Annotated in this window: 88 protein-coding genes, 1 tRNA gene, 4 pseudogenes and 1 other annotated feature (1 of these 94 running past the window's edge); of the genes and pseudogenes, 78 read left to right on the top strand and 15 right to left on the bottom strand. The window is 39.2% G+C overall.

Annotated features, from left to right (window positions below):
- The 46 genes and pseudogenes from COE25_RS02445 to nagA form a co-directional block, all read left to right on the top strand.
- On the top strand, positions 1-178 hold the 3' end of the coding sequence (locus tag COE25_RS02445) for a glycoside hydrolase family 30 protein (protein WP_098930741.1). It extends 1,151 nt beyond the left edge of the window; only the last 178 of its 1,329 coding nucleotides appear in the window; the start codon falls outside the window, past its left edge; it ends in the stop codon at positions 176-178.
- Positions 179-497: 319 nt separating this feature from the next.
- Positions 498-2,192, top strand: a complete 1,695-nt coding sequence (gene araB / locus COE25_RS02440) for a ribulokinase (protein WP_098930739.1) — start codon at positions 498-500, stop codon at positions 2,190-2,192.
- On the top strand, positions 2,186-2,881 hold the full coding sequence (gene araD / locus COE25_RS02435; protein ID WP_098930737.1) for an L-ribulose-5-phosphate 4-epimerase: 696 nt from the start codon (positions 2,186-2,188) through the stop codon (positions 2,879-2,881). The genes araB and araD overlap by 7 nt, the downstream gene beginning before the upstream one ends.
- Positions 2,882-3,004: 123 nt before the next feature.
- Complete coding sequence (gene araA, locus COE25_RS02430) at positions 3,005-4,489, top strand: L-arabinose isomerase (RefSeq protein ID WP_098930735.1); 1,485 nt, start codon at positions 3,005-3,007, stop codon at positions 4,487-4,489.
- A gap of 350 nt (positions 4,490-4,839) precedes the next feature.
- A complete protein-coding gene (locus COE25_RS02425) occupies positions 4,840-7,290 on the top strand; it encodes an alpha-mannosidase (RefSeq protein WP_098930733.1) in 2,451 nt (816 codons plus the stop codon).
- Complete coding sequence (xylB, locus tag COE25_RS02420; protein ID WP_098930731.1) at positions 7,287-8,837, top strand: xylulokinase; 1,551 nt, start codon at positions 7,287-7,289, stop codon at positions 8,835-8,837. The genes COE25_RS02425 and xylB overlap by 4 nt, the downstream gene beginning before the upstream one ends.
- 52 nt (positions 8,838-8,889) lie before the next feature.
- The gene (locus COE25_RS02415; protein WP_098931244.1) at positions 8,890-10,203 is read left to right on the top strand and encodes an amylo-alpha-1,6-glucosidase; all 1,314 of its coding nucleotides are present in this window, start codon (positions 8,890-8,892) and stop codon (positions 10,201-10,203) included.
- A gap of 29 nt (positions 10,204-10,232) precedes the next feature.
- The gene (locus tag COE25_RS02410) at positions 10,233-10,871 is read left to right on the top strand and encodes a YesL family protein (RefSeq protein ID WP_098930729.1); all 639 of its coding nucleotides are present in this window, start codon (positions 10,233-10,235) and stop codon (positions 10,869-10,871) included.
- Between the two features lie 432 nt (positions 10,872-11,303).
- Entirely contained in the window at positions 11,304-12,323 is a 1,020-nt protein-coding gene (locus COE25_RS02405) for a LacI family DNA-binding transcriptional regulator (RefSeq protein WP_098930727.1), read from the top strand.
- 127 nt (positions 12,324-12,450) lie between these two features.
- Positions 12,451-13,332: a carbohydrate ABC transporter permease gene (locus COE25_RS02400; protein WP_098930725.1), complete on the top strand. Its 882-nt coding sequence runs from the start codon at positions 12,451-12,453 to the stop codon at positions 13,330-13,332.
- Positions 13,333-13,390: 58 nt separating this feature from the next.
- A complete protein-coding gene (locus COE25_RS02395; RefSeq protein ID WP_098930723.1) occupies positions 13,391-14,284 on the top strand; it encodes a carbohydrate ABC transporter permease in 894 nt (297 codons plus the stop codon).
- 213 nt (positions 14,285-14,497) lie between these two features.
- Positions 14,498-15,781 (top strand): ABC transporter substrate-binding protein, encoded by a 1,284-nt coding sequence (locus COE25_RS02390; protein ID WP_098930721.1) that lies wholly within the window; start codon positions 14,498-14,500, stop codon positions 15,779-15,781.
- Between the two features lie 141 nt (positions 15,782-15,922).
- Positions 15,923-17,179: an amidohydrolase family protein gene (locus COE25_RS02385; RefSeq protein WP_180247401.1), complete on the top strand. Its 1,257-nt coding sequence runs from the start codon at positions 15,923-15,925 to the stop codon at positions 17,177-17,179.
- Positions 17,180-17,184: 5 nt separating this feature from the next.
- Positions 17,185-19,221, top strand: coding sequence for a YyaL domain-containing protein (locus COE25_RS02380; RefSeq protein WP_098930717.1), 2,037 nt, complete (start codon positions 17,185-17,187; stop codon positions 19,219-19,221).
- A gap of 88 nt (positions 19,222-19,309) precedes the next feature.
- Positions 19,310-19,969, top strand: coding sequence for an aspartate/glutamate racemase family protein (locus COE25_RS02375; RefSeq protein ID WP_098930715.1), 660 nt, complete (start codon positions 19,310-19,312; stop codon positions 19,967-19,969).
- Between the two features lie 174 nt (positions 19,970-20,143).
- On the top strand, positions 20,144-21,061 hold the full coding sequence (locus COE25_RS02370) for a class II fructose-bisphosphate aldolase (RefSeq protein ID WP_098930712.1): 918 nt from the start codon (positions 20,144-20,146) through the stop codon (positions 21,059-21,061).
- A 30-nt stretch (positions 21,062-21,091) separates the two neighbouring features.
- On the top strand, positions 21,092-23,518 hold the full coding sequence (locus COE25_RS02365; RefSeq protein WP_098930710.1) for an alpha-mannosidase: 2,427 nt from the start codon (positions 21,092-21,094) through the stop codon (positions 23,516-23,518).
- A 1-nt stretch (position 23,519) separates the two neighbouring features.
- Positions 23,520-24,188, top strand: a complete 669-nt coding sequence (locus tag COE25_RS02360; protein WP_098930707.1) for a class II aldolase/adducin family protein — start codon at positions 23,520-23,522, stop codon at positions 24,186-24,188.
- Positions 24,176-25,456 carry a four-carbon acid sugar kinase family protein gene (locus COE25_RS02355; RefSeq protein ID WP_098930705.1) on the top strand — a complete coding sequence of 427 codons (1,281 nt, stop codon included), beginning with the start codon at positions 24,176-24,178 and terminating at the stop codon, positions 25,454-25,456. The genes COE25_RS02360 and COE25_RS02355 overlap by 13 nt, the downstream gene beginning before the upstream one ends.
- Positions 25,457-25,484: 28 nt before the next feature.
- Positions 25,485-26,114 (top strand): D-sedoheptulose-7-phosphate isomerase, encoded by a 630-nt coding sequence (locus tag COE25_RS02350; RefSeq protein WP_098930703.1) that lies wholly within the window; start codon positions 25,485-25,487, stop codon positions 26,112-26,114.
- A complete protein-coding gene (locus tag COE25_RS02345; protein ID WP_257208685.1) occupies positions 26,111-27,088 on the top strand; it encodes an ROK family protein in 978 nt (325 codons plus the stop codon). The genes COE25_RS02350 and COE25_RS02345 overlap by 4 nt, the downstream gene beginning before the upstream one ends.
- Before the next feature lie 36 nt (positions 27,089-27,124).
- Entirely contained in the window at positions 27,125-29,278 is a 2,154-nt protein-coding gene (locus COE25_RS02340) for a Sip1-related alpha-galactosidase (RefSeq protein WP_098930701.1), read from the top strand.
- 184 nt (positions 29,279-29,462) lie between these two features.
- Positions 29,463-30,806, top strand: a complete 1,344-nt coding sequence (locus COE25_RS02335; protein ID WP_098930699.1) for a GH1 family beta-glucosidase — start codon at positions 29,463-29,465, stop codon at positions 30,804-30,806.
- Between the two features lie 7 nt (positions 30,807-30,813).
- Positions 30,814-32,697 carry a beta-N-acetylhexosaminidase gene (locus COE25_RS02330; RefSeq protein WP_098930696.1) on the top strand — a complete coding sequence of 628 codons (1,884 nt, stop codon included), beginning with the start codon at positions 30,814-30,816 and terminating at the stop codon, positions 32,695-32,697.
- A gap of 31 nt (positions 32,698-32,728) precedes the next feature.
- The gene (locus COE25_RS02325; RefSeq protein WP_098930694.1) at positions 32,729-33,541 is read left to right on the top strand and encodes a sugar phosphate isomerase/epimerase family protein; all 813 of its coding nucleotides are present in this window, start codon (positions 32,729-32,731) and stop codon (positions 33,539-33,541) included.
- 48 nt (positions 33,542-33,589) lie between these two features.
- Complete coding sequence (locus COE25_RS02320) at positions 33,590-34,567, top strand: Gfo/Idh/MocA family protein (RefSeq protein WP_180247400.1); 978 nt, start codon at positions 33,590-33,592, stop codon at positions 34,565-34,567.
- Positions 34,568-34,655: 88 nt separating this feature from the next.
- Entirely contained in the window at positions 34,656-35,264 is a 609-nt protein-coding gene (locus COE25_RS02315) for a YesL family protein (RefSeq protein WP_098930690.1), read from the top strand.
- Between the two features lie 268 nt (positions 35,265-35,532).
- On the top strand, positions 35,533-36,870 hold the full coding sequence (locus COE25_RS02310) for an ABC transporter substrate-binding protein (protein WP_098930688.1): 1,338 nt from the start codon (positions 35,533-35,535) through the stop codon (positions 36,868-36,870).
- A gap of 74 nt (positions 36,871-36,944) precedes the next feature.
- Positions 36,945-37,907: a carbohydrate ABC transporter permease gene (locus COE25_RS02305; RefSeq protein WP_257208684.1), complete on the top strand. Its 963-nt coding sequence runs from the start codon at positions 36,945-36,947 to the stop codon at positions 37,905-37,907.
- A complete protein-coding gene (locus COE25_RS02300) occupies positions 37,904-38,779 on the top strand; it encodes a carbohydrate ABC transporter permease (RefSeq protein ID WP_098930686.1) in 876 nt (291 codons plus the stop codon). Before COE25_RS02305 ends, COE25_RS02300 begins: the two co-directional genes overlap by 4 nt.
- Positions 38,780-38,817: 38 nt before the next feature.
- The gene (locus COE25_RS02295; protein WP_098930684.1) at positions 38,818-40,332 is read left to right on the top strand and encodes an FGGY-family carbohydrate kinase; all 1,515 of its coding nucleotides are present in this window, start codon (positions 38,818-38,820) and stop codon (positions 40,330-40,332) included.
- A gap of 39 nt (positions 40,333-40,371) precedes the next feature.
- Positions 40,372-41,295: a class II fructose-bisphosphate aldolase gene (locus COE25_RS02290; protein WP_218964315.1), complete on the top strand. Its 924-nt coding sequence runs from the start codon at positions 40,372-40,374 to the stop codon at positions 41,293-41,295.
- 40 nt (positions 41,296-41,335) lie between these two features.
- Positions 41,336-42,685: a protein O-GlcNAcase gene (locus tag COE25_RS02285; protein WP_098930679.1), complete on the top strand. Its 1,350-nt coding sequence runs from the start codon at positions 41,336-41,338 to the stop codon at positions 42,683-42,685.
- A 55-nt stretch (positions 42,686-42,740) separates the two neighbouring features.
- On the top strand, positions 42,741-44,564 hold the full coding sequence (locus tag COE25_RS02280; protein ID WP_098930677.1) for an MBL fold metallo-hydrolase: 1,824 nt from the start codon (positions 42,741-42,743) through the stop codon (positions 44,562-44,564).
- A complete protein-coding gene (locus COE25_RS02275) occupies positions 44,564-47,035 on the top strand; it encodes an alpha-mannosidase (protein WP_098930675.1) in 2,472 nt (823 codons plus the stop codon). The genes COE25_RS02280 and COE25_RS02275 overlap by 1 nt, the downstream gene beginning before the upstream one ends.
- A 37-nt stretch (positions 47,036-47,072) precedes the next feature.
- A complete protein-coding gene (locus COE25_RS02270; RefSeq protein WP_098930673.1) occupies positions 47,073-47,870 on the top strand; it encodes a DeoR/GlpR family DNA-binding transcription regulator in 798 nt (265 codons plus the stop codon).
- A gap of 21 nt (positions 47,871-47,891) precedes the next feature.
- Positions 47,892-48,932 (top strand): Gfo/Idh/MocA family protein, encoded by a 1,041-nt coding sequence (locus COE25_RS02265; RefSeq protein ID WP_098930671.1) that lies wholly within the window; start codon positions 47,892-47,894, stop codon positions 48,930-48,932.
- The gene (locus tag COE25_RS02260) at positions 48,926-49,987 is read left to right on the top strand and encodes a Gfo/Idh/MocA family protein (protein ID WP_098930669.1); all 1,062 of its coding nucleotides are present in this window, start codon (positions 48,926-48,928) and stop codon (positions 49,985-49,987) included. The genes COE25_RS02265 and COE25_RS02260 overlap by 7 nt, the downstream gene beginning before the upstream one ends.
- Positions 49,988-50,209: 222 nt before the next feature.
- Entirely contained in the window at positions 50,210-50,467 is a 258-nt protein-coding gene (locus COE25_RS32075; RefSeq protein ID WP_306572498.1) for a hypothetical protein, read from the top strand.
- A gap of 12 nt (positions 50,468-50,479) precedes the next feature.
- A pseudogene (locus COE25_RS32495) lies at positions 50,480-50,596 on the top strand (hypothetical protein); the annotation flags it as partial.
- 51 nt (positions 50,597-50,647) lie between these two features.
- Positions 50,648-51,985, top strand: a complete 1,338-nt coding sequence (locus tag COE25_RS02255; protein WP_306572497.1) for a glycoside hydrolase family 2 protein — start codon at positions 50,648-50,650, stop codon at positions 51,983-51,985.
- A 76-nt stretch (positions 51,986-52,061) separates the two neighbouring features.
- On the top strand, positions 52,062-54,638 hold the full coding sequence (locus tag COE25_RS02250) for a glycoside hydrolase family 2 protein (RefSeq protein WP_098930666.1): 2,577 nt from the start codon (positions 52,062-52,064) through the stop codon (positions 54,636-54,638).
- Positions 54,639-54,650: 12 nt separating this feature from the next.
- Positions 54,651-57,797 (top strand): alpha-mannosidase, encoded by a 3,147-nt coding sequence (locus tag COE25_RS02245; protein WP_218964314.1) that lies wholly within the window; start codon positions 54,651-54,653, stop codon positions 57,795-57,797.
- An 80-nt stretch (positions 57,798-57,877) separates the two neighbouring features.
- The gene (melA, locus tag COE25_RS02240) at positions 57,878-59,347 is read left to right on the top strand and encodes an alpha-glucosidase/alpha-galactosidase (protein ID WP_098930662.1); all 1,470 of its coding nucleotides are present in this window, start codon (positions 57,878-57,880) and stop codon (positions 59,345-59,347) included.
- Positions 59,348-59,368: 21 nt separating this feature from the next.
- Positions 59,369-60,469, top strand: a complete 1,101-nt coding sequence (locus COE25_RS02235; RefSeq protein ID WP_098930660.1) for a GNAT family N-acetyltransferase — start codon at positions 59,369-59,371, stop codon at positions 60,467-60,469.
- 57 nt (positions 60,470-60,526) lie between these two features.
- Complete coding sequence (nagA, locus tag COE25_RS02230) at positions 60,527-61,681, top strand: N-acetylglucosamine-6-phosphate deacetylase (RefSeq protein WP_098930658.1); 1,155 nt, start codon at positions 60,527-60,529, stop codon at positions 61,679-61,681.
- Positions 61,682-61,740: 59 nt separating this feature from the next.
- On the opposite strand, the gene COE25_RS02225 is transcribed toward nagA, so the two are convergent.
- Positions 61,741-62,535: a sugar phosphate isomerase/epimerase family protein gene (locus COE25_RS02225; RefSeq protein ID WP_098930656.1), complete on the bottom strand. Its 795-nt coding sequence runs from the start codon at positions 62,533-62,535 to the stop codon at positions 61,741-61,743.
- Positions 62,532-63,620 (bottom strand): Gfo/Idh/MocA family protein, encoded by a 1,089-nt coding sequence (locus tag COE25_RS02220; protein ID WP_180247399.1) that lies wholly within the window; start codon positions 63,618-63,620, stop codon positions 62,532-62,534. The genes COE25_RS02225 and COE25_RS02220 overlap by 4 nt, the downstream gene beginning before the upstream one ends.
- Positions 63,621-63,751: 131 nt before the next feature.
- Here COE25_RS02220 and COE25_RS02215 point away from each other — a divergent pair, with 131 nt between their 5' ends.
- The 5 genes from COE25_RS02215 (at position 63,752) to COE25_RS02195 (ending at position 69,617) form a co-directional block, all read left to right on the top strand.
- A complete protein-coding gene (locus COE25_RS02215) occupies positions 63,752-64,612 on the top strand; it encodes an AraC family transcriptional regulator (protein ID WP_098930652.1) in 861 nt (286 codons plus the stop codon).
- A gap of 190 nt (positions 64,613-64,802) precedes the next feature.
- Entirely contained in the window at positions 64,803-66,572 is a 1,770-nt protein-coding gene (locus COE25_RS02210) for an ABC transporter ATP-binding protein (protein WP_098930649.1), read from the top strand.
- Complete coding sequence (locus COE25_RS02205; protein WP_098930647.1) at positions 66,559-68,340, top strand: ABC transporter ATP-binding protein; 1,782 nt, start codon at positions 66,559-66,561, stop codon at positions 68,338-68,340. Before COE25_RS02210 ends, COE25_RS02205 begins: the two co-directional genes overlap by 14 nt.
- Before the next feature lie 163 nt (positions 68,341-68,503).
- Positions 68,504-69,211: a DsbA family protein gene (locus COE25_RS02200; protein WP_098930645.1), complete on the top strand. Its 708-nt coding sequence runs from the start codon at positions 68,504-68,506 to the stop codon at positions 69,209-69,211.
- Between the two features lies 1 nt (position 69,212).
- Positions 69,213-69,617: a disulfide oxidoreductase gene (locus tag COE25_RS02195; protein WP_088089384.1), complete on the top strand. Its 405-nt coding sequence runs from the start codon at positions 69,213-69,215 to the stop codon at positions 69,615-69,617.
- An 82-nt stretch (positions 69,618-69,699) separates the two neighbouring features.
- On the opposite strand, the gene COE25_RS31350 is transcribed toward COE25_RS02195, so the two are convergent.
- The gene (locus COE25_RS31350) at positions 69,700-69,786 is read right to left on the bottom strand and encodes a YjcZ family sporulation protein (RefSeq protein ID WP_142292244.1); all 87 of its coding nucleotides are present in this window, start codon (positions 69,784-69,786) and stop codon (positions 69,700-69,702) included.
- A 193-nt stretch (positions 69,787-69,979) separates the two neighbouring features.
- Between COE25_RS31350 and COE25_RS31345 the strand changes: the two genes are divergently transcribed.
- Positions 69,980-70,090, top strand: coding sequence for an AbrB/MazE/SpoVT family DNA-binding domain-containing protein (locus tag COE25_RS31345; RefSeq protein ID WP_256942468.1), 111 nt, complete (start codon positions 69,980-69,982; stop codon positions 70,088-70,090).
- Positions 70,091-70,603: 513 nt separating this feature from the next.
- Entirely contained in the window at positions 70,604-71,587 is a 984-nt protein-coding gene (locus COE25_RS02175; protein ID WP_098930643.1) for a 2-hydroxyacid dehydrogenase family protein, read from the top strand.
- Positions 71,588-71,635: 48 nt separating this feature from the next.
- On the opposite strand, the gene COE25_RS02170 is transcribed toward COE25_RS02175, so the two are convergent.
- Positions 71,636-72,901, bottom strand: coding sequence for an FAD-dependent oxidoreductase (locus COE25_RS02170; protein WP_098930641.1), 1,266 nt, complete (start codon positions 72,899-72,901; stop codon positions 71,636-71,638).
- A 139-nt stretch (positions 72,902-73,040) separates the two neighbouring features.
- Positions 73,041-73,487 (bottom strand): Dps family protein, encoded by a 447-nt coding sequence (locus COE25_RS02165; RefSeq protein WP_098930639.1) that lies wholly within the window; start codon positions 73,485-73,487, stop codon positions 73,041-73,043.
- Positions 73,488-73,852: 365 nt separating this feature from the next.
- Between COE25_RS02165 and COE25_RS02160 the strand changes: the two genes are divergently transcribed.
- Complete coding sequence (locus COE25_RS02160; protein WP_098930637.1) at positions 73,853-74,455, top strand: cell wall hydrolase; 603 nt, start codon at positions 73,853-73,855, stop codon at positions 74,453-74,455.
- A gap of 83 nt (positions 74,456-74,538) precedes the next feature.
- Here the strand turns inward: COE25_RS02160 and COE25_RS02155 are convergent.
- Positions 74,539-74,715, bottom strand: a pseudogene (locus tag COE25_RS02155) (arginase family protein); the annotation flags it as partial.
- On the opposite strand from COE25_RS02155, the pseudogene COE25_RS02150 reads away from it, so the two are divergent.
- From COE25_RS02150 to COE25_RS02100, 11 genes and pseudogenes are all read left to right on the top strand, one after another.
- A pseudogene (locus tag COE25_RS02150) lies at positions 74,712-75,557 on the top strand (APC family permease); the annotation flags it as partial. The pseudogenes COE25_RS02155 and COE25_RS02150 overlap by 4 nt on opposite strands.
- 392 nt (positions 75,558-75,949) lie before the next feature.
- Positions 75,950-77,312 (top strand): annotated as a pseudogene (locus tag COE25_RS02145) (APC family permease).
- A gap of 241 nt (positions 77,313-77,553) precedes the next feature.
- Positions 77,554-78,840 (top strand): Glu/Leu/Phe/Val family dehydrogenase, encoded by a 1,287-nt coding sequence (locus tag COE25_RS02140; protein WP_098930633.1) that lies wholly within the window; start codon positions 77,554-77,556, stop codon positions 78,838-78,840.
- A 33-nt stretch (positions 78,841-78,873) separates the two neighbouring features.
- Positions 78,874-79,164: an SAV0927 family protein gene (locus COE25_RS02135; protein WP_088089375.1), complete on the top strand. Its 291-nt coding sequence runs from the start codon at positions 78,874-78,876 to the stop codon at positions 79,162-79,164.
- 22 nt (positions 79,165-79,186) lie between these two features.
- Positions 79,187-79,435 (top strand): biotin/lipoyl attachment domain-containing protein, encoded by a 249-nt coding sequence (locus tag COE25_RS02130; protein ID WP_098930631.1) that lies wholly within the window; start codon positions 79,187-79,189, stop codon positions 79,433-79,435.
- Positions 79,436-79,552: 117 nt separating this feature from the next.
- The gene (locus COE25_RS02125; protein ID WP_098930629.1) at positions 79,553-81,676 is read left to right on the top strand and encodes a sigma 54-interacting transcriptional regulator; all 2,124 of its coding nucleotides are present in this window, start codon (positions 79,553-79,555) and stop codon (positions 81,674-81,676) included.
- A 230-nt stretch (positions 81,677-81,906) separates the two neighbouring features.
- Positions 81,907-83,400 (top strand): aldehyde dehydrogenase family protein, encoded by a 1,494-nt coding sequence (locus COE25_RS02120; RefSeq protein ID WP_098930627.1) that lies wholly within the window; start codon positions 81,907-81,909, stop codon positions 83,398-83,400.
- Positions 83,401-83,425: 25 nt separating this feature from the next.
- Positions 83,426-84,799, top strand: coding sequence for a putrescine aminotransferase (locus COE25_RS02115; protein ID WP_098930625.1), 1,374 nt, complete (start codon positions 83,426-83,428; stop codon positions 84,797-84,799).
- Between the two features lie 30 nt (positions 84,800-84,829).
- On the top strand, positions 84,830-86,200 hold the full coding sequence (gene gabT, locus COE25_RS02110) for a 4-aminobutyrate--2-oxoglutarate transaminase (RefSeq protein WP_098930623.1): 1,371 nt from the start codon (positions 84,830-84,832) through the stop codon (positions 86,198-86,200).
- A 39-nt stretch (positions 86,201-86,239) separates the two neighbouring features.
- A complete protein-coding gene (locus COE25_RS02105) occupies positions 86,240-87,661 on the top strand; it encodes an NAD-dependent succinate-semialdehyde dehydrogenase (RefSeq protein ID WP_142354452.1) in 1,422 nt (473 codons plus the stop codon).
- 321 nt (positions 87,662-87,982) lie between these two features.
- Positions 87,983-89,107, top strand: coding sequence for an HAD family hydrolase (locus COE25_RS02100; RefSeq protein WP_098930619.1), 1,125 nt, complete (start codon positions 87,983-87,985; stop codon positions 89,105-89,107).
- Between the two features lie 45 nt (positions 89,108-89,152).
- On the opposite strand, the gene serA is transcribed toward COE25_RS02100, so the two are convergent.
- Positions 89,153-90,796, bottom strand: coding sequence for a phosphoglycerate dehydrogenase (gene serA / locus COE25_RS02095; RefSeq protein WP_098930617.1), 1,644 nt, complete (start codon positions 90,794-90,796; stop codon positions 89,153-89,155).
- 63 nt (positions 90,797-90,859) lie between these two features.
- Positions 90,860-91,072: a binding site (T-box leader), on the bottom strand.
- A 287-nt stretch (positions 91,073-91,359) separates the two neighbouring features.
- Here serA and COE25_RS02090 point away from each other — a divergent pair.
- Together COE25_RS02090 and thrB are read left to right on the top strand one after the other, a co-directional pair.
- Positions 91,360-92,655 carry a homoserine dehydrogenase gene (locus COE25_RS02090; protein WP_098930615.1) on the top strand — a complete coding sequence of 432 codons (1,296 nt, stop codon included), beginning with the start codon at positions 91,360-91,362 and terminating at the stop codon, positions 92,653-92,655.
- Positions 92,656-92,753: 98 nt separating this feature from the next.
- A complete protein-coding gene (gene thrB, locus COE25_RS02085; RefSeq protein WP_098930613.1) occupies positions 92,754-93,671 on the top strand; it encodes a homoserine kinase in 918 nt (305 codons plus the stop codon).
- Here the strand turns inward: thrB and COE25_RS02080 are convergent.
- Positions 93,664-96,213 (bottom strand): bifunctional diguanylate cyclase/phosphodiesterase, encoded by a 2,550-nt coding sequence (locus COE25_RS02080; RefSeq protein WP_098930611.1) that lies wholly within the window; start codon positions 96,211-96,213, stop codon positions 93,664-93,666. The genes thrB and COE25_RS02080 overlap by 8 nt on opposite strands.
- 92 nt (positions 96,214-96,305) lie before the next feature.
- On the bottom strand, positions 96,306-96,449 hold the full coding sequence (locus COE25_RS31190) for a hypothetical protein (protein WP_179195935.1): 144 nt from the start codon (positions 96,447-96,449) through the stop codon (positions 96,306-96,308).
- A 187-nt stretch (positions 96,450-96,636) separates the two neighbouring features.
- Here COE25_RS31190 and COE25_RS02075 point away from each other — a divergent pair, with 187 nt between their 5' ends.
- The 10 genes from COE25_RS02075 to COE25_RS02030 all read left to right on the top strand — a co-directional run bounded on the left by COE25_RS02075 (position 96,637) and on the right by COE25_RS02030 (position 108,405).
- Complete coding sequence (locus tag COE25_RS02075; RefSeq protein ID WP_098930609.1) at positions 96,637-99,885, top strand: winged helix-turn-helix domain-containing protein; 3,249 nt, start codon at positions 96,637-96,639, stop codon at positions 99,883-99,885.
- A gap of 155 nt (positions 99,886-100,040) precedes the next feature.
- Positions 100,041-101,222, top strand: a complete 1,182-nt coding sequence (locus COE25_RS02070; protein WP_088090552.1) for a substrate-binding domain-containing protein — start codon at positions 100,041-100,043, stop codon at positions 101,220-101,222.
- Between the two features lie 104 nt (positions 101,223-101,326).
- On the top strand, positions 101,327-102,100 hold the full coding sequence (locus COE25_RS02065) for an ABC transporter ATP-binding protein (RefSeq protein WP_098930607.1): 774 nt from the start codon (positions 101,327-101,329) through the stop codon (positions 102,098-102,100).
- Complete coding sequence (locus COE25_RS02060) at positions 102,078-102,785, top strand: ABC transporter ATP-binding protein (RefSeq protein ID WP_088089361.1); 708 nt, start codon at positions 102,078-102,080, stop codon at positions 102,783-102,785. Before COE25_RS02065 ends, COE25_RS02060 begins: the two co-directional genes overlap by 23 nt.
- 18 nt (positions 102,786-102,803) lie before the next feature.
- Positions 102,804-103,664, top strand: a complete 861-nt coding sequence (locus COE25_RS02055) for a branched-chain amino acid ABC transporter permease (protein WP_098930605.1) — start codon at positions 102,804-102,806, stop codon at positions 103,662-103,664.
- Positions 103,665-103,695: 31 nt separating this feature from the next.
- Positions 103,696-104,670: a branched-chain amino acid ABC transporter permease gene (locus COE25_RS02050; protein ID WP_180247408.1), complete on the top strand. Its 975-nt coding sequence runs from the start codon at positions 103,696-103,698 to the stop codon at positions 104,668-104,670.
- Between the two features lie 12 nt (positions 104,671-104,682).
- Positions 104,683-104,862, top strand: a complete 180-nt coding sequence (locus COE25_RS02045; RefSeq protein ID WP_088089358.1) for a hypothetical protein — start codon at positions 104,683-104,685, stop codon at positions 104,860-104,862.
- Between the two features lie 18 nt (positions 104,863-104,880).
- Complete coding sequence (locus tag COE25_RS02040) at positions 104,881-105,903, top strand: 3-oxoacyl-ACP synthase (RefSeq protein WP_098930601.1); 1,023 nt, start codon at positions 104,881-104,883, stop codon at positions 105,901-105,903.
- Complete coding sequence (phaZ, locus tag COE25_RS02035) at positions 105,896-106,792, top strand: intracellular short-chain-length polyhydroxyalkanoate depolymerase (protein ID WP_088089356.1); 897 nt, start codon at positions 105,896-105,898, stop codon at positions 106,790-106,792. The genes COE25_RS02040 and phaZ overlap by 8 nt, the downstream gene beginning before the upstream one ends.
- Before the next feature lie 113 nt (positions 106,793-106,905).
- The gene (locus COE25_RS02030) at positions 106,906-108,405 is read left to right on the top strand and encodes an acyl-CoA synthetase (protein ID WP_098930599.1); all 1,500 of its coding nucleotides are present in this window, start codon (positions 106,906-106,908) and stop codon (positions 108,403-108,405) included.
- Between the two features lie 109 nt (positions 108,406-108,514).
- Here COE25_RS02030 and COE25_RS02025 read toward each other — a convergent pair whose 3' ends face one another.
- Together COE25_RS02025 and COE25_RS02020 are read right to left on the bottom strand one after the other, a co-directional pair.
- Positions 108,515-109,423: a selenium metabolism-associated LysR family transcriptional regulator gene (locus COE25_RS02025; protein WP_098930597.1), complete on the bottom strand. Its 909-nt coding sequence runs from the start codon at positions 109,421-109,423 to the stop codon at positions 108,515-108,517.
- A gap of 136 nt (positions 109,424-109,559) precedes the next feature.
- Entirely contained in the window at positions 109,560-110,132 is a 573-nt protein-coding gene (locus tag COE25_RS02020; RefSeq protein ID WP_098930594.1) for an RBBP9/YdeN family alpha/beta hydrolase, read from the bottom strand.
- A 213-nt stretch (positions 110,133-110,345) separates the two neighbouring features.
- Here COE25_RS02020 and COE25_RS02015 point away from each other — a divergent pair, with 213 nt between their 5' ends.
- On the top strand, positions 110,346-111,686 hold the full coding sequence (locus COE25_RS02015; protein WP_098931144.1) for a DEAD/DEAH box helicase: 1,341 nt from the start codon (positions 110,346-110,348) through the stop codon (positions 111,684-111,686).
- Positions 111,687-111,739: 53 nt separating this feature from the next.
- Here the strand turns inward: COE25_RS02015 and COE25_RS02010 are convergent, their stop codons facing one another.
- The 4 genes from COE25_RS02010 to COE25_RS01995 form a co-directional block, all read right to left on the bottom strand.
- Positions 111,740-113,278 (bottom strand): solute symporter family protein, encoded by a 1,539-nt coding sequence (locus tag COE25_RS02010; RefSeq protein WP_088089352.1) that lies wholly within the window; start codon positions 113,276-113,278, stop codon positions 111,740-111,742.
- On the bottom strand, positions 113,278-113,604 hold the full coding sequence (locus COE25_RS02005; RefSeq protein WP_098930592.1) for a DUF485 domain-containing protein: 327 nt from the start codon (positions 113,602-113,604) through the stop codon (positions 113,278-113,280). The genes COE25_RS02010 and COE25_RS02005 overlap by 1 nt, the downstream gene beginning before the upstream one ends.
- Positions 113,605-113,946: 342 nt before the next feature.
- A tRNA-Ala gene (locus COE25_RS02000) sits at positions 113,947-114,019 on the bottom strand.
- An 81-nt stretch (positions 114,020-114,100) separates the two neighbouring features.
- Positions 114,101-114,796 (bottom strand): MgtC/SapB family protein, encoded by a 696-nt coding sequence (locus tag COE25_RS01995; protein WP_098930590.1) that lies wholly within the window; start codon positions 114,794-114,796, stop codon positions 114,101-114,103.
- Positions 114,797-115,343: the final 547 nt, after the last annotated feature.

The raw sequence follows: 115,343 nt of genomic DNA, 5'->3' as shown, positions 1-115,343 counted from the left end.
GATTGAAACAAATGGTCCATGGACTGGAAATGCAGTTGCATTTAGAAATCCGGATGGCTCAAGAATAGTTGTTATTTCAAATCCGTTTGAAAATCAACGTGAACTTTGTATCGGAGAAGGAATTGAAAAATATAATGTTACATTAGAGCCTTCTTCCTTTAATACATTTGTATTTTAAGTAAAAAAACACCCTATTATGATNNATCATAATAGGGTGTTTTTTCTTTTTATATTCTCATCAAAATTTAATAACTTTTTTCAAGAAATAATGAATTAATTACAAAATAGCATTGAAAAAAATCAGATAGGTGGTAAAATTTAATTAAAGTTATACGTACAAGTAAGGATCTTTCGGATAACTTGTAAGGATTAATGATAAGGATTTCGAGTTTTTTTAAACTTGTACGCATAAAAATGAAAAATAGAATTATATTTTTATAGAATTAATTAAATAGAAACTAGTTTTGTAAACGTATTCTAAAGGACAGGTGAATTTAATGGCTAAGTATACGATAGGAGTAGATTATGGAACGCAATCAGGAAGAGCTGTGCTTGTTGAGGTTGGGAGCGGTAAAGAAGTAGCCACTGCTGTAAAAGAATATACTCATGGGGTAATGGATGAGTTTTTACCTAATGGAATCACGAAGTTAGAACATGACTGGGCTTTGCAGCATCCGAACGATTATCTTGAAGTATTACAGGTTACTATTCCAGAAGTATTAAAGAAAGCGGAAATTTCTGCTGATGATGTAATCGGCTTAGGGATTGACTTTACTGCTTGTACGGTTCTCCCGATTGATGAATATGGAACACCATTGTGTTTCAATGAGGAATTTAGGAACCACCCTCACAGCTATGTAAAGCTTTGGAAACACCATGCAGCACAAGATGAAGCAAATCGATTAAATAAAATTGCTGAAGCGCGCGGAGAAAAGTTTTTACAGCGTTATGGCGGAAAAATTTCTTCTGAATGGATGTTGCCAAAGTTATGGCAGATTTTAAATGAAGCACCTGAAATTTATGAAGCAGCTGACCAAATATTAGAGGCGGCAGATTGGGTTATTTCTGAGTTGACAGGAGAAATAAATCGAAACAGTTGTACGGCGGGATACAAAGCTATCTGGCATAAACAAGAGGGATACCCATCCAATGAATTTTTCAAGGCGCTTGATCCACGTTTGGAAAATGTAGTCGAAGAAAAACTATCAACTAAGATTGTCCCAATTGGGTCTAAAGCAGGGGAAATTACTATAAAAGCGGCAAAGTTAACAGGTTTGAATCCAGGTACAGCAGTAGCTGTTGCTAATGTTGACGCTCACGTTGCCGTCCCAGCTGTAGGGATTACTGAGCCGGGTAAATTGTTAATGATTATGGGAACCTCTACTTGTCATATTTTGCTAGGGGAGGAAGAAAAGATTGTTCCGGGTATGTGTGGTGTGGTTGAGGATGGTGTAATCCCTGGCTTTATGGGGTATGAAGCAGGTCAATCATGTGTAGGTGACCATTTCGAATGGTTTACTGAAAACTGTGTCCCTGCAAGCTACCATGAAGAAGCAGAAGAAAAAGGAGTAAACATCCATCACCTATTAACGGAAAAAGCAAATCAATTACAAGTGGGTGAAAGCGGCCTCCTCGCGTTAGATTGGTGGAACGGTAACCGCTCTACACTTGTTGACGCTGATCTTACAGGTGTTCTCCTAGGTGCGACTCTTTTAACAAAGCCAGAGGAAATCTATCGTACATTAATTGAAGCAACAGCTTACGGTACACGAATGATTGTTGAAACTTTCCGCAAAAATGGAGTTCCTGTAAATGAGGTTTATGCTGCTGGAGGAATTGCTGAGAAAAATGCGATGATGATGCAAATTTATTCGGATGTATTAAATATGGATATTAAGATTTCTGCTTCTTCACAAACACCTGCTCTTGGATCAGCGATGTTTGGTGCAGTTGCAGCAGGAAAAGACCGCGGTGGTTACGACAGCATTACAGATGCTGCCAAAGATATGGGCAGTGTTAAAGATTACATTTACCAGCCAATTAAAGCTAATGCAAAAGTGTATGACCAACTTTTCAACGAATATGCCCGCCTTTATGATTACTTTGGCAGAGGCGAAAACAATGTTATGAAAACCTTGAAAAAAATTAAGAAAGAAAGCTCCTTGGAAAAAAGGGAGGAAACAGTATGTTAGAACGATTAAAAAAAGAGGTATTAGCAGCTAACTTGCAGCTGCCAGAACATGGATTGGTAACTTTTACTTGGGGTAATGTAAGTGGGATTGATCGTGAACAAGGTCTTGTTGTTATTAAGCCAAGTGGTGTCCCTTACGAAGATTTAAAAATAGATGATCTCGTTGTTTTAGATTTAAATGGAAGAATCGTAGAGGGAACATTAAGACCATCTTCTGATACTCCAACACATCTTGCGCTGTACCGGGCTTTTAATCAAATTGGCGGAATTGTTCATACTCATTCACCATGGGCTACAAGCTGGGCTCAGGCAGGGCAGCCAATTCCTGCACTTGGAACGACGCATGCTGATTACTTTTATGGGGCAATTCCTTGTACACGTACCTTGACCCAAGAGGAAATTGAACGAGGATACGAACTTGAAACAGGTAATGTAATTATTGAAACCTTTGAAAAAGAAGGACTTGATCCGGTATCTATGCCTGGAGTTTTATTATCAGGCCATGCTCCTTTTAGCTGGGGGAAAAATGCAAGCCAAGCTGTTCACAATGCTGTGGTTCTAGAGGAAGTAGCTAAAATGGCATTACAAACTTTCCAGCTTAACCCACAAATGAAACCTATTGACCAATTTCTGCTAGATAAACACTATCTTCGCAAGCATGGTGTGAATGCCTATTACGGACAAAAGTAGGTATTAGAGACAGCAAAAATTTTATGGGTCTTTCCAAGGAAACTTGTACGGATGACTAATTATAAAATAATAATAATAAATCTGATATAAAAATATATTTCATATACTCTAGGAGGAATTACCTTGTTAACTACAAAAGCTTATGAATTTTGGTTTGTAACAGGAAGTCAATTATTATACGGAGAAGATGTACTGCGACAAGTAGAAGAGAATTCAAAAACTATCGTAAATGGTTTGGACGATGATTCTGCTGTACCTTATAAATTAGTTTTTAAATCAGTAGTAAAGGATTCTGATTCGATCCGCAAACTGATCCTAGAGGCAAATGCTGATGAAAATTGTGCAGGAATTATTACATGGATGCACACATTCTCACCATCAAAAATGTGGATTGCTGGTCTTTCCTCCCTACAAAAGCCGTATCTTCATCTAGCTACTCAATTTAATCGTGATATCCCATGGAATTCTATCGATATGGATTTCATGAATTTAAATCAAGCCGCACACGGCGACCGTGAGCATGGTTTCATTGCCAGTCGCCTAAAAGTAAAGCGTAAGGTTGTTGTAGGTCATTGGGAAAACCAAGATGTTAAAGAGCGTGTTGGCAGCTGGATGAGAACAGCAGTTGCTTTTGAGGAAAGCAAAAACTTAAAGGTTGCGAGATTCGGTGATAACATGCGCCAAGTAGCCGTAACAGAGGGTGACAAAGTAGAAGCGCAAATCAAATTTGGCTGGACAGTTAATGGTTACGGAGTGGGTGACTTAGTTCAACGCATGAATGATGTAACGGAACAAGAGATTGATCAGTTAATGGCTGAATATGAAGAGCAATATGATATTACTCCTGAAGGTCTTACTGATGGTCCAGTTAGAGAATCCATCCGCTATCAAGCAAGAATTGAACTTGGTATGAAAGCATTCTTAACTGAGGGCGGCTATACTGCATTTACTACCACTTTTGAAGATTTACATGGAATAAACCAACTTCCAGGTCTTGCCGCTCAGCGTTTAATGGAACAAGGCTATGGTTTTGCTGGTGAAGGTGACTGGAAAACAGCTGCTCTTGTAAGGTTGATGAAAATCATTGCAGGCAATGAAGAGACATCCTTCATGGAAGATTATACATATCATTTTGAGCCAGGAAATGAAATGGTGCTTGGTGCCCATATGCTTGAGGTATGCCCATCTATTTCAGCTACTCGACCTAAAATTGAGGTACATCCGCTTGGAATCGGCGGTAAAGAAGATCCTGCGAGAATTGTATTTGATGGAAGAGGCGGGGCTGCCTTAAATGCCTCCATTGTTGACCTTGGACATCGTTTCCGTCTCCTAGTAAATGAAGTGGATGCAGTGCAGCCAGAAAAAGATATGCCTAATCTCCCTGTTGCAAGAGTATTATGGACAACTCAGCCATCGTTAAGTCAAGCAGTTGAAAATTGGATCCAAGCTGGCGGGGCCCACCATACTGGCTTCTCATATAAAGTAACAACAGAACAACTAAGAGACTTTGCAGAACTAGCTGGGATCGAAATGGTTGTTATTAATAATGACACGAACACAAATGCATTCAATAACGAATTACGTTGGAATGACATTATTTACCGTTAATTAAAAGGCTGTGTTAAAGGTCATTGTTGATTTTAAAGCCTACGTTGATTGGAGCGGAAATCAACAGCCGAGTTTAACAGAGCCAATTAAAAAAGACAGAAGGAGCATTAAGTTTGAAGCTCCTCCTGTCTTTTTTATTTTTTTAAATAGTGCCAACGCGTTCTTATTGGTGTATAAGTTACAATACTTAGTTTATTGGGTACACAAACAAAGATTGAGATGCTATAATAAATCCAATCGTAAGTAAATAAAATGTAAGCGTTGTTTTTGCGATTACTAGAGGCAGTTAAAACTGAAAAACATAAAAGTAATGCAACTAAGATTATCAATCAATCAGGAGGAAATTCTATATGAAGAATATGTTTATGATTGGAAATGCCCATCTAGATCCCGTTTGGCTTTGGCGCTGGCAGGAAGGCTTTCAAGAAGTGAAGGCGACATTTCGTTCGGCACTGGATCGTTTGAAAGAATATGAGAATTTTATTTTCACATCCAGTTCAGCAGCTTATTATGAATGGATTGAAAAAAATGATTCGAAGATGTTTGAGGAAATCAAGGCGAGGATTCAAGAAGGCAGATGGATCATCTGTGGCGGTTGGTGGATCCAACCAGATTGTAATATTCCAAGTGGTGAGTCATTTGTCCGCCAAGGCCTGATTGGTCAAAATTATTTTAAAGAAAAATTCGGTGTGACTGCAACGGTTGGCTACAATGTTGACAGCTTTGGACATAATGGAATGCTTCCGCAAATATTAAAGAAATCCGGGATGGATTCTTACGTATTTATGAGACCGGGTCCAGAGGAAAAAGGACTTCCAAGCCGTTTGTTTTTGTGGGAATCTAAGGATGGTTCGCGGGTAAAAGCCTTTCGTATTCCTTTTGAGTATTGTACCTTTGACCATCTCGAAAACCATATAATGCATTGCAACACAGAGCTGAAACATTCTTTTAACAACTTAATGTGCTTTTATGGTGTGGGTAATCACGGGGGTGGACCGACCAAGGAAAACATTGAGATTATTGAAAAATTAAATGGATCGATGGAAGATACAAATCTTGTCTTTAGCTCACCGAATGACTTTTTCGACCATGTGGAAAGTCTTAAGGATCAGCTTCCTGTTGTTCATGATGACCTGCTCCACCATGCCGTTGGTTGTTATTCTGTTCATTCGGAAGTAAAGAAGCTAAATAGATATTCTGAGAATCTTACAATTATGGCTGAAAAGTTTTCATCGATTGCGAACTGGACAACCGGACAAGTGTACCCAATAGATATGAACCAAGCTTGGAAGGGAATTTTATTTAATCAGTTTCATGATATTTTAGCGGGCACAAGCATTGAATCAGCGTATGTTGATGCAAGAGATTTATATGGGGAATCCATCAGTATCTCATCAAGAAATATGAACTACGCTTTACAATCCTTGAGTTGGAATATTGATATTGAAGAAGAAAAAGGCATGAAGCCAATGGTCATCTTTAATCCGCATTCATGGCCGGTGAAGGTGAATGTTGAAATTGAGGATGGGTTGTTTGTAAATTACCTACTGCCAGAAGAGTTCATAATCGAGGATGTAAATGGGAATGAAATACCATACCAAATCGTTGACCCAATAGCAATAATCCCAAATCGAAAAAGAGTTGTATTCTTGGCAGACCTTCCACCTTTAGGATATAGCACGTATAAACTTCGTGCCTTTAAGTCTGCTAAAGAGTTTGAAGCAGTAAAAGTTACCGAAAATGAAATGGAAAACGATCGCTTCAGACTGGTTATTGATCAAGAATCCGGTGGGATTAGCAGTTTATTTGACAAAGTCAAGCAAATTGAAGTGTTTAAGAACGATGCAGCTATTCCTGTCGTAATGAATGATTCTTCTGATACATGGGGACATGGGACGTTACGCTTTGATGAGATTGCAGGTGTATTCAAGCCCGTTCGAATTAAGAAGCTGGAAGAAGGACCGGTAAGAGGCGTTATCCGTGTGACATCAAAGTTTCAATCTTCAACGATTGTTCAAGATTTTATCATGTATAAACAATTGAATAAGATAGAAGTCAAAGTGAAAGTAAACTGGCAAGAAAGCTATCAAACATTAAAAATCAGGTTCCCTGTGAGTTTTAATCAACGGAATACCACCTATGAGGTTCCATTTGGACACACTTCTCGTGAGTCAGATGGAAACGAAAAACCAATGCAAAATTGGATAGATGTAACGGGAACAATCAGCAAACAAAGGGAAGATATTTACGGCCTAAGTATTCTGAATGACGGGAAATATGGGGTCGATGTGAAAGGAAATACGATTAACTTAACGGTGTTAAGAAGCCCAATCTATGCGCACCATGCACCATTTATCCCAGACAAGGACGAAGACTACCCGATTATTGATCAAGGGATTCAAACTTTTACGTATCAATTGTTACCACATGAAAACAGTTGGGAAGAAGCTGAAACTGTAAAGCATGCACTAGAATTAAATCAAAAACCGCAATTGATTATTGAAACCTACCATAAGGGTTCACTGCCGCAAGAAGATTCATTTATTTCGATTAATCAACCAAACATTATTCTTTCTGCTTTAAAGAAAGCCGAGAATCATGATGACTTGATTATTCGTTTATTTGAAATGAATAATGCAGAAACGGTTGCAAAAGTAGAATTGAAAAACTGGGGAAGATCACTGGAACTGCACTTTGGGCCTTTGGAAATCAAAACATTATGCATTCCGAAAAATCCTGAAGAGCCAATTTATGAAACAAATTTAATTGAAAATCTCGACCAAGCTTTTGTAACAGTATGAAACACTACTTGGGAATTGACTTAGGGACATCATCACTTAAAGTTGTAGTTGTAAACCAATCAGGCGAGATCCTTAATAGTGCAACAAAGTCTTATGGTGTTCACACACCGCAGGATGGCTGGATTGAACAAAATACTACACAATGGCTAACAGCACTGAGCGAAGCATTAGCAGAAGTGGAAAAACTAAATTCTCAAATTCTCAAAGAAATACGTGCTATCTCTGTGACGGGACAAATGCATGGAATTGTTCCAGTTGATAATAATGGGAATGCACTGCATCATGCAATTATTTGGTCTGACCGGAGAAATGAAGAGGAGTTAGCTGCATTCCACAGTGAATTTACTAACGAGGAATGGGTTGCAGTAACTGGAAACCGTCCGAATATTAGTTTCACGCTCGGGAAAATTATGTGGTTTAAGAAACACTATCCCGACCTTTATGAAAAAACAAATAAGTTTTTACTCCCGAAGGATTTTCTTAGAAGGAAGCTTACTGACACGTTTGAAACCGATTATTCCGATGCATCGGCAACACTTCTAATGGATTTACACACATTGCAATGGTCAAAAAAAATCATCAAAACTTTTCAAATCGATGAAACCAAGCTGCCCGAAATCAAATCATCAACAGCACTTACCGGTTCCATCACTAGAAAAGCGGCAAGAGCATTTGGGCTTAATGAAGGGACAGCGGTGATTTGTGGTTGTGGTGATGCCCAAGCACAGGCTATAGGAAATGGGATTATAAACTCAAAAGATTGGTTATGTACCATCGGAACCAGTGGCCAGCTGTTTGTGAGTACAGATGAACCAGCCATTGTAAAGAACGGGACGCTCCATTCCTTTGCACATGCTGCTTCAGGGAAATGGGTATTAATGGGCGCCACATTGTCTGCCGGAATGTCGTTTAAATGGTTAACAGAATCAATTTTTAGTAATGATATAGAAATAAAAGACTTACTAGACCTAGCAAGTACGGCTAGTCCTGGAGCTAAAAAATTACTTTTCCTGCCATATCTCTTTGGAGAGCGCTCACCATACATGGATGAAAAAGCCAAAGGTACGTTTATTGGTTTTACGAATGAGCATACAAAGGCTGAAATGGCCAGGGCTGTGGTTGAGGGTGTCCTCTTTTCTCTATATCAATCGTTTAAAATAGTTGAAGAAACAGTTGGACATAAATGTGAGCACATCCTTTTAACAGGGGGGGCGGCACAACATGACTTATGGGTGACCGCAGCGGCAAATATTTTTAATGTTCCAGTGGTTAGAAATAGAAATCGTGGTGGCGGCGCCTATGGCGCGGCTATGTTGGCTGCGGTAGGAAATGGTGATTTTAACAATCTTCTGGAGGTATCAGATTGTTGGGGCTTGCATCAATACGAAAAGGTTTATCACCCAAATCAAACTTTGCATGAAGATTATGAAAAATTATTTCTCGTATTTGCAAAAGCCTATGATGCTTTAAAAGAGGTATTTCACCGGTTACATGATTGTGAAGTATCTGGAAATAAAACAAAAATATTTGAAAAAAACATTATGTAATGAGAACATGGATTTACCCATCCATTATAAATTGTCTGGGGGAAACAGAGAAATGGAAGCTAAAATGGTTGAAATAGGAAGAGAAAAAGCTGAGAAAATTCTGTTACAGAACGGGGGAGAGCTTGGTCTGCTCGGATCGAGTACTGCCTACCAACAAGTCTGGGCAAGGGACAGTATGATCTGTGGACTAGGTCTTTTAGTTTGTGATAATGAGATGGGGCAGATGGTGCACCGCAGGTCATTGGAAACATTGGGTCGTTTCCAAAGTGAACTTGGAAAAATTCCACATAATGTTGGATTTCCAAATGTTGCTGACCCAGCTTTAATCGCTCACGGTGGTAAATTAGAAAATGAGGGTGAAAACGGTCAAGCCGTGGAAGATTCCATTCATGCAGGGTGTGTTGATGGAAACATATGGTATATCATTGGCCATTACTCGTACTATATAGAAACGAAGGACAAAGAGTTTTTACAAAAATGGTGGGGCAATTTAGAAAGGGCATTGCTATGGCTTCGATATCAAGATTCAAATGAGTGCGGTTTATTGGAAGTTCACGAAGCAATGGACTGGGCTGATTTATTTGCAAACCGCTATAATGTTCTATTTGATAATGTTTTATATGCTGCTGCATGGAAGTGCATGGGACATATGGCAGATGCGCTAGATATTCCTTCAAGCTATTATTATGACAATGCTAAGGATGTAAAAAAGAAGATTAATATCCTTTTGTGGATAACTCCAGAAAATCAGGAGAAAATGGATTGGGTTAAAAAAGAACGGAAAGAATGGATATATCCAATCAAGCGCGTCGAAACGGAATTAGTAGAAAGACCATTTTATTTACCATATATGGGGTTTCGCGATTATGCTGACCGATTTGATACACTCGCAAACTTACTGGCGATTGTCTTTGGAATTGCTGATGAAGATAAAGCAAATAAAATATTGGATTATATCCATGGTTGCGGAATCAATGAGCCATATCCGGTACAAGCCTTGTATCCAGCGATTCGAGAAGGTGAAAAGGATTGGCGGGATTACTATCGGGTTCGAAATCTTAATTTGCCGCATCATTATCATAACGGCGGATCATGGCCATTTATAGGCGGTTTCTATGTTGCTGCACTAATTCAGGCCAAAAGGTTTGAGGAGGCAGAGTATCAAATAGGAAAATTAGCTCAGATGAATAAAGCAGGTAAGAAGGATGAATGGGAATTTAATGAGTGGTTTCATGGTCAATCAGGACGACCTATGGGGTATGCAGGCCAATCGTGGTCGGCAGCGATGTATCTGTTTGCTGAGAATGCTGTGAAAAATCAAAAGGTTAATATTTTTAATTCTGAGCATGAGTGGTGTAATTTTTAATTCTCCAAATATTTAAAGGGTGATGATCATTGAAAACTAAAGGAATACATCAGTTTATCTATCGAATCACTGAACTGATCATGCAATTTGCGTATCTCCAATTGTTATGGATTGCTTTTACGATACTAGGGTTAGGGGTATTTGGGATTTTCCCCGCTACAGCAGCTATGTTTTCTGTTATTCGCAAATGGGTAATAGGAGAAGTGGATGCACCCGTATTTAAAACATTCTGGAAAAACTATAAAACAGAATTTTTTAAAGTAAATGGACTTGGTTTGATACTAGCAGCAATTGGATGGTTATTGTATTTTGATTTTCACTACTTTTCCATAGGTGTATCTATTGGTAGCATGATATTGAAAATAATGACATTATTGATTGCTTATTTTTTTGTCACGACATGTATCTATTTTTTTCCGATTTTCGTTCATTTTGAATATAGTTTTTTTGCCTATATAAAATATAGTTTTTTATATAGTCTTGCCTCACCACTCAAAACAGCAGGATTATTTATCATCACCTATTTATTCTATTTTTTATCAATGAAAGTACCGGCTCTTTTTCTGTTTTTTAGCGGTAGTATTATTAGTTATATCTGGATGTGGTATATATATCGGACGATTGCTAGAATGACTTCTTCAATAAAGGATGAAAATGACGAGAAATAATGTCTGATAATTAAATATTTTCGTTTGACAAAAGATAGACAGGCGCTTACAATTTAATTAGATAATATTTTGCGCCAAATTGGGAACGTTCCCGATAAATGAAGTGTAATTCAATGGTCTATTTCTTAAAGGCCATTGAATTACACTGTATAGGGATCAGTTGCAAGGTGAAATAAAATTTTTTTCGACTGAATGTAAACGGTTTCTATAGATGGAAATCGGGTTTATATCTTGCCTACTTAATTGGTAGGTCTGTTAGGCAATCGGTAGGATGGTAATAACTGTATGAGATTTGCTGTTTCAACGATCGTTTCAAAACGGTAGAGTGAGCCGTACCAGAATCATTGTTTTAGATGTTGAATAGTTTTAAAAAAAATTTTGCATTATATTGGGAACGTTCCAATTTTCTTGCAAGGGTGAGGAGGGTTAAATGTGAGCTCTACGATTATAGATGTTGCTAGATTGGCCAATACTTCAAAAAGTACAGTATCTCGTTATTTAAATGGCCAGCCAGTAAAAAAAGAAACAGAAGAAGCGCTAAAAAAGGCTATTAAAGAATTGAACTATCATCGTAATGAAAATGCAAGAAGATTGGTTGTAAATAAAACGCAAACCATTGGGATTGTCGTTGACAGTATTACGAACATGTTTTATCCGATGATCTTCAGAGGAATTGAAGAGGTGGCAAAGGAAAAGGGTTTTAATTGTGTTTTCTACAGTATGACTTCTAATAACTACAAGGAATCTTATTTTCAAAATCTATATTATGAAGGTCATGTTGACGGAATTATCTTAATCAGCTTCAGGAAAAGGGATAAAGAGGATTTATTGAAAATAGCGGAATCTGATTGCCCAGTTGTTGTCTTTGGGGATTCTGCCGGTGTGGATGGTTTAGTCTCTGTTGATGTTGATAATTATTTCGGTATTTCTGAGCTTGTTAAATATCTTAATAGAATTGGCCACCGAAAAATCGCTTATATTTCAGGACCTTCAGATGCTGCGGCAACAAAATGCCGTTTAACTGGCTATCTTGAAACAATGGAACTATTAGGATTAGATATTAAAACAGATTTGATTGTTTCGACAGATTGGTCAAATGAGGATGGATATCTGGCAATGAATCAATTATTAAATTCTGGAGACTTCACTGCAGTTGTTGCTTCAAATGATGAAACAGCGATTGGAGCATTAAGAGCGGTTCAGGAACGGGGATATAACGTCCCAACCGACTTTTCGATTACTGGATTTGACGATATTACACTGTCAAGCTGGGTTTTTCCTTCATTGACAACAGTGAAACAACCATTTATGGAAATGGGCACAAAAGCAGCGATTGAACTATTTAATAGAATGGAAAATAAGATCGAATATTTTTCTGAAAGACATTTATTAACACCGAAACTAATTATTCGCGATTCTTGCAGAAAAATATCTGAGCCAATATCCAACTAAGTTCAACAAGAGAAAAATCAATCGATTTGGTTGAAAAATAGATTGATAGGTTTACTACATAGGAGATGACTCCTGAAATCACACATGTTCAATGATGTAACAAAAAAGAATATAAGGCTGTGAAAATATGAGAAATTCTATTAATAAATCTCAATACGGTTTCTACTTTGTGGTTCCATTTTTCATTTCATTTCTAGTATTTGGCTTAACACCAATCATATATTCACTCTATCTAAGTTTTACAAAATGGGATGGTTTCTCCGACCCAGTCTTTGTGGGCTTAGCAAACTATTCACGATTACTGCATGATACTTTCTTTTTTAAGTCGATTGGGAACACGTTAATTATCTGGATTCTTTCCATTGTTCCTCAATTGGTACTTTCACTACTGTTAGCGATGATTCTCAATGAAAAATTTATTCGTGGGAAACATTTCTTTCGAGCAGTCTATTATTTTCCGCATATCGTAACACCTATAACACTAGGGGTTTTGTTCAGTTTAATGTTTGACTGGCAAACGGGGAGTGTTAATAAGTTATTGATGGGGATCGGGCTTATTGACGATCCAGTGAATTGGTTAAATAGTCCATGGTTATCAAGGATTATTGTTGCAGGAGTAATTATGTGGCAATACTTTGGATTCAATCTATTAGTATTTATCGCCGGACTTCAATCCATATCCCCTGAATTATATGAAGCGGCTGAAGTGGATGGAGCCTCACGCTGGAAAATTGCTACAAAAATTACCTTGCCTTTGTTAAAACCGGTACTGTTATTTACCTTTATTACTTCGATTATCGGTGGTCTGCAATTATTTGACGCACCATTAATGTTAGGTAATGGCCCTGATAACTCAACATTAACAATGGTTATGTATTTATACCAAACAGCTTTCAAAAACTTTGATTATAGTTATGGAGCAGCAATCGCTTACGCTATCTTTGTCATAATATTAATCTTCTCATTAATATCTATTAAGTTTTCAAAAATGAACAAAGTTGAACAGTAAAATGACTTTTTACTTTAAAAAGTAGGAGACTTTCCGCTTAGAAGAAAGGGGATCCTTTATGAAAGCTAGTAATAGTATTGCTGACAATAGTATTTCATTAGGTAAAAGTAAAACGATAAAAGAAAGAAAAATTAAAAAATTGTTAGGTAAATTCGCCATATATATATTCTTGATAATAGTCGCATTGACCTGTCTGCTGCCTTTTTATAGTATGATGATCACTTCGACCCACGCAAATTCAGACATTGCCAGGAAATTATTACTTCTTCCAGGCACTGAGTTTATGAATAACTATAATCGGTTGTTGGATACAGTACCAATTTGGCGAGGCTTTGTTAATTCAGTGTTTATAACTGTTACATCAACCATATTAAGTTTATACTTCTCAGCGCTGGCAGGCTATGGATTCTCAAAATTCAACTACAAAGGTAAAAATATTCTTTTCATGGCCGTCCTAGGAACAATGATGATTCCAGGGCAATTAGGAATTATCGGATTTTTTAAGCTTATGGATACCTTTAATATGTTAAACACCTATTGGCCAATCATTCTTCCATCTATTTCAAACGCGTTTGGGATCTTCTTTATGAAACAAATGTGTGATTCCAGTGTTCCGACAGAAATTCTAGAATCAGGGAGAATAGACGGGTGTGGTGAACTTAAAATATTCCATCGGTTGGTGCTTCCATTATTAATGCCAGCTGTGGCAACTCTTGGAATCTTTTCATTCATTGGTAAGTGGAATGACTTCTTAACACCGATGATTATTCTTTTCGACAATGAATTGCAGCCATTACCAGTAATGATTGCAAGTGTTAAGTCTCAGTTTTCAACTGATTTTGGGGCAATGTATGTAGGAATTGTTATCTCAGTTATACCAATCTTAATCTTCTTCTCTATCGTTTCTAAAAAGATTATTAGTGGTGTTACTGCAGGAGCATTAAAAGGATAAATAATAGTGACCACTTGATTGGGGTGATGTCCAGTAAAGAACATCATGATCAAAAGAATATCCTTCAGTGAAGGAATGAACCCTCACTGAAGAAAAGCTTAACTTATCAACACGATTAAGTGTAAAAGAATTGACGGTCTTAGCCACTTAAAGAGGACGATAAGAAAAACATTAGACCTTCATTATATCAAAAAAAAGGGGCTGTATATCTATATGAAAAAATTTCTATCTATTCTATTCGCTGCTGTCCTTGTCTTATCCTTATTTGCGGGATGTTCAAAAAATGATGAGACTGCATCAAGTCCAGTTAAAAAAAGTAATGACAATAAAGTTGAAGGTAAAATAACCATTTGGACATTCTTTGGTCAAGTAGAAGACATGGCAAAAGAATTTGAGAAAAAATATCCGGATGCTGAAGTGGAAGTGAAAATCTTCCCTGGTGATCAATATAAAACAAAGCTTTTAAATGTACTTCAATCAGGTAAAGATGTCCCAGATATTTTTGACTTAGAAAGAGGATATATTGATAAGTTTATCAATTCAAAGTATGCAACAAACCTTTCTGATATGGGTGCGGAAGATCTTGTGAAAGATTATGTTCCATATGTACAAGCTTTAGGAAGAGATGCTAAGGGTGACGTTAAAGCGATTTCAGATCATTCTTCACCAGGCGGCTTCTGGTATATCAAAGAAAATGCAAAAAAATATTTAGGAACAGATGACCCAGAAAAAATTTCTGAAATGGTCGATTCTTATGACAAAATTATTGAATTAGGTAAGAAAGTAAATAAAGACAGCAACGGAAAAGTTCATTTAATTTCCCATTATGGCGATATCTATAATATGGAAGCTTATAATACAAAGCCATGGGTAAAAGATGGAAAATTAACAATCGATCCTGCTTGGAAGAAAAATTATGCAATACAAAAAGAAATTTTTAATAACAACGTGGACGCAAAATTAGAATTCTTCTCTGCAGGATGGGGTAATGCCATTAATGATGGAAGTGTTATTTTAACAGCAATGCCTGCATGGGCAAGCTTCATGGTTGATAACAAAGATGATAAGGCGAAAGATAAGTTTGGTGTTGCAAGAACTCCAAAAGGATTTTACATGGGTGGAACATACCGTTCAATCTATGAAAAATCTCCTAATAAAGATTTAGCTTATAAATTTATTGAGTTTATTGCAGGTAAAGAATGGCAGCAGCACAATTTAGAAGCAACTGGAAATATGCCAGGACTATTATCTGTTTATGAAGACAACTTAGAAACCTTCAAATCTCCGATGTTTGGCGATCAAAATATTTTAAAGCCATATTACGAAACAGTTAAAGATATTCCCGGCTATAAGTCAGACAAATATGGTGAAGAAGTGTTAAGTATTTGGAGAAAAGCTGCAGGTCAAGGCGTCAAAAATAATGCTGATATTAAGGAAGTAATTAAGAACTTCAAAAAAGAAGTTAAGAACACATTCCCTGAACTTAAAGTTGATTAATTAGTTGTTTGTTTAAGAAAAGGATGACTTAAAAATGAAATGGCAGCCCCTGCCACGCCAGAAGAAATAATCACTCTGGCGTGGATAGAGAGGGGGGCGAATTCTTTTGAGTCATCCTTTATCTTTGGAGGGAGCAGTACCATGAGTAGTATACATGAAGAAATTAACAAAATTCGCATCATCGATGGACATGAACACATTGATCCAATGGAGATTCGAAAGAAAAATAAAGTAGATTTCTTTGGTCTTCTTCATTATTTAGATTCAGACTTAATCACTGCCGGGATGCAACGTGGAATTTTAAGCGAAAACTCAAAATTAAGTGTGGAAGAGAAAGCAGAGCAATTTTTGCTTTATTATCAAAAAACGAAAAATACTACCTATGCACGATTATTAAAAACAGCGGTACACGATTTATTTGGAATGGATGACTGGTCTGTTAATGGCATATTAGCTTTAAATGAAAAAGTTTTAGCCGCTACAAATGATGATACATGGTATCAGAGGGTTCTAAATGAAAAGTCGGGAATTGATTTAGCCATTACATTACCTTTTACAACCAATGTTGATTTTTCCCTTTTTCGTCCCGTCATGTTTTTGGACTATGCCTTTAAATTGAGAACAATTAAGGATGTACAAGTCATTGAAGGACATACTGGAGAGAATGTTCAAACATTCCAGGATTATCTTCATGCAGTTGATGCCTTATTATATAAATTTGTTAAAGAAGGAATGGTTGCTGTTAAGTTAGGCCATGCCTATTGGAGGACGCTAAAAACGATGAAGCCAACCTTCCATGAGGCTGAACAATGTTTTAATACCCTGCTTTCTTCTATTATAAATGAACCCATATCGCAAAAAGAATTGGTCGTTTTACAAGATTACTTAATTCATCACATTATCCAATGCTCGATCAAATATGAATTACCAATTCAAATTCATACGGGACACCATGAAACCAGTGTTTCGGGTAATGGAAATATTATTACAAACTCGAAGGTAACGGATCTTATTCCGCTTCTGGCAGCATATCCTGAGGCTGATTTTGTTCTTTTACATTGCGGTATCCCGTACCACCAGGAGTATTTGAGTATTGTAAAAAATTATCCGAATGTTTATGCAGATTTTACTTGGGTGTATGCTATTTCTCCAACGATTGCCAAGCAAATACTTCATCAAATGATTGAAATGGTTCCCCAAAACAAAATTTTCGGTTTTGGTGGGGATTACAACTTTATTGAAGGAACTTACGCACATCAAAAGCTTGCCCGAAAAATTGTGGGTGACGTCTTGGTAGAGAAAGTGCAAGATCAAATGTTAACGGAAAAAGAAGCAGTAGAGTTTGCTAGAAGGATTTTTAGAGAAAACTTGATTGAACTTTACAAACTAAAGGTGTGATTTCAGTGGGTACATTTATCAACATACATGAAAACGTGAAGAAACTAAACGAAATACATGTCTATTCTTCGGAACGAAAGAGTGGAAATGCATACCTTCAACTTGACTCACTTCTCGATATATATAATGAAGAAAAAAATATAGAAAAAATTCAAATTGATAAAGTTGAAGAAATAGGTGGGGGTTACCACATTTCGGGGAATGGAGAGTACTTCTCTGTAGAATCGGAATGGAAGAATGAACAATCTGGTTGTGGCTTTATCCAAGTTAATCTCAATGTTACCTATAATAAAGAAGCATCAGGCAATTATGGATTACAGTTTAATGCCGATTTAGCAGGCAGCGGAAAGCCGACTTGGATGATTCCCGGTGCTTTTTATAAAGAAAATCGCTTTGAGCATAATACTCGAAAATATCCAAGATATGATTACCAGGATGGCAATCATGAGGAGATGGTTTCGGACCATTGGTCTTTTCGTTCAGACCGTGCCGCTCTCCCAGCTATATTTGCTTGGAATGATGAAATGTGCGGTGCACTTTGTGTAGAGGAAATGAGTGAGATGGGGCTAACAAGCCTAGGGTTCCGAGGAAATGACTCGACAACATCAATCTGGGTTAATTTCCCGTATAAAGAAGAACCGGTTACATTTGTTGGTGAACCGATTCCAGAGCCCAAGGATATATCTTTGTACACATTTAAGCCAGGGGAAACTATTCATTTACATGTAAAGATCTATACGGGTTCACCTGATTTACATTCATATGATCCATTTGTTCGTGAAATGTATAGGCAGCATCAACAAGAGTATTCCTTAAATCCCTGGATGGGTCTTGAGGAGGCATCAGAATTAACAGCGCATGGTTTGTATCGTTGGCACTATATGCCTGAGCATAGCATTCTAGCAGAAACGGCAGCGTTTGACCGTGAGTTTAATAATAATGTAAAAGGAATGGGTGACCGTCCGCATATGCATGTGGGCTGGGTCAGCGGCGCACCATATTCTTACGCTTTGCTTACCTATGGAAGAAATAATGGTCATCAACACTATGTTGATGCCGCCATTGATGTCATGAATAATATAGCTTCGGCGCTTGCCCCGAGTGGAACATTCTGGGCGTCATGGGTGCTCGGAAAGGGTTGGGGAACTGGTTGGAACCCAAAGAATACATGGTTGCAAGCCAGAACAATCTCTGAAGCAACTTTGTTTTTGGTTCGTGCCCTAACCTTTGAAAAGGAAGCAGGGGTAAGTCACCCGGATTGGGAAAAAGCAGTCCAATCCAATTTAGACTTTGCAGTGAAGCATCAACGTTCAGATGGTAATTTCGGTTCCTATTACCACTTTGAAACAGGTGAGGTAGAAGAATGGGATGGAGCAGGCGGCATCTTATGGATTGCTTCACTCCTTGAAGGAAGTAACTTTTTTGAAAAAGAAGAGTATCGGTTCGCGGCAGAAAAGGCGGGGCATTATTATGAGCATTTCGTGCTAGACGAATACATTTATGGGGCTCCAGAGGATGTTCATTTAACACCAACATCTGAGGATGCTTACAATGCCGTGGTTGCCTATATATTACTCTATGAAAATGACAAAAATGAAAAATGGTTAAAGCTTGCAAAACATGCGGCTGATTGGTTAATGACGTTCCGATGGACCTACAATTTGGCCTTCCCTGAGCAAACATTCCTGCATCAATATGATTTTCGTTCCCGTGGTGCTGATCAGGCCTCGCCTTCTAACCAGCATTTACATAATTATGGATTGTTTTGTGTTCCAGAGATGCTTCGATTATGGAAGTACACAGATGATTCCTATTACTTAGACAGGACACGTGATCATATTGCTTGTTTCCTACAGTTCATCGCTAGAAAAGACGGCGATTTTAATGCGTACAAAGGGATGGTTACCGAGCGTTTTTATAATACGAATTGTTTTCAGCCAAAGGGAATGATGCTGACGTTATCTCACTCTTGGTGTGTTGGGCTCGTGCTTTATGCAACCCAAGAAGCCTTAGCATTTAACAACTCTTTGCAGCTTTCTTAACCTGAAAATTCAATTAACCATCTTGGGCAATACCCTGATGGTTAGTTGTGTTTAAGGGTGAAATTATTAATGATTGGGGGAAAAAATCATGAAAAAGAAACTTGCAATTATTCATACCACTCCAGTGACGATTGAGTCGTTGAAAGATTTAGCTAACAAAATGATCGGGGAATGTGAAATTATCAATTTGGTTGATGATTCAATCCTGCCGCAATTAGGCAAAAATGGCGGAAATGTTCAAGAAATCGCTGATCGTTGGGAAGGTTATGCTAAAGTTGCTGAACAGCTTGGAGCAGATTGTATTTTAAATGCATGTTCTTCCATTGGTGAACTTGTGGCATTTACACAACCGAAGATAGCAACTCCCATTATTCGTATCGATGACGCAATGGCAGAATTTGCGATTAGCTCTGCCGAAAAAATTGGGGTTGCCGCTACTTTGGAAACTACGTTAAGGCCAACCTTAGATTTGCTTAAACAAAAAGCGGCTGAGCAACAGAAAAATGTGGAGTTTGAACCTATCCTAGTGTCATCGGCCTATCAGAAATTAATCGCAAACGATAAAGAAGGACATGATTTGGATCTTTCAGTTGCTTTACGTGAGTTAGCTAAAAAAGTGGATATCGTTGTCCTAGCTCAAGCATCGATGGCCAGGGTTGTTTCCAGCTTTACGCCTGACGAGCAGCGTCATTTTGTGACGAGTCCTGAATTAGGAATGGAAGCAGTAAAACGCACATTAAAAAATTAGGCTATGTTAAAGCTCATTGTTGATTTTGGCACATGTTGATTGGAGCGGAAGGCGCGAAGACTCATGCGGGAGGACGGGGCAGGGGAGACCCCGCAGNNGCCTGAAGCGGAAATCAACAGCCAATTATAACAGAGCCAAAAATTAAAAAAATTAAAAAATAAGGAATGATTAATAATGAATCGATTAAAACCAACTAATGTACTCCCATTAACAGAAGCTCTTGCAATCGCAGAAAAATCCCATTATGCAACAGGGTCATTTTCACCGCGTTATATCGCTATGATTGCCCCAGTTTTACAAGCTGGACAAAAGACAGAATCACCTCTTATTGTGCAAATTTCACAAAAGGAATTAGAACGTTACGGGATTACCCCGTTTGAATTTGCAGATGAGTTTTATGCACAGGTAGAAAAATTAGCAATTACTGTACCAGTAGTTTTACATCTTGACCATACGAAAGAGCTGAATGTGATTAAGGATGCAATTGCTGCTGGCTTTACATCGGTGATGATTGATGCTTCAGAAAAGCCATTTGCTGAAAATGTGAAAATCACAAAAGAGGTTGTTGAATATGCACATGCCAAAGGAGTCTCTGTTGAAGCAGAACTTGGAATGATTGGAACAACTGATTTTATTGAGACCGATCATGATGAAGAATTATATACAGATCCGGTTGAAGCAGCTGAATTTGTGAAGCAGACAGGTGTTGACGCATTAGCTGTATCATGTGGAACAGCGCATGGTGTTTATATGGTTCGTGAACCAAAGGTTGATTTTGAACGGTTAATGGCAATTCGTGAGTTAACTCCTGTACATCTTGTTCTTCACGGTGGATCTGGTGTACCAAGTGAAATGGTACAAAAGGCATTTCAGCTGCCAAATGGTGGTGTAAGTAAAGTAAATATTGCAACAGACCTTGAGATTTCTTTCTTAAAAGCCATCGGGCGTGAAGAAAGATTGTCCAATAAAGAATGTAATCAATTACCTGCTGAATTGTTAAAAGTGGGGCAGGATGCTGTTGAAGAAACAGTAACAGAAAAGATCACACAATACTTGTTAAGTAATAACAAAGCATCTCAATTCAACCAATAAGACAACAAGAATGAGACAGGGGTTGAGGAAATGAAAGATAAAACATTTCATATGATTGGTAACGCCCATTTAGATCCGGTTTGGCTTTGGCAATGGCAAGAAGGATTTCAAGAAACAAAAGCTACTTTTCGGTCTGCATTGGATCGAATGAAAGAATACGAAGATTTTATTTTCACTTCTAGTTCCGCCTCCATGTACGAATGGGTAGAGGAAAATGAACCTGAAATGTTTGCAGAAATTAAAGAGCGGATCCAAGAAGGACGCTGGAGGATTGTTGGCGGCTGGTGGATTCAGCCTGATTGCAATATCCCAAATGGAGAATCCTTTGTTCGTCAAGGTCTTTATGGTCAACGATATTTTCAAGAAAAATTTGGTGTAACGGCAAAGGTTGGCTATAATGTCGATAGTTTTGGTCATCATGGCATGATGCCCCAAATATTGAAAAAAAGCGGCATGGATTCCTACGTATTTATGCGGCCAGCGCCAAATGAAAAAGGGCTGCCAAGTAATCTTTTTTGGTGGGAATCTGATGATGGATCTCGTGTGCTGGCATTCCGCATCATGCATGAATATAATTCATGGGGAAAAGAACTAGATCGGATTGTTAAGCGGTGTAAAGGCGAGTTTAAAGGAAACGTCGACGACCAGATGATTTTTTATGGCGTTGGAAACCATGGCGGCGGGCCAACTAAGGAAAATATTGAGAGTATCTATCGCTTAAATAAGGATGCTGATCTTCCTAATCTAGTCTTCTCTACTCCTGAAGAATATTTTGAAAAAGTAAAGGATACAAAGGATTTACCTGTTGTTCACGATGACTTGCAGCATCATGCCAGCGGCTGCTATGCGGCCCATTCAGGCGTAAAACAATACAATCGAAAAGCAGAGAATATGCTGATGACGGCTGAAAAGTATTCAGCACTCGCCTTTTGGATAACCGGACAACCCTATCCAGCTGAATTCAACCGGGCTTGGAAGAATGTTTTATTTAATCAATTTCATGATATTCTAGCTGGAACAAGCATTGAGTCTGCCTATGAGGATGCTAGAAATTTATACGGAGAAGCATTGGCTATTGCTGATCGTGCATTGAATAATGCGATCCAGTCCATTTCATGGAAAATTGACATTGAGCAAGATGAAAAAATGAGACCCATTGTTGTCTTTAACCCACATGCCTGGGATTGCAAAGTGAATGTTGAAATCGAAATAGGCAGCATAAAACCAACATCTGTCCTAGTAGATGATCAAGGCAATGCTATCCCATTTCAAACAATACAGTCACAAGCAACAGCTGGGGGACGCTACCGCTTAAACTTTTTAGCCGATTTACCTGCAATGGGATATCGTGTATATAGAATTTATACAGAATTAAGTGGCAGTGAATCAGTAGTTGAACCTATAAAAGCAAGTTCACATGCGATGGAAAATGAACGCTTTAGAATTGAGTTTGATGCAGAGACTGGTTGGATATCGAGCCTATTTGATAAAAAAGTAGAGCATGAAGTATTTGCAGGTCCAGCAGCAAAGCCGGTAATAATCAATGATAAAACAGATACATGGAGCCATGACACCCTTCATTTTAATGAAAGAGTTGGCGATTTCAGAGCAACGAAAGTATATCTTGCTGAGCATGGACCAGTTAAATCAGTGATTCGGGTGAAAAGTGAATACGGACGCTCGATCTTAATCCAAGACTTCACGATGTATCAAGGAAAAGACCAGATCGATGTAAAAGTAACGGTAGATTGGCGCGAAAAGTTCAAGATGCTTAAGCTTGTTTTCCCGATTAATTCCATCTTTAGAAAACAAACCTATGAAATTCCATATGGAACGATTGAGCGCGAGCATAATGGTGAAGAAGAGCCAGGTCAAAGCTGGGTTGATGTGACAGGTGTTACACCAAACCATGAAGGAGTTTATGGCTTAAGTCTTATCAATGACGCTAAATCTAGCTATAGCATTCATAATAAGGAACTTGCATTAACGGTATTACGCAGCCCTATTTACGCCCATCATGATCCGCTCGTACCAGAAGAGGACGGGGAATATACATTTATTGACCAAGGAGTTCAACGTTTTGAATACTCATTACTTCCTCACGAAGGAAGCTGGGAAGAAGCGGAAATACCGAAAAGGGCAGCAGAATTAAATTGTAAACCAATCTCAATTATTGAGTCCTTCCATAAAGGTTCCTTACCACAAACAGATTCCTATGTGAAAGTAAGTGCCGATAATGTGATTGTTAGTGCTCTAAAAAAAGCCGAAGACAATGAAGATTTAATCATTCGTTTATATGAAACAAATAAAGTGCCAAAAGAAGTAGAAATCACTTTGCCAAAATTTAATCGTACGTTCAAGGCTGTCTTTAAGCCTTCTGAAATTAAAACCTTCCGTATTCCCAAAAATGTTGATGAACCTGTCAGGAAAACAAATTTGATTGAATGGGATGAGTAAAATGATTTTGGATAGAAAACAAGAGCTGAAAAAGCAATTACGGGAAACAGGAAAATATATGATGCAATATGACCTCGCATGGGGGAATTCAGGGAATATTAGTGCAAAAACCGAGGAAAATTCTTTTCTGATTACAGCGAGTGGAACCTATTTAGGAGATTTGGATTTAGAGGACTTTGCCGAATGCTCGATAGAATCAGGTAAGAGTATAAATAGTGGCAGAAAACCTTCTAAAGAGGTCCCAATGCATCTGGCTATCTATGAAACTCGTCCTGAGATTGGTGCTGTATTACATGCGTCACCTTTATATAGCACAATGATTGCTTCATCAAACCTTGATATTCCTTCGGCTTGGTTTGTTGAAAGCATGTATTATTTAGAAAAGATTGAGCGAGTTCCTTATGCAAACCCAGGTTCAATGGAACTTGGTGAACTTGTTAGAGAAAAGGCGAAAAAGGCGAATATTCTTTTATTAGAAAATCATGGCGTCCTTGTTTATGATACGTCCTTAAAAGAAGCGAAAATGGCACTGCAAACATTAGAAATGGCCTGTCGAATGCTATTAATCTCTCAAAAAGCAGGTGTTGTTTTACAAGAGCTTTCTGAGAAAGAGGTACTAAGCTTTCTACATGAATCAGGATATAAGCCAAGGAGGATGTGGGAAAATTGATTGGAATTGTCGCGGATGATATTACTGGTGCAAATGATATTGGAATCATGTTTGCTAAAGCAGATTGGCAGACAGAAGTTTTTCCCTATCCACTTTACAACAAAATGGGAACGTTCCCACCTGATGTATTGATTATGGATACAAATTCACGTCTTGATCGATATGAAGAAGCCTATGAGAAAGTATTTGCGAGTACCAAAAGTCTCCAGGCACTAGGATGTGAACAATTCTTCAATAAAACCTGTTCCGTTTTTAGAGGAAATATTGGAGCAGAATTTGATGCCATGCTCGATGCACTCGAAAATGAATTTGCAGTGGTTGTGCTCGGTTTTCCTAAAAATGGAAGAACTACGATGTATGGTCAACACTATGTTCGTGGAAAGAAATTAGCAGATTCTGAGTTCCGTAATGATCCTGTTCATCCAATGCTCCACTCGGATTTGGTTGATATTTTACAAGCTCAAACAAAGAGGAAAGTTGCTCTTGTCGATCATGAAATTGTTGAACAAGGCAGTGAAAAGCTAAAGCAAGAAATTTCTCAGATGCGATCGCAGTGTCAGTACTTAATTGTTGATGTTAAAGATCAGTCTTCCTTACAAATAATTGCTAGAGCAATAAAGGATGAAAAGATTATTTGTGGTGCATCAGGGATTGCTGAAGAATTAGCACTGGTAATGAATAAAGATCAAAATGGAACGCGGTCTATTACACTACCAAAATTAGAAGCAGGAATATTATGTGCGGCAGGTAGTTTAATGCCGCAGACCTTTAATCAAGTGGAAGAAATGAAACAGCGTGGGCTGCCTGTATTCGAAATGATAACAGTGATCTTATTTTCGGATCAAAAGGATGCTCATTTAGAGGAACTTATTACGAATCTCACCACGCTATTAAATGATGGTAAGGATGTTCTTGTTCACTCTTCGAACACCCAAGATGTAGTCAAGGAAACAAAACAACTGGGTACTAGATTAGGCTATACAAATACGTCGATTTCAAGGATGGTATCTGAATCATTAGCGTTTGTAGTGGATGAGACCTTAAAAAGGACAAAAGTTAACCGTTTGTTATTAGCGGGTGGAGAAACATCTGCTTCTGTTTGCAGCAGGCTCGGCATTGAAGGACTCGCAGTATGGAAAGAAATCGAACCAGGTCTTCCATCATGTATTAGCTTAGATTCAACACCGCGGATGCTTGTACTGAAGTCAGGAAGCTTTGGAAGTAAGGATTTCTTTGCTAAGGCGATTGATCACCTGAAGGAAAATTAATCTAACGATTGTAATAGGGGATGTAGCAATGAATGCTAATTTAGAAAAACTATTTGGAAAATATCCAGAATTAGTAGAATGCCAAACAAGTATTGTCGAAGCCTTTGAAGTGATTAACCAAGCTTATCAGTCTGGCAGAAAGCTGTTATTAGCAGGTAATGGCGGCAGTGCTGCGGACTGTGAGCATGTAGTGGGCGAATTAATGAAAGGATTTATGTCAAAACGCCCTTTGTCACAAGAGATGAAAGATAAATTAGCCTCAATTTCTGGTGGAGATGACTACCTGGGTGAACATTTACAAGGTGCGCTCCCTGCCATCTCGCTTGTAAGTCATTCAGCCCTTATGACAGCATTCTCTAATGATGTGGCCCCGGATATGGTTTTTGCTCAACAAGTGTTTGGATACGGAAAAGCAGGCGATGTATTTATCGGCTTTAGCACATCAGGTAACTCCAAAAATATAAATCATGCCATAAAAGTGGCCAAGGCGCTAGGGCTAGTAACGATCGGATTTACAGGAAAAAGCGGCGGAGAAATGAAAACGTTATGTGATGTAACTATTTCGGTTCCCTTTGATTCGACACCTGATATTCAAGAAAGACATCTCCCGATTTACCATACCCTGTGCATTTTATTAGAGGAGGCATTCTTCGAATGATTCCCGTGTTGGCAGGTTTAGATATTGGCGGAACAAAGTGTGCCGTTGTATTAGGAGTTGAAGATGAAAAAGGGATTACTTTAGTTGCAAAACAAAGTTTTCCCACTCCGGAAACGCCTGATTTAGCCCTTTTATTGATGATGAGTGAGTTAGAAAGATTATTGTTAGAACGAAAAGGACTTGAACTAAAAGCAATTGGAATCAGCTGCGGCGGCCCGCTGGATAGTAATAAGGGTCTGATTTTGTCTCCACCAAATCTGCCAAACTGGGATCGTATCGATGTGTTGTCACCTTTCAGAGATCGTTTTCATGTCCCCGTTTCCGTCCAAAACGATGCCAATGCCTGTGCCTTGGCTGAATGGAAATGGGGAGCAGGAAAAGGCACGACTAATATGATTTTTCTAACGTTTGGTACGGGAATGGGAGCAGGCTTCATTTTAGATGGACGATTATACACCGGAACAAATGATATGGCTGGGGAAGTCGGTCATGTGCGTTTAGAGCATGATGGTCCAATCGGATATGGTAAAGCAGGCTCATTTGAAGGTTTCTGTAGTGGAGGCGGGATCGCCCGCTTGGCACAAATGAAGGCGGATGAGTGGTTGGCTAAAGGGAAAATGACTTCTATTTGTTCTTCTCGTGATGAGATAGCGGCAATCACGGCGAAAACAGTTGGAGAAGCAGCCCAGGCAGGAGATATTTTCGCGAAAGAGATATACAACATTGTTGGGCAGAAATTAGGTCGAGGTCTGGCACTGTTAGTGGACATGCTAAATCCAGAAAGAATTGTCATTGGCAGCATTTATTTGCGTCAAGAAGCATTGCTGAAGCCAATTGTCATGGAGGAACTTCGAAAAGAAGCACTTTCTTTTTCACTCGAAGTTTGTACCGTTGTACCTTCCGGCTTAGGAGAAAGTGTGGGTGATTTGGCTGCTCTTTCCGTTGCCAAGTATGGACTCGAAATCGAAGGATAGGGTAGTGAACAAAGAAAGAAGTAAAGGAGTTTTATTATGTTTCAATTCCAGCAAAATCAAAACGAACTGCATTGTCTATTGAATAATCAAAAGGTTCTTTCCGGAATCCAAGTGTCTGCCAATCTAGATAATCAATCAATTCAATCACTAGAGTTAAAAAAACTAGATGAGAGTACTGGAGAAGATCATCTTGGTTTTTATACAGAATATCGTTCCGAATTTAGTGATCATGCCGAGACAGTAAACACGAAGTTACGTTTCAGGCGCTACGATTCATTTATCACTGCCTTTGTGGATGCGGAAATAAATAATGAAGAATTGTTTAAAAAGCAATCCTTTTTTGCTCCGCAGAGTGCCATCAACATAACCATTAACAACATGATGGAAGAGTATGAGGTTATGGCGAACTATCAACATAAGGACTGGTGGACGCGGCCATTTTTCACGAATAACATCCAAGAAGTGCCAGAACGGACACAATCGTTATTATTAAGAAGTGAAAAAGAATATTTTCATATACTGCCTGTTTGTGATGAAGTATCACGGACTGATTTAGCAGGTACGAAAGAGGGCTTGCAAATCTCCATCTCTCCCTTCCATGGCGGCTATAATCATTTATCAACATTTGCCTTCATTTTAGGTACTGGGAATAATCCATTCTCTTTAGTGAATGAAAATGTTAAGAAAGCGACAACTGTTTGTGGACAAAGCATTATGCCTAGAGAAGAAAAAAAATATCCAGAGATTTTAGATTACTTAGGTTGGTGCAGCTGGGATGCTTTTTATCATGCCGTTAATGAGGAAGGAATTCTATCAAAAGCTGAAGAGCTCAAACAGAAAAAACTTCCTGTTAAATGGATGATGATTGATGATGGCTGGTCCGAAGTGGATAATAAAAAGCTTCAATCCTTTGATGCTGACCAGGAGAAATTTCCCCATGGTTTAGCCAATACCGTTTCATCACTTAAGAATAACTATGGCGTGAATTGGGTAGGAGTTTGGCATACCCTTGCAGGTTATTGGGAAGGAATTTCACCCAATGGTCCTTTAGCTAAGTCATTAGAAAACCATTTATATAAAGCAAAAAACGGCAGTCTAATTCCATCACCAAATGCGGAAGAGGGATTTGGTTTTTGGCATGCATGGCATTCCAAATTAAAGAAAGACGGAATCGACTTTGTGAAAGTTGACAGCCAAAGTGCCATCTCAAACTTTACGGTCAATAACCAATCAGTCGGCGAAGCAGCAAGCGGGGCCCATACAGCACTCGAAGCATCTTGTTCCTTACATTTTGATAATACGGTGATCAACTGTATGGGAATGGCGGAGGAAAATATTTGGCATCGTCCATACTCAGCCGTTTCACGTAATAGTGATGACTTTGTCCCACAAGAAGAGAACGGCTTCAAAGAACATGCCTTGCAAAATGCCTATAACTCACTTTATCATGGTGCGTTCTATTGGGGCGATTGGGATATGTACTGGACGAAAAACCATGATGACCTGCAAAACATGATTTTACGAGTAATTAGCGGTGGACCGATTTATTTTAGTGATGCGGTAGACCAAACAAATCCCGATATGATTTGGCCGTTAATTTATAATGATGGACAAATCATTCGTTGTGAACAGCCTGGAGTACCAACTGAGGATTGCCTGTTTGTTGATCCAACTCAAACGAAAACGCCGTTAAAGATATGGAATTCATGCAAGGGTGCCGGAGTCGTGGCAGCGTTTAATATTAATGAAGGAACTGGAACGATTCATGGCTCCATCAGCCCAAGTGATGTTCCAAATCTAGCGGGTGAGACGTTTGTTATCTTTGATGTATTAAGGAAGAACCACTCGGTTGTGAGAAAAGAAGAAAAGATTAGTATCGAAATTGCAGAAAACGTAGCTTCCCTCTTTTTGATCATTCCAGTTCAAAAGCAATTTACGCTAATTGGACTTTTAAATAAGCTCATTTGCAATGATGGGATCGTAAGGGTTTGGAACCTGGAAAAGGAAATGAAGGTAATCTTAAGAGAAGGCGGAGTTTTTGCTTTCTTATCTGAAGGAAACCCTGTGAAAGCAACCGTTAATGGTGAATTGGTATTAATTCACCAAGATCCTATAAACGAGCAGCTTTTTACCATTGATTGCAGCGATGTGGAAGGCGAAGTGTTTCTTGAGATAAAAAAAGTGTACTAATTTGAAGGGGGCTATCATTGTGGAACATCATCGATTGCCTGCTCAAGACATCCCGATTTTGGCCAATTCTGAGAAAAATAACTTTATAGCCTACTAGGAAAGGCTGCACAACTCACCACAATTTGGAAGTGTGTTTAGCCTTCCTTAAAACGACTTAGTACCTTAACGAAAGGGGTAAACAATCGTGTCAATTATTACTTTCCCAAAAGATTTTCGCTTTGGTGTTTCCACGGCGGCTTATCAAATAGAAGGTGCATATAATGAAGACGGCAGGGGCATGTCCATCTGGGATACGTTTAGCCGGATTCCGGGAAAAGTCAGAAATGGAGACAATGGCGATATAGCTAGTGATAGTTACCATCGAATCGATGAAGATATTGCCTTATTAAAAGAATTAGGGGTAAACACATACCGCTTCTCGATCGCTTGGCCAAGAATTTTTCCAAATGGACGAGGAGAAGTCAATCAAAAGGGTCTTGATCACTACCATGAATTTGTTGATAAGCTGTTAGAAAATGGAATAGAACCCCTGTGCACCATTTATCATTGGGACCTTCCACAAGCACTTCAAGATGAAGGCGGCTGGAAGAATCGACAAACGATAGAGGCATTTGTGGAATACTCGGATTTATTGTTCCGTGAGTTTTCTGGAAAAATTAAATCGTGGTTAACCATCAATGAACCATGGTGTGTTTCATTTTTAGGATATTTCATTGGGGAACAAGCACCCGGAGAAAAAAATCTCCAATCAGCCCTTGATGTCGCACATCACTTACTACTTGCCCATGGGAAAACGGTTAAACGGTTTAAAGAGCTTGGAATTCCAGGAGAAATTGGTTTTGCACCAAACGTTACTTGGTATGAACCATTTAGTAATCGCCCAGAAGATATTGAGGCTTGCAATCGCATATCTGCCTGGTTCACGGAATGGTTTTTCGACCCTGTCTTTAAAGGCACCTATCCACAAATATTAGTGGATTGGTTTGCAAAAAAAGGTGCAAAGGTAAACATCGAGGAAGGCGATATGGAAATTATTGCTCAGCCGATCGATATTTTAGGAATCAATTATTATACTGGAACGGTTTCCAGATATAAAGAAGGTCAGGGGACGTTCGATTGTGAACATGTTGATATCGGATTTGATCGTACGGACATTGATTTCACGATCTATCCAGAAGGCTTTTATAAAGTACTAATGGATATTAAAAATAAATATGGTGATGTTCCTATCTACATTACCGAAAATGGCGCAACGTACAATCAAGAACCAGTAGATGGACGTGTTCGCGATGATAAGCGTATTAAATACTTGAAGCAGCACTTAACGGAAATTAGACGTGCTCTAAGCTCCGGTGTTAATTTAAAAGGGTATTGTATCTGGTCATTGATGGATAATTATGAATGGTCCTACGGCTATAGCATGCGTTTCGGTCTTGTTCATGTCGACTATCAAACATTAAAAAGAACCAAGAAAGATAGCTATTATTGGTACAGCAAATTGAACCAAAATTATTGGTTTGAGGTGTAATTATCCTATGAAAATTAACTTTTATGGCGATATCAAAGGTCTTGAACAAGGATTAGCAATCATTTGTAACGAGCTAAAGATTGAACAAAGTGAACAAGGATTTCCTATTTATGTGACACAACAGGATGGTCCGTTAAGGGTTAGCTGCCAACTGAATCACGGGGAAATTTTCTATCAAGATAAAATTCACTTTTATCGTGCATTAGGATTGTGGGTACAAGAGTTTAAGGTTAGCACGATGTTTCAGGTAAGTGAACAGCCTCAATTTAAAACCAATGGCGTTATGGTAGACGTATCTCGTAATGCCGTCATGACCGTAGATGGGATTCAATCCCTTCTGCGGAAAATGGCTTTAATGGGCCTAAATGTCGTGATGATGTATACAGAGGATACATTTACAGTCGAAAAGTACCCTTATTTCGGGTATATGCGTGGAAGATATAGTGATGAGGAATTACGGGCATGTGATGACTATGCTAATTACTTTGGCATTGAAATGATACCCTGCATCCAAACACTTGCCCATTTAACCGAGGCACTGAAATGGAATTATGCTTCGACCATAAGAGATACGAGCGATATCTTATTGGTTGGTAATGAGGAAACCTACGAATTTATTGAGGATTTATTGAAGGCTGCTTCTAAGCCATTCCGAAGCAAACGTATTCATATAGGTATGGATGAAGCACATCAGCTTGGCTTAGGAAAATATTTGGAGCAGCATGGATACCAAAAACGTTTTTCGATTATGAATGAACATCTGCATAGGGTAGTGGCACTTGCAGAGAAGCACTCGTTAAAACCAATGATTTGGAGCGATATGTATTTTCGACTTGGCTCGAAAACAGGAAATTATTACGACCTAAATGCCCATATACCAGCGGATGTCATTGATTCAATGCCGAAAGATGTCCAGATGGTTTATTGGGATTATTACCATACAGATGAGGGTTTTTACCGAACGTTCTTGCAAAAGCATAAAGAATTTGGCTCTGAGCCGATCTTTGCTGGCGGCGTATGGACATGGAATGGGATTGCCCCGAACTATGGAAAAACAATTGCGACTACAAATGCTGCTTTGGAAGCTTGTAAAAAAGAAGGAATCACTGAGGTATTCGCTACCATGTGGGGCGATAACGGAGCAGAAACACATCCGTTTGCTGGATTGGCTGGGCTGCAGCTATACGCCGAACATGGATATGGAACTGAAGTGAGTCAAGATAAATTAGCCAAACGGTTTTCGTTTTGTACCAGTGGAAATTGGGACGACTTCCTTGCCCTAAATGAGTTTGATGAAACTCCGGGTGTTGCAAAGGGGAACCTTCATGAATCACATCCCTCCAAATTTTTGTTATGGCAGGATGTTTTACTCGGTTTATATGATGAAAATATTCGCACCTTGCCGTTAAGTGAGCATTATTTTAACTTAGCTTCACGCATGGGTAAAGCTAAGGAACGGAATAAAAATTGGTCAGAGATGTTTTCTTTTTATACCCAACTTGCCCGTGTCCTAAGTATAAAAGCAAAGTTGGGAGTCCATACACTAGCTGCTTATGATCGAAAGGATAAACAGGAGTTAACACATTTAAAGGACCAGTTTCCATTATTACGAAGCATGGTGGATGAGCTCCGAAAACTACACCGCTCGTTATGGTTTTCAGCCTTGAAGCCTTTTGGCTGGGAAGTAATCGATATTCGCTACGGAGGGATATTGTCTCGATTAGAAACAGTGGAATATCGCCTGCACCAATGGCTTGATGGAAGCATTAGCAGAATCGAAGAATTAGAGGAAGAACGTCTTTTCTTTGATGCGCCATGGAAGATGCCTGAAGGTGCTTTAGGAAGAAATTCATACCATCGAATAGTAACAGCAGGAGGATTCTCTGTATAAGTAGCTTGCGAAATATAAAATAGGGGTGTTGATGATGATAATTGGCTTTCAAACGGCAAACTATTTTGCCCGTGCAACTAACTACCAGACTAGTATGGATATGTGGGGAGAAGCGGAAAGGAAAGTAATTGAGAACTTTAGCCTAGCTGAATTTGACCGTATTTGCGGGGATATTCAAGGTGCAGGGTTTCAGGATATCGAACTCTGGATGGGACATTCCTTTCCTAAATTTATGACTCCTTTTTTTGCAGAGGAATTACAGAAAATTTGGAAGAGTCATGGATTAAGTGTCTATTCATATTCATGTTCGCTTGGTGATCCCGTTCGATATCCAAGATGGACCCGTCTTTGTTTTGAAACAGCCAAAATGCTTGGAATTGAGTTAATTACTAGCGGAATTACCAAAGAATCAGCTCCAGTTATTTATAGCCTTTGTAATGAATATGGAATGAAGGTTGGCGTTGAGAACCATCCAGAAAAGCACCCAGACGAGATAAAGGCTACCATTGGGGATTATGGTGACTTACTTGGTGCGACCGTCGATACAGGCTGGTATGGGACGCAGGGCTTTTCAGCAGCCGAAGCAATTTGGCAATTAAAGGATTATTTACTTAATGTTCATCTTAAAGATGTCAGGGAAATAGGGGAGCATAATCCCGTTGCGCTCGGAACAGGAATTGCTGGTATTGCTGATTGTGTACAAGCCCTAAAAGAAATCGGCTATGATCGGACAGTATCAATCGAACATGAAGCAGGAAAACATGATCCAACCAATGACTGCGCTAAAGCTCTTGTATGGGTAAAGAGTTTACTTAAGGAGAGCCAGCCGATTTCAGGGCTATAGAGCTTTGGTTAAGTTTACATATAAATAATAATGAGGTGGAATGAAATAATGGTTCGAATTGCAGTGGTTGGCACTGGCTGGCAAGGCCAAGGGCATTTAAGTACGATGAAGAAAATGCCAGAAATTGAAGTGGTAGGTGTTTGTGAATTAAATGAAGAAACCCTCTTAAAAGCTGCGAATAAATTTGCAGTGAAGGGTTTTACAGACTATGTGGAAATGCTCGAGGAAAGCAAACCCGACGGGGTCATTATCTGTACACCGCCAGAGGTCCGGGAATTTCTTGTACGTGAAGCAGCGGAGCGGGGCATCCATTGTTTTATTGAAAAGCCGCCTGCAAAAAGTCTGGAAATGGCGAAAAAGGTTGAAGAGATATTAGACCGAACTGGTGTCATTAATAGTGTGGGTTTTATGTACAGGTATAGCCCTGCTGTTGCCTTTTTAAAAGAGCTGATTAAAGGCAGAAGAATTGCCTTGGTCCGCAGTGCGATGCTTGATGGGTTAGCGCTTCGTCCCAACTGGCCGCGCTGGTTCTTTAATAAAGAAATATCGGGAGGTCCTGTCTTTGACCAAGCGATTCATATCTTTGATCTATCCCGCTACCTGCTTGGTGAAGTGGAGCGAGTAACTGGTTATCAAGACAATCTCGTAGTCCCAAAAGGCGGAGACTTTACGGTTGAGGATAGCTTTAATTTGTCGATGAAATATCAGAACGGAATTTTACAAAATCATACTCATACATGGTCCTATCCAAATGTTTTTACACAAATTGAACTCATTTCTGACCAACTTCACTTAACGCTTGACCTTGTAAAAGGAAGTGTAACGGGGAAGGTGGAGGGAGAAACTATTTCCTTTCAAACGGAAGATAATGCACTATACCAGCTGGAGCTAGCAGCATTTGCAGAAGCAATCGAAGAAAAGAATCCTGAATTGGTACTCTCAACCTATAAAGACAGTATTCAATCTCTTTCAGTTGCTCTAAAAGCAATGGATGCCCTCGAAGCTACTACAAAAATAACTAGATAAATAGTTTAGTTTGGCCGGGGGTGTCATGAGATTTAGAGGCATCCTTGGTTTTCCATTATGATTAAGTCTTTATAAGGAGAGCGTTATTATGCGTAGAGCACTGATGTTTATAATGGAGTGGCTGTGGAGACTATTATACCTGAACGCAATTTGGCTATTATTTTCACTGCCTATTTTTACGATTATTCCAGCAACAGCGGCTATGTTTGGAGTTATGGACAGATTGGTGAGAGAGGATCAGGACGAGCCCGACTTTAAGGTGTTTTTAAGTGAGTTTAAAAGATTATTTTTAAAAAGCTATCCACTTGGACTTTCAATCGTTATTTTTGGCGGGTTACTAGTTTTGGATTTATTGATACTAAGAAATGCTGTTTCTGATGTGGCCGAAATTATTAGGGTTGCAGTTTTAGCAGTTAGTTTGTTGTTTCTAATTGCCGTATCCTATAGTTTTCCAGTTTTTCTGCGCTACCAATTTCCATGGTATAAAACTCTATGTTTTTCCTTTATGCTCGGAGTGCGTAAACCTGTCATCACATTCTTCATATCGTGTGGCTTTTTGTTGATTATATTACTGCTTTTGTTTGTTACCGGCATTGGACTATTACTGTTTGCGAGTTTAATTGCATTAATCAGTACCATATCTGCGCAATATATCATTAATAGCTTGCCTAAATTGAGTTCACAAGGAGTTAAATAATCGGTTAGCTTCCTTTGTACAAACTTTTCGAGTACGTCTCCAAATAAAATAAATAGAATATTCAAAAGTTGTTGACATGTAAGCGTATTCATATAATAATAGTAACAAGTCCACAAAACCTCACATAATAATTAATTAATTCCACAGAAATAGTCATAATACCATAGTTTTGTGAGAAAAAACCATTCGAAGGAGAGTGAAATTAAAATAATCTATTAATAGTTTGTGAGGTTGTGACCGATTATAAAATATTCTAGGGGGAAATTGAATGAAAACAGTAAGAAAAACATTAATGACGCTGTTTATTCTAGCAATGAGTTTCTCATTAATCCTGACTGGTTGTTCAAGCAAAGAATCTGGTGCAAATGAAAATAGCAGCAAATCTAAGAACGGCGAAAAAGTTGTCATCGATTTTTGGACTTTTTGGGGATCTGAGATCCGCCGGCCAATCATTGAAAAAATTATTGATGATTTCAATAAATCTCAGGACAGAATTGAAGTAAAACATACATATCTGCCATTTGGAGATATTTGGACGAAAAACTTAGCTTCAATCGCCGCTGGAAATCCAGCTGACCTAATCATTAACGACATAAACGCAGTTGGAAGCCGGGCGAAAAACAATCAAATTACGAATCTTGAAAAATATTTAAAGAAGGACCCAGAAGTAAAGGACCGCTTCTTCCCAGAATTGTATAATGCTACTCAGTACAAAGGGGAAACATACGCTTTGCCATTCAACACAGATACACGTCTTTTATTCTGGAATAAAGATATGTTTAAAGAAGCTGGCCTTGATCCTAATACACCACCAAAAACATGGGCAGAGTTAGAAGAAATGGGTAAAAAGCTAGATGTGAAGAAAGGTAATAAATTCGAAAGAATCGGTTATCTTCCAAACTATGGAATTGAATCAGATGTCTGGATGATCAATGCAGACGGAAAAGGCTACTGGGATTTTGATGCAAATAAACCGGTTATCAATGATGAAAAAAACGTAAAAGCTTTAACATGGATGAAAAAGTATTATGACTATTACGGGGATAAAACGATTAATAGCTTTAAGGCAGAATTTGGTGAGCAAACGGCAGATCCATTTGTTGCTGGTAAATTAGCAATGACTACTGATAATGCAAATTTCTTCACGAAAATAAGAGATTATGGTCAAGGGATGAACTTCGGCGTTGCTCCATTACCTGAAATGGAACCAGGAACTGGCAATTCAAGCTGGGGCGGTGGATTTGTGGCTGAAATTCCTAAAGGAGCAAAACATCCTGATGAAGCATGGGAATTCCTAAAGTATTTAACAGATGTTCAAGCACAAGAATACTGGGCTGTGAAAAACTTTGATATTGTTGCAAACAAAGAAGCAGCAGAAAAAGCTTCTGGAAGTGCAGATTTTACAGAGGATGGCAAGATGGTGTATTCGTCAGCAAATGAGAACATGAAACAAACCTTGCTAACGCCAACGCCAATTGAAGCACCTGACTATGTCAATTTAATTAAACCTGAGCTTGAATTGGTTCTATTAGGAAAGAAGTCACCGAAACAAGGATTGGATGCTGCACAAAAGGCAGTAGAAGAGTTGGTTAAGAGTAACAAATAATAATAGTAAATTGTTCAGGGAGTGACTTCATTTCGCTCCCTGATTGTTTAACCTTGAAAGAAGGGATGAACGAGATGGAAAGAATGATTTCAGGCAAACCAGTAATTACAAAAAAATTAAAAAAATCAAAAGTAAAAGCCTCGTTACAGCGAAAAGAAGGATTGCAAGGATACCTTTTTATTGCACCATGGATCATTGGGTTTCTATTTTTCATGGCTGGACCACTGTTATTTTCCCTCTATGGCAGTTTTACCAATTTCAACATTACTTCGACGATGGATTTTATCGGCATTGATAACTTCAAAAAAATGTTTACTAATGACCCAATCATATGGCTCTCACTGCGAAACACGCTTTATTTTGTCGTCGTCTCTGTGCCTTTAACAACGGCTGGGGCTGTCGTGCTTGCCGTTCTATTAAATCAGGGAATACGGGGAATGCGAGTATTTCGAACAATTTATTATTTACCGGCTGTTCTTTCCGGTGTGGGCGTGTATTTGCTTTGGATGCAGCTTTTAAGCCCATCTTCAGGATTGGTAAATACTTTGCTGAGCTTTATAGGAATTGATGGTCCTGCTTGGCTGACAGATCCTTCTTGGACAAAGAACGCCTTAATTTTTATGAAAATGTGGAGTGTCGGTGGCGGTATGCTTTTGTACCTGGCCAGCCTTCAAGGTGTATCACCGTCTTTGTATGAAGCAGCTGAGATTGATGGCGCAAGTTCGTTTCGAAAGTTTTTTCATATAACCTTGCCAATGATTACCCCAGTCATCTTTTTTGATATCGTGACAAGTACAATCGGAGCCTTCCAAATTTTTCAGGAAGCCTACGTAATGAGTAAGAATGGAGAAGGTGGACCAGCTAATTCATTGGTATTCTTCAATTTGCATATGTGGAATAAGGCATTCAAGGTTTTTGATATGGGCTATGCGATGGCTATGTCCTGGGTTTTATTCATCATCATCCTTGTGTTAACGGTAATCAACCTAAAGCTTGCCCCACGCTGGGTACACTATGAAGGGGAGGATCGGAAATGAGTGTAAAAGCCCAAAAACAGAATAATTATTTTGAAAGTGTAAAATTCAAGAGAAAAATGGGCCAATCCATTGTACTGATCGTACTCATTGCTGGAAGCCTGTTAATTTTATCTCCAATCTGGTGGATGATAGCCACTTCTTTGAAGGATATGAAAGAAATTATGACATACCCGCCAACCTTTATTCCAAAGGAATGGCATTGGGAAAACTATTTAACCACTCTTCAAAAAGGCCCATTTATGAAATACACCATGAACACGCTTTTTATAACCTCTCTCGTTGTACTGGGGAATGTTTTCGCTAACTCGTTTATCGCATACGGATTTGCGAAGATCCAGTTTAAAGGCAGAAATGTTTTGTTTGGAATCGTCCTAGCAACAATGATGATTCCTGGATTCGTTACGTTAATCCCTCAATATGTTCTATATGCAAAATTGGGCTGGTTAAACACATATTTACCGTTAATCCTTCCGGCATTCTTTGGAAGTGCCTTTTTCATTTTCTTGCTGAGACAATTCTTTTTAACAATACCAAATGAATTAATTGAAGCAGCTAAAATAGATGGCGCTAACCATTTAATTATCTGGTGGAAAATTTTTGTGCCACTGTCAAAACCAGCGATAGCTACGGTTGCGATTTTATCTTTTAATGGTGCATGGAACGATTTTCTTGGTCCGCTGCTATTTATAAATGATGAGTCTCTGTTTACGCTGCAATTAGGATTGCAAATATTTAAAGGACAAAATGACACCCAATGGAACTTTTTGATGGCTGGATCCATCATGGTGCTATTACCGGTTATCCTGCTTTTCTTCTTCTTCCAACGTTATTTTATCGAAGGGATGAATTTAACAGCAGGTTCTAAAGGATAATGGTGTACAAGGAAATAATGGAAGGAATTGTTTGATCAATGGCATTACTTGGTATTGATATTGGGACAACTCATTGCAAGGCAGGTTTTTTTAAGGAAGATGGTTCAGTCATTAAAATAGCTGTTCGTCCTACTATTACTCATTATAACCAACAAGGTGATCCGTTTTTTTCTCCTACAGAAATATGGGGAAATATTGCAAGCTGCCTGCAGGAAATCTTATTTGGCTGTGAGGAAAAGGTTTCGGCAATCGGTATCACCAGTATGGCTGAAACCGGTCTGCTGCTGGACAGGAGCACAGGAAGGCCGAGAACTAATTTCATTCCATGGTTCAGCCGCAGTGCAGAAGCTGAAGCAGCGGAGATATCTAATGAGGATGAACCCTTTGATCGCTTTCAAAAAACAGGACTTCATAACAGCTACAAGTATGGGCTTGCAAAAATATTGCAATTAAAAAAGCAGGATGAAAATATTTTAAAAGGGGCAGTCTGGCTGTCCGCGTCCGATTATATTGCTTACATGCTTACAGGGAATTTTGCTACTGATTATTCTTTGGCTGCAAGAACCTATGCGTTTCGAATTGATCAACTAACATGGGACCAGCCCTGGATGAAGCATTTTAATTTACCGGAACAATTGTTTCCAGAAGCATTGCCGAGCGGAAGCAAAATGGGTGTAACCCAATCAAAAGAGCTTGTTGAACTAGGAATAGCCCCGGGGATTCCTGTTACAATTGCAGGTCATGACCACCTCGTTGCTGCCCTTGCCGTTGGTGCGATAAACCCAGGAATCGTATTCGACTCTATCGGAACAGCTGAGTCAATGGTAGGAACGTTTGAAAAGAAGCTGCTTACAGAAATGGATTACACTTCTGGTATGACCTTTGGCTGTCATATCGTGCGGGACCGCTTCTTTTGGATGGGAGGGATTTCAGCCTCTGGAGGTTCAATTGAATGGTTCAGGGAACAGTTTTCTAATCAGAAAATGTCCTATGAAGATATTATGTCTCTCTGCATAGATGTGAAAGAGGGTCCATCACGTATTTTATATTACCCATACTTATCCGGAAGTGGCTCACCACAGCCCGACCCATACGCAAGAGGAGCTTTCATTGGTCTCAAGGCATCTCATCAACGTAAAGATCTTTTGAAAGCAATGATGGAGGGTACAGCGTATGAACTGGAATCCATTCGCAGATCAGCAGAAAGAATATCTGGACATCCGATCAACCGAATGATTTCAGTTGGCGGGGGGACGAAAAACAGATATTGGCTGCAAATAAAATCAGACATTACAAACTGTCATTTAACCATTCCAGAAATTAATGAAGCAACCCTGCTTGGTGCTGCAATAACTGCAGGAATTGGTACTGGAGTTTATAAGAGCGAAGAGGAAGCAGTTTCGGCAATCCAATTTATACACTCCCAGGAAATAGTACCAAATCAGGAATTCCATCAAGAATATAAATGCTTGTACAAAGAAGGGTATATGGGCCTTCAGGAACAATTACGGAACTTTTATCGTAGTTTCCCATCGTCCCCAACGAATGGATGAAAAAGTAATAAAATAATAAGTTAATTAAAGGAGCTCGTGATGATGACAAATAAAACTGAATTAATCAATGTATTGACGCTAAAAGAAGCCCTAGAGGAAGCAGAAAAAAAGGGCTATGCAATAGGCTCCTTCTCCCCACGGTATACTCCTATGATTCGCCCTCTTTTACGTGCGGGTGAAAAGACGAAATCACCGTTGATTGTCCAGATTTCACAAAAAGAATTGGAACGGTATGGGATTACTCCGTTTGAATTTGCAGAAGAATTTTACAAAGCAGTCGAAGAGGAGAACGTTACGGTTCCTGTCGTTCTACACCTTGACCATACAAAGCAAATCGCTGTGCTTGAGGATGCTATTGAGGCTGGGTTTACTTCTGTTATGATTGATGCCTCAGAGCATGAGTTAGCCGAAAATATATCAATCAGTAAAAAAGTTGTTGACTATGCCCATGCAAAAGGTGTTTCTGTTGAAGCAGAGTTGGGAAAAATCGGGACAACCGATTTTGTGGAAACTGACAAGGATGAGGAGCTTTATACGGATCCGAATGAAGCTTTGCAGTTTGTAAATGAAACTGGTTGTGATGCATTGGCCGTTTCATGTGGAACAGCACATGGTGTCTATCTTGTTAGACAGCCAAAGGTGGACATCGATCGATTAAAGGCAATCCGGAAGTTAACTCCAGTTCATTTAGTTCTCCATGGTGGATCTGGTGTTCCCGCTGAAATGATCATCGAAGCCACTAAGCTTCCAAATGGCGGTGTTAGTAAAGTTAATATCGCAACAGATTTGGAGATTGCCCTTCTAAAATCCCTTGGAAAAGAAGAACGGATGACAAACGAGGAATGCAAAGCACTTTCGAAGGAGCAGTTAGAAATTGCGCAAAACGCAGTTGAGGCAATAGTAATCGAAAAAATCGAGAACTTTCTGGGGAGTGCGCATCAGGCAGAAAGCTTTCATGCTTAAATAGAGGAAAAGATTAATCACTTAATAAGGGAGGTATTAGATGACAGGATCATCCCATTTTCCAGTAAGAGGGATCATTGAAGGATTTTATGGTTTGTTCTACACGGCTCCCGAACGAAATGATTTAATCTCTTTTATTGCAGATCATGGCTTTAATCTTTACATTTACGGACCCAAAAATGATCGCCAGCATCGTGCCCGCTGGCGGGAGCCTTATCCAGATTTCATTATGAAACAGTTTGCTGAAACAGTGGCACACTCGATGAATCGGGGGATAGAATTCTGCTATTCGATCGGATCAGGGGTTTCAATCAATTATGCATCTGAAGAAGATTTCCGATTGATTACCTCAAAGTATCAAGCCTTTTATGATATTGGAGTCAGACATTTTATGATTATGCTCGATGACATTGCTGCCGAATTCCATCATGAAGAAGAACAACTAATGTTTAATAGTTATGCTGGAGCACATGTTTATACTGCAAACAGATTGTTCCATTGGTTGAAATCGCTCGATAAATCATGCAAGTTATCACTTTGTCCAACTGATTACCATGGGAGGGCTCCATTTAGTGATTATATTCATGAACTAGGAAAAGGATTAGACCAAGAGATTGATATCTTTTATACAGGACCGGAGATTTGTTCTGAAACCATATCGGAACAGGACACAGCAGACTTTGCCGCAGCAGTCCAGAGAAAGCCGGTTATTTGGGACAACTATCCAGTGAATGATTTAGCGATGAAAAGTGAGATGCATATCGGTCCGATTACCGGACGTGAATCTAGCCTTCCGAGAGTGTGTAAAGGGTTTATCGTCAATACGATGAGCCAGGCAGAGGCTTCAAAAATAGCTTTGCTAACCTTCGCAGAATATTTCAAAAATCCAGATTGCTATGAACCATGGCCATCATGGGAAAAAGCATTGAAAACAATCGCTGGAGAGGAAAGCTACGAATCTATAAAACTCTTTGCTGAGAATTCTTTGTATTCCTGTCTTGGTTATCCAGAGGCAGCATTATTGGACCTGTTAGCAAATAAGGCACTTTTTAGCCTTCGCTCAGGTGAAGCAGCATCCGTTAGTAAGGACGTCCAAAAACTGTTTGATTACCTGGATTCACTTGATGAAGCTGGATACCATCTTAAATACAGAATGTCTAATTACGCCTTGCGTAATAATCTTGTTCCATGGATTGAAATAATGGAAAGCCTGGCATGGGCAGGGAGAAGGGCCATTGCGGTTTTAAGGGCTTTGGAAAACAACGAGGATATTACTGCTCCGCTCAATTGGCTTAAGGAGTCGGTCAGTGAAATACGGAGACATCCGAAACGATATACAGGAAGCATACTCCTTCCATTGATTGAGTATGTTGAGTCGAAAGTTGATTGAATAAAAAGAATGCGTAAATATCTTTAATTAAAGATATAAGGGGATGTACCTAGTAATGAGAAAAATCTCAACAAATCTTTTCTTATTTGAAGATACTTGTAATGTTTACGTGATTAAGACCGGAGTAACTGCGGTCTTAATCGACTTTGGAGATGGAAATGTTCTTCAGCATCTGTCCTCGATTGGGGTTGAGAACGTGACAGATATTTTTATGACTCATCATCACCGCGACCAGGCCCAGGGGCTGCCTATTGCTGTTCAGGAAGGGATACGAATTTGGGTGCCCGATATTGAACAAGACTTATTTCATCATATCGATGAACATTGGAAGGCACGGGAAATCACTAACAACTACAATATGCGGCAGGATCGTTTTTCTCTGCTTCAATCTGTACCTGTTTATGGAACGTTAAAAGATTATTCCACACATGTCATAAACGGTATATCTTTAACGATCATTCCTACTCCAGGCCATACCATTGGTTCGATTACAGTCATAGCAGAAATTGATGGTAAGCTGGCAGCATTTACCGGAGATTTAATTTATGCACCAGGCAAGGTTTGGTCGATGTCGGCTACACAATGGTCGTACAATGGTGGTGAGGGGATTGCGTTAAGTGTTCTTTCCCTTTTGGATCTAAAAGACCGAAATCCTGATTTGCTTTTGCCCTCACATGGGCAAATAATGGAGCCCGCTTCTGAAGCTATTAACCTCCTCATTGAGCGTTTTGCTGATTTGATGGAACAAAGAAATCACAACCCAAGGCTATTCACATTGAGGGAAAACCCCTATGAAGAAATTACACCCCATTTGTTAAAAAACAATACTAGCATGTCCCATGCCTATGTCGTGCTTTCTGAAAGCGGCAAAGCCCTGTTGATTGACTTTGGTTACGATTTTATTGGCGGGATCGCAGCTGGAAGTGACAGAGCTTCAAGGAGACCCTGGTTATACACTCTTACGAAGTTAAAGGAACAATATGGGATAGAAAGTATTGATGTTGTCATCCCAACACATTACCATGATGACCATTTGGCAGGAATGAATTTATTGAGGGATGTAGAAGGAACGGAGGTTTGGTGTCCCGAAAACTTTTCAGATGTTCTCGAAAATCCCCAAAAGTATAATTTGCCATGTTTGTGGTACGACCCAATTCCTGTCGATCGACAGCTGCCATTAAATAAAAAAATTAAGTGGGAAGAGTTCGAATTCACTTTTTATGAGCAGTCAGGTCATACTTTATATGCGGCTGCGATTGAATTTATCGTAGATGGGAAACGAGTTCTCGCGATTGGAGATCAGTATCAAGGGGACGACGGACAATTCAATTATGTGTATCATAACCAGTTTAGAATATGGGATTACATTGATAGTGCGGAACTCTATAAAACGGTTAGTCCCGACATTCTTATTTCCGGCCATTGGGAGCCTATATTTGTTACAGAAGAGTTTCTTCAGCAAATCGCAAAAAAAGGGAAGGTGCTTAAACAGCTCCATCGAGACCTTTTGCCTTTAAATGAACTGGATTTAGGGGCTGAAGGTTTTGGTGCGGTCCTCCATCCATACCAGACTGTAGTTCAGTCAGGAAGTGCTTTTTCGGTAACCGTGGAAATAAAAAACCCGTTTCATGAAGAAAAAGAGGTTTTTGCAAAAATGATTACACCAATCAACTGGATTGTCGATAAAGATGAGTTTAAAGCGAAATTAACTAGAATGGAAACAATACAATTTACAACAACCATAACAGTTCCTCTAGGAGCTACTGGCTATAGAGAACGAATTGCTGTTGATCTTACCGTTGGAGAACATCATTTTGGGCAGCATGCTGAAGCTCTTGTAACGATTAAAAATCAACCTGTTTTAGGAGTGGACAAATAATGACAGAGAAAACGATTGCTTCAAAAGAAAAACAATTGCCGAAAACAAAAGAGAAAACTTTACATATGATTGGAAATGCTCATCTAGATCCAGTTTGGCTATGGCAATGGCAGGAAGGGTTCCAGGAAACAAAAGCAACCTTTCGCTCTGCACTCGACAGGATGAACGAGTATCCTGAATTCGTGTTCACGAATAGTTCTGCCGCTAACTATGAATGGATTGAAAACAACGAACCGGAAATGTTTGAAGAAATTAAACAGCGTATTAAAGAAGGACGCTGGGAAATTGTCGGTGGCTGGTGGGTCCAGCCTGATTGTAATATACCAAGCGGAGAATCGTTTGTACGCCAGGGATTGTATGGCCAGCGCTATTTCCAAGAGAAATTTGGGGTGACGGCAAAGGTTGGCTACAATGTCGACAGCTTTGGACATCATGGAATGCTGCCACAAATTTTAAAGAAAAGCGGCATGGATTATTATATTTTCATGCGCCCAAGTCCGCAGGAAAAAGGTCTTCCAGGAAAGTTATTCTGGTGGGAATCAGATGACGGATCTCGTGTATTAACGTACCGTATTCCATTTGAATATTGTACATGGGGCAAGGAACTTGAGAAACATATGCGTCGAAATGCCAATGAATTAAAAGCACCTTTTAATGATTTAATGACCTTTTACGGGGTGGGCAACCACGGCGGCGGCCCGACGAAGGAAAATATCGAAAGCATTAAACAATTAAATGAAGACTCATCATTTCCAAAGCTCGTATTCAGCACACCAAATAAATTTTTTGATGAACTCATGAAAAAGAATCTTTCGTTTCCAGTAGTACATGATGACCTGCAGCACCATGCAAGCGGATGTTACTCTGTTCACTCAGGAATTAAAAAATGGAACAGGGAAGCAGAAAATGCACTGATAAAAGCAGAAAAATTCTCCGCTCTTGCAAATTGGACGACAGGACAAAAATATCCGGTTTCTGAATACGGACTGGCATGGAAAAATGTATTATTCAATCAGTTTCATGACATATTGGCTGGTACAAGTTTAGAAGTGGCCTATGATGATGCACGGGATATGCATGGAGAAGCGATGTCGATTGCCAAAAGAGGTGTTAACTACGCGATTCAATCGTTATCCTGGAGGATTAATATTGAAGAAGAAGAAGGAATGAAACCTCTCGTTATCTTTAATCCTCATTCCTGGAACAGCAAAGTAAATGTGGAACAAGAAGTAGGTGGATTACAACCAGGAGATATTTTAGTAGATGAAGAGGGAAATCAAGTTCCAATGCAAACGGTTCAATCACAGGCAACAGCAGGGGGTCGATCCCGTGTCAGCTTCATTGCCGAGCTTCCCTCTATGGGATACCGGGTTTATAAAATTGTCCGCCGTCATGCGATTAAGGAATTCACATCACTCAAAGCAAGTGAAACAATCTTAGAAAATGACCATTTCCGGGTTGAAATCGACTCACAGACCGGCTTTGTTACGAGCTTATTTGATAAACAAAAGGACCTAGAATTACTCAGTGGACCAGCAGCCAGACCTGTCGTTATCAACGACAAGAGCGACACATGGTCCCACAATGTCCTCCGTTTTAATGAAGAAGCGGGCACATTCAAAGCGGTGAGCGTGAAGTTAGTGGAACATGGGCCAGTAAAATCTGTCATCCGTGTCGTTAGTGAATTTGGTAAATCAACTCTCGTTCAGGACTTTACTATGTTTAAGGAACTTGACCAGATTGATGTCCATTGCTCATTAAACTGGCAGGAACAATTTAAAGCACTAAAACTGAAGTTTCCTGTCAATCTTATTTTTAGAAAATCAACCTATGAAATTCCGTACGGACATATGGTCAGAGAGGGGAATGGTGAAGAAGAACCGGGCCAATATTGGATTGATACTTCTGGATCTCATCCTTCAACAGGGGAAGGATCCGGATTAAGCGTATTAAATGATGGCAAGTACAGCTTTGATATCCATAACAAGGAAATGAGTATGACTGTTCTTCGCAGCCCAATCTATGCACATCATGATCCAATCGTTCCGGAGGAGAACGGATCTTATTCATTTATTGACCAGGGTATTCAAAGATTCACATATTCCCTTCTGCCGCATTCAGGAAATTGGGAAACCGCAGGTACCGTAAAACGTGCGGCTGAATTAAACCAAAAACCTATTAGTATCATTGAAACCTACCATAAAGGATCACTTCCACAGAGAGATTCCTTCTTATCTGTTGATGTTGAAAATGTCATTGTAACTGTTATCAAGCAAGCAGAGGACAATGAGGATCTCATTGTGCGTGCCTATGAAACATCTAATGAAGCCACTTCTGCCGTTATCAGTCTTCCAAAATGGGATCGAACGATAAATACAGAGTTTAAACCATCAGAAATAAAAACATTCCGGATCCCAAAAGATCAATCCAAATCAATAGTTGAAAACAATTTACTGGAATGGGAAGATTAAGTAAAAAGCTTATTTGAGCAAGAAGGGGTATTTCAAAATGATTGTGGCAGAGCGAAGGAAGGTTATTAAAGAACTATTAATAAAAAATAAAAGTGTCAAAGTTTCTGATCTTGTCGATTTACTGCATGTATCAGAGGAAACGATCAGACGGGACCTCACCCAGCTCGGAAAAGAAGGAATTGCCGAGAAAAACTACGGAGGGGCAATCCTGATTGAAGAAGACCAGAACCATTCCTTGATTCCTCCAGTAAATAAACGAAAACTGCAATATTCACGTGAAAAGGATTCAATTGGGAAAGCAGCAGCTCAATTGATAAAAGAAGGGCAAATTGTCATTTTTGATGCAGGGTCAACAAACTGGTATGTGGGTAAAAACTTACCGGATAACAGTAATTTAACGATCATTACCAATGCCATGGATGTAGCCGAAGAATGCAGCAAGGACGAAACCGCCTCTATCTATTTATTAGGTGGGAAGTTAAGACGAAATTCAATGAGTCTCGTTGGTCCACAGGCAGAAATTGAATTGAAAAACTACAATGCGGATTATGTGTTCCTAGGAACATCAGGCATTTCACTACGCCATGGTTTTACGAGTTCTGATTTGTATGAAGCAGAAATCAAACGTGCGATGGTTTCTTCCGGACAAAAGATTGTAGTGGTGGCTGATCATAGTAAACTTCTAAAGGCAGGATTAACCTCTTTTTGTAATTTTGATGAGACAGATATATTTATTACTAGTGAACTCGCCGATAAAGAGATTCTTAAGGAAATTGAAAAAAGAGGTGTGGAAGTTCTTGTTGTACCTGTATCAGACGAGATAAATGAATTTTAAGACCAAAAGTGAGGGGATCCAATGATTAATGTTGCTTTGCTAAGCAAATGGCACGTGCATGCGGACGATTACGCACGTCAAGCTAATGATAATGGACAAATTATGATCAAAGTAGTCTGGGATGAAAATGTTGAACGCGGTCAAGAATGGGCAAAAAAACTTGCAGTACCCTTTGAACAAGACTTAAAGAAAGTATTAACCAACCCTGAGATTGATGCTGTCATAGTAGATACACCCACAAACCTTCATAAAGAGATTATTATTCTTTCTGCTGAAAATAAAAAGCACATTTTTACGGAAAAAGTACTCGCCTTTACAGTGCAAGATTGTAAAGAAATTTATGAAGCAGTGAAAAAGAATAATGTAAAATTGATGGTTTCATTACCTCGGCTCACTGAGAATTACTATTTATATTCTCAACAAGTCCTGAATGAAGGTCTTTTAGGGAAACTAACATCTATTCGTTGTCGGTTAGCACATAATGGTGCGGTTCCTTTAGAGGGAAATCCAAACGGATGGCTTCCTAAGCACTTTTTTAATAAGGAAGAGTGCGGTGGAGGTGCATTTATTGACCTTGGTGCACATCCGATTTATTTGACAAATCGTTTAGCAGGACCAGTTAAAGCTGTGACGGCTCGTTTACAGCCACAATCAGAGGATGAAGTAGATGTTAATTCAGTTGCCATCATTGAGTATGAAAGTGGTGCTTTAGGAACAATTGAAACAGGGTTTCTTTCTAGTGGCAGCCCTTTTCAACTAGAACTTTATGGAACAGAAGGAGCATTATTAATAGAAGATGATAAGATCCGCTTAAAATCTAAACAGCTAGGCGTAGGGTGGATTACTCCGGAAACACTGCCAGACGCGCTTCCCTTGCCAATGGAACAATGGGTAAACTCCATTATTGAAGGGAATGTTCCAACAATTACAGACAATGATGTTCAAGGATTAACGTTAATAAATCAGGCCGCAGTACGATCACACGCTCAAGGGCGTAGAGTAGAAACAGCTGAAATAATGACCATAAAACACAAGGTTAAAATCAGGGGGGAAAAATGTTGAAGAAATTAAGAGTGGGTATTATCGGTGCAGGTGGCATTGCAACAGCAGCACATATTCCAAACTATTTAAAATGCGGAGAAAAGGTAGAAATTGTAGCAATATGTGATGTTATTAAAGAAAAGGCTGAAAAATTAGCAACAGAATTCAACATTCCTCATGTATTTTCAAACTATGAAGAAATGCTTGAAAATATTCAACTAGATGCCGTGAGTATTTGTACACCCAATAAAGTCCATTATCCGGCAACAATGGCCGCGTTAAATGAAGGTTGTCATGTTTTATGCGAAAAGCCGCCGGCTATGACTGCTAAAGAAGCAGAGGAAATGGCAATCGCTGCTGAAAAGGCTGGAAAAATCTTAACCTATGGTTTTCATTTCCGTCATGCTCCACATGTAGAAGTGTTAAAGCGCTTTATTGATGGGGGAGAACTTGGTGATATTTATGCTGCACGCGTAACAGCAATGAGACGACGGGGAATTCCAGGCTGGGGTGTGTTTACAAACAAAGAGCTTCAGGGTGGGGGACCATTAATTGATATTGGGGTACACATGCTGGATACTGCTTTATATTTGATGGGTTATCCTGAACCAGATACTGTATTTGGTGTAACATACCAAAAGCTTGGGAACAAAAAAGGAGTAGGTCTCCTGGGAGCATGGGATTGGGAAAACTTCACAATTGAGGATATGGCCCGTGGAATGATCACTTTTAAAAATGGAGCTTCGATCCTATTAGAAACTGCTTTTGCCGCGAATGTGGAAAAACATGATGTGATGAATGTTTCCTTAATGGGGGATAAAGGGGGGGCAGATGTTTTTCCACTGAAAATCTATCAAGAAAAGCATGATACATTAATAGACATTACTCCATCTCATTTGTCAAAGAAAGACTGGTATGAAACTGAGCTTGAGAGATTTGTAGACGCGTGTTTAGAAGGAACAACACCTTTAAGTACAGGTATACAAGGTGTCTACCTTCAGAAAATCATTAATGGACTTTATGAATCGGCAGAAAAAGGCGAGGCAGTAAAGATGGGTGAAAATGTAACAGTTTAAATGTTGCATTCAAAAAAGAGAAGCGGTTAACTTTAACCGCTTCTTTTAAAAAAAAGCCGTTGAGTGTTAAATCAGTAAAATATGTTTACAGTTATTTTCTGTATGGAAAGATGCAGAAATGTTTTTTTTTTGGGAACGTTCCCGAAAATTCTCTTTGCAATTCTCTTAACAATCCAGCCAAAAAGTTAATTCTTTAACATTTCTAGCGGAGGCATCGATCAAATGACAATAGTAACTCCTCGTTCGGAATATCCAAGACCAGACTTCGTGCGAAACGAATGGCTAAATCTTAATGGACAATGGAACTTTGAGTTTGATGATAACAATAGCGGGTTAAGAGAAGAATGGTATTTACATCACGATTATTCACAAAAAATCACCGTTCCATATGCCTTTCAAACAAAGTTAAGTGGTATTGAAACAAAAGAATTCCATGACATTGTTTGGTATGGACGGTGCTTTACCATTCCGGAAGCATGACAGAAGAAGAAAATCCATCTCCATTTTGGAGCGGTTGACTACCGAGCAACCGTCTGGGTTAACGGAAGATTTGTTCGTGACCATGAGGGTGGGCATACATCGTTTTATGCCGACATAACCGACGCACTTATAAACGGAGAAAATAGAGTAGTAGTCAGAGCAGAGGATCGTTCGACTGATTTGGAACAGCCGCGTGGAAAACAATACTGGGAAGTAGAATCGGACGGAATCTTCTACACAAGAACAACAGGCATTTGGCAGACTGTTTGGCTTGAGCCGGTAAGTCTATCCTTTCTTGACAGAGTAAAGCTTACACCAAATATTGATACAGGTGAAGTATCGATAGAATACCTCGTTCAAAATAGAACGGGCAAACAAGAACTCGCAATTGAAATTTCTTATGATGGCCAAATGATAGCCAATGAAACAGTCCCAGTCCATCCGGTTCAATGGAAAAATAAGCACAGTGTTTCTCTAAAGGATTTTGCAAACGGCGAAGGAAAGCTATGGAGTCCAGAAACTCCAAACCTTTATCATGTAAATTTTTGTCTAAAAGAAGATGATGTCATTTTAGATAAAGTGCACAGCTATTTTGGGATGAGAAGAATAACGATACGTGATGGAAAAATCGAGCTCAATAATCAGCCATATTATATGAAGCTTGTCCTTGATCAGGGGTATTATCCTGAAGGCCTGCTTACAGCACCAACGGATGGAGATTTGAAAAGAGACATCGAGTTATCGAAGGAAATGGGTTTTAATGGGGTCAGGAAACATCAAAAGGTCGAGGAACCGCGGTACTTATACTGGGCTGATCAACTAGGGCTGCTCGTATGGGGCGAAATGGCAAACAGTCATACATTTACAGATCAGTCAGTAAAAAGAATGACATCGGAATGGCAGGAAGCCATTGAACGGGATTATAACCATCCGTCAATCGTTGCCTGGGTGCCTCTAAATGAGAGCTGGGGAGTGCCGCGATTAAAACGGGATCCACGCCAGGCCAATCATTTAGTAAGCATGTATTATTTAACAAAATCAATCGATTCCTCCCGTTTAGTGATTTCAAATGATGGCTGGGAGCATACGATTTCTGATATCCTGACAATCCATGACTATGCAGGCGAAAAGGATGTTTTGACGGACCGTTATTCAGAACTTGAGAGTGTCTTAAAGTTTACTCCAGCAGATCGGTCTTTATATGTAAAAGGTTTTCAATATCATGAAGAACCTATTATGGTGACGGAGTTTGGTGGAATCGCCTATAAGAAAAGCGCATGGCAGGGTTGGGGCTATACCTCAGCGTCGAACGATGATGATTTTATTGAACGCTACTATAATGTTGTTTCTAGTTTACTAGAGTCACCACTTGTACAAGGATTCTGTTATACGCAAATCACTGACGTCGAGCAAGAAATTAATGGACTATTAACCTATGACCGCAAGCCAAAGGTTGACCTCAATATTATTCGTGAAATTAATGAGGGTAAAAAGCTGACCTTTGCTGAAAAAGGATAACAGGAGTCAAAGTAGCTGAAACCGGAAGAGTTCTTCTGCCATGATTCCTAGCACTATTCCAAGGAGAGAAAATTAAATGGAAATTTCGCTTTCAAAAGGACCATGGTTTTTGAAAGGATATTGGCCATGGGTACCGTTAAAAGATAAAAGTATGGAAACGGGAAAAAAGTTAATTGGAACAACGGATTGGATTCCTGCAACGGTTCCTGGGGGAGTCCACTATGACTTGTACAGAGCAGGTCTCATTGAACATCCGTATTATGAAATGAACAGCTTAAAGTGTGAATGGATTGAAAATCGTTGGTGGATGTACAAAACTACTTTTGAAAAGCCAAAAGAAACAGGGGAAAAATTTGAGCTTGTTTTTAAAGGTATAGACTACGAAGCTCTTTTTTATTTAAATGGAATTTTTTTAGGCGAGCATAAAGGAATGTTTCATCCTGCCAAATTTGATATTTCATCCTACATATCTGAAAGTGAGAAATTTGAGTTGATCGTTGTGTTTAAACACCCCCCGGATGAAATCGGCCAGATTGGAAAAACCTCAAACACATTTACTCAAAAGAGTCGATTCAATTATAAGTGGGACTTTTCAACACGGCTTGTCAATATTGGTTTTTGGGACGAAATTAACCTAATCATTCATCAAAAGGCAATGATTGGTAATGTTTCGCTCGTAACGGATGTTACGGAGGGGCTTGGGGTGATAAACCTTTCAGCCGAGATTGAATATAACAAGTGTGATTCTGACTTATTATTTCTAGAGGTGATGGGTTATGATCCGAAAGGTGATCAAGCCTTCAGAAAAGAAGTACCTTTACAAATAGGGGAGGGGCGGAGTGATCTGCGATTAACAATCGTTGACCCTGAATTATGGTTTCCAAACGGACATGGAGAACAGCCGCTTTATACCCTTCTAATACGGATTAAGGATGAAAATACGATTTTCAATCAAAAGCAATATCAAGTGGGAATTCGCAAACTTTCCTACGTCAAGAACGATAATAGTCCAAAAGATGCTTTGCCATATACAGTTGTCATTAATGGTAAAAGAATTTATATAAAAGGGTTTAATATTACCCCGTTAGACCATCTGTATGGAAATGTAACAAGGGAGCATTATGAGTTCTTAATTAAAAAGGTAAAAAGAGCAAATGGAAACATGGTTCGTGTCTGGGGCGGAGGAATTATTGAGAAAGAAATATTCTACGACCTATGTGACAAACACGGCATAATGGTTTGGCAGGAATTTATCCAATCTAGTTCTGGAATTGATAATATCCCTTCAAAACGTCCTGAATTTCTAGATTTGTTAAAAAGGACAGCGATTACTGCCATAAAAGAAAAGCGAAATCATGTTTCTTTAACATTATGGAGCGGTGGAAATGAGCTGATGGATGAAAATTTTAAACCATCAACGTATGTAGATGAAAATATCGCCCTCTTAAAAAAGCTTGTCGAGACATACGATCCAGCGCGATTCTTCTTACCCACTTCGGCATCGGGACCCGTGGAATTTGTAACTGAGAAAAAGGGTATTAGTCATGATATCCATGGACATTGGCAATATGCTGGAAACCCAGCCCATTATAAACTATTTGGGGAGTCAGATTCGTTATTTCATAGTGAATTTGGTACGGATGGGGTGAGTTCCCTAAAAAGTTTAAGGAAATTTTTGAGTGAAGAAAACCTTTACCCAACCACCATGTCCGACCATATCGTGTGGCGTCATCATGGTGAATGGTGGGGAACATATAACCGGGATCAAGAAATATTCGGTCCTATTCATGATATTTCACTATTTGTTGATTGCAGTCAATGGATGCAAGCAGAAGGACTACGATACATTTTAGAAGCAAATCGAAGAAGAGAGTTTCAGAATAGCGGCAGTTTAATATGGCAATTAAATGAACCATGGCCAAATGCTTCATGCACAAATTTGGTCGATTATTATGGAGAAGAAAAAATGGCCTTTCATTGGGCTCGAAAATCTTTTGCCCCTATTCATGTATCGCTCGATTACAGGAGCCTAAATTATAAAATCGGAGATTCATTTAAAGCACCCGTTTTTATTCATGGAAATGGTGAAAGTAAACAGGTGGTAGTAAGGAGTGAAATAATTACAACCAAAGGGTCGTTATTAAAGGAAGAAACCGTGAAATTTGAAATGGTTCCATTTAAAGCATGCAAGCTCTCCGAAATAGAGTTTACTGTTTCAAAAGAACATGGAGAATTATTTTTCATTCGCTTGCAACTCCTCGAAAATGAAAAGGTTTTCCATGAAAATGTCTATACGTTTTCAACAAAGGAAGAAACTATATATTCACCTTCCTTAACATTACCTGATTCTAGGTTAACGGTTAAGTCAACTACTCAATGGAATAAGGTTGGCTCAGAATGGAATCGAGTGTATTGTGTAACGAATGCTGGAGAAGATGTCGCCCTTCATATTCATCCAATTGAAGAAACAAATGGCTTTTGGATGGAAGCTGATGATAGTTTTGTCACGTTATTTCCAGGAGAGTCAAAAAACTTTACCATTCATTGCGCTCCTAAAACAGCAGGTGGATTCTTAAAAGAAGATCAAATAAATAGACAAGAGCCAATTATTCGATTCAATCAATTTGCACAAGGACTAAAAGCCACTTACTAGGGAGTGTTTAAGTTGTATTTTACAGTTGAAAAAATTGAGAAAAATTTAACAGAATTGAAGAATTATATTTACAAAGGAACGAAAGATATCCCAGCTTTTCAATATAAAGAATGGGAATTTGGTGAAGAGGATAAATACGCCTATACACCTGATTTTGATGACCGAAACTGGAAAAACTTCCAGATAGGTGAGTCCTGGGGCGGCTATGATAAATCTGCTTGGTTCAGAACAACGGTTTCAATACCAGAAGAGTGGAAGAATGAACGATTAGTATTACACTTTTTAGTTGGCCCTCGTGACGGCGGGGGATCAACGGCAGAATCATTATTATACGTTAATGGCACTCCATTACAAGGCATTGATGTATGGCATGAAGAAGCATGGCTGCCGCCAGAGTTTCTGCAAAATGATCAGATTCGCATTGCCATAAAAGCTTGGAGCGGTGTATTAAATCCACCTGACCGCCGAAGATTTAAAACAGCAAGGCTTGCTTGTGTGGATGTACCAACCGAAAAATACTACTATTTAGCTCACACACTAGCAAATACAGTAAAAGTTCTTGATGAAAATGACTTAAGAAGAACAAAGATGCTTCAATTATTAAATGAATCTATTTTAAAAATTGATTTCTTAAAACCCGGTTCAGAATTCTTTTATCAATCCATCCATGAAGCTTATGAATTCCTAAAATCAAAGGTCGATCAATTAGGTGAAATGGATGAATTAAAACCATTAGTAACTGCACTTGGCCATTCACATATTGACATGGCATGGTTATGGCGTTTAGTTCATTCCCGTGAAAAAGCCTCGCGGACATTTTCAACGGTATTACATTTAATGCGCCAATATCCTGATTACAGATACATCCATACATCCCCGCAATTATACAAATATTTAAAAGAAGACTATCCTGAAATATTTGAGAAAGTAAAAGACAAGATAGCATCTGGTGAATGGGAAATTACGGGTGGAATGTGGATTGAGCCTGACACAAATGTCCCAAATGGAGAGTCGTTAATTCGCCAAATCCAGTTTGGAAAACGGTTTATGAAAGAAGAGTTTGGAGTGGATACAAGGGTTGTGTGGCTTCCAGATGTGTTTGGATATTCATGGGCACTGCCGCAAATTATGAAAAAGAGTGGAATTGACTCTTTCATGACTACAAAAATTAGTTGGAGCCAATATAATCGATTCCCATTTGATACGTTTAATTGGCGCGGCATCGATGGAACCGAAATGTTCACGCATTTTATTACGACTCCTGAAGAGGGAGCAAAGCAGTACACATATAACGGCATGGTTGAACCGGCCAGTGTGAAAGGGATTTGGGATGCCTACCAGCAGAAGGAAGTAAATGATGAGCTATTACTTGCTTTTGGCTGGGGTGATGGCGGAGGCGGACCAACAAAAGACATGATTGAATCGGCTGAGGCCATGAAAAATCTACCGGGGCTTCCAAGAGTCCAAATGGATAAGGCAGAACCCTATTTTGAACGGTTAAGAGACCGTGTGAAAGATAAAACCTTACCAGTTTGGGATGGGGAATTATATTTAGAGTACCACCGGGGGACCTATACATCTCAAGCAGCGTTAAAACGGGCAAATCGTAAAGCGGAATTTATCTATCATAATGCTGAATGGCTCAGTGTGCTGTCTGATCAATTAACAGTTCAGTCAAATTATCCACATGCTACTTTAAATGAAGGCTGGGAAATGTTACTCCTTAATCAATTCCATGACATCTTGCCGGGTTCATCGATTCGCCAAGTAAATGAGGATGCACGCAGGGATTATGCTGCTGTGCAAAATATTGGAGAAAAGGTTATTAATGAAGCAAAAAGTTCCATTGAACAAAACATTCAAATGGAGCAGGACGGTATAGTTGTTTACAATTCACTTTCATATCAACGGGACGGTTTCATAGAAGTGCCTGTGTCGCCAATTTTTACGGAGACAACCACCATTGTTGATGAAGTTGGAAATACTTTACCAGCACAAGTAATCCAAGCTGAGAATAGCCCAAAGGTGTTAATTCAAGCTAAAAACGTACCTGCATTAGGATATAAAACATTTAAACTAAGTAAAAGTTCAGTTTCAGAGTCCGGATTTGTTGTGAAGAAGGATTATATCGAAAATGATTTTTATCAAATTCGTTTCAATGAAAAAGGTCAGATTACTTCTTTGTTTGATAAGCGTTTTGCCAGAGAAGTCCTTGCTAAAGGGGCAAGGGGGAACGTCCTTCAGACATTTGAAGATAAACCGATGAATTTTGATGCTTGGGATATTGACCTCTATTACCAAGAAAAAATGCGCGAGGTTGATCGTTTAGCATCAGTAGAGGTGCATGAAGAAGGGCCAATTCGCGGAAGCTTAAAATTCACCTGGGAATTCTATGATTCTACCATCACACAATATATCAGCGTTTATAAAAATTCACCAAGAATTGATTTCCGCACGGTGGTGGATTGGCAGGAGAAACAGACCTTATTAAAAGTCGCGTTCCCTGTTAATATTCGTTCAACAAAAGCAACCTATGATATCCAGTTTGGGAATATAGAACGTCCAACTCATTGGAACACAAGCTGGGATCATGCTCGCTTTGAAGTGGTGGGCCATAAATGGGTAGACCTTTCCGAAGGGAACTTTGGGGTGAGTTTATTAAATGACTGTAAATATGGTCACGATGTCAAAGACAATGTTTTACGCTTAACATTAATCAAATCTGCAATTAGCCCTGACGAGACAGCTGATCGAGGCATTCATGAATTTACGTATAGCTTAGTGCCGCATAAAGGGGACTGGCGCGAGGGAAATATTGTTAAAGAAGCCTACAATTTAAATGTTCCATTATTAGCAGGTGAACTTAAAGCTAATCAGAATGGAAGCTTACCAGCAACAAATCAATTTGCAGAAATTGATAATGATAATGTTCTATTAGAAACGGTCAAAAAAGCAGAAGACGATGATGCGGTCCTTGTCCGTTTCTATGAATACAAGCACTATAGAAATCAAACAAATGTCTCCTTTGCAAAACCAATTAAGAAAGCGGTCGAATGCAACTTAATTGAAGAAGAAGAAAAGGAAGCAGACTATCAGAATCAGACCCTATCTTTCTCTGTCTCTCCTTATGAAATTAAGACATTTAAAATCTGGTTCTAACTATAAATATAGAATAGCTAACACCATAAAATGCTTTTATGGTGTTAGTATCTAGAAAAAATAATGGAGGCAATCGATCGATGTTGAAAATTGCAATGATTGGTGCTGGTAGTATTGGTTTCACTCGAAGATTGATGATGGATATTCTAGCCGTGAAAGAATTCCAAGATACAGAATTTCATTTTATGGATATTAACAAAGAAAACCTCGAAATGGTAACAAACTTGTGTCAACAGATGATTCAATTGAACAAACTTCCAGCAAAGATTATCGCAACCATGGATCGTAAAGAAGCATTAAAAGGTGTTGATTATGTGTTTTGTACCGTCCGTGTAGGTGGATTGGAAGCATTTAAACAGGATGTAGACATTCCTTTGAAATATGGGGTAGACCAGTGTGTAGGGGATACCTTAGGACCAGGTGGAGTCTTTTTCGCATTACGTACGATACCAGTGTTACTGGAACTTGCAAATGATATGCGTGAAGTTTGTCCAAACGCCCTTCTATTTAACTACTCAAACCCAATGGCAATGAATACTTGGGCTTTGAGACGTGCAGGGGGTATTCGGGTTGTAGGATTATGCCATGGAGTACAAGGTGGACACCGCCAAATCGCTAGCGCCCTAGGACTGCCTAAGGAAGAAGTTGATTTTGTATGTGCTGGAATTAACCATCAAACCTGGTATATAGAAGTTAAACATAAAGGCAAGGATATGCTCCCTTATCTGCTAGAGTCTTTTGAAAAACATCCTCAATTATCGAAAACCGAACCATGCCGCATAGACGTATTGAAACGGTTTGGCTATTACTCCACAGAATCGAATGGACATTTAAGTGAGTATTTACCTTGGTATCGAAAGCGAAAAAATGAATTAGACCGTTGGATTTATTCCGAGGATTGGATTGGTGGATTAACAGCAGGCTATCTTGACCATTGTCTAAAGAAGAACGACGATTATCGGGTAATGTATCCAAAATGGTTAAGTGGAGAAGTGGAGTATATTCAACTTGGTAATCGCTCAGAAGAGCATGGTTCCTATATTATTGAGGCTTTAGAAACAGGCCGCCAATATCGTGGGCATTTTAATATTGAAAATAAAGGTTTAATTAGGAATCTCCCAAACGGATGTACAATCGAAATTCCATGTTATGTGGATCGCACAGGCATCCATCCAACATACATTGGTGATTTACCTTTGCAATGTGCAGCTACATGTCGGGCAAGTATTAGCGTGCAAGAAATGGCGGTAGAGGCAGCGTTAACGGGAAACCGTGAACTGGTAAAGCTTGCTATTCTACATGATCCCTTAACTGCCGCTGTTTGTAACCCAGAGGAAGTGTGGAGGATGGAAGACGAAATGTTTGAAGCTCTTGCTCCTTGGTTACCACAATTTAATGGAGAGGGAAAGACATGGAAGGATATCCCGCAGTCTGGGAATGGATTAACACCATCGCAAAAACATGCTGATCATTGGTTACCACCAGCATTAAAAGGGGATATTCGGTACTCAGAAAATGAAAGTTTGCAGGTAGGGAATAATGATAACTGATAAAGGGGCAACAATAATAGAATGGAAAGCAAGAAGATAGAAGTTAGATTACTAAAATCAGAATTCGAGTACGCACAAGCAATCCGATTAGCGGATAAAGTATTCCGAGATGAGGAGCATAAATCGATGGGGGAAGCCTTCCCCCAAGTATTTTCACGTGAACTTAATCAATCATATGGTGTATTCATAAAAAATGAATTGGTCTCCTATATTGGGTTAGTGCCCTCAGTAATCCATCTAGGTGATGCAGAGATTCAAGCCTATTCAATTGGTGCTGTTTGTACCGATCTAGACCATCGTAAAAAAGGCTTTGCCAGTATACTTTTAGATAGGGTGTTTACTCATGTTCAGAGCGCTGATGCGTCAATTTTATTTGTATCTGGAAGTTTACCCATGTACATAAAAGCTGGCTGTTCTTTCTACGGAAAATTATATAAATACGAAATAAATAAGGGAGATTTACTAGAGACTGAATGCTACTTAGTTAGGGAATTATCTCCGTTCGATTGGTTTTATTTACGAAAATTACTTCAGGCTCGTCCTGTTTATTTTGAACAAAGTATTTATGATTTTTCCGTCCTATATAAAGCAGCAGGATTTGCTAGTATTCATAAAATGAAACACAAGATAGTAGTTGCTGAATCTGAAAATGCAATAAAGGGATTTGTAGTTTTGGCGGTTCCTAATTCTTCGTTAGGTTCTGGTGATCAGCTAGCGCGGGTCATTGAATGGGGCGGGGAACCGCAAGCGATCCAAACCATTTTAGTGAATTCTTTCCAGTGTGGAATAAAATCACTAAAATGTTCATTTCCTATACATGAAAAAGAGATTAACAAATTACTAAACTCTTTAGAAAAAACAGATGCTCCGTACCCAGGGACGATTAAAATTACTAACCTGGATTTGTTGTTAAAACAAGCAGAGCCTTTCTTCCATGGAAAAGTCAAAATAGTAGATGATGATAACAGCAGCAAAAAACTAATTTTTAATCAAAAGTCAATCATCTTAGATAACGTTTCCTTAGAAAAGTTAATCCTTCAAGGAGATCCCAATCTAGACGGTTATTTAAACGATATTTTTCCCATACCGCTTCCATTCCCTGAAGGCTTAAATTATGTATAGATATTGAAAGAAGTAAAAATGAGTAATATTAAACCATAAAAAAGGGGGGAGTAAATCATGGATACTATTTTAATTCGTAACTTTCGTTTCTTATCCGATGCTGAACCGAAGCTTCGATGCCTCCTTATTCGGAATGGACAAATAGAATCAGTCCATAATGATGAGGAATCCTTTGTCATTAAAGCTGATACCGTTATCGATGGAGATGGGCAAATCCTTATCCCTGGAATGATCGATGTACATATACATGGAGCAGAAGGGTTTGACATGATGGACGGCACCATCCAAAGTGTGGAAGCCGTTTCCAGAGCCTGCGCTCGAACAGGATGTACGTCGTTCTTAGCTACATCTGTATCATCCACATTAGATGACCTTCTAAAAATGATTAACAATGTAAAAGAGGTAGCAGGTAAAGAACCTGGGGCTCAGCTAATTGGCCTCCACATAGAAGGGCCATATCTAAATGTGAAACGTAAAGGGATGCAAAACGAGCGCTATTTGAGGCATCCTGATCTGGATGAAATGAAATCGATTATAGAGACTTCCGGTTCGCTCCTCAAAATGGTGACATTGGCACCAGAGTTACCTGGTGGTCTTGAAATGATCCGTTTTTTAAAGGAAAAAGGAATCATTCCTGCGATTGCTCATTCTGACGCAACCTACGAAGAGGCAAAACTAGCATTTCAAAGTGGTGCCAGCCATGTTACCCATTGTTTTAATGGAATGCGGCCCATTCATCACCGTGACCCGGGGGTGGTCATAGCAGCATTTGAGGAAAGCTCGGTTAGTGTACAAGCCATAGTGGATGATGTCCATCTTCATCCAGCGATTGTAAGACTGATCTATCGGGAAAAGGGACCAGATAAAATGGTCCTCATTACAGATGCTCTTCAGGCGATGGGCATGGGTGATGGAACCTATTTATTCGGCGGTCATAAAGTTAAGGTAAGTCACGGGGTTGCTAAATTAAGTGACGGTACACTTGCATCAAGCACCGTCACAATGAATGAAGCATTAGAGAAAGCAGTTAAGTCGGGAATTCCTTTAAAAGACGCTGTTATGATGGCAACACAGTCACCGGCAGATTTACTGGGCATGTCTAATAAAGGCAGGATTGAACCCGGCGCCGACGCTGATTTAGTTCTGATGAATGACCAATTCGAGGTTTTGTGGACAATTGTAAATGGAAAGATAGTATATAATCGGACCTAAGATATGGGTTTCTCGACACTAAAGGCATGAATCCATCTAAATGGATTCATGCCTTTAATTTAAGAAAGAAAACTCCGTAAATAGTTTATTGATCGTTGAACATCCTCACCCATCGTCCGACAAGGCTGAATACTTTCAGGATGCCATAGTTCGAGGGCCAGCCAGCCGTTATAGTTAATTGACGCGGCTGATGCCATAAGGGCGGAGAAATCAATATCTCCTTCAAGCAGGTCTTCGGATGGCACGTTCCCATGTTGGTTACGTAAATGAAAGGCGTGAATTCGATCAGGATAGGTATTAACCCACTCAATCGGATTGCACCCAGATACATGGGCCCAACTGGTATCAACGCAAAGTCCTACAGAATGATCTGCATATTGGATGACCGATCGCAGGTCTCCTAAGGCATGGTGGTTGTCAGCGGCGTGATTATGCAAGCAAACCTTTAACCCCATTGGGGCAACAAGTTCAGAAATACGAGATAAGTTTTCTCCTTGCTGCTTAAACTGATCCTCCGACTTGGCAATGACATGTTTCCAATTGATTGGATCAGCATTTAACAGCAAATCAGAACCTTCAGCTGCGGCTAACCGTTCAGCAAATGGCAGCACAGATTGCTCCACTTCAAGATCGTTGAATGGAACATGTAAAGGGAGACCAATATAGGAGGCTGAGACGGCCAATCCATAGGAACGTGCTATTTTAAGTTTTTCTGTATCCGCATCGATCTCGACAGCATCTAGACCAGCTTCTGCGCAGGCCCGGAATAGTTCCTCCCATTCAGGTTTTTTGCCGTCTCTTTTCCAACGCTCAGCCCAGCCATACATGTTTGAGGAAAATCCTTGAATGTTCAAATAATTACCCCCTTCTGAACGAGGTCGATCGTTTGTTTTTCACTCATTTTCGCGGCAATATATAGAGATGTTAGGCAGTGAAAGTTATTTAAAACTTGTTGATTGACGTTTGCATGTGATTCGATTCCTCTTACTTTCCGATAAAAGTGAACAAGAGGGTTATCAAAAATGGTGAACTCACTCCGTGGACCAGTTTCAACCTGCTCTTCAACAATTTGTCCCTGCTTATCGTATCGTCTAAAGACAGGCTGGCGTGAATCAAAGGGAGTCCATCTAACTGAGCCTAGTGTCCCTTCGATTTCCGCCTTTACGTACTCCTCACCGTGAGCACATGAAGCACGTTCGTAATGAACATGGACCGGATGGTTATCGCAGATGTACGTCATGGATGCCCCAACATGTGTTTCAACATCAAATGGTGTATCGGTGGGGTCAATTTCTGTAATCGGTTTAGCCATCCAAGCAGAATTTACTTCTATTACATTCGGATTAAGTATGTCGTTCAACGTGGCAAAGTCGTAAGGCCCCCAATCCATTAGGACACCTCCGCCGCTTTGGGTTGAATCAAGGAACCAGCGGCTGGCAGGTTGATACTCAATCCCGGAACGACTTCGTTCCCATTTGTTTACAAAGGTAACATGATAAATGTCCCCAAGACGGCCAGAGCGAATGACTTCTTTGACTGCTTCCATGTGCAGCATACCTTTAAAACGGACGCTGCAGCATCCTAATAACCGATGATGCTTTTCCGCGAGCTGAACCATCTCTTCGGCTTGTGACAAATTCATAGCAAGAGGTTTCTCGCATAGGACATGACGACCAGACTCGAGTGCCAACTTTGTTGGATCTAAATGTGCCAATGGGGGGGTACTGACGATTACGATATCATCCTCTTTTGCTGTTTCAAAATTGAGCATTTCTCCAATATCATTAAAACCAATGGCATCAGGGAACTGATTACAAAAAGCAGCTAGTGCATTAGGATTCGTATCGGCCACTCTCAATTTAATCGGTTCTGAAAGTTTACTAGCTGCTTCTGCATGTGTACGGCCGATAACGCCCGCACCAATTATATATAGTCTCAAAATTCTCACCTCTGTTATCAATAATAGTTAAACTCTACCACATTCAAAAAATTAGATTCTCCTCAAAATAAGATTAAAACTCATCATTTTGTACAATGGAAAATTTGATAAAATAGATTAGGGGTGAAAAAATGTACGTAGAACATTTACATTTGCAGCGATCGTTTGCATTTTGCCGAGTCTGGGGCTCAGATGAAGAGCATGATTTGCATGTTCATGATTGTTTAGAAATTGGAATTGTGCTTAAAAACGAGCTGGAATATAGGTTCAATGATCATACCTACCTCGGCTGGCCAGGAGATGTGTTCCTGTGCCGTCCTTTTGAGCCGCATTGGAGTTTTTCTAAGCCTGATAAACCGTTTGAATGTATTCTAGTTCTGTTCACACCCTCTGCTGTACATAAAATTCCAGATGGAAATCAGTTGCTTAAGCCCTTCTATACTGCGCAAGGTTTACAGCCTTTAATACCTGCTCACACGATTTACGCAAAAGCAATAAGAAAGGCTGCGACTTTAGCGATGGAAGCTCAGGAGCAAATGACAGATACTTGGACGACTCATCAATTCATGTATTTTATTGATATTTTGTTACAGGTGAATCAATTTGTTAAAGAAACCTCTTCTACGAATAACCTTAAGTTACCACCTTCTGAAATAGTTGAAGCCGTGGGATACATGCTTGATCATTACCACGAGCCTTTAGATATCGAAAAACTGTCGTGGCAGGTAGGGTTGGGGAGAACGATGTTTTTTAAAGAGTTCCGTCTGTTGACAGGACTGACTCCTAATGAGTTTCTCAACCGATTGCGGATACAAAGTGCAAGTGATTTACTTCGTTCTACGAATAAAAGTATGATCGATCTCGCCTTTGCAAGCGGATTTCAGTCATTAAGTGCCTTCAACAAACAATTTAAAAGGTATACGGGGTTATCTCCACGTGAGTATCGAAAAAAGAATGGGAAATATGTAAATGAAAATAACAACTATGACTAGAGCAGTTTTAAAAATGGAGTATCTTTTTTAGATATTCCATTTTTAATTTTAAAGAATATTACACGATAATTTGGATTGAAACTTCTACACCTACAATCGGCCTATTATTCTTTTGTCCATACATATAAGAGAAGTAACGATAATAATATGTATTTATGTTTAATGCAGATTGGGAAGGAGGAAGTAGATCATGCGAAGCATAAGTTGGTTGTGGGGGTATATAAGGAGCTTTAGGATCAGATTATTTAGCGGCCTTTTTCTGGCCTTACTGGTTTCTGTATTAAATATGCTGAATCCATATTTTGCAGGAAAAATTGTCGATAAGGTTATCTATGGTCATCAAGATGGTTTGTTATGGCCTGTTTTGGGGGCCATGATTGGGATAACCGTGGTCAAAACGGTTATACGATATAATTATCAACTAATCTTCGAACGGGTTTCACAAAGTGTTATATTCAAAATTAGAGATCAGTTGTATGATCGGCTTCACCAATTAGATTTTAGTTTTTTTGATCGCACAAAAACAGGAGATATTATGGCTCGGATGACCGGTGATCTGGAAGCAGTTAGGCATTTTACCTCCTGGGTTATTTATATGATCTTTGAAAATCTTACCATTTTAATTTTTGCTATTGGGTTTATGTTCTATATCCATCCCCCGTTAGCTTTAGCTATGCTTGTGGTGACACCACTTATTGGTTATTTTGCTGCTTGTTTATCCTTTACTGTCAAACCCACTTTTTCTGCAATCAGAGGACAATTTGCAAGGTTAAATTCAGTCGTGCAGGAAAACATTAGCGGAAATCGAGTGGTAAAGGCTTTTGCAAAGGAAGACTACGAAATTGAGAAGTTTTCAGGAGAAAATGAGGCATTCAAGGAAAAGAATCTTGCCTCCGCAAGAGTTTGGGAAAAGTATTTACCAGTGCTCGATTCATTAGCAGGAGTATTAACAGTTGTGATGATCTTAGTTGGAGGCAGTATGGTAATTAATCGTTCTCTTTCATTGGGTGAATTAGTCACGTTTAATTCTTTAATTTGGGCATTAAATAATCCGATGCGTATGGCTGGATGGTTAATCAATGATGTTCAAAGGTTTATTGCTTCAGCTGAAAAAGTAGAAGATTTGTTAAATACAAGACCTGAGATAACCAATGAAGTAAAAAGCTTCAATGTGAAACACTTCAAGGGGGTAGTGGATTTCAATAATGTTTCCTTTAGTTATGGTGACGAACCTGTTTTGAAGGATATCTGCTTTAAAGTCCTGCCGGGACAAACGGTGGGCATTATCGGACCAACTGGTGCAGGTAAATCAACATTAGTAAATCTTCTCAGCAGATTTTATGATGTGACCAGCGGGGGGATAAGGTTGGATGGACTCAATGTAAAGGATTGGGATATTCATAAATTGAGAGATAGTATGGCCATGGTTATGCAGGATATATTTCTTTTTTCGGATACCATTGAAGGAAATATTGCGTATGGGAATCCAGAGGCATCCTTTGAAGTAGTTCAATCTGCGGCCAAAATGGCAGAGGCCCACGATTTTATTTCCAAGCTTCCAGATGGTTACGATACCATTATTGGAGAACGAGGAGTAGGTCTTTCAGGAGGTCAACGTCAAAGGATTGCTCTAGCACGGGCGATTCTAAAAAATCCATCCATTCTTATCCTAGACGATACAACATCAGCTGTTGATATGGAAACGGAACTGAGAATCCAACGAACATTAAAGTCGATGTTAAAGGAGAAAACCTGTTTTATTATTGCCCATCGGATTTCTTCAGTAAAAGAGGCAGATTTAATTCTGGTCATGGAAAATGGCACGATTATTGAAAGAGGAAAGCATAAAGAGCTGCTTGCAAAAAAAGGATATTACTATAAAGTGTTTAGAAACCAAAATGGGAATTTTGATGGTCAGCACGATGGTGAGGATGTGATCTATCTCAATGGCGCGCAATAAATATGATGTCGATGAAGAGTTGGAATCACCATTCAGTTTTATTCATCTTAAGCGGATGTTGGTTTATTTAAAACCCTACAGAAAAAAAATACTTTTTACTGTTTTTATCATGTTAATTGCCAGTGGCGCAAACTTAATCGGGCCCTATTTGATTAAAAAAGCTATTGATGAGGAGATTCCTAGCAAAGATGTTGGAGGTTTATGGGTTCTTGCCGGAATTTACTTAATCGCCCTCGTTATTACCGGGATTTGTATGAAATATAAGATTAGAATGATGTCTCAGATTGGCCAGAGTGTCATTCTCCAGATTAGAAAAGACTTGTTTACACATTTACAAAGGCTATCATTCTCATTTTATGACAGCAGGCCGCATGGGAAGATTTTAGTGAGAGTGGTCAACTATGTAAACTCCTTAAGTGATTTATTATCGAATGGCTTAATTAACTTGATTACGGACCTTTTCAGCCTTTTCGTTATTCTAGGTTTTATGTTAGCCATTGACGTAAAGTTAACTCTTATGGCAATGCTTGGTTTCCCAATTCTTGCTGCGGTCATCCTGCTTATTAAAAATGCCCAGCGGAAAGCATGGCAAAATTTAAGTAACAAGCAATCCAATATGAATGCATATATTCATGAAAGTATCAACGGCATCAAAGTGACCCAAGCATTTACGAGGGAAGAAGAAAATAAACGCATTTTTAGTAAAGTATCTGAAAGCTATCGAAGCTCGTGGATGAAGGCGGTACGAATTCAATTCTTGCTTTGGCCTTCGATTGAAAATATATCAGTCCTCACGACGTCTTTAATATATGTTGTCGGTATATCTCTTATTGGTGATGGTGTAACAGTTGGGGCTTTAGTTGCTTTTGTTGGGTATATAGGGATGTTTTGGGCACCAATTGCGAATATCGGGAATTTTTACAATGCAATCATTAATGCGACCGCATATTTGGAAAGAATTTTTGAAATGATGGATGAACAACCGACAGTAAAAAATTGCCCCAATGCTGGAGAACTTCCTTTAATCAAAGGAAAAGTGGAGTTTCAAGATGTTATTTTTGGATATGATGAAGGGGGAAACATCCTTAATAACATTAATTTCAGCGTAAATCCTGGTGAAACCATTGCTCTTGTCGGAGCAACAGGATCGGGGAAGACAACGATCGTCAGTTTGCTTAGCCGTTTTTACGAAGTGAGCAGAGGGCAAATTGAAATCGATGGTGTTGATATTAACTCGGTTACCATCCCATCCCTTAGGAAGCAAATGGGTGTCATGCTTCAAGACCCGTTTATTTTTTCTGGTACGATAATGGATAATATCCGTTATGGACGGCTTGATGCTACGGACGAAGAAGTGATTGAAGCGGCGAAAGCGGTGCAGGCTCATCCTTTTATTAGCGGGTTGTCAGATGGATATCAAACAGAGGTCAACGAAAGAGGTACAAGACTTTCGACTGGGCAAAGACAGCTGATCTCCTTTGCCCGTGCACTGTTAGCCAATCCGAAAATACTAATCCTCGATGAGGCTACCTCATCGATTGACACGGAAACCGAGCTTGCATTACAAAAGGGACTTGAGACTTTACTGGCGGGCAGAACATCCTTTATTATTGCTCATCGTCTTTCTACTATTCAAAATGCAACCCGTATTCTTGTTATTGATAAAGGTAGAATCATAGAGGATGGATCCCATAAAGAATTAATGAGTCGCAAGAGTTACTATTGGAAGCTGCATCAATCACAGCATAAATCTTTAGAAGTGGGATAAATAGTCAGATAAAGAGAACTGTACTTAAGATAGTGCAGTTCTCTTTTTTACTTATTACATAAAAGAAAATCCTTTTATTTGCATTATTCAATAGGATAAGTGATATTTATACTATCTAGAATTAAAAGTTCTATTCTTACCTTAATATATAAAGGAGATTATCATGGCAAAAAACAATAACAATAAGAAAAATCAAGCAAAATCATCGTCAACTACATTCACCTTTTGGGTCGTCGGATTGGTAGCGGTTTTCATTTTGGCTTTCATTTTCTTAGGAAATCATTCAAAAAAACAAGAAGAAACAAAAGGAACTGAAATTGATTATAGCAATCAGCCATTCCTTGGAGAGAAATCAGCACCCGTCTCGATTATAGAATTTGGCGATTATAAATGCCCTAATTGTAAAAATTTTGACAAGAATGTGGTACCAATCATCCAACAGGAATTGGTTGATACTGGAAAGGCGAAATTTTATTTCATGAATGATTCGTTCATCAATGTGGACTCTACCCGTTCAGCTAAGTTTGCTGAATCAGTTTTTCAAGAGCTAGGTAATGAAACGTTTTGGAAATTCCATGACCTATTATTCGAAAAGCAGCCTGAAGATACCAAATATGAAAAAGTGGATCTTTTTACTGAAGACTTCCTAGTTGATACATTGAAGGAAGTAGCTAGCGATCGTGACGTCGATAAGGTTGTGAAAAACTTTCAGGACAAGAAGTCTGATAAGGCTTGGGACAAGGATATGGATTACACTGAAAAACTAGGTGTTACTGGAACCCCAACTATATTTGTTAATGGAGAAAAGTTCGAGGGACAAACGATTGATGACTTAAAAGAAATGGTAGCGAAAGCCGCAAAAGGTGAATAGTATGAATAAATCCTTACTTCTCTCCTGGATTGCTGCCATCATAGCTACACTTGGCAGTTTATATTTTAGTGAGGTTATGCATTTCATTCCTTGTACACTTTGCTGGTACCAAAGGATCTTTATGTACCCGCTGGCAATCATCTTAGGGGTTGCCGTCTACCGGAATGATAAAGGAATATTTAGATATGCGCTGCCATTGTCAATTATCGGGATGCTGATCGCAGGATACCATACGTTATTACAAAAAATCCCCTATTTACAACAGTTTGAAATGTGTACTAGCGGAGTGCCTTGCTCAAAGGATTATATTAACTGGCTTGGCTTTATTACCATTCCGTTGTTGGCATTGATTGCTTTTACGATTATTACTGTAAGCTTAATTATTTTAGCTCGCAGCAAAAAGTAGATCCTTACTTCCATAAAAAAGAGCGGTGAAACCAATGGTTTCCCGCTCTTTCTGCTTTAGAGCCTCTAAAGTGTCTACTAAATTAGAACATAAAAGATGCTCCAACAATGATTAATAAAATAAACAACACAACAATTAACGCGAAGCTGTTACTTCCGCCATGTCCCATAGAAATCACCTCCCTTAGTTGTTTAATAACAATGTATGCATTAAGCATTGCTAGTGAAACGGACAAACGTTGACTATTAGAAAAAGGAATGAAATTCATACTTCAAGAGGTCATAAAATCGACATATGTATAATCTGTGAAGGGTATTGTCGGTATGAATAGTATGATTTATCCGACAGAGGAGAGGTGAGTGATGATGATGAATCATGGAAAGATTTTTGGAACGACGAGTATGGGAGAAAGAGGACAATTAGTAATCCCATCGGAAGCAAGAGAGGAATTAGGGATTAAGTCTGGAGATTAGTTTGTTGTTTTTGGTGATGCACGAAAGGGAACAGTAATTTTAGTGAAATCAGAGATTATGAACAAGTTTGCTAATTTCTTTTTTAACAAGTCGAAAAGGTTCGAGAAAATTGCCAAAGAAATTTTTGAAAAAACAGAGACAGACATCGAAGACGATGGGGAAAAAGAATAAGTTGTAAGTTTGGAAGAAAACCACGCAGGCTTGTCCCGTGGAGTGGTCAATTAAAGGTGAGGACAAGGATGCGTGAGATGATACGCTTACTATTCAACAAGAGGTTTCGAAAAACGTTTTTTATGTTTATGGGCTTTTTTATTGCAGTTTTGAAAGTAGGTAAGTTCAAAAGATTTGTGTCCAATAAAGGGCTGGCACTAAGCGTATATCTTAGAGTCAGGCCTATTTTTACATACACTTGTAATAAAATTAATATTTTCCTTTATATTATTATAGTATAATTAATTACAGTTATTTGCATTCATGGAACATAACATCATATATCTGAAGAGGTGTAAGGCAATGGCAAAAATTTTAGTAGCAGGTGAGATTCCCCAAAAGGGGTTAGAACTATTATCGAAGGATCACTTAGTTGAAGTATTTACAGGAGAGAAATTGATTACTGAAGCAGAATTAAAAGAGCGCATCAAAGATAAGGATGCCCTTCTAAGTTTATTATCTACCACTGTAACGAAGGAAGTAATTGACCAAGCACCCCATTTAAAAATTATTGCGAACTATGGAGCCGGATATAATAATATTGATTTTGATTATGCAGCTTCCAAAGGAATACCAACCACCAATACACCAATAGCATCGACAGCTGCTACCGCAGACCTAACGTTTTCCCTTTTATTAGCATCAGCAAGAAGAGTGGTTGAAGGAGATGAAGTATGCCGTACTGTTGGCTTCAATGGATGGGCTCCTCTTTATTTTCGCGGTCGTGAAGTATCTGGAAAAACAATCGGGATTGTCGGATTTGGTCAAATTGGCCAAGCTGTTGCGAAAAGAGCCGCTGCTTTTGACATGAAGGCTCTATATACGAGTCCAAGTCGAAAAAGTCCTCAAGTTGAGAATGCACTAAACGCGACATATGTATCTTTTGAAGAATTAGTTGCTGAATCTGATTTCATTACCATAAATTGTTCCTATAATCCAACCATGAAACACATGTTTAGCACAAGACAATTTGAAATGATGAAATCAACAGCTTATTTAATTAACTGTGCACGAGGACCCATCGTTGATGAAGCCGCACTTATAAAAGCGTTAGAAGAGAAACAGATTGAAGGAGCAGGGATTGACGTATTTGAATTTGAACCTGAAATTAGTGAGGGATTGAAAAATCTGAAAAACGTTGTATTAACTCCACACATCGGTAATGCTACCTTTGAAGCACGAGATGCCATGGCGAATATGGCAGCGGGAAACATTGTTAAGGTATTAAACGGCGAAGCACCTTCTTATGTTATCAATGGAGTTGTTAAAGAAACAATTCTAGTCTAATTATATCAGGTAAAAAAAGACGGCAGCCGCCGTCTTTTTTTTGAACGATTAACTATATTGCGGTCGAAGTTTCGTGCGTTTATTGACATGCTGCTCGGCACTTAAAGCCGCAATCGCCCCATCAGCTGCTGAAATAACTGCTTGTTTAATTGGTGTTCTTCTAGCGTCACCGCCCGCAAAGACGCCGTCAATATTGGTGCGCAGGTACTCATCTACGATCACATAGCCTTCTTCATCGCGCATAACTGCACCTTTTAAGAAGTCGGTTCCTGGCATCATCCCGCCGAGGTATAAGAATATTCCATCGACATCCCATACCTGTTCCTCCTTTTTATCAGTAAGGACGACAATTTTCTCAACACTATCAGTCCCAATAATTTCTCTTACACGGTGACGTTTATAAATTTCAACTTTTGAGTTATTTTCTAATTGAGAAAGATCCACGTCCCCTTTTAGTTCAGTTGGAATTAACAATTTCACTGTTTTACAATACTTGGCCAATGTTTCGGCCTCGTGGATCGCTTCATCATTGTCACCAACAACCGCGACAACTCGGTCTTGATAAAAGGCGGCATCGCAGGTTGAACAATAGCTTACACCCCGTCCAGTAAATTCCTCTTCGCCTTTAATCTTGCCAGAAGGAGCTTTTGCACCAACGCCAATGAAGACACTTTTAGCTTTGATGGTACCTTCGGCTAATTCGATTTTTTTGATTTCATCTGAAAAATCAACCGATAGAACGGTGGAACGAATGAAGTCCGCGCCAAAATCCTTTGCTTGTGCTTGCATTCTTGTTAACAGTTCAAGCCCTGTAACTTCTTCGCGCACACCTGGGTAGTTCGCAATTTTATGAGTAATTGCTAGGGTGCCTGCTTTTGGAGCTTTATCAATGACAAGTGTTTTTAATTTCCCACGTGCAGCATAAACAGCAGCAGAAGCACCTGCGGGTCCACCGCCGATGGTGACAAAATCATATACGTCTTCAAGAATTTTTTCATTAACTTGTTGGAAAATAGTATCTGCACTTTCTTCGCTGGTTTCTGGTTTTGAATTGCTTACCGCGGGAGCTGAGTCTTCGGATAATCCAAGCAGTTTATTAAATTTTTTCTCTTGAAAGCCAAGGACCAGCTTTCCATTAATGAGTGTTGCTGGAGTTCCATAAATTTTCCGTTCCTTTAATTGATCAAAATATTCCTTATGTATGGAAGCATTTCGCTCTTCATATGCAAAGCCTTGATCTTTTAGGAATGTTTTTACTTTTTCACAATATGGGCAGCCGGTGCTGCTATAAACGATAATTTCAGGTGTTGACATTTAGGAAACCTCCAATTTGTAAGTATCTTTAATTTAATAATAGTATAATTTCTAAATAAAAGTCAATTCTTTTTAATAATTATTATAAATAACAAAACAGTCCAACAAAATGTTGGACTGTTTGCTTCTCATATGAAAATTAAATGGATCTGCCTAAGAATGCAGTTAGCATCCATACATGCTTCTCAAGGCCCGAATGAATCGCAAGCAGCATGTCTCCTGTGGTTTCATCGTTCTTCTCATCCGCAAAGCTCATGCCTTCTTTAAGTTCGCCAATGATAATAGAGAAGTCATTGATGACTGATTCAACCATTTCATCAGCAGTTTCATTACCTGTTGCTTCCTTAATAGATGAAATTTCTAAGTACTCTTTCATCGTAGCTGCCGGTTTTCCACCGATTGCTAGCAATCGTTCGGCTAATTCGTCAACATGCAGGCCCGCTTCATTATAAAACTCTTCAAATTTGACATGTAATGTGAAAAATTGTCCACCTTTTACATACCAATGATAGTTATGTAACTTCGTATACAAGACAGACCAGTTTGCAATTTGTTTGTTAAGTATGCTGACTAACTGATTTTCCATATAAAATAGCCTCCTTTTATTAACCTCTCTTATATTATTACCAAAGTTAGGTGTGAAATCCTGTATGAATTCAAGGGATATAATGTCAATTTGGTGAATAACCGATGTTAAATCGGACATTATCCCCTTTTATGAATGTTACATGCCTGAAACAGATTGTAATAATAAATCCTATCATATCCATCAAGTCCATTTAGTGGAAAGTATTAAAAAATAGAAGATTATTCCATTTGATAGAGAAATACCTTCATGGTGGGCGCTGTCTTAGTCAAAAATGCCTTACCACTTTTTGGTTAATGAATTGGAATGTTACACCTGTTAGCCTTAATAGTAGAGAAGCGCACACAAAAATTGGAGGTATTAATATGAATAAACTTAAAAAGCTAATAATTGCTACCGGCCTAATCTTTTCAATGTCAGCCTTTACGTTAAATGGAACAACAGAAGCGGCAACAACCACGCATAAAGTACAATCGGGTGAAACCTATTGGAAAATTGCAGCGAAGTACGGTGTACCTGTTAATAGTCTATTAAAAGCAAACAATAAAACTGGCAGTCTTTTATATGCAGGAACAAATCTAGTAATCCCGAACTCTGCTATTACAGCAGCAGAAAAAGACTTGATTGCTAGACTAGTCCGTGCTGAGGCAGTAGGTGAGCCGTATGCTGGTAAAGTAGCAGTAGCAACGGTTGTTCTTAACCGTGTAGCCAGCCCTGATTTCCCGAACACCGTTAATGGAGTAGTATATCAGAAGTCTAATGGCTATTATGCATTCACGCCTGTCAAAAATGGTACGATTAACCAAGCGGCTGATGCTGCTTCGAAAAGAGCTGTAAATGAAGCACTTGCTTTCAGAGGGCAAGGCAAAGGGTCATTATTCTTCTATAATCCAAAAACAGCAGTAAGTAAGTGGGTCTTTTCACGTGAAGTAACGGTTACGATCGGAAACCATCGTTTCGCGAAGTAATTATTAAAACTAGCTTTCCCAAAAAATAATTGTTTACACAAAAGCAGTGGATTCCTAAAAATGGAACCCACTGTTTTTTGCTTTTACAAGGCATTATTGTTGGTTGAACTAAGAATTAATGAATCTTTATTAATTTTAAGTGCTACGAGGCTGGCAAATTCATGAATGATGGTAGCAGCAAGTAAGGAAGTAATTTGAGTTGGATCATAGGGAGGCAACACCTCTACTAAGTCAAAACCGATAAAATTAAAATCAGTTAATTGTTAAAGGATTAAACGCAGGTGAGGGAACAGGTACTGTTTTTAGTTTACAACCGTTCTTTGTTGAAGGTATGAACATGCCGGTTCTCATTACTGGTGCAACGATTCTTTGCTTTTCGTTCCTTGGTTTTGATGCTGTTACGACGCTAGCTGAAGAAACGCCTAATCCGGAAAAGACAATTCCAAAAGCGATTATGCTTACAGCTTTTTGGGGCGGGGTTATTTTTATTACCACATCGTTTTTTATTCAATCCTTTTTTCCAGACATATCTAGGTTCAAAGAACCTGACGCTGCACTTCCAGAAATTGCACTATATGTTGGTGGAAAGCTGTTTCAATCGATTTTCCTGTGTACAACCTTTGTCAATACACTAGCTTCCGCGCTTGCTTCACATGCTAGTGTTTCACGACTCTTGTATGTTATGGGGCGTGACAAGGTATTCCCAGAAAAATGGTTTGGATACGTTCATCCAAAATGGCGAACACCTGCATTTAATGTGTTATTTGTTGGAGTAATCTCCTTGTCGGCCTGGTTCTTTGACCTAGTTACAGCAACTTCTTTAATTAATTTCGGTGCTTTAATGGCCTTTACGTTTGTTAATCTTTCTGTAATTAATCACTTTGCTGTTCGTCAAAAAATGCACAGGACACCTAAAGGTTTTTTTGATTACGTTATAATGCCTTTAATTGGTGCGGGGGCGGTTGGGATACTTTGGATTAATCTTGAGGTTAGTTCCTTGATTATGGGAGTTATTTGGTTTGCTGTTGGATTTACTTACTTAATTTTTCTAACGAAAGCATTCAGAATAGCACCACCGCAATTTAAAGCTGAGGAAGCATAATCGAATTATTTTTTAAGGAAGCAGTGGATTCTACGAGAAGAATCCACTGGTTTTTTTTGTCGATTCCGTCAATTTTATGCAAACCTGAGGAGGTTATGCATTTTTTCATAAAAGTAATAGTTTCATTTGATAGATTGCAAATTTGATTAAAAGTCGTAGTGCCAATTTTTTGGTCCCGAAAAGTAAAAGTATATTTTAATAAGGAAGAAATTTAATTGGCATGAAAATTGCAATTATTTAAAATAGTAAGATTTTTAAATACAATGGAAGGAGGAGCTGATCTACGATTAGTAAGTTGTTTTTTTAGATTAAGTACTTCATCAATGCTAGAACAAAATGTAAATGCTTACAATTGATTTTTATTAAACGAATATCCGGATATATAAGGAGAGATGGTTAAATTGGAGAATACTACTCTTAAACGCTCACTTGGACTATGGGCAATCGTAATGCTCGGATTGGGTTATATGACACCAACGATTGTGTTTGATACATTTGGAATTGTCTCGGAAGAAACCAATGGTGTTGTCCCACTTGCGTACATTGCGGCATTGGTTGTTATGGTGTTTACCGCTATTAGTTACGGAAAGATGGTACGGGTATTTCCGAGTGCCGGTTCGGCTTATACGTATACAAGGGAGACCATGAGCCCGCATCTTGGTTTTGTAGTCGGCTGGGCAGCGTTACTTGATTATATATTGCTTCCAATGGTGAATGCATTGATAATTCGTATTTACATGGTATCTGTATTTCCTAGTGTTCCAGCATGGATTTGGGTTGTCGTTTATGTTGCTATCGTCACTGCCATTAATGCATGGAGTATGGGGAAAACATCCAGTTTAAATTCACTGCTGGTTATTTTTGAAGTAGTCTTAATTGCCGCATTTGTTGTCCTTGCCTTTGTCCAGCTTTCCAAAGGAATGGGACAAGGAACAATTTTCACAACAGCTCCGCTTTTCCATTCCGATATCCACCTCGGAGCAATTTTGACAGGGGCAACAGTGGTTTGTTTCTCTTTTATTGGATTTGATGCAGTAACCATGTATGCAGAGGAAGCCATTGACCAAAAAACGATGCCGAGAGCGATTATGTTGACGGTCTTTATTGGTGGCGCCATCTTTTTCGTTTGTAGTTATTTTGCCCAATCTTTATTTCCAGATGTTTCAGGATTCAAAGTAACCGATGACACGTTACCAGAAATTGGTTTGTTTGTGGGTGGGACAATATTCAAACTGATTTTCCTTTCAGGTGCTTTTGCTGCAACAGTTGCTTCCGGACTAGCCTCACATGCAAGTGTATCAAGGCTGCTATACGTTATGGGACGGAATGGGGTCTTGCCAAAAAAGACGTTCGGTTATGTCCATCCAAAATTCAGGACACCGGTTTTTAACGTCATCTTAGTTGGGGTGGTATCCTTGCTGGCCATAGCCCCGAGTTTAGAGTTAATTTCTTCCTTTATTAACTTTGGTGCATTAATTGCTTTCACATTTGTTAACTTATCCGTCATTGCTCATTTCGTCTTCCGTCTAAAGAGATATAAAACGCTAAAAGATATTTTCTCATGATCTAGTCATGCCAATCCTCGGGGCTGGATTAACGGGAATCTTGTGGGCTAACTTACAATTCGATGCACTCATCGGCGGGGTTGTTTGGATTGTTATTGGCATGATTTATATGATTTTCCAAACAAGATTCTTTAAAATCAAGATCGCTGATTTAAATATTGATGACGCGGAAAGGGCTTCTTCCCTTTAAGCAGGAAATTACCTGAGCCAGGCTTATATGCCTGGCTTTTTGACTTTTTTGGAAGGTGGTTGAAAAGGGAGGGTGAGTGGAAATTAATTAGTATGCAAAATTGAATAATTCAATCATATTTTCATAGATCTTATCTACTTTTTCATAAATGTATATATTAAAACCCAGAATAACCGTTTATTAATTAGTTGGCATGAAACTTGCTTTATCCTTTTGTAACAATAAAAAATGAGGTGTTAGAATGGCAGTCGAATCTCTAGACATGAAGAATACGAAAGAAAGAGAACAGGATAATTCCCTTCTCGAGTTTCAAGATACTTTAAAGGAAGCTGTTAATATCCTGAACTACCCACCCCAAGTATTCGAATTTCTAAAGAAGCCGATGAGATTTTTAGAAGTGAGTATTCCTGTGCGAATGGATAATGGGCAAACGGAAATATTCCAGGGGTACCGGGCTCAGCATAATGATGCCTCTGGTCCGACGAAAGGCGGAATTCGATTTCATCCAGACGTCACTCCGTATGAAGTTAAGGCGTTGGCCGGCTGGATGAGCTTAAAGTGCGGTATTACTGACCTTCCCTATGGCGGTGCAAAAGGCGGGATCATCTGTGATCCGCGTAAAATGAGTTTAGATGAATTGGAAAAATTGAGCCGAGGTTATGTAAGAGCGGTTAGTCAGCTGGTCGGTCCAACAAAGGATATTCCTGCACCTGATATGTATACGAACTCGCAAATCATGGCGTGGATGCTGGATGAATACGACCATATCCGTGAATTCGACTCCCCTGGATTTATCACAGGAAAGCCAATTGCACTTGGGGGATCCAAGGGTAGGGAAACCGCGACATCAAAAGGTGTTTTATATACGCTGCAAATGGTATGTGAATTAAGGAAAATGCAGTTAAAAGATACCCGTGTCATCATACAAGGCTTTGGAAATGTCGGCAGTTACCTTGCCCAGTATTTATATGAGATTGGTGCAAAAGTAATTGGTATCGGAGACATGCTCGGCGGCTTATATGATGAAAAGGGATTAGATATTCCCTATCTTCTGGAAAATAGAGATTCCTTTGGCATTATTTCTAATCGCTTTAATAGCTCGATCTCAAACCAGGAGTTATTAGAAAAAGAATGTGATATTCTCATTCCAGCAGCAATCTCAGGGGTTATCAATAAGTATAATGCCATTAAACTTAACTGCAATATTATCATTGAAGCTGCCAATGGACCTACCACAAAAGATGCGCTAAAAATACTAGATGAACGGGAGATCCTTGTTGTCCCCGATATTCTTGCCAATTCTGGCGGCGTCATTGTCTCTTATTTTGAATGGTGTCAAAATAATCAAGGCTATTACTGGACCGAGGAAATCGTAGATGAGCGTCTAAAGGAGAAAATGACAGCCAGCTTTTTAAAGGTTTATCACACCTCCAAAATGTATGGTGTAAATATGAAAATTGCAGCTTATATAGAAGGAATTCAAAAGCTAGCAGAGGCTTCAAGGCTTAGAGGATGGTTGAAATATTAAAAACATAACTGAAATAAGAGGAGGGTGTGTTGAATGACACTAGATATACTATCCGAACAAAAGGAACAGCAGCTATTACATTATTTTTGTTTAATTTCAAAAAACCATCGCTACGATTTGACGATTGGATATTCAGAGCAATTTTTTGGTAAAGCGATGGTTACTTCGATTCAGTCAGGGAAAATGGTATTACTTTGTCAAGAAGACACCTATTCAGACGATCATTGGGCTGAAAGACTGGGAATCCAAGGTGAGGATATTTCGGAGTTTCAAGAATTCTTTAGTCTAGTATTACAGACACGGCCTTTTCTCGAGCAGTATTAAACGAATAAAGAGGGTGATGTTCATGTACTATGGTGTAGTTCTTAGCACGTGTTATGGGAATGTGGAAAAGATTTCAATTAAGAGCGAGTCAAAAATTTATGAGTGGGAAACCTTATTTATGATTAAATCAGAATCAGGTACATTAGAAACGGTTCAGACTAGTTTGAGTGGAAAAGTCGAATCACTTGAAGTGCAGGAAGGGGATTATGTTATTCCAGGGATGGTCCTCGCTTATATAAAGGAAGATTTGTTTGTTACCGGTAGCGATTAATTACTAGAAAAAAGAAGATGGGGCCAACATCTTCTTTTTTTGTGCCATATTTAATTTAAAATATTTTGAAATAAGTGGTAGTATAAGGTAGATAAGGTGTTAAGAGGGAGGTATACTATGTTTTTTGTTGCAAAAGAAAAAATGAAAGCGATTACTACAGTGGACGTTGAAGAAAGTGAAGAAGTTTTTCGATCTACCTTAAATAACCTTAAGGAACCCATTCTATTTTTAAAAAGACAAAATCACATATTTGCCTATGTAATGCTTGATAACCACAAAAAAGAGAATGCTTCGATCGAAACTTTGATTGAGCAATCGAAATCAATAGAAAGCATATGCCATCTTAGCGACCAGATTTCCTTGCCTGTATTGTTCCAAATTATTGGTGAACCATTTGCCATCATTAGAGGGGAGGACGGTAAGCCAGCAGGTTTTATTCAAAGAGAAGATGTACTTGCCGAGCTTTTTAAACAGGAAAATAAAAGTGTCGATTTACTTAAAGTTATTCTGACCTCGATTCCCATGGGGATTTTTGTATTAGACAAAGAAAAACGAATTATTAATTATAATGAAGCCGGTTTAAAAATGATTAGGAGCACAGCAGAAAAGGTTTTAAATCTCCCAGCTGAAAAAATTTTTAGCAGTTCTCATTTGGATAAGGTATTTGCAACAGGAAATACACTTCTTAACCATCTAGTAATCAAGAATGAAATCGGGATTCTCGTCGATTATAGTCCGATTTTAAACTATGATAATGAAGTCGATGGCATCATCATTGTTGCCCAGGATTTGCCCATGGTCGAAGAAATGGCAATGGAAATTGAATATATTAAGGACTTAAATAAGGATCTGCATGCGATTTTGTCTAGTATATATGATGAAATCCTCGTGGTGAATAACAAAGGGGAACTAATCAGGTTCAGTGAAAACATCATTCGAGATTTCTGGAAAGTAGATTTAAAAGAACTCATTGGCAAGAATATTCTCGAACTTGAGGATCAAGGGCTGTTTTCACCTTCGGTCACAAGACTTGTTTTAGAAAAAGGAAAGAAGGTCTCTGTTGTTCAAGAGACCAAATCCGGAAGAAAAATTCTTGCAGTAGGAAATCCGGTCTATAATGAAAAGAATGAACTCGACCGGATTATTATTGCATCACGTGATATTACCGAAACAACACGACTAAAAAGTGAACTGCAGGAAATTAGAAAGATATCCGAACAATATAAGAAGGAATTAGATGATTTTAAAAGTAAGGACCGCTTTTTGAAAAAGCTCATTTATTGTAGTCCGAAAATGGAGAAGATTATCAATCAAGCGAAGAAAATTGCTGATTTTTCCTCGACCGTCCTCCTTCACGGAGAATCTGGAGTTGGTAAAGAAGTAATTGCTCAAGCAATCCATCAATTAGGCAGGCGCTCGACTATGCCGTTTCTTAAATTAAATTGCGGGGCTATCCCGGAAAATTTACTCGAAAGTGAACTATTCGGTTATGCCAAAGGGTCTTTTACCGGAGCTGATAAGAATGGAAAAGAAGGCTACTTTAAACAGGCTGATGGCGGAATTTTGTTTCTAGACGAAATTGGTGAAATGCCTATTCATTTGCAGGTGAAGTTATTACGTGTATTGCAGGAGCAGGAAGTTATTCCGATTGGAAGTACCACGCCAATTAGGATTAATGTGCAGATTATCGCAGCTACCAATAAAAAATTAGAAAAAATGGTTGATGACGGTAATTTCCGCGAAGATTTATATTATCGCTTAAATGTCATTCCAATTCACATTCCCCCATTAAGAGAACGGACGGAGGATATTTCTCTGCTCGCCTTTCATTTCTTGCAGCAATTAAATGAGAAATACGAGCGGAATTATCATCTCACACCTGATGCTATTAATGTACTAGAGTTTTATTCATGGCCGGGTAACGTCAGGGAACTTCAAAACATTATTGAAAGATTAGTAGTTACTGCCGACCATCCGGCAATTGATGCTGAGTTCGTCAGCCAATTTTTATCGTTAGGTTATGAACATAAAAAGATGAAGCCCGTTATTTCGAGGGTCATTCCCTTACAGGAGGCCATCGATCATGTGGAAGAACAGTTGATTGTGATGGCGATGAACCAATACAAAACAACAACTAAAGCAGCAAAGGCTTTAGGAATCAGCCAATCATCTGTTAGTAGAAAATATCAAAAAATATTAACAGAGAAAAATCTTAAAATCGAAAACTTATCTTCCCTTTAATGAAAAGCTGTTTTAGATCTCAAGGATCTGAGGCAGCTTTTTTTAATTGTCCAGCTCATACGCCGCTAAACGGGCGCTTCCGCTTTTCTATTATGCACAGAATAATAGGGTTATGCAAAATTGAATAGAATTTATTCGTATATTTTGAGAGAAACCTATTTTGCTACCTTTAAAGCATTGGCACGCTTCTTGCAATAAAGTTAGTGAGGGTGAATAAAGGAGGAATTTAAATGGTCGATGTAAAAAACCGAGTTGTAAACCTGAAGATGTTTATTGATGGTGAGTGGAAGGATGCCGAAAATCAAGAAACACGCCCAGTAATTAATCCTGCAACTGGTGAGGTTATTTCATATGCACCTGAAGGAACGACTGCTGATGCTCGTACTGCAATTTATGCAGCACGGAGAGCGTTTGAAGAAGGTGTTTGGTCCGGGATTTCTGCTCAGGAACGGGCCTCCTATTTATTAAAAATTGCTGACAAAATTGATGAATATGCCGATGAATTAACCCAGTTGGAAACAATGGATAACGGGAAACCATTAAGAGAAGCAGGCTTTGATGTCGGGGATGCAGCCGCCTGTTTCCGCTATTATGCCGGCCTGATTACAAAACCTGATGGACAGACCTACCATGTCTCAGGTCCTATGCAGGCTATGGTTGTCCGCGAGCCGGTGGGGGTTTGTGGCTTAATTGTTCCGTGGAACTATCCGCTGTTAATGAGTGTTTGGAAAATTGCCCCTGCCTTAGCCGCGGGAAATACAATTGTCTTTAAGCCGTCCGAAGTGACACCAGTTACCCCGAAAAAGCTTTTTGAAATTTTTGAAGAAGTGGGTTTGCCAAAAGGAGTAGCTAATATGGTAATGGGTGCTGGAGCGGTTGTTGGAAATGAAATCGCTTCCCACCCTGAGGTTGATATGATTTCGTTTACCGGCGGTACGAAAACGGGCAAGCAAATTATGAAAACAGCAGCTGATACGATGAAAAAAGTTTCATTAGAATTAGGCGGTAAATCGCCCAATATCATTTTTGCTGATGCTGATTTTGAAACGGCAGTCGATTATGCCTTATTTGGTATCTTTGCAGGGTCTGGTCAAGTCTGTTCAGCTGGTTCAAGGATCCTTGTCGAAGAAAGCATCTATGATCAATTCGTCCAACGTTTTGTCGAACGAGCTAAGCAAATTCAAGTAGGACCAGGAAATACAGCTGGAACAGAGATGGGTCCGCTTGTCAGTCAGGAACACTTAGAAAAAGTTCTTTCATATATTGAAATAGGAAAACAGGAAGGTGCGACAGTTGCTTGCGGAGGAAAGCGGATTGTTAGCAATGGGTTAGAAAAAGGTTATTTTGTTGAACCCACCGTTTTTGTCGATGTGAACCAAGAAATGAGAATTGTCCAAGAGGAAATCTTCGGTCCTGTTGTTGTGATTCAGAAGTTCAAGGACGAAGCGGAAGCTATAAAACTTGCAAATGGTACGGTATATGGGTTAGCCGGTGGTGTGTTTACCAATAATGGTGCAAAGGGCTTGCGGGTCATTAAAAAGCTGCGTGCAGGGATTACTTGGGTAAATTCCTACCATCCTACTTATAACGAAGCACCATGGGGAGGCTATAAGCAAAGTGGGATTGGGCGCAGCCTTGGAACGTTTGGGCTTGAAGAATTTCAAGAAATAAAACAGATTAATATCAATTTACAGGTTGAGCCGGTTGGCTGGTTTTCTAAATAATTCACTAGTAGGAGGAATATAAATTATGAGTATCGATTTAGAAAGAGAATTAAAAAGTGAGCAAAATAAAAATGTAAGTGAATATATTAATAAGGTTCTAAGTTTAATAGAAAAAGAGGAAATTAACGAAGCGGAAGCAGCTTGGATTACGAAAGAAACCGTTGACGGCTTCCGTGAGCACGTCAACCCAGGCTTCCTAGAATACCGCAAAACAGTTACTGAAGGCGGCCAATTTGCGGCAGTGGAATGGTCTGATAATGGATCATGCTTTAAGGATGTTAGTGGTAAGGAATACATTGATTGTCTTGGCGGCTTTGGCATCTATAATGTCGGTCATCGAAATCCTAAGGTGGTTAAGGCGGTAACTGACCAATTAAAACGTCAGGCGCTTCATAGTCAGGATTTGCTGGACCCGCTTCGTGCGATGTTAGCAAAAATCTTAGCTGATATCACTCCAGGCGATTTAAAGTATGCCTTTTTTACAAACAGCGGGACAGAAAGTGTGGAAGCAGCCTTAAAGCTTGCGAAAATGTACAGTGAGCGGACAACATTTATTTCTACTACTCGTGCATTCCACGGGAAAAGTTTAGGCTCATTGTCAGGAACGGCGAAAGGGATGTTCCGTAAACCATTCTTACCGTTAATACCAGGCTTCCGTCATGTGCCTTTTGGTGATATTGACATGATGAGAAAAACGTTTGAGGTCTGCGCTGCCGTTGGTGAAGATGTGGCTGCTGTTCTTTTAGAGCCGATTCAAGGCGAAGGAGGAATTATCCTTCCACCGGAAAACTATTTAAAACAAGTTCGTGAGCTTTGTGATCAATATGGATCCTTGCTTATTTTTGACGAAGTGCAAACGGGAATGGGACGGACTGGAAAGATGTTTGCGGCTGAATTGTATGAAGTTGTTCCGGATATTATCTGTTTGGCAAAAGCATTTGGCGGCGGAGTGATGCCAGCTGGTGCTGTTGTAGCTACAGAAAATGTCTTTAATAGCTGGTTTGATAATCCGTTTATGCATACAACAACCTTTGGTGGCAATCCGTTAGCCTGTGCGGCAGCGATTGCGACAATTGGCGTATTAATTGAAGAGAAACTACCAGAAAGAGCTGCGGAAGTTGGAGCCTATTTCCTTGAAGAACTGAAAAAAGCAGCAAAAGGCCATGAAGATAATGTTCAAGAGATCCGTGGTCAAGGCTTAATGATTGGCATTGAATTCCATCAAGATGAAATCGGCTACGACGTCTCAAAAGGTATGTTTGATAGAGGGGTTCTTGTAGCAGGGACCTTGATTAACTCGAAAACCATCCGCATCGAGCCGGCTCTGACAATTAGTTATGATGAAGTCGATAAAGTGGTCAGCACCTTCAAAGAAGTTTTAGTACAAATAAATGCATAAAGATTTTTTATAATAAGGGGGAGCAAGGTAGTGGAAAAGAAATATGTCAAGCTCCAAACAGAGATACCTGGGCCAAAATCGAAGGAAATATTGGAGCAGAGAAATAAATATGTCCCGAAAGGAATCAGTAATAACTGCCAGGCCTTTGTTAAAAAAGCACAAGGAGCCCTGGTAGAAGATGTGGACGGTAATTGTTATATTGATTTTGCCGGCGCCATTGGGACGATAAACGTTGGGCATTCCCATCCTAGAGTGGTTAGAGCACTTCAGGAACAAGCAAGTCAATTTATCCACACTGGCTTTAATGTGATGATGTACGAATCGTATATTACTTTAGCCGAACGGCTTTGCATACTTGCCCCTGGTGAATTTGACAAACAGGCTGCCTTTTTTAACAGTGGAGCGGAAGCTGTTGAAAACGCTGTAAAGATTGCAAGGAAATATACAAAGCGTCAAGGAATCATTTCGTTTACTAGGGGGTTCCATGGTCGCACGTTAATGACAATGACGATGACGAGTAAAGTGAAGCCTTATAAGTTTGGCTTTGGACCATTTGCTCCAGAAGTTTACAAGGCGCCATATCCCTATGTGTACCGCCGTCCCGAAGGAATGAATGAGCAGCAATATAGCGCTATGATTATCGAGCAATTTGAACAGTTTTTATTGGCAGAAGTCGCTCCTGAAACGATTGCTGCTGTCGTGATGGAACCTGTCCAAGGGGAAGGCGGTTTTATCGTGCCAGACACCGCCTTTGTTAAACGGGTGAGAGAAATCTGCACACAGTATGGCATCTTGTTTATTGCCGATGAAATCCAAACAGGGTTCGCACGGACAGGAAAATATTTTGCGATTGATCATTTCGAAGTGGTTCCTGATTTAATTACCATTTCGAAATCAATGGGGGCCGGTGTTCCGATTAGCGGCGTGATTGGCAGGGCAGAAATTATGAGTACTCCAGAAGTTGGAGAAATCGGCGGAACATACGCAGGCAGTCCGCTCGGATGCAGGGCTGCACTGACAGTTTTGGATATTATTGAAAGTGAGCAACTTAATGACCGGGCTCGAAAAATTGGGGACCGAGTAATAGAAAAGATGCAGCTTCTTGCTGATCGGTTCGAAGGTATTGGGGATGTGCGCGGACTCGGTGCGATGTGTGCGATGGAAATTGTGCAGGACAGACAATCGAAAACTCCTGATAAAGACGCGACTGGGAAAATTGTTAAAGCTGCAGGCGAACGTGGTTTGATGTTACTTAGCGCGGGGCTTTACAGCAATGTGATTCGCCTTCTTATGCCCATAACAATCACAGATGACCAACTTGAAGAAGGATTGCAAATTCTTGAGGAAGCTATGGAAGCAGTTTATCATAATGATCCTGCCTTATCAGTTGGAGGGGAATGAAAAATGGATAAAGTTAAGCAAAATTATCAAATCTATCCGATGTATCTTAATGGAGAATGGGTTGGCAATGATTATGAGGTTTTAACTGATATTATCAATCCGGCAACAAAGGAAGTTATCGGTGCTGTGCCAACAGGAGGTGCTTATGAAGCAGAAAAAGCTGTTGATGCTGCCCATAAAGCCTTCAAAATCTGGTCAAAGAAAACAGCGGATGAGCGTTACCAACTATTGATGAAATGGTTTTATTTAATAGAAGAGAACAAGCAAGAAATTGCTCGGATTATGACAATTGAGCAAGGGAAACCACTGAAAGAAGCTCTTGGAGAGGTTCAATATGCCAATGGCTTCATCTCTTGGTATGCGGAAGAGGGAAAACGAGTATATGGTGAAACGATTCCAGCTTCCCACCCTAATAAAAGAATACTAGTTAGAAAAGAACCAGTCGGTGTAATTGCAGCGATTACCCCTTGGAACTTCCCAGCGGCAATGATTACGAGAAAAGTAGCACCAGCCCTTGCAGCAGGCTGTACCGCTGTTGTAAAGCCGGCAAACCAAACACCGCTTACAGCATTAAAAATGGCTGAGCTTGCCCATGAAGCAGGTATCCCTGCCGGTGTATTAAACGTGATAACTGGGAGGTCCTCAGAAATTGGCGAAGTATGGCTGAAGGACCCACGCGTGACGAAAATTACCTTTACAGGATCGACAGAGGTTGGAAAAACATTGATGCGCGGGGCGGCGGAAACTGTCAAAAAGGTATCACTTGAGCTTGGCGGGAATGCTCCATTTATCGTTATGGATGATGCTAATTTAGCGAAAGCCGCTGAAGGCCTTGTCCAATCGAAATTTCGCAATGCAGGTCAGACTTGTATTTGTACTAACCGAGTATTTGTGCAAGAAGAGATAGCAGACAAATTTATTAAGCTATTTCAAACAGAATTAGAAAAGCTTAAGGTCGGCAACGGATTGGAAGAGGGAACTGATATTGGCCCATTAATTGATCTAGCCGCTTATAATAAAGTAGAAGGCTTGGTCAAGGAGGCAGTTAGTAAGGGAGGAAAAGTCACTTATACCGGACTCAAACCTGAAGTGGACAACGGCTATTTCTATGCCCCAACTATACTGACCAATATTAACGATGATATGGAATGTATGAAAGATGAGATCTTTGGCCCACTGGCTCCCATTTCAACTTTTAAAACGGAGGAGGAAGTCATTGAACGGGCAAATAATTCCTGTTACGGATTAGCTGCCTATGTGTATACAGAAAATTTAAGCCGTTCGTTTAGAATTACGGAACAGCTGGAGTACGGAATCATTGGTCTGAATGATGCGCTGCCTTCCGTCGTTCAAGCGCCATTCGGCGGCTTTAAAGAGAGCGGCCTTGGACGTGAAGGTGGTCATTATGGGATTGAAGAGTTTTTAGAAGTAAAATATATTTCGATTGGTTTGGATTTATAGCAGTCATTTTTTCTTCGTGAGAAACCTCGACTAAAAGCTACAATCATGCAAGGGGAGTATGCGCTCGGGTATCGCGAGGACAAACCATTAAGTAGAATGCTACCAGCTTGGCCGTTTGAAGAAAGTTTAATTAAAGGTAAATCTATTTTAATAGGAACAAGCCGTGCATTTTGAGAACCTCATACACGACTTGTTCTTTTTATTTTAATTTGATGAAATTTAAGATTATTATCAGTTTTATTAAACAATTTACTTCAAATTGATTGTCCTACTGTGTTACGATAGCGTATAAAAGCAAACTGGGAAATGAGGGTGGGGTAAGTGATTAAAACAATTTTGTTTGACGTAGATGGGGTACTTTTAAGCGAGGAGCATTATTTTGATGCTTCCGCTTTAACCGTTTGGGAGATGTTGATTAGCTGTAATTACTTGGGACTTGAACCAGAGCAGTTTATAACGGATTATAGTGAAGATGAAATCAAGGAAATAAGAGAGTTAGTATTTGAAAACGATAAAGTTCTCAAGTTTATGAAATCACGCGGCTTAAACGCCAACTGGGACATGATCTATCTATCATACTGCCACCAACTTATCCACCTGTTGTCACAAATTAAGGATACTGAATTTGAGAAAATCACTAAATGGTGTCAGGCACCAATCACCAGAGAAACATTATTGGAGATTGGCAGGGTGTTGAGTAATTATCGTGTAAAGATGAATTTCAGTTTGTTTGTGGAAGAGTTTTCACGCTCAGAAGCAACGAAGCAGGAATTGTTTAGTTATTTGAATGAGTTGGTGAAGGAAAAGCTTGGGATCGAAACTTCTATTTTTAAAAAGGGAGAACTTTGGTCTGTTTGTGAGCATGTATCCCAAGAATGGTATGTGGGGGATGAACATGTTCTTGCCTCTACGGGAAGACCCTCGGTTCAAAAGGGGAAAAAGGGCTTTCTGTCAAATGAAACCACATTAGCTCCGAGGCAGGAAATTGATGAGTTATTTCAATTCTTAAATTCATCAGGTTTCACAATTGGAATCGGGACAGGCAGACCTGAATTAGAAACAATTCAGCCGTTCCAGCATTTAGATTGGTTAAAGCATTTTGAAGTGAATCGGATCGTCACCGCTGATGAAGTACTAATGGCGGAAAAAGAGCTGCCCGAAAGGAAGTCGCTGTCGAAGCCGCATCCATTTACATATATCATGGGACTTCTCGGAAAAGAAGCATCGATTCAGGATTGTTTAAATACGCGTTTGCCGCTTGAAAATGCGGAGACCGTTCTAGTGGTTGGCGACTCATTGGCGGATTTGTTAGCGGCTAAACAACTGGGCTGCCCGTTTGCTGCGGTGTTAACTGGTCTGTCAGGAAAAGATGCGAGAAGTGATTTTGAAAAGCATGAAGCAGAATATATTCTTGATACGGTGCTCGATTTGAAAGGGATATTATAGGTGCAAAAAAGAGGGATTGCTTGATCGCAATCCCTCTTCCACTGTCTAGATACTTTCTACTTTTTCTATTTCCATACTTCCCGGTTCAAAAGAATCCACATTTGATAACTCCAAGACTTGTGCTTCCTCTAGTCCATCAATTAATTTTAAGGCGTGAATGACATTAGCATTTAATGTCTTATCCAGGGTTAAAACCATGATAGCTTCGCCGCCGACCTCTGTTCGACCAACCTGCATTGTTCCAATATTGATTTGGTGATCACCCAATAGAGAACCGACCTTACCGACCATCCCTGGTACGTCACGATGCTTAATATATAACAGGTATTTTTCTGGTTTGACATCAATCCGGTATTGATTGATTTTTAGAATTCTAGCTCCATAGCCGTTTAAGACCGTAGCACCAATTTTGGCCGTCTCAAAATTATTGGTAACACTCAGTTCCATATAATTTGCAAAACCTTTATTCGAAGCGTTTTTTACAACATTATAAGAAACTCCTTGTTCCTTCAACAGGTGAAGAGCATTAATTAAATTGACAGAATCACTTAAATGATAAGAAAGGACACCTTTAAGCATCGTACGAGTTAACAATTCTGTATCTTCACCGATTAATTCGCCATAATAATTAATTTCAATTTTAGTAGGTGCCTGTTTGTTTAATAATTGAATGACAAGCTGCCCCATTTGATCCCCAAGCAGTAAGTATGGCTGCAGTTTCGCCTGTGTTTCCCCTGACATTTGCGGCATATTAACCGCGTTTTGAATGGATTGAGATTCGAAAATCTCAATGATTTCTGCACTTACCTCTTGGGCAACTTTTTCTTGAGCTTCAACCGTGGAAGCCCCTAGATGCGGTGTTACAATAATATTTGGATTTTGCAGTAATTCTGGGTCGGCAACAGGCTCTTTTTCAAAAACATCAAGGGCTGCTCCAGCCACATGCCCTGTCTGAATGGCTCTAACTAGTGCCTTTTCGTCGATAACACCGCCGCGCGCACAATTAACAAAACGGACCCCTTTTTTGGTTTTTCGCAAATAGTCATCATTAATAAGTCCTCTTGTGTCATTGGTTAGAGGTGTATGAATCGTAATAAAATCTGATTCTTGAGCAATTAAATCGAGACTGGCTTTCGTCATGCCCAGTTTCTTTGCGCGCTCTTCAGTTAGATAGGGATCAAACCCTAAAATGTTCATCCCAAAGCTTTTTGCTCGTTTCGCCACTTCAGTTCCAATTTTCCCCATGCCAATTACGCCAAGTGTTTTCTTATATAATTCCACCCCTTTAAAGGAGTTACGGTCCCATTCGCCGGAGGTCGTTTTCTGATGGGCTTGGGGAATTTTTCTTGCTAATGATAACATCATTGCCAAGGTATGCTCGGTTGCTGCAATTGTATTAGCACCAGGTGCATTGATGACAATAATCCCTTTTCTAGTTGCCGCATTCACATCTATGTTATCGACACCGACACCTGCTCTAGCGATCACACGGAGACGGCCAGCTGCTTTGAGCAGTTCTTCACTTACTTTCGTTTGGCTCCGGACAATAAGAGCATCGTATTTGCCAATGATCGTTTTTAACTCGTCTGTCGGAAGTGTTGGCTCTCGGTCAACCGTAAAATTAGGATGATCTATTAAGCTTTTCAACCCCGTATTGCTAATTCCATCGGTTACAAGGACTTTAAACATTTTTGAATCCTCCTTTAATTTCTAATAAAAAACGTCCCTCATAACAGACAGAATTGTCTTGTTATGAGGGACGTGAATAAACGCGTGGTGCCACCCTCTTTTGCTGCAAAATAAAAGCAGCCTCAACAAGTTAACGGTTTCAACCGGGCACCGCCTACTAAAACTTTCGGCGGCCAGTTCAGAAGGGCTGGGCATCATAAGAAAACTGCACTGGTTCGCAGCAAGCACCAGCTCTCTGAAGCATTTTCTTAATACCGTCTTCGTCATCACTTTTCATTTATGGAAGATATCTAAAAGATTGAAATTTCGAAAAATAACTGAATATAGTGATTATTCTACAACCATACCTTCAATCTTGTAAAGGGATAAAAAAGAAAAAATATTTCAAATTTTTGTGAAAAATTTTGCTCAATAATAGTAATCCCTTTATAATACGGTAGTAAGCGGTTATATTGTAATTGCTAGAAACAAACCTATTGTAAAAAAATAAAGAGAATCATATAATGTCTACAACAGAGAAACAAATGTATGTCTTGAGTGGACAAAAAATGGGAGGGTAAAACATGAAAGCAATCTCGATTGGGTTATTGGGTTTAGGCACTGTAGGTTGTGGGGTAGTAAAAATTATTGAAAAAAATCAAGATAAATTAATCCACCAGGTGGGCTGCCCGGTTGTAATAAAAAAGATACTTGTCCAAGATGTACATAAAATTAGACCAGTTGAAATAGATGCTAAGGTTTTAACCTCAAACACGGAAGAAATCCTTTTCGATAAGGAAATTGATGTTGTAATCGAGGTAATGGGCGGAGTACAAGATACAAAAGATTATTTAATCACTGCTCTTCGTCAAGGTAAGCATGTTGTTACTGCGAATAAGGATCTAATGGCCTTGCATGGTTCGGAACTGTTAACCGTAGCTTCTGAACACGGCTGTGATTTGTTTTATGAGGCAAGTGTTGCCGGAGGTATCCCAATTCTGCGAGGATTAGTCGATGGGCTTGCCTCTGACCGAATTAAGCAGCTGATGGGAATTGTAAATGGAACAACCAATTATATATTAACCAAAATGAGCGACGAAGGCCGTTCCTATGAAGAGGTCCTCAAGGAAGCACAGGACCTTGGGTTTGCTGAAGCAGATCCTACCTCGGATGTAGAAGGACTAGATGCCGCCCGTAAAATGACAATCTTAGCGACATTAGGCTTTTCGATGCATATTGATTTGGAAGATGTTCAGGTATCCGGTATTTCGAAGGTAACCGATGAAGATTTGCGCTATGGAAAACAATTAGGATATACGATGAAACTAATTGGCTATGCCCATCGTGAAGGGGAAAAAGTCGAGGTAAGTGTGGCCCCTACTTTCTTATCAAATAATCATCCACTTGCTTCGGTACAAAATGAATACAATGCTGTTTACGTTTATGGTGAATCGGTTGGTGAAACTATGTTTTATGGACCAGGTGCTGGAAGCTTGCCAACTGCAACCGCAATTGTTTCGGACTTAGTCGCGGTAATCAAAAATCTAAGGCTTGGGGTAAATGGACGAAGTGCTGTGACACCTCAATATCCAAAGCAATTAAAAGATAATGGGGAGAAATACTCTAAATATTTCTTAAGGATTCATGTGAAAGATGAGGTTGGTGTTTTCGCTGATATCACCACCATCTTTGCAAAATATGGAGTCAGCTTTGAAAAGATCTTACAGCTGCCTGTTAAGAAAAACGAAACATCAGAAATTGTTTTAGTAACACATCGAGCATCATTAACTAATTATGATCAAATTTTACAAGAATTAAATGATCTCAAGGCAGTTAAGGAAATAAAAAGTGCGTATCGGGTAGTGAGGAAATCGTTATAAGCTGGCCAGGATTATTAGAAGAATATATACGAGTAAGCCAATCCCATTACCAAATGATGAAAAGGCAGTGACTGAACATATTCGAGGAGTTGTCTATAGTGACATTAAATGATCGTTTTACCATCAAAGTACCTGCAAGTACAGCAAATCTAGGTCCAGGCTTTGATTCAATGGGACTAGCTGTTGATTTGTATTTGACGTTAGAGGTGGAGGAGAGCCAAAAGTGGGATATTCGGTCTGCTTGTGAAGAATTGAAATCCCTCCCAACGGATGAGACCCATTTTATCTGTCAGATTGCTATTAAAACGGCATCTAACTATGGCATCGAATTACAGCCTTGCAAAATAAAAGTCGAAAGTGATATTCCGCTAGCACGTGGGCTTGGTTCAAGTGCTGCAGCGATAGTTGCGGGGATAGAACTAGCGGATACGGTAGGAAAGCTAGGACTAACCCAGCAAGAAAAGCTGCTAATCGCAACAGAGATTGAGGGTCATCCAGATAATGTGGGTGCTTCTCTTTTCGGTGGACTGGTCATCGGCTCATATAAACTAAACGAAGTAGATATACTAAGCTTTTCTAATATTACTTTTGAGATGGTAGCAGTTATTCCAGATGAGATCCTCTTAACAAAGGACTCACGCGGGGTGCTTCCAGCAGCTTTTTCCCGTGAAGAAGCCATTCAAGCTTCTTCTACTGCTAATCTTTTGGTAGCGGCCCTATTAACTCAAAACTGGGAGATGGCAGGGAAAATGATGGAGCAGGACCTTTTTCACCAACCGTACCGAAAACCATTGATTAACTTCTATCAAGAAATAGTAGATATCGCTAAATCAAATGGTGCATTCGGAGTGGCACTAAGCGGTGCAGGACCAACTGTTCTTTGTTTTACGGAGAAGGGAAAAGGAAACCAGCTCGCACAAGGAATCCAAAGTGCATTTTCAACTATGTCAGCGAAGATATTAAATATAGATTATAGAGGAAGCAGGGTTAATATGGTGGAGAGATTTATTAAATAATCTCTCCACTTTTATTTTGATCTTTTCGAAGGTATTGCTCAAACTCCTCTGTGTTTAACGGTTTGCTGAATAAATAGCCCTGCATTTGAATGCAATTTTTCGATAGTAAAAAATCTCTTTGATACTCTTTTTCGACACCCTCTGCGATTACATTGAGATGGAGACTTCGAGCAAGGTTAATAATCGCCTCTGGGATCTCTGAATTTGCATAATCTTCATGGATATCTTGAATGAATGATTTATCAATTTTCAAGGTATCGATTGGTAAATTTCTCAAATAGCTTAAGGAAGAATATCCTGTTCCAAAATCATCAATCGAAATAGCAATGCCCATGCTTCTAAGCAATTTAAGTGATTGAATAATTTCCGTTGAATTATTCAAGAGAATGCTTTCGGTAATTTCTATTTCAAAATTATTAGAACCCAATTGACTTTCTTTCAGAATCTCTGTGACATGTTTTACCATGCTAAAAGGTTCATGAAATTGATGGGCCGAGAAATTAACTGAAACTGAAATCGGGTTTGGACGGTTACGATTCCACTTGCACACCTGATGACAAGCTTCCTTCATAACAAATTCCCATAAAGGATGGATTAAGCCAATATCTTCAGCAATCGGAATAAACAGTTCGGGTGAGACAAATCCGAGTTCATCATCATTCCATCTTAATAGTGCCTCAGCTCCATAAATTTTACCGGAATCAACAGTAACCTTCGGTTGATAATAAACTTCTACCTTGCCATTTTCAATGGCCTTCCGTAACTTAGCTTCAAGTTTTGGTCTTTCAATGTTCGACTCTATTAAATTCTCGGTATAAACGATGACTTTGTTACCCCCTTGCTTTTTCGCAGAGTACATTGCAATGTCAGCATAAACAACGAGCGCTTCCATATTTTTTGTATGCTCTGGAAATAAGCTAATACCGCAGCTTGCACTGAGATAAATTTCGTTGCCATCTAATAGATAGGTTTTTTTAAGAGTATTGACAACTTTTTCTGCTGTAGCTTTTGTTGTTGAGAGGTCAAGATTCATTAGCAAAATAATAAATTCATCACCGCCTTGTCTAGTAATGATACTATTGTCACTAGGTAAACACGCAGTAATCCGCTCGGCAACGATTTTCAGTATTTCATCCCCTTTATTATGTCCAAAGGAGTCATTCACCTGTTTAAAACGATCCATATCAATGAATAAAACCGAAACCGTTTCACCGGTTTCTTTTGCGTGTTCGATAGTAGGTTTTAATTTTTCTGAAAAATATCTTCTGTTTGACAAACCAGTTAATGGATCATGATATGCCTGGTATTCAATTAATTCTTTGCTCTTATTCAAATCATTCACATAGTTCTGCAAATCATTTGATAAGGCATTCACATTTTCCGTAAGCAGGCCTAATTCATCTTTTCGTTTTAAGTGTAATTTATTATTAAAGTTACCTTGTGCAATTTCATTCACTTGCTCAACGATATAACCTATTGGCTGTGTAATGGAACGGGAAAAAATCAAACTGATAATAAATACGATAATCATAATAAAGAAGGAAAGTAAAATATGAACAAAAAGTTCATGAGTGAGTTCTTTCTCAATGAGCCCATAATTATAAACAAGGCCGATGACAAATGGTTCAGAGGGTGTGGAGAAAACCGGTACAAAGGTTTTCATTATATCTTTACCATTAAGATCATCCCTGTAGGATTGCACTTGTTTTGAATTTATCGCCTTTTTAATAAATTTTGCATCAACTTGATAGTTTTTATATCTATATGATCCGTACCATACTGGTTTGGCAGAAATACGAATATAACTATTACCGTTTAAAGTGACAACTTCTTTCTTTTTACCGAAGTTCTTTGGATTGAACACTGTCAATTCTAAGATGCCTCGTTCATTTGTAAAACCTTTTATTACTTCCCCAGGTCCAAATCGTCGTTCATACTCTAATACTTCATTGTCACGAAAATAAGGATTGATAATATAGTTGGTCGTGCCATCAAAATAATAGCCCCATTTATCCGTATGCTTGGGATTGGAAGAAGCAATCTCAATCGGCCCAGACCAAAAGTAAGGCAATGTTAAACCTTTTCCAACAGAAACAGGCGTTAACGCAAACAATTGGTGAAATGCATCATACCAATATCCCCATCCCTTGGTAGACATATTAATTTCCTTATGGTCTGATGACCGAACACCAATAATATCATCTGCAGTTTTCGCTAACAGGGTTATATGCGATACCCTTACTTCTTGGGCAAGTTTCTTTAGTTGCCCATTTGTAATATCTTGATAGTTAGGTGGCAGTGCATGTTTTATCGCTAACGATGCTGTCCTTAATTCTCTGGCAAGAATATCTTCAACATACAATGTGCCTTCTCTTATATTCTCAACTTGGAATGACACTTCTTGAGTGATCATTTCAATTTCTCTTTCATTAGTTTCGAGCAGCTGGTTTTTTGAACGAATATAATGAAAGGCATTATTGGTTAATAAAATCAAAAAAACCAACAAGCAAAAAATCAATGGCATCTTTTTTTTGATGGACAATGACGCAACACTCCAATTAAACTGTGACCCACCCATTTTTATAGGGGAGGAGTCACAGCTGTTTTGTTATAACTTCACTACCAAACAGGATTTTAACCTTTCAAACCTTCCAACCATTCTTTATAACATTCATCACAAAGTGATTCATTTCTTTCCTGGTTTGAGGATACAAATGAGACATAGTGCAACTGTCTTTCTTCAATCTCAGTGGTACAATAAAAACATTTTTCAGGCATAGAAATCCTCCTCTAGTTATACTTATTTCTATAGTTTTTTCCATTATTTATTTTTATTACATAGAAAAAATCCCCACTTATGTTTAAATTAACAATTGATTGTGTTTTCCTTCCTACTCGTACACTTATTACTCCCAATATGGTAAAATAGTGTAAATATTGCGAAAATGAAAAGGGGGCCGATCATTTGAATCTGCCGATCATTCAAACAAAGCTGCGCATTCCAGTTGTAAAAGATGACTTTATCAGAAGGGCTAAGCTCACTCAGAAAATGAAGAAAATCCCTGAATACCCTTTGACCCTTATTCATTCTGGGGCTGGTTTTGGGAAAAGTACGGCACTTGCTTTATTTATGAGGGATGAAAAAATTCCAGGCTGCTGGTACTCCATTTCATCGATCGATGATGATATCCTTCCTTTTCTCACCTATATCATCCATTCCATTCGTGGAATTACTCCTGACTTTGGAACCGAACTAGTTACATACATCGAATCAATGGATCGTTATATTCGCGATGAGGAATTAGGTGTTTTGTGTTCCCTGTTTATTAATGAAATCTTATTGATAAATGAAGAGATTACTTTAATCATCGATGACTTCCATCAAATTGAACATTCCTATGCCATCAATAGCTGGATTGAAAAATTACTTGAACACATTCCTGCCAATTTTCATTTAGTTATTTCAAGCCGGAGCTGTCCAGGATGGAAGCATCTGACGAAAATGAAGGTCTGTGGGCAATTATTAGAGATTACAAGAGATGACCTCGTCCTTACGATTGAAGAGATGGACCTGTTATTAACAGATCTTTACGGATTAGAAGTTGAATCCCAACACCTCCAAACCATCTACCAAATGACAGAAGGCTGGGTTATAGCTTTGTGCATGATTGCTACTCAGATTCCACTAAAGAATGATATATCTGAGCTTTTTGAACACTCTTCGCATTCCCTTCAAGACTTTTTTCAGTATTTAGTAATGGAAGTTTTTTCAAAGCAGCCCCTAATTATCCAGCAGTTTCTTGAACAAACTTCAATCTTTGAAGAGATGGAGGAAGAAATATGTGATGAGGTAATTGGGATTCATGGAGCCTCCAGTATGCTTGAACAGCTAAAAGACCGAAATTTATTTATCCAAAAGATTGGATTAACCCACTACCGTTATCATGCCTTATTTAAAGAGTTTCTCGAAAATGTTTTTCAAAAAAATAACCCGGGAAACTATGCTAGCCTCCACGAAAAATGTGCTCGTTTTTATGAGAAAAGGAAACTGTGGGAGGCAGCACTCCATCATTATAAAAAAATCAATCACTATCAAGCGATTGCTTCCATCTTACAAATACATGGCTTAAAAATGCTTGAAAGCGGAAAATTGGAAAGCTTATTTGATCAGTTAACGATGATTCCTAATTCGGATATGGATGTTTATTACCATCTTTGGTATTTAAAAGCAGAAGTCCATCGCTATCGTTCCCACTATACAGAGGCAGAGGATTGTTATAATCGGACCTATTCTATGGCAGAAAAAAGGCAAGATTATCTTGCAATGAGTAAGGCATTAGAAGGGAAAGCCCAAATTTATCTAGATACAATTCAGCCACAGCAAGCTGAAAGGATTTTATATGAGGCCATTACCTACCGAGAAAAAAGCAACGGTTCGGTTGAGGAAAAGGGTAAACTTTATCAATTGCTATCGGAGAATCTGCTAAACTCGGGTAAATCATCAGAGGCAGAAAAATGGATCAAAAAGACACAGGAATCGAAGTCTTCAAGTCCGGACGGAAATTTACAAGCAAGATTGTATTTAAGAACCGGGCGTTTTGATGAGGCGAAGAAATTGCTTTATCTGTTTCAAGAGGAAAAGAAAGGGGCTAAGGTTACGTCCCTGCCGCAAGCACACCGTGAAACCAATTTATTACTATCATTAATTGAAGCGTTTACGGGCGAGGGATTAAAGGCAAAAGAACTTGCTCAAGCGGGAATTCAGCAAGGAATAAGCCTAAAGGCCCCATTTGTTGAGGCTTGTGGCTGGATCCGCATGGGTCATTCCGTACAGATTCTAAATAAATATGAATTAAACTTAGCTGAAAACTGCTACCAGACTGCTTTAGAAATTATGGATCAATTGAATGTCGACAGAGGGAAAGCGGAACCACTAATGGGTCTCTGTATTTTATATGGAACGAGTGGAGAACTCCAACGGGCCTTAGATGCAGGCGAAAAAGCTCTTCAAGAGACAGAGAAAGTCCATGATGTCTGGCTTTCTGCTTTAATTACTCTTTGCATGGGGATCGCCTGTATTTATAACCAACGGCTGCCTAAGGCCCATCTATTTTTAGAAAAAGCCAATTCTTTATTCGAGCAATGTGAAGATTCATTTGGGCTAATGTTAAGCAATTTCTGGTTTTCCTATATTTTTTATTTACAGAAAGAAACAGATTTATTTATGAAAACGATGACTGAATTCTTACGTTCCGTCCAAGTTCACGATTTTGAATTCTTTTTTCAGAAGAGATCTGTATTTAGTCCAAAGGATTTGCAAGTGTTTGTACCTTTGTTAATTGAATGCAGGAAAGTGGAAATTCAAAAACCATATGTCGAGAAAATCCTTCGGGAAATGGGAGTGGCAATGTTTGATGCACATCCTGGTTATACAATTCGGGTTCAAACTCTTGGTCAGTTCAAACTATGGCTCGGTGAGAAGGAAGTTAGGGAGAAGGATTGGCAAAGAGAAAAAGCCAAGGAGTTGTTTCAGTTATTAATTACAGTAAGTGAATCGATTGCCAAGGATGAAATCATTCAGATCCTTTGGCCCTATCAAGATAAAAAAAGTGCGGACCGTGATTTTAAAGTGGCCTTAAATAGTCTGCAAAATGTGCTGGAACCATTACGGAAGGCGAGAGCTGCACCATTTTTTATAATAAGGGAAGGCCTGTTCTATGGGCTAAATCCGACTGCTGTGATTGAATTAGATACGACTCAATTTCAAACATGGATTCTAGAAGGATTACAAGAATCTGATCCTGATAAAGTCATTAACTTTTTAGAAAAGGGCTTGCAACTTTATCAAGGAGAATACTTACCTGACCGCCGTTATGATGATTGGTGTATTAACAAAAGAGAGAGCATGCTCGTTTATTTTTTACGAGGGGCCGAGAAAATGGCCCAGTTAATGGTTCGCAAGGAAAATTACGAGTCGGCTATATTCTGGTGTGAAAAAATCCTTGAACGCGACCGAACATGGGAAGAAGCGTATCGTTTGCTCCTGTATTGTTATTACCGGAAAAATAACCGTCCTCAAGCGATGAAATGGTATCAAAAATGTACAGAAGTATTAGAGGAAGAACTAGGAGTAACTCCGTTAGAACCGACCAAGCATATGTATCAGATGATCATTGAATCAGAAAAAGTCATACATCCAATGAAGCAGCCTTAATAAGAGGCTGCTTCCATTTTTGTAACTAGTTTGTAACTTTCATCTCCTATCATAAAATCAAAGCTTTGTCATTTTGATATTAAACATTTTAAGGGGGAAAAAGAGTGAAGGGTAAAAGAGGGAAATGGGCAATTTTAGGTTTACTTATTTTTGTGATGATGTTTGCCAGTGCATGCAGCTCAGATCAATCATCATCAGACTCGAAAGACAATGGTGGTTCGGAAAATAAAGATCCAATCAAAATTGGCGTGCTTGCCTCCAAAACTGGGGCTTTAGAAGCCTACGGAAAACAAACCTTAAGAGGCTTTGAGCTAGGCCTTGATTATGCAACCGAAGGTAAATTGGAGGTTGCTGGAAGAAAAATCGAATTCATTGTGGAAGATACAGAAACGAAGCCGGAAGTAGCCGTGCAAAAAGCAACAAAGCTGTTAGAGGAAGATAAGGTAGATTTCCTTGTTGGATCCTCCAGTTCTGCGGATACCTTGGCCGTCTTACCGCTCGCAGAAGAATATCAAAAGATCATGGTGGTTGAACCTGCAGCAGCTGATAGCATTACGGGTTCAGAGTTTAATAAGTATATGTTCCATTCAGCACGTAACTCTTCTCAAGATGCCGTAGCAGGTGCTGCCGCGATTGCAAAAAAAGGAGTGAAAATAGCAACACTTGCTCCGGATTATTCGTTTGGTCGTGATGGCGTTGCTGCCTTTAAAGAAGCGGCCCAAAAGCTGGGTGCTGAAATCGTGAAGGAAGAATATGCGGATCCAGCAGCGACAGATTTTACTTCTAATATTCAAAAAATCGTTGACGCAAAACCTGATTACTTATTTGTGGTATGGGCCGGAGCAAACTCCCCTTGGAAACAGTTGTCCGATATGAAGGTTCAAGAAAAAGGAATCAAAATTTCGACTGGGGCCCCGGATATTGCTGCTTTATCAACAATGGAGCCGTTGATTGGGATGGAAGGTTTTACTGTTTATTATCATGACCTGCCGAAAAATAAAATTAACGACTGGCTCGTAGCGGAACATAAGAAGAGATTTAACAACGAAGTTCCTGATTTATTTACCCCAGGGGGGATGAGTGCTGCTATTTCGATTGTAGAGGCATTGAAGAAAACGGAAGGTTCTGCAGATGCTGATAAATTAATCGAAACGATGGAAGGTATGAGCTTTGAAACACCGAAAGGAAAGATGACTTACCGACCAGAGGATCATCAGGCACTGCAAACCTTGTATGCAATTAAGCTAGAGAAGAAGGATGGTGTTCCATACCCGGTCCCAGTACTGATCAGGGAGCTATCTCCTGAAGAAACTGCACCGCCAATTCGCAATAAATAAGTTAAAGTCATCTCAACTGATAAAAAATGACGAGGGTTTGACCGACATAAATTGCTGGTCACCCTCTTCCTTATTTTACGCTAAGAACTTAGGTGGTGAAACGAATGTCTACACTTATTGAAACCGATGATTTATCAATTACGTTTGGCGGTCATACTGCAGTTGATTCCGTCAGTATTTCTGTTCCCGAAAAACACTTCAAATCAATTATTGGACCAAATGGGGCCGGGAAAACAACCTTTTTCAACCTGTTAAGCGGACAATTAACTCCTACTAAAGGAAAAATATATTATCGCGGCAAAGATATTACGAGATTTTCATCTACGAATCGAACCAGGGTGGGAATCGGCCGTTCTTTTCAAATCACTAATGTCTTTCCAAATCTAACAGTCTTAGAAAATGTCAGGTTAGCCGTTCAATCGCAAGCGGGAATTCGTTACCAAATGTTGTTCCACTATAAAAAGTACCGGGTATTTGAAGAAAAGGCTCTTGAGTGGCTGAAATTGGTCCTATTAGATGAAAAAAAGAATTCACTAGCAAGTAACCTCGCGCATGGGGAAAAGCGGAAGCTTGAGATTGCGATGCTGCTGGCTCTTGAAACTGAAGTACTTTTATTAGATGAGCCAACAGCGGGGATGTCGCTTGAAGAAGTTCCAGTGATATTAGAAGTTATTAAGAAAATAAAAGAACAGGCGAACCGGACGATTGTCCTGATTGAACACAAAATGGATCTGATTTTGGATCTATCGGATTCAGTGATGGTGTTATTTAATGGAAGACTGCTAGCAGACGGAACTCCGGAAGAAATCATGAAAAATGAAACCGTTCAGTCTGCCTATTTAGGAGGTCATTTTGATGAACGACCTGTTGAAGCTTGATAAAGTAGAGACGCATATTGGTCAATATCATATTCTACAAGGTGTTTCCTTTGAGGTGAAAAAAGGCGAAGTAACGGTCCTGCTTGGAAGAAATGGGGCAGGAAAAACGACGACATTACGGACCATTATGGGACTAAATCCAGCTTCGAAGGGAAGTATTGCTTTTAAAGGAGAATCAATACAAACACTTCCCACCTATACCATTGCTAAAAAGGGTATCGGCTATGTCCCCGAAGATCAAGGGATTTTTGCAGGTTTAACCGTAGAGGAAAATATGCGCGTGGCGATTCAGAAAGAAAATGAAGAAACGGCTAAAAGGATGGATTCGATTTTAGAGTTGTTTCCAGACTTGAAAAAGTTTTGGAAAAAACCAGGCGGCCTTTTAAGCGGCGGGCAAAAACAAATGCTTTCGATTGCCAGAGCCTATGTAAATGAAAACGAGCTCTTATTAATTGACGAGCCAAGTAAAGGCTTGGCCCCTATCGTGGTTGAGAAGGTGATGGAATCTATTTTACAAATGAAAGATCAAACCACCATTGTGTTAGTGGAACAAAATTTCATGATGGCAAGCACGATTGGTGATTGCTTTTACATTATCGATGATGGAAGAACTGTAAGTCAGGGAACAATGAAGCAATTAAAAGAAGATGAAGAAATGAAACGAAAATATTTAGGGATTGCGTAAGGAAGGGGGAATATCTTTGTGGAATTACTCATGAATTTAACCTTAAATGGCTTGGCAACAGGGATGCTGATTTTTTTATTAGCCTCCGGTTTAACCCTCATTTTCGGTTTGATGGACGTGCTGAATTTTGCCCATGGCGGGTTATTTGCCTGGGGAGCTTATAGTGGACTTTGGATTTACTCGAAAACAGGCAGCTTTATGATTGGAATTATTGGCGCCATCCTAACAGGATTCTTGTTAGGGATTATTACCGAAAAGTGGATCATTAAACCGGTGTATGGAAATCATGTCCAGCAAATATTAATTACTCTTGGTTTAATGCTGGTTTTATCCGAAATGCTGAAAGTCATTTGGGGTCCTAATCAAATAACCGCATCGCCCCCCGATTATTTAAAAGGAAGCTGGGAGCTTGGCGGCGTCATTATTATTAAGTATCGAGTCTTTATCATTTTTGTGGGATTTCTCATTTTTACCGGTGTTCAATTTTTACTCAAAAAGACCAAAATTGGTCTAGTGGTCCGAGCTGGCGTCATGAATAAAGAAATGGTTCAGGCGCTTGGAATCAACATTCAAAGGGTATTTATGTTTGTGTTTATGATTGGTGCCGGAATGGCTGCTCTAGGTGGTGTCCTCCTTGGACCATATTCGGGGGTAATCCATGCGGGTATGGGAATGGAGTTTGCCATTTTAGCGTTCATTGTTGTCGTCATTGGTGGGATGGGCAATTTTAAGGGCTCCGTTTTAGCCGCCATCTTAGTAGGGCTTTCCGGTTCTTTTATGGCCTATTATGTCCCGGACCTCTCACTGGCAGTTAATATGCTCCTAATGGCAATTGTTCTTATTATTCGGCCGCAGGGTTTATTTGGAACGAAGGGGTGAAAATACATTGAGGTTTATTCAAGGGAATAGAATGACAGCGATCTTTTTAGTCGTTGCCGCTTTTCTGCTGCTATTACCTTTTGTTTATGAATCTAGAAACCTATTGATTCTGTTAACACAAGTGTTTGTGTTTTCAATTTTTGCGATGAGCTATGACCTCTTATTGGGCTTTACGGGAATCGTCTCCTTTGGGCATGCCATGTTTTTTGGAATTGGAGCTTATTCAATGGGTATTTTTATGAAACGATTTGAACCAACGCTTATTTTCTTCTTACTGGCAGTCTTAACAACAATTGTGCTTACAGCTGTGGTCAGCTTCATTGTTGGGTTGCTTACACTACGTTTGAAAAGCCATTTTTACGCTATGCTAACACTATCTTTATCTGGCCTTTTCCTCGTTCTAGCGGAAAAGTGGCGGACCTTGACCTATGGAAATGATGGGTTCACTTTTCGGGTCCCAGAATTGTTTATAGACCGAACTAATTTTTATCTCCTCAGTCTTATTGTTATGGTTGCCGTTTTTCTCATCCTGAAGCGATTTACCAATTCACCGTTGGGACGCGTGTTGCAGGCAATTAGGGAAAATGAGCAGAGAACGGAATCATTAGGGTATCATGTTCTTCATTATAAAATTGCCGCAAGTGTTGTATCTGGAGTACTGGCGGGTGTTGCAGGGATTTTATATGCGATTTCGCTCCGATTTGTGAATACAAGTGTGTTCTCAATGGATATCACCTTAGATGCCTTATTAATGACGATCATTGGCGGGGTTGGAACATTACTTGGGGCTATTATCGGGGCAGGATTAATTGAATTTGCTCATGATTGGCTGACAGAATTAGCGAAAGAGCATTGGATTTTTGAGCGTTGGATAATCTTCTTCGGGATAATTTATATCTTGGTGGTTATGTTTTTCCCACGTGGAATTGTTGGTACGTTAAGTACGCTTTCATGGAAAAGAAAAAAACAACGATCCGCAAAAAAAGAGGGGAAACTGGCGGGATAGAGGGAGGAAGGAATGGAGTTAAATCAAATTGCTTCTTTTGTTGTTCGGTTTCAGTTGGCCGCTTTTGAGAAGGAAACAGGCGAGAAACAATGGAGAATAAAAGTTACCCATGTTCAAGAGGACAGAGAAACATTATTTGAATCGATTGAAGAAGCGCTGATTTTTATGAAGGCAATGGCGGAAAAAGCATAGAGAGGTAGGTGATTAGGTTTGCAAATTGGGATCCTGAGCACGGGCATTTATTTGCCTGAAGAATTTTTGACTGGAAAAGAGATTGCAGAAATGGCCGATATCCCTGTTTCAGTTGTTGAAGAAAAAATGGGCATAAAGAAAAAGTATATCCCAGGACCAGAAGACCATACGTGTGAAATGGGGATCGTCGCTGCAAAACAAGCTATTGCTAAAGCTGGAATCGATCCAATGGAGATTGACCTGGTTATTTATATTGGTGAGGAACATAAGGAATACCCTCTGTGGACCGCTGGTATTAAACTTCAAGAAGCAGTTGGAGCTTTGAATGCATGGGCATTTGATGTTGCCTTGAGATGCGGGACAACTGTCATGGCATTAAAAGTAGCAAAATCTATGATGATTGCTGTTCCAGGTATTCAAACGGTTCTTCTTGCAGGTGGGTATCGGAATGTGGATTTCATTGATTACGACAATCCAAGGACCCGTTTCATGTTTAATCTCGGTGCTGGGGGTGGAGCGATCCTGTTAAAAAAAGGGCATAACGAAAACCTATTAATGGAAACAGATATAATCACTGATGGTTCTTTTTCAGACGACGTCGTCGTTGTTTCCGGAGGGACCAAGAACCCCATTACAAAAGAGGCTATTGCTCAGCGGCTTAATAAGCTCGATGTTCTTGATCCAGAAGGTATGAAGGAGCGCCTCGAACAGAAATCAATGAATAATTTTCTAAAGGTTATTCGTGAATCTTTAAGGAAAAGTGGGTTTAGCGAGAAGGATATTTCTTATCTTGGTATCCTTCACATGAAAAAGTCCGCACATGAATATGTTTTAAAAGAACTGGGTTTGTCCGAAGAACAGTCTATTTATTTAGAAGATTATGGTCATATCGGGCAAATTGATCAGATATTGTCCTTGGAGTTGGCCTTATCAGATGGAAAAGTTAAAGAAGGCGATGTTGTCGTTTTAGTTAGTGCTGGAATTGGCTATGCGTGGGGAGCAACTACAATTAAATGGGGGAAGGTTGATCTGGATGGTTAATGTGACACTTAAGGAAGTTAAACTTGCTAATGATGAAACTCTTACCTATCGGGAGAGGGATGGAGGAGAAATAAAAGTTTTGTTAATCCACGGAAATATGACTTCTTCGAAGCACTGGGATTTGGTGCTTGAGAATTTGGATGCCAAATATAAACTATATGCGGTTGACTTACGAGGATTTGGCGGTTCAACCTATAACAATCTAGTGATGTCTATAAAAGATTTTTCAGATGATGTAAAGCTGTTTGTTGATGAAATAGGCTTAAAGGATTTTGCGGTTGTTGGTTGGTCAACCGGTGGTGCGGTTGCCATGCAGTTTGTGGCGGATTACCCTGGGTACGCAAACAAACTTATTTTATTAGCATCTGAATCCACCCGTGGCTATCCATTTGACGGGAAATTAAATGAAAATGATGAGCCGCGGAGATTTGCGTTACATGAAGAGATCAAAAGGGATGTTACGAAAACAATACCTGTCCAAACCGCTTATGACACGAATAACACTGAATTATTGAAGCTCATTTGGAACGCTGTTATCTATACTCACAATCAGCCTGCACCTGAACTTTATGATGCGTATGTTCAAGATATGAGAACCCAGCGGAACTTAGCTGAGGTGCATCATTCCAATAACACGTTTAATATCAGCCACCATCATAATGGACTTGTTGAAGGAAATGGGAAAGTGGATGATATTACGGTACCAGTACTGGTGCTAAGCGGAGATCGTGATTTTGTGGTAACTGGAGACATGACGAAGGAATTACTGGAGGACCTAGGGGAAAAAGCTAGGTTTATTGAGTTAAAGAATTGTGGTCACTCCCCATTGATGGATGATCTTCCACAGCTAGTAAACGCAATTACACAATTTATAGATAGTGATGTTTAAGAAAAATGTGTCGATAACCATTCATATTCGATAATAGAGTCTGATTATGTAACTCCCTTGTAACCGGAAATAAGTAAGATAGTTGCATCTAGTAGTGAAGGAGCGATTATTCGGTGAGGTGGGAACTGGATTGGCTTAATAATAGAGCAAGATTATCTCCGGAAAAGGATGCAATTATAGATGAAAAAACAAACCAAGCTTGGACGTTTAAAGAAGTAAATGAACGTGCAAAGTCTGTAGCAAGCTGGCTCCTGTCCCAAGGTGTTAGAAAGGGCGATCGGGTTGCCCTTTTATCACCTAATGATATTAGCTATTTTGATTTATTATTTGCCTGTGGAAAAATGGGAGCCATCTTGGTTCCTCTGAATTGGCGATTATCTCAGCATGAGATCAGCGAAATATTGCAGGATTGTACACCCGTGTTAATTGGAATCCATCAGCAATTTGAGACGATCTACGAACAATTAACCAACGTTTGCCCGAATTCCTTTTTAATTAGAGCAGAAAATTATCTTGAAATTTCTTCGTATCCAATTAGAGATAGTTTTACAGAAGATATCATTGAAACCGACCCGTTGGCGATGATTTATACAGGGGGAACAACCGGTAAACCTAAGGGTGTAGTGTTAAGTCATCAGTCAATCTTATGGAATGGAATGAACACAATAATAAGTTGGAGCTTAACAGCTGAGGATGTTACGGTAAATTATTTACCGATGTTTCATACGGGTGGAATAAATGCGCTTAGTATCCCTGTCCTTATGATTGGTGGAACTGTTGTTATAGGCGATCAATTTACCGGACAAAAGGCAGTGGAATCCATCAATCGTCATCGCTGTACGATTATTCTCTTGGTGCCTACCATGTATCATTTACTCATTCAAACCGATGACTTTCAAGGCAGCGATTTTCCGACAATGAAAATCTTTTTATCAGGTGCCGCGCCCTGTCCTTTACAAATATATGAGGCTTTTCAAAAAAAGGGGTTAGCCTTTAAAGAGGGGTATGGGCTAACGGAAGCAGGGCCGAATAATTTTTATATTAGCCCGGAAGATGCCCGTATAAAACGTGGGTCTGTCGGTAAACCGATGCTGTTTAATTCGATAAAATTAGTAAAGCCAGATGGTCGAAAAGCAAAAAACAATGAGGTTGGTGAACTATTAATTAAAGGGAAACATGCCTTTTCGTTTTATTGGAATAATGAACAAGCAACATCGGAAACGTTGATGGAGGGCTGGATTCATACAGGGGATTTAGCCAAAACGGATGAAGAAGGCTTCTATTATATTGTCGGCCGGAAGAAAGATATGATTATCACAGGCGGAGAGAATGTATATCCGCTTGAAATAGAGCAATGGCTCGCGGAACTCCCAGACATAGATGAGGTCGCAGTCCTCGGATTGCCGGATAAAAAATGGGGCGAAATTGTAACCGCCTTTATTGTGTTAAAAGACTCTTCAACTGTAGGAGAGGAAGAATTGAGACCTTATTGCGAGCATAAATTAGGTCGATACAAAATTCCAAAGCGATTCATTTTCTTAGAAGAACTGCCAAAAACCCATGTGGGAAAAATAGATAAAAAGAAATTAAAGGAAATGAGCACGATCATTTAAAGGGAGAACAAACCGTTCTCCCTTTTTTCGTGGTGTTAGATACGAGGGGGAAGATTGTATTAAAATGATCCTCAAACCATAAACACAACAAAGTGGGTTGAGAACTTTCTTAGTCCAATTTATGTGGGTCCCCGTTAACCAAATCCAAGGCACCTTCAATAAATAATTTTGATAGGAGTGATTGCGTTTTATTAATGTTGTAAACAAGATAAAAATATCTTTCGTCATCAAAGCCATTTATATCATGCATCTTAAGCATATTTTTAGAGGAATATTCGCTTGCAGCAATTTCAGATATAATCGAAATGCCAATATCTTGGAGGACAAATTGCATTAAACTCTGACCGCTTTCTGTATAAGCAATGATATTTAATTTGTCCTTATGAATCTTCATTTTCTTAAGGAAACGTTCCAAAAGAGCATTCGTTCCTGAGCTAGAATTACGCATCACAAATGGATAATCTAAAACCTCCTCGATTTTGACAGGTCCCACAATCTCGTTTTGGTTCGATGTAATTAATACTAGCTTTTCTTTTAATAAAGGAATATAGTGAAGTTTGTCGTTTTCGTATTTATCACCCAATATCCCAATATCAACAGATCCATTTAAAACCTTTTCGGCCACAATTTTTGAGGAAGATTGATTGATATGAAACGTCGCTTCAGGATACTGTACTCTAAATTGCTTGACCATTCGCGGAACCATAAATTGCCCAGGAACAGAGCTCGCTGCGATCCTTATCATTCCACGGAGGTCTGTCATCCCCTCTTTTAGGTCAAGCAATGCTTGGTCCTTAATGAGCAAAAGCTTGAGTGCCCACTGATATAAGCGTTCCCCTTGAGGTGTAAGAATACTTTCTCTTCCGACACGATCAAAAAGATTCATATTTAACATCTTTTCTAATGCTTGGATGTGAGAGCTAACGGTTGATTGACTTAAAAAAATATCATCTGCTGCTTTTGAAAAGCTTTTGTGTTCAACCACTTTTGTAAAAACATACAACTGATGCAAATCCAAATGTATTTCCTCCTTGAAATATTTATATTATCGATTAATTGTGATTGATAAAACAGATAAAATTAATTTATATAATGGCTTAGAATGGAAGAAACGTCAATAAAAAGAAGGAGTGATGTCTCACTCCTTCTTTTTATCAATATTGAACAATTTCTTTATGAGAAAGACATAAATCTAAGATCCATGGCCATTCCCCATGTCCTGACTTCGTATTAATATGACCAGCATTTGGTATGGTAACGGAAGGTAGCCCGAGATTTAAATAGTTTTTTGAATCGTCCAGACTGCAATAGGGATCATTGGATGAATGGACAAATAATGTTTCCGCAGATGTTCGCATTAAATGGTTTCCATCCAGCGGTACCGGATAGAAGGATTTCGCTTCAGTGAGAATATGTGATGGAGATGGCGGTGCAACGAGTATAACTTGTTTGGCAATTTGTTTGTTTAGAGTAGAGGCATAATGAAGCCAAAGCAAGCATCCTAGACTGTGTGTGATAATCGTTAAGTTATTTTCCTCAGGAATCGTCTTTATCGTAGCGGACAGTTCCTCCAACCAGACTTTCTTATTAGGTAAATCAAAGTTAGAGAAAGTTGGGTAACAAACATGATGTTTCCTTTGTGTTAATTCTTGAGCCAGCCATGTTTGCCAATGATCAGGTCCGCTCCCGCCTAGGCCATGCATGATGAGAAAACTGTTTTGGTTCATATTATATTCTCCACCTCCAAAGTTTACTATTCCGATGAAATAAGTTGGTTTTATATTGTGATACAAAAATTATAGTTGTTTTAAAAGAAAAAGGCAACTGATGTCTGAACATTTATATATTTTTTTGAATAACGGCAGGAAAAGTATATTTGCAATTGGAATGATAAACAATCAAAATAAATGGATAGGTTAAAAATGAAAGTAGGGGTTTTTTTGTCAGATTTTTTAAAATTGGGTATTTCAGAAACATTAGTGAATAAATTACGCGGCCACGGTATAGCAAAACCGACACCGATTCAAGAACAAGCGATTCCATTTGTGATGAATGGTAACGATATAATTGCACAGGCGCAAACGGGAACAGGGAAGACGTTTGCTTTTATTCTACCAATCCTTGAAAAAATTAATTATGAAGCAGAACAGGTTCAAGCGCTTATCGTGACTCCAACTAGAGAATTAGCACTGCAAATTACAGATGAATTTGAAAAATTGATAGCAGGCATTAACGGTTTAGATGTCCTGGCAGTCTATGGCGGGCAGGATGTCGATAAACAGTTAAAAAAATTAAAGAGGGGAATGCAAATTGTTGTTGGGACTCCTGGCCGACTTTTAGATCATATTAGAAGAGAAACCATCCGTTTATCGGAAATATCTTTCCTTGTTTTAGACGAAGCAGACCAAATGCTCCATATAGGCTTTCTTAATGAAGTGGAGGATATTATCAGAGAAACTCCAGCAAGCAGGCAAACGATGCTGTTTTCAGCAACGATGCCGCCTGAAATTCGCAAACTAGCAAAAAAGCATATGCGTGATCCTGAATATATTCAAGTAGAAAAAACACAAGGTCCGGCTGAAAATGTTAAGCAGATTGCGATTCATACAACGGATCGTGCTAAACAAGCCACGCTTATTCAATTAGTGGAAACTTATCGTCCCTATTTAGCGGTAGTTTTTTGTCGGACGAAACGAAGAGTAAGTAAACTTTTTGATGTCCTGAAAGCAAACGGCTTTTCTTGCGATGAATTGCATGGTGATTTGTCTCAAGCGAAGAGAGAACGAGTGATGAAGCGTTTTAGGGATGCCGAAGTGCAATTGTTAATTGCTACAGATGTGGCTGCGAGAGGACTAGATGTTGAAGGCGTCACGCATGTATTTAATTATGATATCCCTGAAGATGCTGACAGTTATGTTCATCGAATTGGCCGAACAGGCAGAGCTGGAATGACAGGTCTTGCAATTACCTTTTATTCTTCGGCGGACAGGTCTATGCTTGACACGATTGAACAAGAGTTAAACATCATCATTCCAAAACAAAATATGAGTAATAGCGAAGAGAAATCCGAAACAGAAGACGTTAAAAAAGAACGTAATACAGTTCATAAAGATAAACGTGGAATGAGTAAAGCAAGAACAAGCACATCACGAAATCGAAACGATACAGGTAGAAGGGAAAATAGGTCTGGAGGAAGAGGCAACTCTGAAAGAAGGTCCCAAACCGTTACGTCAGGAAGAAACAGTACGAAAACAGGTTCAGGAAGAAAAGGACCAAGATAATATACATTTTTAAAACAAATGGGACTGAAAATGATTCAGTCCCATTCGCTTATTTAACTACCAATTCTAATGCCAGTATTCGATTTAACCAGTACTTCCTCATATCTTTTTACATCGGCTTTTTGGCTTGAGAAAATAGTTCCAAGATAGCCCGCAATAAATCCGAGTGGAATAGAAACAATTCCTGGAGTTGTATACGGGAACCAAGGCTCACCTACAAAAATAGCTTTTCCAACTTCAGGGCTGAAAACATTCGGGCTGACTAGCACCAAGCCGATTGCTGAAATAAGCCCAACCACCATAGCCCAAACGGCACCGGTTGTATTAAAGCGTTTCCAGTAAATTGTATACAGAATAACAGGTAAATTTGCACTCGCTGCGACGGCAAAGGCAAGTGAAACTAAGAAGGCGACATTAAGAGTTTGTGCACCTAAGGCAAGTATAATAGATATGACAGAAACTCCAACTGCTGCCCAGCGTGCCATACCCACTTGCTGCTTTTCTGTTGCTTTTCCCTTTTTAAGGATAACGTTATAGAAATCATGGGCAAACGCTGAGGCAGCTGTCAGAACAAGGCCAGCAACAACAGCTAGAATAGTTGCAAAAGCGACTGCTGAAATAAAAGCAAATAACATATTTCCACCAAGAGCTTGGGCTAAAAGCGGAGCAGCCATATTCCCTGCCGGATTAGCTGCAACAATTGTACTGTTACCTACAAAAGCTGCCGCACCGAAGCCAAGAAAAATGGTCATAACGTAAAAAATCCCAATGATCCATGTGGCATATACAACTGAGGAACGAGCTGTTTTTGCATCCTTTACCGTAAAGAACCGAACAAGAATATGGGGCAGACCTGCTGTTCCTAGGACTAATCCCATGTTTAAGGAAATCGTATCAAGACCAATTTTGTATTTTACGCCAGGATTTAGGAAAGTGTCCTTTAATGGTGTTGCAGTTTTCATTTGCGCAAACATATCGGTAATACTCCAGTTAAATTTGGCAAAAACAATAATAGAAATGACTAAGGTACCACCCATTAATAGAACGGCTTTAATGATTTGGACCCAGCTTGTTGCATGCATTCCTCCAAAAATAACATATACAGTCATTAGTACGCCAACAATTAAAACGGATGTGGTATATTCTAAGCCTAATAATAATTTGATAAGTGCACCTGCACCAACTAGCTGAGCAATCATGTAAAAAATCGAAATGGTTACCGTGTTCATTGCGGCAAAACCACGCACTTTTTTTGCATCAAATCTTGCAGCAATCATATCTGCAAAGGTATATTTTCCGAGGTTTCTTAGAGGTTCAGCGACCAAATAAAGTACAACAAGATAGGCAACTAGGAAACCAATGCTATAAAAGAAGCCATCAAATCCCGTTAAGGCGACTGCCCCAGCAATTCCAAGGAAGGATGCAGCGGACATATAATCCCCAGCGATGGCAAGTCCATTTTGCCAGCCAGTAAGACCTCCGCCAGCCGTGTAGAACTCACTTGCATTTTTCGTCCGTTTTGAAGCGTAGTATGTAATCACTAACGTGACAAAAACGATACATAGAAACATAGTAAATGCAGCTGTATTCATTAGTTAGTCCCCCTTTCTTGGATGACTTTATTAGCTAATTCATCAAATCTTGCTGCTTTTTTCGAGTAAAGCATACATAAAACCCATGTCATGACAAATTGTAAAAAAGCAAAGACCCATGCCCATGTTATACTTCCGATAAACTTATGATTTAACACTGTCGAATAGGAAGTTAATACAGGCAATGCAAAATAAAAACAAAAAAAGAATATGGTGATTGGTACGATGAATTTTTTCTTTTCGGAGAGTAATTTTTGAAATGATGATGATTGAACAATTGCAGAGTAATCGCTTTCGGAATTAACCTTAGTTTTTTTTGCCTCCAATGGAAGTTCCCCCTCTCATTTAAAAACCCTTTGTTCAAATCTGAGGTCAAATAAAGATAATGCTGATTGGTCAATTGTTGAGGAAAAATAGATCGTGGCGGAATTATACTGGAAGAAATTAATTTTTTTACAATTCACTCCTTTAAATACAGATTTTTCTAAATTTTTAAATTACATTTTCGATTTTATTATATTGAGAAGAGAATTTGCAATAGGAAATTTTAAAAAAAGGTAAAAATACCCATGGAATATTTATTAGGAGAAATAATGGAGAGGGTTGGATGTTATTGTGTAAATCAGAGAAATAAAAAAAACCCTTGCAGCGCAAAGGTTTTCGAAATATGGAGAATAGGGGGCTCGAACCCCTGACCTCTTGCATGCCATGCAAGCGCTCTCCCAGCTGAGCTAATCCCCCAGTTTATTGGTACAAGAAAAATTATATCTGTATTGCTATTATCTTGCAAGAGAAAATTTTGGATTTACATAAATTTTTTTTCTAGCCAATACTTTCGATTTCAACTTTCTGAACACTTTCTAAATTCGATACAGAGGAATACACATCGGTTGTCTTTTCACGGTAATCCACTGCAACTAAGATTTGAACAAGATGGTCCCCGTTGTCTAAATCTTTAATCTTGAGTCTACGAACAATATAATTTTTTTCTAATAAGAAAGAAATCGCTTTATCAATTTGATTTTGATCTCTAATAAACAAGTGCAACATGACTTCTTTTTCCCGTAATTGTTTCGGACCAATGATCTTCATTAAAAATGGAACAAATTCCACACTAATTATAAGTAGCGCAACACCAACAAATGCCTCTATGAAAAAACCAGCACCGACAGCTATGCCAATTCCTGCGGCTCCCCATATCATGGCAGCAGTAGTTAATCCTGAAATACTATCATTGCCCCGTCTTAGGATAACCCCCGCACCTAAGAAACCAATTCCTGAAACAATCTGTGCTGCTAAGCGAAGAGGGTCCATTGTAATTTTAACATTATCCGAATTGGGAAACATATACGCCGATTCAATCGATACAATTGTCAGCAAACAACTCACAACCGAGATAACCAGACTTGTCTTAAGTCCAACTGGTTTCCTTTTTAATTCTCGTTCTAGGCCGATAATAAGGCCAAAAATAGCAGAAACACCTAACTTAATTAAAATATGGATATCGATACTACTCATCTCAGGTTCACGTCCAATTACACAGTCTGTTGACTGAAGTTTTGTTTGTTGTGGTGGTAGAAAATATAGAGCATTGGAAAAATTAAAGGTTTTCCTATGTTGATTCTACACATAATCGAGTATCTAATGGAAGAACAAGTGGGAACTTATATTTTTATGATTATGGAAATTGTTTACTATTTATCAATAACTGTCTATTTATTATATGATAAGAAGGATCAAAAAAGGCTATAACAATTAGTTTTACATTTCCCTGTTTTTTATATGGTCCTTACTTTAGTAATAAGAATGAGCTTTTCAAAAAAACTTTTAAAATTATATTGCAAACATTAATTTATCATGTTATATTAAATCTCGTCCTCATCGAGAGAGTTAACAAACGGAAAAAGTATTTGAAAAAGTTGTTGACATTAAGATGTTGGGTGTGTTAAATTAATAAAGTCGCTTACGAGCGATAGAGAAAATTGATCTTTGAAAACTAAACAAACAAAATCGTGCAAACAAACAAAATTTTTAGTTTCAATTACGAAACTAAGCCAACGTAACA

Origin of the sequence: Bacillus sp. AFS031507, assembly GCF_002584635.1 — a bacterium.
In the GTDB taxonomy this organism is placed as follows: Bacteria; Bacillota; Bacilli; order Bacillales; family Cytobacillaceae; genus Neobacillus.
Note: the sequence above shows the minus strand (reverse complement) of the source record. Positions and strands in the feature narration are given on the sequence as shown.

Bases quoted from the DNA above. Each gene is read 5' to 3' on its own strand.
- COE25_RS02350 (WP_098930703.1), top strand. From the start codon at position 25,485: ATGAATGCTAATTTAGAAAAACTATTTGGAAAATATCCAGAATTAGTA.
- COE25_RS02210 (WP_098930649.1), top strand. From the start codon at position 64,803: ATGCGAAGCATAAGTTGGTTGTGGGGGTATATAAGGAGCTTTAGGATC.
- COE25_RS02165 (WP_098930639.1), bottom strand. From the start codon at position 73,487: ATGGAAAATCAGTTAGTCAGCATACTTAACAAACAAATTGCAAACTGG.
- COE25_RS02205 (WP_098930647.1), top strand. From the start codon at position 66,559: ATGGCGCGCAATAAATATGATGTCGATGAAGAGTTGGAATCACCATTC.
- COE25_RS02285 (WP_098930679.1), top strand. From the start codon at position 41,336: ATGACAGGATCATCCCATTTTCCAGTAAGAGGGATCATTGAAGGATTT.
- COE25_RS02130 (WP_098930631.1), top strand. From the start codon at position 79,187: ATGTACTATGGTGTAGTTCTTAGCACGTGTTATGGGAATGTGGAAAAG.
- COE25_RS31345 (WP_256942468.1), top strand. From the start codon at position 69,980: ATGATGATGAATCATGGAAAGATTTTTGGAACGACGAGTATGGGAGAA.
- araB (WP_098930739.1), top strand. From the start codon at position 498: ATGGCTAAGTATACGATAGGAGTAGATTATGGAACGCAATCAGGAAGA.
- COE25_RS02295 (WP_098930684.1), top strand. From the start codon at position 38,818: ATGGCATTACTTGGTATTGATATTGGGACAACTCATTGCAAGGCAGGT.
- COE25_RS02010 (WP_088089352.1), bottom strand. From the start codon at position 113,278: ATGAATACAGCTGCATTTACTATGTTTCTATGTATCGTTTTTGTCACG.
- COE25_RS02340 (WP_098930701.1), top strand. From the start codon at position 27,125: ATGTTTCAATTCCAGCAAAATCAAAACGAACTGCATTGTCTATTGAAT.
- COE25_RS02395 (WP_098930723.1), top strand. From the start codon at position 13,391: ATGAAAGCTAGTAATAGTATTGCTGACAATAGTATTTCATTAGGTAAA.
- COE25_RS02425 (WP_098930733.1), top strand. From the start codon at position 4,840: ATGAAGAATATGTTTATGATTGGAAATGCCCATCTAGATCCCGTTTGG.
- phaZ (WP_088089356.1), top strand. From the start codon at position 105,896: ATGGTTAATGTGACACTTAAGGAAGTTAAACTTGCTAATGATGAAACT.
- serA (WP_098930617.1), bottom strand. From the start codon at position 90,796: ATGTTTAAAGTCCTTGTAACCGATGGAATTAGCAATACGGGGTTGAAA.
- COE25_RS02105 (WP_142354452.1), top strand. From the start codon at position 86,240: ATGTATCTTAATGGAGAATGGGTTGGCAATGATTATGAGGTTTTAACT.
- COE25_RS02365 (WP_098930710.1), top strand. From the start codon at position 21,092: ATGAAAGATAAAACATTTCATATGATTGGTAACGCCCATTTAGATCCG.
- COE25_RS02360 (WP_098930707.1), top strand. From the start codon at position 23,520: ATGATTTTGGATAGAAAACAAGAGCTGAAAAAGCAATTACGGGAAACA.
- COE25_RS02175 (WP_098930643.1), top strand. From the start codon at position 70,604: ATGGCAAAAATTTTAGTAGCAGGTGAGATTCCCCAAAAGGGGTTAGAA.
- COE25_RS02280 (WP_098930677.1), top strand. From the start codon at position 42,741: ATGAGAAAAATCTCAACAAATCTTTTCTTATTTGAAGATACTTGTAAT.
- COE25_RS31350 (WP_142292244.1), bottom strand. From the start codon at position 69,786: ATGGGACATGGCGGAAGTAACAGCTTCGCGTTAATTGTTGTGTTGTTT.
- COE25_RS02045 (WP_088089358.1), top strand. From the start codon at position 104,683: ATGGAGTTAAATCAAATTGCTTCTTTTGTTGTTCGGTTTCAGTTGGCC.
- COE25_RS02125 (WP_098930629.1), top strand. From the start codon at position 79,553: ATGTTTTTTGTTGCAAAAGAAAAAATGAAAGCGATTACTACAGTGGAC.
- COE25_RS02195 (WP_088089384.1), top strand. From the start codon at position 69,213: ATGAATAAATCCTTACTTCTCTCCTGGATTGCTGCCATCATAGCTACA.
- COE25_RS02140 (WP_098930633.1), top strand. From the start codon at position 77,554: ATGGCAGTCGAATCTCTAGACATGAAGAATACGAAAGAAAGAGAACAG.
- COE25_RS02070 (WP_088090552.1), top strand. From the start codon at position 100,041: ATGATGTTTGCCAGTGCATGCAGCTCAGATCAATCATCATCAGACTCG.
- COE25_RS02370 (WP_098930712.1), top strand. From the start codon at position 20,144: ATGAATCGATTAAAACCAACTAATGTACTCCCATTAACAGAAGCTCTT.
- COE25_RS02300 (WP_098930686.1), top strand. From the start codon at position 37,904: ATGAGTGTAAAAGCCCAAAAACAGAATAATTATTTTGAAAGTGTAAAA.
- COE25_RS02020 (WP_098930594.1), bottom strand. From the start codon at position 110,132: ATGAACCAAAACAGTTTTCTCATCATGCATGGCCTAGGCGGGAGCGGA.
- COE25_RS02325 (WP_098930694.1), top strand. From the start codon at position 32,729: ATGATGATAATTGGCTTTCAAACGGCAAACTATTTTGCCCGTGCAACT.
- COE25_RS02385 (WP_180247401.1), top strand. From the start codon at position 15,923: ATGAGTAGTATACATGAAGAAATTAACAAAATTCGCATCATCGATGGA.
- COE25_RS02250 (WP_098930666.1), top strand. From the start codon at position 52,062: ATGGAAATTTCGCTTTCAAAAGGACCATGGTTTTTGAAAGGATATTGG.
- COE25_RS02170 (WP_098930641.1), bottom strand. From the start codon at position 72,901: ATGTCAACACCTGAAATTATCGTTTATAGCAGCACCGGCTGCCCATAT.
- COE25_RS02270 (WP_098930673.1), top strand. From the start codon at position 47,073: ATGATTGTGGCAGAGCGAAGGAAGGTTATTAAAGAACTATTAATAAAA.
- COE25_RS02215 (WP_098930652.1), top strand. From the start codon at position 63,752: ATGTACGTAGAACATTTACATTTGCAGCGATCGTTTGCATTTTGCCGA.
- COE25_RS02310 (WP_098930688.1), top strand. From the start codon at position 35,533: ATGAAAACAGTAAGAAAAACATTAATGACGCTGTTTATTCTAGCAATG.
- COE25_RS02345 (WP_257208685.1), top strand. From the start codon at position 26,111: ATGATTCCCGTGTTGGCAGGTTTAGATATTGGCGGAACAAAGTGTGCC.
- COE25_RS02305 (WP_257208684.1), top strand. From the start codon at position 36,945: ATGGAAAGAATGATTTCAGGCAAACCAGTAATTACAAAAAAATTAAAA.
- COE25_RS02235 (WP_098930660.1), top strand. From the start codon at position 59,369: ATGGAAAGCAAGAAGATAGAAGTTAGATTACTAAAATCAGAATTCGAG.
- nagA (WP_098930658.1), top strand. From the start codon at position 60,527: ATGGATACTATTTTAATTCGTAACTTTCGTTTCTTATCCGATGCTGAA.
- COE25_RS02135 (WP_088089375.1), top strand. From the start codon at position 78,874: ATGACACTAGATATACTATCCGAACAAAAGGAACAGCAGCTATTACAT.
- COE25_RS02375 (WP_098930715.1), top strand. From the start codon at position 19,310: ATGAAAAAGAAACTTGCAATTATTCATACCACTCCAGTGACGATTGAG.
- COE25_RS02390 (WP_098930721.1), top strand. From the start codon at position 14,498: ATGAAAAAATTTCTATCTATTCTATTCGCTGCTGTCCTTGTCTTATCC.
- COE25_RS02090 (WP_098930615.1), top strand. From the start codon at position 91,360: ATGAAAGCAATCTCGATTGGGTTATTGGGTTTAGGCACTGTAGGTTGT.
- COE25_RS32075 (WP_306572498.1), top strand. From the start codon at position 50,210: ATGACAATAGTAACTCCTCGTTCGGAATATCCAAGACCAGACTTCGTG.
- COE25_RS02115 (WP_098930625.1), top strand. From the start codon at position 83,426: ATGAGTATCGATTTAGAAAGAGAATTAAAAAGTGAGCAAAATAAAAAT.
- COE25_RS02065 (WP_098930607.1), top strand. From the start codon at position 101,327: ATGTCTACACTTATTGAAACCGATGATTTATCAATTACGTTTGGCGGT.
- COE25_RS02275 (WP_098930675.1), top strand. From the start codon at position 44,564: ATGACAGAGAAAACGATTGCTTCAAAAGAAAAACAATTGCCGAAAACA.
- COE25_RS02060 (WP_088089361.1), top strand. From the start codon at position 102,078: ATGAACGACCTGTTGAAGCTTGATAAAGTAGAGACGCATATTGGTCAA.
- COE25_RS02200 (WP_098930645.1), top strand. From the start codon at position 68,504: ATGGCAAAAAACAATAACAATAAGAAAAATCAAGCAAAATCATCGTCA.
- COE25_RS02315 (WP_098930690.1), top strand. From the start codon at position 34,656: ATGCGTAGAGCACTGATGTTTATAATGGAGTGGCTGTGGAGACTATTA.
- COE25_RS02330 (WP_098930696.1), top strand. From the start codon at position 30,814: ATGAAAATTAACTTTTATGGCGATATCAAAGGTCTTGAACAAGGATTA.
- COE25_RS01995 (WP_098930590.1), bottom strand. From the start codon at position 114,796: ATGAGTAGTATCGATATCCATATTTTAATTAAGTTAGGTGTTTCTGCT.
- COE25_RS02290 (WP_218964315.1), top strand. From the start codon at position 40,372: ATGATGACAAATAAAACTGAATTAATCAATGTATTGACGCTAAAAGAA.
- COE25_RS02400 (WP_098930725.1), top strand. From the start codon at position 12,451: ATGAGAAATTCTATTAATAAATCTCAATACGGTTTCTACTTTGTGGTT.
- COE25_RS02260 (WP_098930669.1), top strand. From the start codon at position 48,926: ATGTTGAAGAAATTAAGAGTGGGTATTATCGGTGCAGGTGGCATTGCA.
- COE25_RS02120 (WP_098930627.1), top strand. From the start codon at position 81,907: ATGGTCGATGTAAAAAACCGAGTTGTAAACCTGAAGATGTTTATTGAT.
- COE25_RS02160 (WP_098930637.1), top strand. From the start codon at position 73,853: ATGAATAAACTTAAAAAGCTAATAATTGCTACCGGCCTAATCTTTTCA.
- melA (WP_098930662.1), top strand. From the start codon at position 57,878: ATGTTGAAAATTGCAATGATTGGTGCTGGTAGTATTGGTTTCACTCGA.
- COE25_RS31190 (WP_179195935.1), bottom strand. From the start codon at position 96,449: ATGCCTGAAAAATGTTTTTATTGTACCACTGAGATTGAAGAAAGACAG.
- COE25_RS02415 (WP_098931244.1), top strand. From the start codon at position 8,890: ATGGAAGCTAAAATGGTTGAAATAGGAAGAGAAAAAGCTGAGAAAATT.
- COE25_RS02265 (WP_098930671.1), top strand. From the start codon at position 47,892: ATGATTAATGTTGCTTTGCTAAGCAAATGGCACGTGCATGCGGACGAT.
- xylB (WP_098930731.1), top strand. From the start codon at position 7,287: ATGAAACACTACTTGGGAATTGACTTAGGGACATCATCACTTAAAGTT.
- araD (WP_098930737.1), top strand. From the start codon at position 2,186: ATGTTAGAACGATTAAAAAAAGAGGTATTAGCAGCTAACTTGCAGCTG.
- COE25_RS02050 (WP_180247408.1), top strand. From the start codon at position 103,696: ATGACAGCGATCTTTTTAGTCGTTGCCGCTTTTCTGCTGCTATTACCT.
- COE25_RS02320 (WP_180247400.1), top strand. From the start codon at position 33,590: ATGGTTCGAATTGCAGTGGTTGGCACTGGCTGGCAAGGCCAAGGGCAT.